At 70.0% G+C, this 115,343-nt stretch carries 108 protein-coding genes, 1 tRNA gene and 1 pseudogene (1 of these 110 running past the window's edge); 84 read left to right on the top strand and 26 right to left on the bottom strand.

The genetic code is table 11. The features are described from left to right. The 38 genes from aroB to BM287_RS08280 all read left to right on the top strand — a co-directional run. A protein-coding gene (gene aroB, locus BM287_RS08465) for a 3-dehydroquinate synthase (protein ID WP_090037946.1) crosses the window boundary here: on the top strand, positions 1-189 show its end. It extends 891 nt beyond the left edge of the window; only the last 189 of its 1,080 coding nucleotides appear in the window; the start codon falls outside the window, past its left edge; its stop codon occupies positions 187-189. After that, positions 189-578 (top strand): hypothetical protein, encoded by a 390-nt coding sequence (locus tag BM287_RS08460; RefSeq protein ID WP_244528064.1) that lies wholly within the window; start codon positions 189-191, stop codon positions 576-578. The genes aroB and BM287_RS08460 overlap by 1 nt, the downstream gene beginning before the upstream one ends. 5 nt (positions 579-583) lie before the next feature. Continuing rightward, positions 584-1,021, top strand: coding sequence for a type II 3-dehydroquinate dehydratase (locus tag BM287_RS08455; protein WP_090038334.1), 438 nt, complete (start codon positions 584-586; stop codon positions 1,019-1,021). A 117-nt stretch (positions 1,022-1,138) separates the two neighbouring features. Beyond that, the gene (gene efp, locus BM287_RS08450; protein ID WP_090037949.1) at positions 1,139-1,702 is read left to right on the top strand and encodes an elongation factor P; all 564 of its coding nucleotides are present in this window, start codon (positions 1,139-1,141) and stop codon (positions 1,700-1,702) included. Next, the gene (gene nusB / locus BM287_RS08445) at positions 1,703-2,119 is read left to right on the top strand and encodes a transcription antitermination factor NusB (RefSeq protein WP_090037952.1); all 417 of its coding nucleotides are present in this window, start codon (positions 1,703-1,705) and stop codon (positions 2,117-2,119) included. Then, positions 2,116-2,847, top strand: a complete 732-nt coding sequence (locus BM287_RS08440; protein WP_090037955.1) for a DsbA family protein — start codon at positions 2,116-2,118, stop codon at positions 2,845-2,847. Before nusB ends, BM287_RS08440 begins: the two co-directional genes overlap by 4 nt. Before the next feature lie 713 nt (positions 2,848-3,560). Further along, positions 3,561-4,145, top strand: a complete 585-nt coding sequence (gene pyrR / locus BM287_RS08435; protein WP_090037960.1) for a bifunctional pyr operon transcriptional regulator/uracil phosphoribosyltransferase PyrR — start codon at positions 3,561-3,563, stop codon at positions 4,143-4,145. Beyond that, on the top strand, positions 4,142-5,116 hold the full coding sequence (locus BM287_RS08430; protein ID WP_090037965.1) for an aspartate carbamoyltransferase catalytic subunit: 975 nt from the start codon (positions 4,142-4,144) through the stop codon (positions 5,114-5,116). The genes pyrR and BM287_RS08430 overlap by 4 nt, the downstream gene beginning before the upstream one ends. Positions 5,117-5,118: 2 nt before the next feature. Further along, on the top strand, positions 5,119-6,432 hold the full coding sequence (locus tag BM287_RS08425; RefSeq protein ID WP_090037971.1) for a dihydroorotase: 1,314 nt from the start codon (positions 5,119-5,121) through the stop codon (positions 6,430-6,432). Next, positions 6,425-6,997, top strand: a complete 573-nt coding sequence (locus tag BM287_RS08420; protein ID WP_244528062.1) for a PH-like domain-containing protein — start codon at positions 6,425-6,427, stop codon at positions 6,995-6,997. Before BM287_RS08425 ends, BM287_RS08420 begins: the two co-directional genes overlap by 8 nt. Before the next feature lies 1 nt (position 6,998). Then, positions 6,999-8,156 carry a glutamine-hydrolyzing carbamoyl-phosphate synthase small subunit gene (gene carA, locus BM287_RS08415; protein WP_170857478.1) on the top strand — a complete coding sequence of 386 codons (1,158 nt, stop codon included), beginning with the start codon at positions 6,999-7,001 and terminating at the stop codon, positions 8,154-8,156. Beyond that, on the top strand, positions 8,156-11,443 hold the full coding sequence (carB, locus tag BM287_RS08410) for a carbamoyl-phosphate synthase large subunit (protein ID WP_090037980.1): 3,288 nt from the start codon (positions 8,156-8,158) through the stop codon (positions 11,441-11,443). The genes carA and carB overlap by 1 nt, the downstream gene beginning before the upstream one ends. Then, positions 11,440-12,303 carry an orotidine-5'-phosphate decarboxylase gene (pyrF, locus tag BM287_RS08405; RefSeq protein ID WP_090037984.1) on the top strand — a complete coding sequence of 288 codons (864 nt, stop codon included), beginning with the start codon at positions 11,440-11,442 and terminating at the stop codon, positions 12,301-12,303. The genes carB and pyrF overlap by 4 nt, the downstream gene beginning before the upstream one ends. Next, the gene (gmk, locus tag BM287_RS08400; protein WP_090038341.1) at positions 12,296-13,258 is read left to right on the top strand and encodes a guanylate kinase; all 963 of its coding nucleotides are present in this window, start codon (positions 12,296-12,298) and stop codon (positions 13,256-13,258) included. The genes pyrF and gmk overlap by 8 nt, the downstream gene beginning before the upstream one ends. Positions 13,259-13,364: 106 nt before the next feature. After that, positions 13,365-13,625, top strand: a complete 261-nt coding sequence (gene rpoZ / locus BM287_RS08395) for a DNA-directed RNA polymerase subunit omega (protein ID WP_090037987.1) — start codon at positions 13,365-13,367, stop codon at positions 13,623-13,625. 88 nt (positions 13,626-13,713) lie between these two features. Further along, positions 13,714-15,054 (top strand): bifunctional phosphopantothenoylcysteine decarboxylase/phosphopantothenate synthase, encoded by a 1,341-nt coding sequence (locus tag BM287_RS08390; RefSeq protein WP_090037991.1) that lies wholly within the window; start codon positions 13,714-13,716, stop codon positions 15,052-15,054. 93 nt (positions 15,055-15,147) lie between these two features. After that, a complete protein-coding gene (gene metK / locus BM287_RS08385; RefSeq protein ID WP_090037995.1) occupies positions 15,148-16,341 on the top strand; it encodes a methionine adenosyltransferase in 1,194 nt (397 codons plus the stop codon). 2 nt (positions 16,342-16,343) lie between these two features. Continuing rightward, positions 16,344-18,389: a primosomal protein N' family DNA-binding protein gene (locus tag BM287_RS08380; protein ID WP_090037998.1), complete on the top strand. Its 2,046-nt coding sequence runs from the start codon at positions 16,344-16,346 to the stop codon at positions 18,387-18,389. Positions 18,390-18,452: 63 nt separating this feature from the next. Next, on the top strand, positions 18,453-19,376 hold the full coding sequence (fmt, locus tag BM287_RS08375) for a methionyl-tRNA formyltransferase (protein WP_090038003.1): 924 nt from the start codon (positions 18,453-18,455) through the stop codon (positions 19,374-19,376). Then, positions 19,373-20,758: an RsmB/NOP family class I SAM-dependent RNA methyltransferase gene (locus BM287_RS08370; RefSeq protein ID WP_090038007.1), complete on the top strand. Its 1,386-nt coding sequence runs from the start codon at positions 19,373-19,375 to the stop codon at positions 20,756-20,758. The genes fmt and BM287_RS08370 overlap by 4 nt, the downstream gene beginning before the upstream one ends. A gap of 9 nt (positions 20,759-20,767) precedes the next feature. Further along, the gene (rpe, locus tag BM287_RS08365) at positions 20,768-21,457 is read left to right on the top strand and encodes a ribulose-phosphate 3-epimerase (protein WP_090038011.1); all 690 of its coding nucleotides are present in this window, start codon (positions 20,768-20,770) and stop codon (positions 21,455-21,457) included. Between the two features lie 42 nt (positions 21,458-21,499). Then, positions 21,500-21,763 carry a phosphoribosyl-ATP diphosphatase gene (locus tag BM287_RS08360; RefSeq protein ID WP_090038016.1) on the top strand — a complete coding sequence of 88 codons (264 nt, stop codon included), beginning with the start codon at positions 21,500-21,502 and terminating at the stop codon, positions 21,761-21,763. A gap of 80 nt (positions 21,764-21,843) precedes the next feature. Then, the gene (hisG, locus tag BM287_RS08355; RefSeq protein ID WP_090038020.1) at positions 21,844-22,683 is read left to right on the top strand and encodes an ATP phosphoribosyltransferase; all 840 of its coding nucleotides are present in this window, start codon (positions 21,844-21,846) and stop codon (positions 22,681-22,683) included. Continuing rightward, positions 22,683-23,447, top strand: a complete 765-nt coding sequence (gene hisF / locus BM287_RS08350; RefSeq protein WP_090038024.1) for an imidazole glycerol phosphate synthase subunit HisF — start codon at positions 22,683-22,685, stop codon at positions 23,445-23,447. The genes hisG and hisF overlap by 1 nt, the downstream gene beginning before the upstream one ends. Further along, positions 23,444-23,821, top strand: coding sequence for a phosphoribosyl-AMP cyclohydrolase (gene hisI, locus BM287_RS08345; RefSeq protein ID WP_090038028.1), 378 nt, complete (start codon positions 23,444-23,446; stop codon positions 23,819-23,821). The genes hisF and hisI overlap by 4 nt, the downstream gene beginning before the upstream one ends. Next, positions 23,818-25,368 carry an anthranilate synthase component I gene (locus tag BM287_RS08340; RefSeq protein ID WP_090038032.1) on the top strand — a complete coding sequence of 517 codons (1,551 nt, stop codon included), beginning with the start codon at positions 23,818-23,820 and terminating at the stop codon, positions 25,366-25,368. Before hisI ends, BM287_RS08340 begins: the two co-directional genes overlap by 4 nt. 465 nt (positions 25,369-25,833) lie before the next feature. Continuing rightward, positions 25,834-26,610, top strand: coding sequence for a Trp biosynthesis-associated membrane protein (locus tag BM287_RS08335; protein WP_244528060.1), 777 nt, complete (start codon positions 25,834-25,836; stop codon positions 26,608-26,610). 86 nt (positions 26,611-26,696) lie between these two features. Beyond that, complete coding sequence (locus BM287_RS08330; RefSeq protein ID WP_090038037.1) at positions 26,697-26,927, top strand: DUF6704 family protein; 231 nt, start codon at positions 26,697-26,699, stop codon at positions 26,925-26,927. A gap of 3 nt (positions 26,928-26,930) precedes the next feature. After that, entirely contained in the window at positions 26,931-27,701 is a 771-nt protein-coding gene (trpC, locus tag BM287_RS08325; protein WP_090038040.1) for an indole-3-glycerol phosphate synthase TrpC, read from the top strand. Further along, positions 27,701-28,912 (top strand): tryptophan synthase subunit beta, encoded by a 1,212-nt coding sequence (gene trpB, locus BM287_RS08320; protein ID WP_090038044.1) that lies wholly within the window; start codon positions 27,701-27,703, stop codon positions 28,910-28,912. The genes trpC and trpB overlap by 1 nt, the downstream gene beginning before the upstream one ends. Beyond that, positions 28,909-29,709, top strand: a complete 801-nt coding sequence (trpA, locus tag BM287_RS08315; protein ID WP_090038048.1) for a tryptophan synthase subunit alpha — start codon at positions 28,909-28,911, stop codon at positions 29,707-29,709. The genes trpB and trpA overlap by 4 nt, the downstream gene beginning before the upstream one ends. A 94-nt stretch (positions 29,710-29,803) precedes the next feature. Beyond that, positions 29,804-30,811 (top strand): prolipoprotein diacylglyceryl transferase, encoded by a 1,008-nt coding sequence (gene lgt, locus BM287_RS08310; RefSeq protein ID WP_090038349.1) that lies wholly within the window; start codon positions 29,804-29,806, stop codon positions 30,809-30,811. A gap of 190 nt (positions 30,812-31,001) precedes the next feature. Further along, positions 31,002-35,609 carry a glutamate synthase large subunit gene (gltB, locus tag BM287_RS08305; protein ID WP_090038052.1) on the top strand — a complete coding sequence of 1,536 codons (4,608 nt, stop codon included), beginning with the start codon at positions 31,002-31,004 and terminating at the stop codon, positions 35,607-35,609. 42 nt (positions 35,610-35,651) lie between these two features. Beyond that, the gene (locus BM287_RS08300; protein ID WP_090038056.1) at positions 35,652-37,109 is read left to right on the top strand and encodes a glutamate synthase subunit beta; all 1,458 of its coding nucleotides are present in this window, start codon (positions 35,652-35,654) and stop codon (positions 37,107-37,109) included. Positions 37,110-37,188: 79 nt separating this feature from the next. Further along, positions 37,189-38,604, top strand: coding sequence for a pyruvate kinase (gene pyk, locus BM287_RS08295; protein WP_090038062.1), 1,416 nt, complete (start codon positions 37,189-37,191; stop codon positions 38,602-38,604). A gap of 145 nt (positions 38,605-38,749) precedes the next feature. Continuing rightward, a complete protein-coding gene (locus tag BM287_RS08290; protein WP_244528058.1) occupies positions 38,750-39,808 on the top strand; it encodes a LolA family protein in 1,059 nt (352 codons plus the stop codon). Beyond that, positions 39,805-40,740: an ABC transporter ATP-binding protein gene (locus tag BM287_RS08285; protein WP_090038073.1), complete on the top strand. Its 936-nt coding sequence runs from the start codon at positions 39,805-39,807 to the stop codon at positions 40,738-40,740. Before BM287_RS08290 ends, BM287_RS08285 begins: the two co-directional genes overlap by 4 nt. Continuing rightward, positions 40,727-41,626, top strand: a complete 900-nt coding sequence (locus BM287_RS08280) for an ABC transporter permease (protein ID WP_090038075.1) — start codon at positions 40,727-40,729, stop codon at positions 41,624-41,626. Before BM287_RS08285 ends, BM287_RS08280 begins: the two co-directional genes overlap by 14 nt. A gap of 30 nt (positions 41,627-41,656) precedes the next feature. On the opposite strand, the gene BM287_RS08275 is transcribed toward BM287_RS08280, so the two are convergent. From BM287_RS08275 to BM287_RS08265, 3 genes are read right to left on the bottom strand one after another with little or no spacing between them, the layout of a single operon-like run. Next, positions 41,657-42,544, bottom strand: a complete 888-nt coding sequence (locus tag BM287_RS08275) for an EamA family transporter (protein ID WP_090038078.1) — start codon at positions 42,542-42,544, stop codon at positions 41,657-41,659. 22 nt (positions 42,545-42,566) lie between these two features. Next, positions 42,567-43,136, bottom strand: coding sequence for a GNAT family N-acetyltransferase (locus BM287_RS08270; protein ID WP_090038080.1), 570 nt, complete (start codon positions 43,134-43,136; stop codon positions 42,567-42,569). A 56-nt stretch (positions 43,137-43,192) separates the two neighbouring features. Continuing rightward, complete coding sequence (locus tag BM287_RS08265) at positions 43,193-43,981, bottom strand: SGNH/GDSL hydrolase family protein (RefSeq protein ID WP_090038083.1); 789 nt, start codon at positions 43,979-43,981, stop codon at positions 43,193-43,195. Positions 43,982-44,058: 77 nt separating this feature from the next. On the opposite strand from BM287_RS08265, the gene BM287_RS08260 reads away from it, so the two are divergent. Beyond that, positions 44,059-44,526 (top strand): VOC family protein, encoded by a 468-nt coding sequence (locus BM287_RS08260; protein WP_090038086.1) that lies wholly within the window; start codon positions 44,059-44,061, stop codon positions 44,524-44,526. A 489-nt stretch (positions 44,527-45,015) separates the two neighbouring features. Here BM287_RS08260 and BM287_RS08255 read toward each other — a convergent pair whose 3' ends face one another. Together BM287_RS08255 and BM287_RS08250 are read right to left on the bottom strand one after the other, a co-directional pair. Further along, entirely contained in the window at positions 45,016-45,969 is a 954-nt protein-coding gene (locus tag BM287_RS08255; RefSeq protein WP_090038089.1) for a hypothetical protein, read from the bottom strand. 121 nt (positions 45,970-46,090) lie between these two features. Then, positions 46,091-47,122 carry an LLM class flavin-dependent oxidoreductase gene (locus BM287_RS08250; RefSeq protein ID WP_090038091.1) on the bottom strand — a complete coding sequence of 344 codons (1,032 nt, stop codon included), beginning with the start codon at positions 47,120-47,122 and terminating at the stop codon, positions 46,091-46,093. A 49-nt stretch (positions 47,123-47,171) separates the two neighbouring features. Between BM287_RS08250 and BM287_RS08245 the strand changes: the two genes are divergently transcribed. Continuing rightward, positions 47,172-47,996 carry an MBL fold metallo-hydrolase gene (locus tag BM287_RS08245; protein ID WP_244528056.1) on the top strand — a complete coding sequence of 275 codons (825 nt, stop codon included), beginning with the start codon at positions 47,172-47,174 and terminating at the stop codon, positions 47,994-47,996. A 37-nt stretch (positions 47,997-48,033) separates the two neighbouring features. Here the strand turns inward: BM287_RS08245 and BM287_RS08240 are convergent, their stop codons facing one another. Next, entirely contained in the window at positions 48,034-48,357 is a 324-nt protein-coding gene (locus tag BM287_RS08240) for a thioredoxin family protein (protein WP_090038097.1), read from the bottom strand. 84 nt (positions 48,358-48,441) lie between these two features. Here BM287_RS08240 and BM287_RS08235 point away from each other — a divergent pair, with 84 nt between their 5' ends. Continuing rightward, positions 48,442-48,942, top strand: a complete 501-nt coding sequence (locus tag BM287_RS08235; RefSeq protein ID WP_090038101.1) for an FBP domain-containing protein — start codon at positions 48,442-48,444, stop codon at positions 48,940-48,942. Positions 48,943-48,947: 5 nt separating this feature from the next. Here BM287_RS08235 and BM287_RS08230 read toward each other — a convergent pair. Next, positions 48,948-49,030: transfer RNA gene (locus BM287_RS08230), tRNA-Leu, on the bottom strand. A gap of 38 nt (positions 49,031-49,068) precedes the next feature. Here BM287_RS08230 and BM287_RS08225 point away from each other — a divergent pair. Further along, a complete protein-coding gene (locus BM287_RS08225; RefSeq protein WP_090038105.1) occupies positions 49,069-49,674 on the top strand; it encodes an ANTAR domain-containing response regulator in 606 nt (201 codons plus the stop codon). A gap of 121 nt (positions 49,675-49,795) precedes the next feature. Here BM287_RS08225 and BM287_RS08220 read toward each other — a convergent pair whose 3' ends face one another. Further along, entirely contained in the window at positions 49,796-50,200 is a 405-nt protein-coding gene (locus tag BM287_RS08220) for a hotdog fold thioesterase (RefSeq protein ID WP_090038108.1), read from the bottom strand. A gap of 56 nt (positions 50,201-50,256) precedes the next feature. On the opposite strand from BM287_RS08220, the gene polA reads away from it, so the two are divergent. From polA to BM287_RS08105, 23 genes are all read left to right on the top strand, one after another. Beyond that, positions 50,257-52,944 (top strand): DNA polymerase I, encoded by a 2,688-nt coding sequence (gene polA, locus BM287_RS08215; RefSeq protein WP_090038111.1) that lies wholly within the window; start codon positions 50,257-50,259, stop codon positions 52,942-52,944. 83 nt (positions 52,945-53,027) lie between these two features. Next, positions 53,028-54,701 (top strand): DUF885 domain-containing protein, encoded by a 1,674-nt coding sequence (locus BM287_RS08210; protein WP_090038115.1) that lies wholly within the window; start codon positions 53,028-53,030, stop codon positions 54,699-54,701. A gap of 17 nt (positions 54,702-54,718) precedes the next feature. Further along, entirely contained in the window at positions 54,719-55,378 is a 660-nt protein-coding gene (locus tag BM287_RS08205; protein WP_090038119.1) for a DUF4166 domain-containing protein, read from the top strand. Further along, on the top strand, positions 55,375-56,358 hold the full coding sequence (locus tag BM287_RS08200; protein ID WP_090038122.1) for an epimerase: 984 nt from the start codon (positions 55,375-55,377) through the stop codon (positions 56,356-56,358). Before BM287_RS08205 ends, BM287_RS08200 begins: the two co-directional genes overlap by 4 nt. A gap of 107 nt (positions 56,359-56,465) precedes the next feature. Continuing rightward, on the top strand, positions 56,466-57,908 hold the full coding sequence (gene rpsA / locus BM287_RS08195; RefSeq protein WP_090107286.1) for a 30S ribosomal protein S1: 1,443 nt from the start codon (positions 56,466-56,468) through the stop codon (positions 57,906-57,908). 199 nt (positions 57,909-58,107) lie between these two features. Beyond that, on the top strand, positions 58,108-58,713 hold the full coding sequence (gene coaE, locus BM287_RS08190) for a dephospho-CoA kinase (protein WP_090038127.1): 606 nt from the start codon (positions 58,108-58,110) through the stop codon (positions 58,711-58,713). Between the two features lie 62 nt (positions 58,714-58,775). Beyond that, a complete protein-coding gene (uvrB, locus tag BM287_RS08185) occupies positions 58,776-60,842 on the top strand; it encodes an excinuclease ABC subunit UvrB (protein WP_090038130.1) in 2,067 nt (688 codons plus the stop codon). A gap of 168 nt (positions 60,843-61,010) precedes the next feature. Then, positions 61,011-61,784 carry a DUF4129 domain-containing protein gene (locus BM287_RS08180; RefSeq protein ID WP_244528054.1) on the top strand — a complete coding sequence of 258 codons (774 nt, stop codon included), beginning with the start codon at positions 61,011-61,013 and terminating at the stop codon, positions 61,782-61,784. Further along, positions 61,781-62,386: a hypothetical protein gene (locus BM287_RS08175; protein ID WP_139230635.1), complete on the top strand. Its 606-nt coding sequence runs from the start codon at positions 61,781-61,783 to the stop codon at positions 62,384-62,386. The genes BM287_RS08180 and BM287_RS08175 overlap by 4 nt, the downstream gene beginning before the upstream one ends. Next, the gene (locus BM287_RS08170) at positions 62,376-63,401 is read left to right on the top strand and encodes an AAA family ATPase (RefSeq protein ID WP_090038139.1); all 1,026 of its coding nucleotides are present in this window, start codon (positions 62,376-62,378) and stop codon (positions 63,399-63,401) included. Before BM287_RS08175 ends, BM287_RS08170 begins: the two co-directional genes overlap by 11 nt. Positions 63,402-63,446: 45 nt before the next feature. Beyond that, positions 63,447-64,754 carry a DUF58 domain-containing protein gene (locus BM287_RS08165; RefSeq protein WP_090038142.1) on the top strand — a complete coding sequence of 436 codons (1,308 nt, stop codon included), beginning with the start codon at positions 63,447-63,449 and terminating at the stop codon, positions 64,752-64,754. Beyond that, positions 64,751-65,269, top strand: a complete 519-nt coding sequence (locus BM287_RS08160) for a hypothetical protein (RefSeq protein WP_244528052.1) — start codon at positions 64,751-64,753, stop codon at positions 65,267-65,269. Before BM287_RS08165 ends, BM287_RS08160 begins: the two co-directional genes overlap by 4 nt. 188 nt (positions 65,270-65,457) lie before the next feature. Then, positions 65,458-68,370 (top strand): excinuclease ABC subunit UvrA, encoded by a 2,913-nt coding sequence (gene uvrA / locus BM287_RS08155; RefSeq protein ID WP_090038145.1) that lies wholly within the window; start codon positions 65,458-65,460, stop codon positions 68,368-68,370. A gap of 8 nt (positions 68,371-68,378) precedes the next feature. Beyond that, a complete protein-coding gene (uvrC, locus tag BM287_RS08150) occupies positions 68,379-70,403 on the top strand; it encodes an excinuclease ABC subunit UvrC (RefSeq protein ID WP_090038149.1) in 2,025 nt (674 codons plus the stop codon). 36 nt (positions 70,404-70,439) lie between these two features. Then, positions 70,440-71,330, top strand: coding sequence for an RNase adapter RapZ (gene rapZ, locus BM287_RS08145; protein ID WP_090038151.1), 891 nt, complete (start codon positions 70,440-70,442; stop codon positions 71,328-71,330). Between the two features lie 55 nt (positions 71,331-71,385). After that, positions 71,386-72,366 (top strand): DNA-binding protein WhiA, encoded by a 981-nt coding sequence (whiA, locus tag BM287_RS08140; RefSeq protein WP_090038154.1) that lies wholly within the window; start codon positions 71,386-71,388, stop codon positions 72,364-72,366. Positions 72,367-72,505: 139 nt separating this feature from the next. After that, positions 72,506-73,132 (top strand): superoxide dismutase, encoded by a 627-nt coding sequence (locus BM287_RS08135; RefSeq protein ID WP_090038156.1) that lies wholly within the window; start codon positions 72,506-72,508, stop codon positions 73,130-73,132. 113 nt (positions 73,133-73,245) lie between these two features. Beyond that, positions 73,246-74,250 (top strand): type I glyceraldehyde-3-phosphate dehydrogenase, encoded by a 1,005-nt coding sequence (gene gap / locus BM287_RS08130; protein WP_090038160.1) that lies wholly within the window; start codon positions 73,246-73,248, stop codon positions 74,248-74,250. A gap of 15 nt (positions 74,251-74,265) precedes the next feature. Continuing rightward, entirely contained in the window at positions 74,266-75,483 is a 1,218-nt protein-coding gene (locus tag BM287_RS08125) for a phosphoglycerate kinase (RefSeq protein WP_090038163.1), read from the top strand. Next, positions 75,471-76,274 (top strand): triose-phosphate isomerase, encoded by an 804-nt coding sequence (gene tpiA / locus BM287_RS08120; protein WP_170857477.1) that lies wholly within the window; start codon positions 75,471-75,473, stop codon positions 76,272-76,274. Before BM287_RS08125 ends, tpiA begins: the two co-directional genes overlap by 13 nt. 70 nt (positions 76,275-76,344) lie before the next feature. Further along, entirely contained in the window at positions 76,345-76,590 is a 246-nt protein-coding gene (gene secG, locus BM287_RS08115) for a preprotein translocase subunit SecG (RefSeq protein ID WP_018191139.1), read from the top strand. 27 nt (positions 76,591-76,617) lie between these two features. Next, complete coding sequence (locus BM287_RS08110; protein ID WP_090038170.1) at positions 76,618-76,989, top strand: RNA polymerase-binding protein RbpA; 372 nt, start codon at positions 76,618-76,620, stop codon at positions 76,987-76,989. Positions 76,990-77,037: 48 nt separating this feature from the next. Further along, positions 77,038-77,472 (top strand): hypothetical protein, encoded by a 435-nt coding sequence (locus BM287_RS08105; RefSeq protein WP_090038173.1) that lies wholly within the window; start codon positions 77,038-77,040, stop codon positions 77,470-77,472. On the opposite strand, the gene pgl is transcribed toward BM287_RS08105, so the two are convergent. The 6 genes from pgl to tkt are packed head-to-tail and all read right to left on the bottom strand — an operon-like array spanning position 77,453 to position 85,635. Continuing rightward, positions 77,453-78,223: a 6-phosphogluconolactonase gene (pgl, locus tag BM287_RS08100; protein WP_090038178.1), complete on the bottom strand. Its 771-nt coding sequence runs from the start codon at positions 78,221-78,223 to the stop codon at positions 77,453-77,455. The two genes, BM287_RS08105 and pgl, sit on opposite strands and share 20 nt — an antisense overlap. After that, positions 78,220-79,179 (bottom strand): glucose-6-phosphate dehydrogenase assembly protein OpcA, encoded by a 960-nt coding sequence (locus BM287_RS08095; RefSeq protein ID WP_090038182.1) that lies wholly within the window; start codon positions 79,177-79,179, stop codon positions 78,220-78,222. Before BM287_RS08095 ends, pgl begins: the two co-directional genes overlap by 4 nt. Beyond that, positions 79,176-80,753, bottom strand: coding sequence for a glucose-6-phosphate dehydrogenase (gene zwf / locus BM287_RS08090; RefSeq protein WP_090038186.1), 1,578 nt, complete (start codon positions 80,751-80,753; stop codon positions 79,176-79,178). The genes BM287_RS08095 and zwf overlap by 4 nt, the downstream gene beginning before the upstream one ends. Before the next feature lie 11 nt (positions 80,754-80,764). Further along, positions 80,765-82,375, bottom strand: a complete 1,611-nt coding sequence (locus tag BM287_RS08085; protein ID WP_090038189.1) for a hypothetical protein — start codon at positions 82,373-82,375, stop codon at positions 80,765-80,767. Further along, positions 82,372-83,496 carry a transaldolase gene (gene tal, locus BM287_RS08080; protein ID WP_090038193.1) on the bottom strand — a complete coding sequence of 375 codons (1,125 nt, stop codon included), beginning with the start codon at positions 83,494-83,496 and terminating at the stop codon, positions 82,372-82,374. Before tal ends, BM287_RS08085 begins: the two co-directional genes overlap by 4 nt. Before the next feature lie 45 nt (positions 83,497-83,541). Beyond that, positions 83,542-85,635 carry a transketolase gene (gene tkt, locus BM287_RS08075; protein ID WP_090038199.1) on the bottom strand — a complete coding sequence of 698 codons (2,094 nt, stop codon included), beginning with the start codon at positions 85,633-85,635 and terminating at the stop codon, positions 83,542-83,544. Positions 85,636-85,980: 345 nt separating this feature from the next. On the opposite strand from tkt, the gene BM287_RS08070 reads away from it, so the two are divergent. Both BM287_RS08070 and BM287_RS08065 read left to right on the top strand, forming a co-directional pair. Next, on the top strand, positions 85,981-86,901 hold the full coding sequence (locus tag BM287_RS08070; RefSeq protein WP_090038207.1) for a heme o synthase: 921 nt from the start codon (positions 85,981-85,983) through the stop codon (positions 86,899-86,901). 62 nt (positions 86,902-86,963) lie between these two features. Then, positions 86,964-87,524 carry a GNAT family N-acetyltransferase gene (locus BM287_RS08065; protein WP_090038212.1) on the top strand — a complete coding sequence of 187 codons (561 nt, stop codon included), beginning with the start codon at positions 86,964-86,966 and terminating at the stop codon, positions 87,522-87,524. Here BM287_RS08065 and BM287_RS08060 read toward each other — a convergent pair. Then, entirely contained in the window at positions 87,498-88,439 is a 942-nt protein-coding gene (locus tag BM287_RS08060; protein ID WP_090038216.1) for a COX15/CtaA family protein, read from the bottom strand. The two genes, BM287_RS08065 and BM287_RS08060, sit on opposite strands and share 27 nt — an antisense overlap. 302 nt (positions 88,440-88,741) lie before the next feature. Here BM287_RS08060 and sufB point away from each other — a divergent pair, with 302 nt between their 5' ends. From sufB to BM287_RS08030, 6 genes are all read left to right on the top strand, one after another. After that, positions 88,742-90,160, top strand: coding sequence for a Fe-S cluster assembly protein SufB (gene sufB / locus BM287_RS08055; protein ID WP_090038220.1), 1,419 nt, complete (start codon positions 88,742-88,744; stop codon positions 90,158-90,160). Then, entirely contained in the window at positions 90,157-91,362 is a 1,206-nt protein-coding gene (gene sufD, locus BM287_RS08050) for a Fe-S cluster assembly protein SufD (RefSeq protein WP_090038223.1), read from the top strand. Before sufB ends, sufD begins: the two co-directional genes overlap by 4 nt. Continuing rightward, a complete protein-coding gene (locus tag BM287_RS08045; protein ID WP_090038226.1) occupies positions 91,362-91,709 on the top strand; it encodes a non-heme iron oxygenase ferredoxin subunit in 348 nt (115 codons plus the stop codon). Before sufD ends, BM287_RS08045 begins: the two co-directional genes overlap by 1 nt. Before the next feature lie 2 nt (positions 91,710-91,711). After that, entirely contained in the window at positions 91,712-92,506 is a 795-nt protein-coding gene (gene sufC / locus BM287_RS08040; RefSeq protein ID WP_090038229.1) for a Fe-S cluster assembly ATPase SufC, read from the top strand. Positions 92,507-92,566: 60 nt separating this feature from the next. Further along, positions 92,567-92,896 (top strand): metal-sulfur cluster assembly factor, encoded by a 330-nt coding sequence (locus BM287_RS08035; protein WP_090038233.1) that lies wholly within the window; start codon positions 92,567-92,569, stop codon positions 92,894-92,896. Between the two features lie 101 nt (positions 92,897-92,997). Beyond that, positions 92,998-94,596 (top strand): ABC-F family ATP-binding cassette domain-containing protein, encoded by a 1,599-nt coding sequence (locus tag BM287_RS08030; protein ID WP_090038237.1) that lies wholly within the window; start codon positions 92,998-93,000, stop codon positions 94,594-94,596. An 81-nt stretch (positions 94,597-94,677) separates the two neighbouring features. Here the strand turns inward: BM287_RS08030 and BM287_RS08025 are convergent, their stop codons facing one another. The 3 genes and pseudogenes from BM287_RS08025 to BM287_RS08015 all read right to left on the bottom strand — a co-directional run bounded on the left by BM287_RS08025 (position 94,678) and on the right by BM287_RS08015 (position 96,193). Then, a complete protein-coding gene (locus tag BM287_RS08025; RefSeq protein ID WP_090038242.1) occupies positions 94,678-95,553 on the bottom strand; it encodes an SURF1 family cytochrome oxidase biogenesis protein in 876 nt (291 codons plus the stop codon). A 137-nt stretch (positions 95,554-95,690) separates the two neighbouring features. Continuing rightward, positions 95,691-95,888 (bottom strand): annotated as a pseudogene (locus tag BM287_RS17945) (hypothetical protein); the annotation flags it as partial. Continuing rightward, entirely contained in the window at positions 95,885-96,193 is a 309-nt protein-coding gene (locus BM287_RS08015) for a DUF3099 domain-containing protein (RefSeq protein ID WP_090038246.1), read from the bottom strand. The gene BM287_RS08015 and the pseudogene BM287_RS17945, both read right to left, overlap by 4 nt. A gap of 75 nt (positions 96,194-96,268) precedes the next feature. On the opposite strand from BM287_RS08015, the gene fabG reads away from it, so the two are divergent. Beyond that, positions 96,269-96,979, top strand: coding sequence for a 3-oxoacyl-ACP reductase FabG (gene fabG, locus BM287_RS08010; protein WP_090038251.1), 711 nt, complete (start codon positions 96,269-96,271; stop codon positions 96,977-96,979). 285 nt (positions 96,980-97,264) lie between these two features. On the opposite strand, the gene serB is transcribed toward fabG, so the two are convergent. Together serB and BM287_RS08000 are read right to left on the bottom strand one after the other, a co-directional pair. Then, positions 97,265-97,942, bottom strand: coding sequence for a phosphoserine phosphatase SerB (gene serB / locus BM287_RS08005; RefSeq protein ID WP_090038254.1), 678 nt, complete (start codon positions 97,940-97,942; stop codon positions 97,265-97,267). Further along, the gene (locus BM287_RS08000) at positions 97,939-99,183 is read right to left on the bottom strand and encodes a glucose-1-phosphate adenylyltransferase (RefSeq protein ID WP_090038258.1); all 1,245 of its coding nucleotides are present in this window, start codon (positions 99,181-99,183) and stop codon (positions 97,939-97,941) included. The genes serB and BM287_RS08000 overlap by 4 nt, the downstream gene beginning before the upstream one ends. 47 nt (positions 99,184-99,230) lie before the next feature. On the opposite strand from BM287_RS08000, the gene glgA reads away from it, so the two are divergent. From glgA to BM287_RS07985, 3 genes are all read left to right on the top strand, one after another. Then, positions 99,231-100,418 (top strand): glycogen synthase, encoded by a 1,188-nt coding sequence (gene glgA / locus BM287_RS07995; RefSeq protein ID WP_090038262.1) that lies wholly within the window; start codon positions 99,231-99,233, stop codon positions 100,416-100,418. A gap of 48 nt (positions 100,419-100,466) precedes the next feature. Then, positions 100,467-101,279, top strand: a complete 813-nt coding sequence (locus BM287_RS07990; RefSeq protein ID WP_090038266.1) for an ABC transporter ATP-binding protein — start codon at positions 100,467-100,469, stop codon at positions 101,277-101,279. Between the two features lie 179 nt (positions 101,280-101,458). After that, a complete protein-coding gene (locus BM287_RS07985) occupies positions 101,459-101,710 on the top strand; it encodes a type B 50S ribosomal protein L31 (RefSeq protein WP_090038270.1) in 252 nt (83 codons plus the stop codon). Between the two features lie 89 nt (positions 101,711-101,799). On the opposite strand, the gene BM287_RS07980 is transcribed toward BM287_RS07985, so the two are convergent. From BM287_RS07980 to treS, 3 genes are all read right to left on the bottom strand, one after another. Continuing rightward, positions 101,800-102,108: a DUF4190 domain-containing protein gene (locus BM287_RS07980; RefSeq protein WP_090038354.1), complete on the bottom strand. Its 309-nt coding sequence runs from the start codon at positions 102,106-102,108 to the stop codon at positions 101,800-101,802. Positions 102,109-102,192: 84 nt separating this feature from the next. Then, positions 102,193-102,879 (bottom strand): 3'-5' exonuclease, encoded by a 687-nt coding sequence (locus BM287_RS07975; RefSeq protein ID WP_090038274.1) that lies wholly within the window; start codon positions 102,877-102,879, stop codon positions 102,193-102,195. Positions 102,880-103,023: 144 nt separating this feature from the next. Then, on the bottom strand, positions 103,024-104,733 hold the full coding sequence (treS, locus tag BM287_RS07970) for a maltose alpha-D-glucosyltransferase (protein ID WP_090038278.1): 1,710 nt from the start codon (positions 104,731-104,733) through the stop codon (positions 103,024-103,026). Positions 104,734-104,860: 127 nt separating this feature from the next. Here treS and BM287_RS07965 point away from each other — a divergent pair, with 127 nt between their 5' ends. Together BM287_RS07965 and BM287_RS07960 are read left to right on the top strand one after the other, a co-directional pair. Continuing rightward, positions 104,861-105,802: an alpha/beta fold hydrolase gene (locus BM287_RS07965; RefSeq protein ID WP_090038282.1), complete on the top strand. Its 942-nt coding sequence runs from the start codon at positions 104,861-104,863 to the stop codon at positions 105,800-105,802. After that, positions 105,799-106,878, top strand: coding sequence for a glycosyltransferase family 4 protein (locus tag BM287_RS07960; protein WP_090038285.1), 1,080 nt, complete (start codon positions 105,799-105,801; stop codon positions 106,876-106,878). The genes BM287_RS07965 and BM287_RS07960 overlap by 4 nt, the downstream gene beginning before the upstream one ends. A 60-nt stretch (positions 106,879-106,938) precedes the next feature. On the opposite strand, the gene BM287_RS07955 is transcribed toward BM287_RS07960, so the two are convergent. Together BM287_RS07955 and BM287_RS07950 are read right to left on the bottom strand one after the other, a co-directional pair. Further along, positions 106,939-107,538, bottom strand: a complete 600-nt coding sequence (locus tag BM287_RS07955; protein WP_090038289.1) for a histidine phosphatase family protein — start codon at positions 107,536-107,538, stop codon at positions 106,939-106,941. A gap of 40 nt (positions 107,539-107,578) precedes the next feature. Then, positions 107,579-108,424: a Sir2 family NAD-dependent protein deacetylase gene (locus tag BM287_RS07950; protein ID WP_090038292.1), complete on the bottom strand. Its 846-nt coding sequence runs from the start codon at positions 108,422-108,424 to the stop codon at positions 107,579-107,581. 366 nt (positions 108,425-108,790) lie between these two features. On the opposite strand from BM287_RS07950, the gene BM287_RS07945 reads away from it, so the two are divergent. Further along, a complete protein-coding gene (locus tag BM287_RS07945; RefSeq protein ID WP_090038296.1) occupies positions 108,791-109,615 on the top strand; it encodes a TrmH family RNA methyltransferase in 825 nt (274 codons plus the stop codon). A 19-nt stretch (positions 109,616-109,634) separates the two neighbouring features. Then, positions 109,635-110,891, top strand: coding sequence for a D-alanyl-D-alanine carboxypeptidase family protein (locus BM287_RS07940; RefSeq protein WP_244528050.1), 1,257 nt, complete (start codon positions 109,635-109,637; stop codon positions 110,889-110,891). A 14-nt stretch (positions 110,892-110,905) separates the two neighbouring features. On the opposite strand, the gene BM287_RS07935 is transcribed toward BM287_RS07940, so the two are convergent. Further along, the gene (locus BM287_RS07935) at positions 110,906-111,694 is read right to left on the bottom strand and encodes an SGNH/GDSL hydrolase family protein (RefSeq protein ID WP_090038300.1); all 789 of its coding nucleotides are present in this window, start codon (positions 111,692-111,694) and stop codon (positions 110,906-110,908) included. Between the two features lie 132 nt (positions 111,695-111,826). Between BM287_RS07935 and BM287_RS07930 the strand changes: the two genes are divergently transcribed. From BM287_RS07930 to BM287_RS07920, 3 genes are all read left to right on the top strand, one after another. Further along, entirely contained in the window at positions 111,827-113,602 is a 1,776-nt protein-coding gene (locus BM287_RS07930; protein WP_090038361.1) for a DEAD/DEAH box helicase, read from the top strand. A gap of 89 nt (positions 113,603-113,691) precedes the next feature. After that, a complete protein-coding gene (locus BM287_RS07925) occupies positions 113,692-114,417 on the top strand; it encodes a VIT1/CCC1 transporter family protein (RefSeq protein ID WP_090038365.1) in 726 nt (241 codons plus the stop codon). 36 nt (positions 114,418-114,453) lie between these two features. Then, entirely contained in the window at positions 114,454-115,299 is an 846-nt protein-coding gene (locus tag BM287_RS07920) for an AMP nucleosidase (RefSeq protein ID WP_090038304.1), read from the top strand. Positions 115,300-115,343 lie beyond the last annotated feature (44 nt).

Raw genomic sequence — 115,343 nt, 5'->3', positions numbered from 1 at the left:
TCGCTCACCCTGCCGGTGTCGTATCCGCTCGGCCGCTGGCAGACGCTGCTCGCGGCGATGCAGCGCGACAAGAAGGCGCGCGGCAGCCTGCTGCGCTTCATCGTGCTCGACGACGTCGCCCGTCCGACCATCCTGGCCGGCCCGGACCAGAGCCTGCTCTTCGCCGCCTACCAGGAGATCGGCTCCTGATGCCGAAGTCCGTCGCCGAGAAGCTGCTCGTCAAGCCGGGGGATGCGGTCAGCGTCGCCGGCGCGACCGTGGCGGAGCGTGCTCTCCTGGACCCTCTTCCCGAGGGGACGACGGAAGCCCCCGCCGCTGAGGCGGCCGTGGCCGTGTCCTTCGTGCGGACCACCGCCGAGCTGCTGGATCGCTTCGGTTCCGAGCTGCCGCTGCTCGCCGCCGCCCGAGCGGTGTGGTTCCTCTATCCGAAGGCCGGCCGGGCGGATGTCAACCGCGACGTCATCATCCGCGAGTCCGGCGCGTTCGGCTGGCGCCCGATCAGCAACGTGTCGGTGGACGATGTGTGGTCGGCCGTGCGCGTCCGTCCACTGGCCGAGGGCGAGGCCCCGGTAGGGTGAACCGCATGACCAGCGTCCTCGTGCTCAACGGACCCAACCTCGGCCGCCTCGGAACGCGCGAGCCCGACGTCTACGGCTCCGCGACTCTCGAGGACCTGCGCGCCGTGCTCCAGGAGGACGCAGCGGGCGACACCATCGACCTGCGCCAGACCGACGACGAGGGGCAGCTGCTGCGCTGGCTGCATGAGGCGGCGGACTCGGGGGATCCCGTCATCCTGAACGCGGGCGCCTGGACGCACTACTCCTACGCGCTGCGGGATGCGGTGTCCCTGGTGACGTCGTCGGGCGGCACGGTCATCGAGGTGCATCTGTCGAATCCGCACGCCCGGGAGGAGTTCCGGCACACGAGTGTGATCACGGCCGTCTCGACCGGTGTGATCGCCGGGTTCGGGTTCGAGTCGTACCGGCTGGCGCTGGCGTTCATTCGCCGAAACCGGCCCTGACGTCTAGAATCTTGTGGGGCCGCCGCGCGCGGCCCGCTGTGGGCCGCCCGGAGCGAGCGCGGCATCGCGAGCGCGGCATCCACCCGAATCTTTTCCACGAACGAACGGAACATCCTCTTGGCCTCAACCGCTGACATCAAGAACGGCGTCGTCCTCAGCATCGACGGGCAGCTCTGGAGCGTGATCGAGTTCCAGCATGTCAAGCCGGGCAAGGGCGGCGCGTTCGTCCGCACGAAGCTGAAGAACGTGACCACCGGCAAGACGGTGGACCGCACGTACAACGCCGGCGCCAAGATCGACATCACCAACGTCGACCGCCGCGAGTACCAGTACCTCTACCAGGACGGCGCCGACTTCGTCTTCATGGACACGTCCGACTACGACCAGCTCACCATTCCGGGCCCCGTCGTCGCCGATGCCGCCAACTTCATGCTCGAGAACCAGAACGTGACGGTCGCGCTGCACGAGGGCCTGCCGCTCTACGTGGAGCTCCCGGCGTCCGTCGTGCTCGAGATCACGTACACCGAGCCCGGCCTGCAGGGCGACCGCTCCACTGGCGGCACGAAGCCCGCGACCGTGGAGACCGGCTACCAGATCCAGGTCCCCCTGTTCCTGGAGACCGGCACGAAGGTCAAGGTCGACACCCGCACGGGCGACTACCTCGGCCGCGTCAACGACTAGATGAGCGCTCGGACCAAGGCGCGCAAGCGCGCGCTGGACGTGCTGTACAGCGCGGACCTGCGCCAGACACCCTTCCGTCAGGCTCTGGCGACGGAAGCCGAGCGCGCCGCGAACGAGCCCGCGCGTGAGGCCTCCTGGCTGTACGCCCGCGAGATCCTCGACGGCGTGATCGAGCACCAGGACGAGATCGACGAGCTGATCGAGACGTACGCCCAGGGGTGGACGCTCGCGCGCATGCCGGCTGTCGACCGCGCCATCCTGCGCATCGGCGTCTGGGAGGTGCTGTTCAACGACGAGATCCCCGAGGGCGTCGCCATCTCGGAGGCGGTCGAGGCCGCGACCGTGCTGTCGACGGACGACTCCGCCGGGTTCGTGAACGGGCTCCTGGCGAAGATCGCGCAGAGCAGGACGGTATGAGCCTGCGGGGCCGCATCGACGGGCGCATGCGCCGGACGGCGACGGCTCTGGTCCTCGCCCTCGGCGTCGTCTTCGCCGTCGCGGGATGCTCGCTGCTGGGTGGCGCATCCAACGTGCCGGTCGCGACGGACAAGCCGCCGACCGGCACCGATGGTGCCGTCGACTTCGACGGCGGATTCATCGCGGTCGGGAACGGCGCCAAGAAGGTCGACCTCTGGTTCGATGCGATGTGCCCGGTATGCGGGGCGTTCGAGAAGGCGAACGGGGCGACGCTGGCGAACGCCGTGGACGACGGCTCGATCACGCTGCGCCTGCACCCCTTGACCTTCCTGGACGCCGCATCGAACGGCACCGGGTACTCCACGCGGGCGGCCGCCGCGTTGACGTGCGTCGCGGTGAGCGACCGGAACAGCATCCTGCCGTTCTATCAGGCGCTCTTCGTCGACCAGCCCGAGGAGAACTCCACCGGGCTCACCGACAAGCAGCTCGTCGCTCGCGCCACCGAAGCGGGCGCGCCCGACATCGCGGGATGCCTCGGCAACAGCGGCCACTACCAGGCGTGGGCGCAGGGCAACACCGCGAATTCGCAGAAGGGCCCGATCGTGGTCGACGGCCGGAAGGCGCTCGACACGATCACCGGAACCCCGACCGTCCTCGTCGACGGCAAGCAGTATCCCGGAAGCGTGACCGACGCGAAGGCGTTCCGGTCGTTCCTCGCCGTCCACTGACCGCTCCCGCCCACAGCGACATTCGTGACGAATGTGCGCTTGGCGGCGTCGGGAGGTGACATTCGTGACGAATGTGGACTTGGCGGCGGTGGGAGGTGACATTCGTGACGAATGTGCACGTGGCGGCGGCGGGAGGCGACATTCGTGACGAATGTGCGCTTGGCGGCGTCGGGAGGCGACATTCGTGACGAATGTGCACGTGGCGGCGGTGGGAGGTGACATTCGTGACGAATGTGCGCGTGGCGGCGGTGGGAGGTGACATTCGTGACGAATGTGGACTTGGCGGCGGCGGGAGGTGACATTCGTGACGAATGTGCGCGTGGAGGCTGCTGGAGGTGACATTCGTGACGAATGTGCGCTTGGAGGCGTCGGGAGGTGACATTCGTCACGAATGTGCACTTGGAGGCTGCTGGAGGCGACATTCGTGACGAATGTGCGCTTGGCGGCGGTGGGAGGTGACATTCGTGACGAATGTGGACTTGGCGGCGGTGGGAGGTGACATTCGTGACGAATGTGGACTTGGCGGCGGCGGGAGGCGACATTCGTGACGAATGTGCACGCGGTGGCGGCGGCGGGAGGCGGCATTCGTGACGAATGTGCACGCGGCAGCCGCTGCGGGAGGCGACATTCGTGACGAATGTCGGCCGCCTGGTAGGGTGGGCGACGTAGACATCCTTTAAGAGCCGTCCTGTGAGGCGGGGAAGGAGGTCGGCATGACAGCACGCACCGTGCTGCAACAGGCTGACATCGCCCGGGCGCTGACTCGGATCTCCCACGAGATCCTGGAGTCCAACCGGGGAACGGATGGGCTGGTCATCCTCGGGATCCCGACCCGCGGCGTCGTGCTCGCGCGACGGATCGCCGAGAACATCCAGCGGATCGAGCCCGCGGCGATCGCCTCGCCGGCCGACATCGTCGGCGCGCTCGATGTGACCATGTACCGCGACGACCTCTCGCGGCATCCCACCCGCACACCGCAGCCGACTTCGGTTCCCGGTCCCATCGACGGGAAGACGGTGGTGCTGGTGGATGACGTGCTCTTCTCGGGACGCACCATCCGCGCCGCTCTGGATGCGGTCGGCGACCTCGGGCGGCCCCGGGCGGTGCGCCTCGCGGTACTGGTCGACCGGGGCCACCGCGAGTTGCCGATCCGGGCGGACTTCGTCGGCAAGAACCTGCCGTCGGCGGCTTCGGAGCGCATCTTCGTCCGGCTGAGCGAGGTGGACGGCGAGGAGTCGGTCACCATCGAGGAGTCGCCCGAGGAGTCGCGCGCCGAGAGCCAGGGGACTGACGCATGAGGCACCTGCTGTCGACGCGCGATCTGGCGCGCGAGGACGCGATCCAGTTGCTCGATGTGGCCGAGGACATGGCGGACGTCCAGGAGCGCGAGGTCAAGAAGCTCCCCACCCTGCGCGGCAAGACGGTCGTGAACCTGTTCTTCGAGGATTCGACCCGCACCCGCATCTCGTTCGAGGCGGCGGCGAAGCGGCTGTCCGCGGATGTCATCAACTTCTCCGCGAAGGGCTCCAGCGTGTCCAAGGGCGAGAGCCTGAAGGATACGGCACAGACGCTGCAGGCGATGGGCGCGGACGCGGTGGTGATCCGGCACGGGTCCTCCGGCGCGCCCCAGACGCTGGCCGCGAGCGGCTGGATCGAGGCGGGCATCCTGAACGCCGGGGACGGCACCCACGAGCACCCGACGCAGGCGCTGCTCGACGCGTTCACGATGCGCCGGAGGCTGCACGGAACGGCATCGCGCGGGCGGGATCTCGACGGGGTGAGCGTCGCGATCGTCGGCGACATCCTCCATTCGCGGGTCGCCCGCTCCAACGTGTGGCTGCTGCGCACCCTCGGGGCTCACGTGACGCTCGTCGCGCCTCCGACGCTGCTGCCGGTGGACCTGTCCGGCTGGCCGGCCGGGGTCGGCTACGACCTCGACGCCGCGATCGCCGGCGGGCCGGACGTCGTGATGATGCTGCGCATCCAGGCCGAGCGGATGAACGCGGCGTTCTTCCCGAACACCCGCGAATACACGCGGCGCTGGGGGCTGGACGAGGAACGGCTCGGCCGGTTGAAGGCCGATAGCATTGTGATGCACCCGGGACCGATGAACCGCGGGCTGGAGATCTCGGCCGCGGCCGCGGATTCCCCGCGCTCGACGGTCCGGGAGCAGGTCGCGAACGGTGTCTCCGTCCGGATGGCAGCGCTGTACCTGCTGCTGTCGGGTGGCGGTCCGCAGCAGGTGGTTCAGTCAGCAGGTGTGAGGTGAGCATGGGACAGAGATTCCTGATCGGCGGCGCGACCCTGGCCGACGGCACGCGAGCCGATCTGCTGATCGACGGCGGCCGCATCGTCGAGACCGGGTCCGGTCTGAGCGCGGACGGCGCGACGAGGATCGACGCGGACGGGCTGCTCGCCCTTCCCGGTCTGGTCGACCTCCATACGCATCTGCGCGAGCCCGGCTACGAGCAGAGCGAGACGGTCCTGACCGGAACGCGCGCCGCGGCGGCCGGAGGCTTCACCGCCGTCTTCGCGATGGCGAACACGTCGCCGGTGGCCGACACGGCCGGTGTCGTCGAGCAGGTGCTGAGCCTGGGGGAGGCCGCCGGGTACGCGACCGTCCGCCCGATCGGCGCGGTCACCGTGGGGCTGGAGGGCGAGCGGCTCGCCGAGCTCGGCGCGATGGCCGAGTCGCGTGCGCGCGTCCGGGTCTTCTCGGATGACGGCAAGTGCGTCTCGGATCCGCTGCTGATGCGGCGGGCGCTGGAGTACGTCAAGGCGTTCGACGGCGTGATCGCCCAGCACGCGCAGGAGCCGCGGCTGACGCAGGGCGCGCAGATGAACGAGGGCGCGCTCTCCGGCGAACTGGGACTGGCCGGCTGGCCCGCCGTCGCCGAGGAGTCGATCATCGCCCGGGACGTCCTCCTGGCCGAGCACGTCGGCTCCCGCCTGCACGTGTGCCACGTCTCGACGGCGGGAAGCGTGGATGTGATCCGCTGGGCGAAGGCGCGCGGCATCGACGTGACCGCCGAGGTGACGCCGCATCACCTGGCGCTCACGGAGGAGCTGGCCTCGGGCTACGACGCCCGCTACAAGGTCAACCCGCCGCTGCGGCGCCGGGAGGATGTGGATGCGCTCCGTGCGGGACTCGCGGACGGCACCATCGACATCGTCGCGACGGACCACGCACCGCATCCGGTCGAGTCGAAGGACTGCGAGTGGGATGCCGCCGCGTTCGGCATGGTCGGGCTGGAGACCGCGCTCTCCGTCGTGCAGGCGTCGGTGGTCGACAACGGGATGCTGGACTGGTCGGGCATCGCCCGCGTCCTCTCCGCGACGCCCGCCCGGATCGGGCGGCTGGAGGGCCACGGCGGTCCGCTGACGGCCGGCGCTCCCGCCAACCTCTTCCTCTACGACCCGACGGCCTCCCGCACGTTCGCGGCGTCCGAACTCGCCGGCAAGGGCGTCAACTCGCCCTACCTCGGGCTGACGCTGCCCGGACGCGTGACCGCCACCTTCCACCAGGGACGGCCCACGGTTCTCGACGGCGCCGTGGTCGACGCCGAGGCGGTGGCGCGTGGATAGGGTGCTCCCGACTCTGGCCATCGTCGCGGTGGTCGTCATCGTCATCGCCCTCGCGGTCGTCGGCTGGCGCCGGCGGGTCCGGCGCGACAGCGCCTCCGGCGGCGGATACTCGACACCCGGGACGCTGAGCGCACCGACGGCGGAGGCCGACGTCCTGTACGTGGCGACGACGAGGGCGGGCCAGCACCTGGAGCGCCTCGCGCTGCCCGGGCTCGCCTTCCGCGGCGCCGCGACCGTCACCGTGCGGCCCGAGGGCCTCGCGATCGCGGTCACCGGCGAGAGCCCGGTCTTCGTGCCCGCCGCGGTCATCTCGGGTACCGGCGCCGCGAGCGTCGCCATCGACCGTGCCGTGGAGCGCGACGGACTGCTCCGCGTCGGCTGGACCACCACCGGCGGCACCGCCGCCGACAGCTACTTCCGGGTCGTCGACCCGGCCGGCCGCGCGCAGCTCGCCGCGGCCATCCAGAACATCGTCCCCGGCGCGGATGCCGCTGATCCAGCGGAGCCCGAGCGCACGACGGACGCTGACACGAACGGGCATCGCCCGAACGACAAGGAGGTGTGACGTGCTCGCTGCAGAACCTGCGGTGCTCGTCCTCGAAGACGGAAAACGGTACGTCGGCCGGGCCTACGGCGCCCGCGGGCGCACGCTCGGCGAGGCGGTGTTCGCGACGGGGATGACCGGATACCAGGAGACCCTCACCGACCCGTCCTACGCCGGTCAGATCGTCCTCATGACCGCGCCGCACATCGGCAACACGGGCACGAACGACGAGGACATGGAGTCCCGGCGGATCTGGGTCGCCGGCTACGTCGTCCGTGAGCCCAGCCGGGTCGTGTCCAATTTCCGCGCCCAGCGGAGCCTCGACGACGACCTCGTCGGGCAGGGCGTCGTCGGGATCAGCGGCATCGACACGCGCGCCGTGACCCGTCACATCCGCTCGGCAGGCGCCATGCGCTCCGGGATCTTCTCGGGCGCCGACTTCGACCTCAGCGACAGCGAGCAGCTGGACCTGGTGCTCGCCGGCGCGCCCATGAAGGGACGCAACCTGTCGGCCGAGGTCTCGACCGTCGAGCCGTACACGGTCCCGGCCGTCGGCGAGAAGGTCGGCTCCGTCGCCGTTCTCGACCTCGGCGTGAAGAAGTCGACGCTGGACAACCTGGCGTCGCGCGGCCTCGACGTGCACGTGCTGCCGCAGCAGGTCACCGCTCAGGATGTGCTCGACCTGGGCGTCTCGGCGCTGTTCTTCTCGAACGGCCCCGGTGACCCGGAGGCCTCCGACAAGCATGTCGCGCTGCTCCAGGAGACGCTGCGCGCCGGACTCCCGTACTTCGGCATCTGCTTCGGCAACCAGCTGCTCGGTCGCGCGCTGGGCCTCGACACCTACAAGCTGCCGTTCGGCCACCGCGGGATCAATCAGCCCGTGCTCGACAAGCGCACCGGCAAGGTCGAGATCACCGCGCAGAACCACGGCTTCGCCGTCCGCGCGCCGATCGACGCGACGTTCGACTCGCCCGCCGGCTTCGGCCGCGTCGAGGTGAGCCACTTCTCCCTCAACGACGATGTCGTGGAGGGGCTGAACTGCCTCGACCTCAACGCGTTCAGCGTCCAGTACCACCCGGAGGCGGCCGCCGGGCCGCACGACGCCAACTACCTCTTCGACCGGTTCCTGGACATGATCCACGCTGTTTCGACCACCCAGAACGACCAGGAGAACGACTGATGCCCAAACGCGACGACATCAACTCCGTCCTCGTCATCGGCTCCGGGCCCATCGTCATCGGCCAGGCGGTCGAGTTCGACTACTCGGGCACCCAGGCGTGCCGGGTGCTGAAGGCGGAGGGCGTCCGCGTCATCCTCGTCAACTCCAACCCGGCGACGATCATGACCGACCCGGACTTCGCCGACGCCACCTACGTCGAGCCGATCACCTGGCAGGTCATCGAGACGATCATCGCCAAGGAGCGGCCGGACGCCATCCTGCCGACCCTCGGCGGCCAGACCGCGCTCAACGCGGCCATGCAGCTGCACGAGCACGGCATCCTCGAGAAGTACGGCGTGGAGCTGATCGGCGCGAAGTTCGAGGCGATCCAGAAGGGCGAGGACCGCCAGATCTTCAAGGAGCTCGTCGTCGAGGCGGGCGCCGAGGTGGCGCGCTCCCACATCGCGCACACCGTGGAGGAGGCGCTCGAGTTCGCCGAAGACCTCGGCTACCCGCTCGTCGTGCGCCCGTCGTTCACCATGGGCGGCCTCGGTTCCGGTTTCGCGTACACGCCGGAGCAGCTGCGGCGGATCGCCGGGGACGGCATCCACCAGAGCCCGACCAGCGAGGTGCTCCTGGAGGAGTCGATCCTCGGCTGGAAGGAGTACGAGCTCGAGCTCATGCGCGACACCGCTGACAACACGGTCGTCGTCTGCTCGATCGAGAACGTCGACCCGGTCGGTGTGCACACCGGCGACTCGATCACGGTCGCGCCGGCACTGACCCTGACCGACCGCGAGTACCAGAAGCTGCGCGACATCGGCATCGACATCATCCGCGCCGTCGGCGTCGACACCGGAGGCTGCAACATCCAGTTCGCCGTGAACCCGGAGAACGGCCGGATCATCGTCATCGAGATGAACCCGCGCGTCTCCCGCTCGTCGGCGCTCGCGTCGAAGGCGACGGGCTTCCCGATCGCCAAGATCGCCGCGAAGCTGGCCATCGGCTACCGGCTGGACGAGATCCCGAACGACATCACCAAGGTGACGCCGGCGAGCTTCGAGCCCACGCTCGACTACGTCGTCGTGAAGGTGCCGCGGTTCGCGTTCGAGAAGTTCCCGGCCGCCGACCCCACGCTGACGACCACCATGAAGTCGGTGGGCGAGGCGATGGCGATCGGCCGCTCGTTCGCCAGCGCGCTCCAGAAGGCCCTGCGCTCGCTCGAGAAGCGCGGCTCCTCGTTCCACTGGGGGCCGCAGTCGCGGACCGTGGAGGAGTTGCTCGCGTCGATCGCCACGCCGACCGATGGCCGCATCGTGGATGTGCAGCAGGCGCTCCGCCTCGGCGCGACGGCCGAGCAGGTGTTCGAGGCGACCAAGATCGACCCCTGGTTCATCGACCAGATCGTTCTGATCAACGAGGTCGCCGAGCAGATCCGCACTGCTCCGACGCTCGACACCGACACGGTCCGGTTCGCCAAGGACAACGGCTTCTCCGACGCCCAGATCGGCGAGCTGCGCGGCTTCGGCGAGGCCGACGTTCGCGAGGTGCGTCACATCCTCGGTGTCCGGCCGGTGTTCAAGACCGTGGACACGTGCGCGGGGGAGTTCCCGGCGCTCACGCCCTACCACTACTCCAGCTACGACCTGGAGACCGAGGTGGAGCCGAGCGACAAGCGCAAGGTCGTTATCCTGGGCTCCGGCCCGAACCGCATCGGGCAGGGCGTCGAGTTCGACTACTCGTGCGTGCACGCGTCCTTCGCGCTGCACGACGCCGGCTACGAGACCATCATGATCAACTGCAACCCGGAGACGGTGTCGACCGACTACGACACCAGCGACCGGCTGTACTTCGAGCCGCTGACGCTGGAGGACGTGCTGGAGGTCATCCACGCGGAGTCGCAGTCCGGCGAGCTCGTCGGCGTGGTCGTGCAGCTCGGCGGGCAGACCGCCCTCGGGCTCGCGAAGGGCCTCGAAGCGGCGGGGGTGCCGATCCTCGGCACCACGCCCGACGCGATCGACCTGGCGGAGGAGCGCGGGCTGTTCTCGGGCATCCTCGACGCCGCCGGGCTCGTGGCGCCGCGCAACGGCATGGCCGTCGACTACCCGTCCGCCGCCCACGTCGCCGAGCAGATCGGCTACCCGGTGCTGGTGCGCCCGAGCTTCGTGCTCGGCGGCCGCGGGATGGAGATCGTCTACGACAACGCCTCGCTCGCGGACTACTTCGAGCGGGTCGCCGGCCAGGGCATCGTGGGGCCGTCGCATCCCCTCCTTGTGGATCGCTTCCTGGATGACGCGATCGAGATCGACGTCGACGCGCTGTTCGACGGCGAGCGGCTCTACATCGGCGGCGTGATGGAGCACATCGAGGAGGCCGGCGTCCACTCCGGCGACTCGTCGTGCACCCTCCCGCCGATCACCCTGGGCCGCCGCGAGATCGACCGGGTGCGCGACGCGACCCGGAAGATCGCCGAGGGGATCGGCGTGCGCGGTCTGCTGAACGTGCAGTTCGCGATCGGCGCCGGTGTGCTCTATGTCCTGGAGGCGAACCCGCGTGCGTCGCGGACGGTTCCGTTCGTGTCGAAGGCGCTGGGCATCCCGCTGGCGAAGGCGGCCTCGCGGATCATGGTCGGCGAGACGATCGCGGACCTGGTCGCCGAGGGCCTGCTTCCCGAGGACGACGGCTCGCTGATCCCGATGGACTCCCCGGTCGCCGTGAAGGAGGCCGTGCTGCCGTTCAAGCGGTTCCGCACCGCCGAGGGCACCGTGGTGGATTCGGTCCTCGGTCCCGAGATGCGCTCCACCGGCGAGGTGATGGGCATCGACAAGGACTTCCCGACCGCGTTCGCGAAGAGCCAGTCGGCCGCCTACGGCGGGATGCCGCTGACCGGAACGGTCTTCGTCTCCGTGTCGGACCGCGACAAGCGCGCCATGGTGCTGCCGGTGCTGCGCCTGCACCAGCTGGGCTTCGAGATCGTGGCGACGGAGGGCACCGCCGAGGTGCTCAACCGCAACGGCATCGGAGCACGGGTGGTGCGCAAGCACAGCGAGGCGCAGGAGACCGGCGGCGACTCGATCGTCGATATCATCAACCGGTCCGAGGTGGATGTGGTGATCAACACTCCGAGCGGGCGCTCGGCGCGTGCCGACGGCTACGAGATCCGCGCGGCGGCCGTGGCGGCGGACAAGCCGCTGTTCACGACCATCGCCGAGCTGAGCGCCGCCGTCGCGTCGCTGGACGCCATCCGCGAAGGCTTCGATGTGAAGTCGCTGCAGGAGTACGCGCTGGACCGGGCCGCCCGCGCATGACGGCGTTCGGCGAGCGGCTCGCCCGGGTGTTCGACGAGCAGGGCCGGCTGTGCGTGGGCATCGACCCGCACGCCCACCTGCTCGAGGCCTGGGGTCTGCCCATGACCGCCGACGGCGTCCGTTCGTTCGGCCTGACCGTGGTGGATGCCGTGGCCGGCCGGGCCGGGATCGTCAAGCCGCAGGTGGCCTTCTTCGAGCGCTTCGGCGCGGCCGGCTATGCGGCTCTGGAGGAGGTCCTGTCCGCCGCGCGCGCCGCGGGCCTGCTGGTGATCGCGGACGCGAAGCGCGGCGACATCGGCACGAGCGTGACCGCGTACGCCGAGGCGTGGCTGTCGCCGGGGTCGCCGCTGGAGGCCGACGCGATGACCGTCTCGCCGTTCCTGGGCGTCGGATCGCTGGCGGACACGATCACGCTGGCACAGAGCGCCGGCAAGGGCCTGTTCGTGCTGGCCGCCACCTCCAACCCGGAGGCCGCGGACGTGCAGCAGGCGGTCGTGAAGTCGGGTCCGCGGGCCGGACGGTCCGTGGCTCGTGCGATCATCGAAGACGTGGATGCGATCAATCAGCAGGAGGCAGGCGCGCCCTACGGTTCGGTCGGGCTGGTGCTCGGAGCGACGGTCCGGCTCGCCGACTACGGGATCGACGTCGCGACGGCGGGGGAGCGGACCCCGGCCCTTCCGGTGCTCGCGCCCGGTTTCGGCCACCAGGGCGCCCGCGTCGAGGACACGGGCCGCTTGTTCGGCTCGCTCGCGACCGGAGTGATCGTCAGCGAGTCGCGCGGGCTGCTCGGCGCAGGCCCGAAGGCGCTCGCGGGAGCCGTGGAACGGCGCACCGAGGAGGTGCGTGCGGCGCATGGCTGAAGCTGTCGCGCATCCCGAAGGACCGGGCTCGCAGACCCCGCGCGCCGAACGCCCGGCGCCGCCCGAGGTCGATCGCCGGGCCGCGTCCGAGGCTGCTGTTGCGGCCCGGCGCGCGCGTGCAGCGGTGAAGGCGTCCATCGCCTCCCGGGAGGTGTCGCCCCTCACGGTGCTCGATCACGCGACGGCCGACGCGGACGGGGTCGAGGGCCGCCTGCGCGTGACCGAGTTCCTGCTCAGCGTCCCGGCCATCGGGCAGACCAAGATGCAGGAAGCGCTGGACCGTCTGGGCATCTCGCCGGCGAAACGCCTGGGCGGGCTCGGCCGGCACCAGCGGCTCCGCCTCCGGCAGTTCCTGATCGAGCGCGAGAACCGCACCGAGCGGGCCCGCAACCGCCTGATCGTGCTGGCCGGGCCCACCGCCGTCGGCAAGGGCACCGTGTCCTCGTACATCCGCAAGAACTACCCCGACGTACTGCTCTCGGTGTCCGCGACCACGCGCGCGCCGCGGCCGGGCGAGGTCGACGGGGTCAACTACTACTTCGTCGACGACGCCGAGTTCGACCGGATGGTCGCGGCCGGAGAGCTGCTGGAGCACGCGACCGTCCACAATGCGTACCGCTACGGCACTCCGCGTGCGCCGATCGAGAGGGCGCTGGCCGCCGGCCGCAGCGTCCTGCTGGAGATCGACCTGCAGGGGGCGCGCCAGGTACGGGAGTCGATGCCGGAGGCGCGGCTGATCTTCCTCCTGCCGCCCACGTGGGAGGAACTGGTCCGCCGCCTGATCGGGCGGGGCACCGAGGAAGCGCCCGAGCAGCAGCGCCGCCTCGAGACGGCGAAGGTCGAACTGGCCGCCCAGCACGAGTTCGACTACCGGGTCGTGAATCACGACGTCGCCGAGGCGGCTCGCGAGGTCGTAGACTTGATGAAGGTCCGCCCGGCGCCAGAGCGTCGGTGACGGCCGTCTCCGCGCCGTCGTCGGCGCGCCCACCGTCCCCGGTCGCCTGACGCGGCCGCGCGATCGGCCTCCAGGTCCGAATCGCCCAGAGCAAGGAGCACCCCGCATGGCCACCAGCAACAACGGCATCATCGACCCGCCCATCGACGAGCTGCTGTCCCGCGTCGAGTCCAAGTACGCGCTCGTGATCTTCGCCTCCAAGCGGGCGCGTCAGATCAACGACTACTACGCCGACCTGCACGAGGGCAGCCTGTTCGACAACGTCGGACCGCTCGTCGACTCGTCCGTCGACGACAAGCCGCTCTCGGTGGCGCTGCACGAGATCAACGAGGACAAGCTCGTCGTGAAGCCGATCGCGGCCGAGTAGGACCGCGAAGACCCAGCAGCTACCGCCGCAGGACGACCGCAGCCGGGAGGCCCCCGGCCGAGGAGAGGTGCCGCCGTTGAGCCCACGATTGACCATCGTCGTCGGAGTGACCGGCGGCATCGCGGCGTATAAGGCGGTCGGTGTCGTCCGGGCGCTGGTCCTCGAAGGGCACTCGGTGCACGTCGTGGCGACGGAGGCCGCCCTCCGCTTCGTCGGCCGGCCGACGCTCGAGGCGATCAGCCGCAATCCCGTCGCGACCGACCTGTACGAGGGCGTCGCCGAGGTGCGGCACGTGGCGATCGGGCAGTCCGCCGACCTGATCGTGATCGCGCCGGCGACGGCGAACACCATCGCGAAGCTGGCCGCGGGCCTGGCCGACGACCTCCTCGGCAACACCGTGCTCGCATCCACTGCTCCGCTGGTCATCGCGCCGGCGATGCACACCGAGATGTGGCGGAATCCCGCGACCGTCGCCAACATCGCGACGCTGCGCAGCCGCGGCGTGACCATCGTCGGACCGGCCAGCGGACAGCTGACGGGCGCCGATTCGGGGCCGGGGCGGATGGAGGAGCCGGCCGTCATCGTGCGCGCTGCACTGCGTGCTGCAGGCGCGACGCCGCGCGCGGTCGAGCTGCCGGCCGCTTCACCGGAAGACCTCGCCGCCCAAGGTGCCGGCTCTGCGGATGCCGCCGTGCCGGCGTCCGGGGTCAACGACGTGGTCGTCCTCTCCGAGCGCCGCCGCGCCAACGAGGCGGCACGGCGGCCGCGCGGGGGCGTCGACCTCGCGGGCAAGCGCGTCGTCGTGACCGCGGGAGGGACGCGCGAGCCGCTCGATCCGGTCCGGTTCCTCGGCAACCGCTCCAGCGGCCGGCAGGGCGTCGCCATCGCGAGTGCCGCACAGGCCCGCGGCGCCGACGTCGTCCTCATCGCCGCGCACCTCGAGGTCGAGCCTCCCGAGGGAGTCGAGCTGATCGAGGTCCAGACGGCGCTCGAACTGCAGGAAGCGGTCGAGGAGGCCGCCCGCGCGGCCGACATCGTCGTCATGACGGCGGCCGTGGCCGACTACCGTCCCGTCGAGACACGGGACGCCAAGATCAAGAAGGCCGACCACGGCGACACGTTGACCCTCGAGCTGATCGCGAACCCGGACATCCTCGCTGGCCTCACGTCGCACAAGCGCGAGGGGCAGGTCGTCGTGGGCTTCGCGGCGGAGACCGAACCCGACCCGCAGGCCCTCATCGACCTGGGCCGGACCAAGCTCGCCGCCAAGGGGAGCGACTTCCTCGTGCTCAACCAGGTGGGATGGTCGCAGGGCTTCGCAACGGAGAGCAACGAGGTCGTGGTCCTGCGCAAGGGCGGCGATATAGTGATGGAGGCCTCGGGCAGCAAGCTGTCGGTGGCCGACCGTATCCTCGACGTCATCGCTTAGCGCGGTGGAGTCCGGGGAAGCGCGAAGCGGTTCTGCGACCCCAGCGCCGAGGGAGCGTGCGACCGAGGTCACATTCACCACACAGGGAGAACCATGGCAGATCTGCGTCTCTTCACGTCCGAGTCCGTCACCGAGGGGCACCCGGACAAGATCTGCGACCAGATCTCCGACAGCATCCTGGATGCGCTGCTCGCGGTCGACCCGCACAGCCGCGCCGCGGTGGAGACGCTCGTCACCACCGGTCTCGTCCACGTCGCCGGCGAGGTGACCTCCAGCGGCTACGTGGAGATCCCCGCGCTCGTCCGCGACAAGATCGTCGAGATCGGCTACGACTCGTCGGACGTCAGCTTCGACGGCACCCAGTGCGGCGTCTCCGTCTCGATCGGCGCGCAGTCGCCCGACATCGCGCAGGGCGTCGACAACGCGCTCGAGACGCGGGCCGAGCAGAGCCACGACGACCTGGACCGCCAGGGAGCCGGCGACCAGGGCATCATGTTCGGCTACGCGACCACCGAGACGCCCCAGTACATGCCGCTGCCGATCTGGCTCGCGCACCGCCTCGCCGAGCGCCTCGCCGGCGTCCGCAAGGACGGCACGCTCGACTACCTGCGGCCCGACGGCAAGACGCAGGTCACCATCGGCTACGAGGGCGCGGTCCCGAAGTCGGTGCAGACGGTCGTGCTCTCGACGCAGCACGCTCCGCACGTCTCCAACGAGCGGCTGCAGGCCGAGATCATCGAGGAGGTCATCAATCCCGTGCTGCACGATGCCGGCCTCGAGACCTCGCACATCCGCACGCTCATCAACCCGACCGGACGTTTCGAGATCGGCGGTCCGAAGGGCGACGCGGGCCTGACCGGCCGCAAGATCATCGTCGACACGTACGGCGGCGCCTCCCGGCACGGCGGCGGTGCGTTCTCGGGCAAGGACCCGTCCAAGGTCGACCGCTCGGCCGCGTACGCGATGCGCTGGGTCGCGAAGAACGCCGTCGCGGCCGGCCTCGCCGATCGGCTCGAAGTCCAGATCGCCTACGCGATCGGCAAGGCGGCGCCGGTCGGCCTGTACGTCGAGACGTTCGGAACCGCGCACGTCCCGGAGGAGCGCATCATCCACGCCATCCGCGAGGTCTTCGACCTGCGGCCGGCCGCGATCATCCGCGATCTCGACCTGCTGCGCCCGATCTACGCCAAGACCGCGACCTACGGCCACTTCGGCCGCGAGCTCCCCGAGTTCACCTGGGAGCAGCTCGACCGCGTCGACGACCTCCGCTCGGCCTCAGGGATCTGACGGTGGCGGCGACCGGACGGGTCGCCCGGGTGGTCCTCGACTCGCCGCTCCCGCAGCTCGACCATCTCTTCGACTACAGCATCCCGGAGCAGCTCGCGGCCGAGGCGCTGCCCGGCGTGCGCGTGCGCGTCCCGCTCCGGTCGGCCGGTCGCGTGGCCGACGGCTACCTCGTCGAGCTCGGCGATCCGGATGCGGGATACGACGGTTCGCTGAGCCCGCTGGAGGCGGTCGTCTCGCCCGCCCCGGTGCTCACTCCGGGCGTGTGGCGGATGGCGCGGCGTCTGGCGGACCGCAGTGCCGGCACTGCGAGCGACATCCTGCGCCTCGCCGTCCCCGGCCGCATGGTCCGCGTGGAGAAAGCCTGGCTGGCCTCCCGGGCAGAGCCTCCTTCCGCCGCAGTCCCCGCTACGGGTGCGCGGGGGCCGGTGCCGGTGCCCGTGCGGGGGTACGGGGAGCGCGTGCTCGAGGATGCGGTGGCGCGCAACGAGCGGATCGCGCTGCGCGCCATCCCGCAGCTGGTCCCGCTGCCGGACGGCACCTGGGTCGGGGAATGGGCGGTCACCCTCGCGACGCTGGCCGCCGACTGCCGGCGAGGAGGCCGCACGGCCATCGTCGCGGTACCGGACCACCGCGACCTGGAGCAACTGGCCGCCGCTCTGGCGGCCGTGGCACCGGCGGAGGCCGTGGTCCGCGCGGATGCGGGCCAGACGAATCCCGACCGCTACCGCGGGTTCCTGGAGGCGCTGTCCGGCCCCCGGATCGTGATCGGCAACCGCTCGGTCGTCTACGCTCCCGCCGAACGTCTCGGCCTTCTGGCCGTCTGGGAGGACAGCGACCCGCTGCATGCCGAGCCGCTCAGCCCCTACGTGCACACCCGGGATGCGGCGCTCGTCCGGCAGGAGCTGGAGGGCTGCGCGCTCGTCCTCAGCGGCAACATCCGGAGCGTGGAGGCGCAGCGCCTGGTGGAGCTGGGCTGGCTGCGCGACCTCGGGCCGGAGCGCGCCGTCACCTCGAAGGTCGTGCTCACCGCGAACCTGCAGGCGCCCGAGCCGATGGCCCGCGCGGCGCGCATCCCCTCGACCGCCTGGCGGATCGCACGGGAGGCGCTCCACGGCGAGAGCGGGCGGGCACGCGGCCCCGTGCTCGTGCAGGTCGGCCGCCCCGGCTATGCGCCCGTCATCGCGTGCGCGAACTGCGGGCAGGCGGCGCGCTGCACCAACTGCAAGGGACCGCTGCACCAGGCGCGCGCCGGGGCTCCGCCGTCGTGCCGGGTGTGCGGCCGGATCGCCACCGAGTGGCAGTGCGACCACTGCGAGCACCGGGCGTTCCGTCTCGTCACCGTCGGGTCGGGTCGGACGGCGGAGGAGCTGGGACGGGCGTTCCCCGGCATCCGGGTCATCCTCGCCGACGGCGACCACCCGGTGCAGCGCGTCGGGGCGGCGCCGGCGCTCGTCGTTGCGACCCGTGGCGCGGAGCCCATCGCGGAGGGCGGCTACCAGGCCGTGCTGCTGCTCGACGGCGAACGGATGCTGGCGCGCGAGAGCCTGCACGTCGCCGAGGACTGCCTGCGCTGGTGGCAGAGCGCGGCCGGGCTTGCCGCGCCCGGTGCGCCGACCGTGCTCGTCGGGGTGGGCGGACCGCTCGCTCGCGACTTCGCGACGGGACGCCTCGTGGAGTTCGCCCAGGGCGAGCTCGCCGACCGTCGCGAGCTGCGCTTTCCGCCGGCCGTGCGCCTTGCGTCCGTGACCGGCACCGAGGCGACCGTGACCGAAGTGCTGGATGCGGTGGACCGGTCCCTCCTCATCGACGTTCTGGGGCCTGCGCCCGTGGATGCGGACGCGGGGCCGGGCCGCGCCTCCCGAGCCGGGGCCGACCTCGTACGTGCGGTGCTGCGCTTCGAATACGCGCACGGCGCCGACGTCGCCGCTGCCGTCCGCGCCGCGGTGGTCAAGAACGCCACCCGGCGCCGACGCGCCCCGGCGGGCAAGACGGGCTACCGCCCGGCGCCGACGCTGCGCGTCCGCTTCGACGACCCCGAGATCCTCTGACCCCGAGGCCGCGCCGTCCACGGGTAGGCTGGGTGGCCGTCCCCACCGAAAGAACCTCTCCCCATGCGCATCGTCTTCGCCGGCACTCCCGCGGTGTCCGTCCCATCGCTCGAGGCCGTCGCCGCCCGGCACCAGGTGGTGGCCGTCGTCACCCGTGAGGATGCGCCGCTCGGCCGCAAACGCATCCTCACCCCGTCGCCGGTCGCCGAAGCCGCTCGACGGCTCGGGCTGCCCCTCCTGACGGCGAATCGGCTCGGAGAGGACGTCACCGCGCGGATCGCCGCGCTGCAGCCGGACCTCGGAGTGGTGGTCGCCTACGGAGGTCTGGTGCGCGAGCCGCTGCTGTCCCTTCCGCGGCTCGGCTGGGTGAACCTCCACTTCTCGCTCCTGCCGCGCTGGCGCGGTGCAGCACCGGTGCAGCACGCCCTCATCGCGGGGGATGCGGAGACCGGGGCCGCCGTCTTCCGGCTCGTGCCGGAGCTCGACGCCGGTGACGTGTATGCCGAGCTGCGGCATCCCATCGAGCCAGACGACACCGCGGGGGAGTTGCTCGCCGCCCTTTCGCTCGAGGGAGCAGAGTTGCTCGCGGACACCGTGGATGCGCTGGCCGACGGGAGCGCGGTCGCGCAGGCGCAGGAGGGGGAGGTCACGCTCGCGGCGAAGCTCTCGATCGAGGACGCCCGCCTGGACTTCGCGGAGCCGGCCGATCGTGTGTACGCGCGCCTGCGCGGCGTGACGCCGGAGCCGGGCGCGTTCGCGCTCCTCGGCGGGGAACGGTTCAAGGTCCACACGGCACGCCGCGCGCCGGGCGAGGCTCCGCTTCGGCCCGGGACGGTGGAGGCGCGCGATGGACGCGTCCTCGTCGGAACCGGGACGGAGCCCCTGGAGCTGCTGACCGTCCAGCCGGCCGGCAAGCGGGCGATGCCCGCGGCGGACTGGCTCCGCGGGACGGCGTCGCGCGCCGGTGACGGGCTGGTGCTCGCGTGAACGGCCGTCCCTCGCAGATCCGCGTCCAGCCGGCGCGCCAGGTCGCGCTCGACGTCCTCCAGGCGGTGCGCGAGTCCGACGCCTACGCCAACCTGCTGCTCCCGACCCGGATCGCCCGCGCGGACCTGTCGCCCGCGGATGCGGGCCTCGCGACCGAGCTCACGTACGGCACCCTCCGCATGCAGGGCTTCTACGACCGGGTGATCGAGATCGCCGCCGGCCGCGGTGTCGACCGGATCGACCCTCCGCTGCTCGACGTGCTCCGCCTCGGCGCCCACCAGCTGCTCTCCATGCGTGTGGCCGCTCATGCGGCCGTGAATGAGTCCGTCGCCCTCGCGCGCACGGTGGGCAGCCGGTCGGGCACCGGCTTCGTGAACGGCGTGCTGCGCGAGATCGGCCGGCACACGACCGACGAGTGGCGGGAGGAGGTGGCCGGGCGCGCCGGGAACGACGACGACCGTCTCTCCGCGCTGTCCTCGCATCCCGTCTGGGTGCTGCGCGCCTTCCGGCGGGCGCTGGAGGCGGAGGGTCGCCGGGACGAGCTCCCCGACCTGTTGCAGGCCGACAACGCCGCACCCCGCGTCAATCTGATCGCGCTGCCCGGGCTGGCCGACCTGCCGCCGGACGCCCGCGCCGACCGCTACTCGCCTCCCGGCTTCACGGTCGGCCGCGGCGACCCGCTGGGCATGATGGACGAGTCCGGAGGGCGGATCCGCGTTCAGGATGAGGGCTCGCAGCTGGCCGCACTGACGCTGAGCCGCGCACAGCCCATCCAGCCGGGGGAGCGCTGGCTCGACCTCTGCGCCGGCCCCGGAGGCAAGGCGGCCCTGCTCGCCGCCGAGGCGCTCGCCGGCGGTGCGTCGCTCGTCGCGAACGAGCTGATCCCGGTCCGCGCCGACCTGGTCCGCCGGGCCCTCGCAGCTGTGCCGCTCGAGGTGCCAGTCTGGGAACTGGACGGCACGACCATCGGCGAGGCGCATCCCGAGGCCTTCGACCGCATCCTGCTCGACGCTCCGTGCACCGGATTGGGCGCGCTGCGCCGCCGGCCGGAGGCCCGCTGGCGCAAGACGCCGCGGGACGTCGCCGACCTGACCGGGCTGCAGAGCGCGCTGCTCGACTCCGCCATCGCGGCCCTGAAGCCGGGCGGACTGCTGGCCTATGTGACGTGCTCGCCGCACCTGGCGGAGACACGCGGCATCGTCGCCGACGCGCTGGAACGCCACGCGTACCTCCTCGAGCCGGAGCAGACCGCGACGGTCGTGCAGGGCCTGGCGTCCGAGCGGCTCGACCTCGCCGGCGATCCGGAGACCGTGCAGCTGTGGCCGCACCGGCACCTCACCGACGCCATGTTCATCGCGCTGCTGCGCAAGCGCTCCGCTTAGGCTGGGAGCATGGCGAGAATCCCCGACGACCGGATCGACCCGCGCATCCGGATCAATCCGAGCATCCTGGCAGCCGACTTCGTCAACCTGCAGAGCGAACTGGAGCGCATCGTGACGGCCGACCTCGTCCACGTGGATGTGATGGACAACCACTTCGTGCCCAACCTGACCTTCGGGCCGCAGATGGTGGGCCGCATCCAGGACGTCAGCCCGGTGCCGCTGGATGTGCACCTCATGATCGACGATCCCGACCGCTGGGCGCTCGGGTACGCCGAGCTGGGCGCGTACTCGGTCACCTTCCACGCCGAGGCCGCCCACGACCCGGTGTCGCTCGCGCGTCGGCTGCGGGCGATCGGCTCCCGGGCGGGGATCGCCGTGAAGCCCGGTACCGGCGTCGAACCGTATCTCGACTTCCTGGAGGAGTTCGACCAGGTGCTGGTGATGACGGTGGAGCCGGGATTCGGCGGCCAGTCCTTCATGCCGGAGACCATGCCCAAGCTGCGCGCGCTGCGCCAGGCGGTCGAGGCGCGGGGGCTCGACGTCTGGCTGCAGGTGGACGGGGGCGTCACCGAGGAGACCATCGTCACCGCGGCCACCGCCGGCGCCGACACCTTCGTCGCCGGCTCCAGCGTCTTCCGGGGTGAGCCCGCCGAGCGCATCGCCTCCCTGCGCGAGGCCGCTGCGGCGCACGTGCACTGACCCCGTCGGCCGGGGGCGGAGCGGACCGCTACGCTAGAACGCGTGAAAACCTTCGACGACCTCTTCGCCGAGCTGGAGCAGAAGGCCGCGGCCCGACCGGAGGGTTCCGGCACGGTGCGCGAGCTCGACGCCGGCGTGCACGCGATCGGCAAGAAGATCGTGGAGGAGGCCGCCGAAGTCTGGATGGCCGCGGAGTACGAGTCCGACGAGGCCCTGGCCGAGGAGGCCTCCCAGCTCCTCTACCACCTCCAGGTGCTGCTGCTCGCGAAGGGCCTGACCCCGGCCGACGTGTACCGACATCTGTGATGGCCCAGCCCTGTCACCATGGCTAGCTCCATCCACTCGTCCGCTCACGCCGGGCCAGCGCCCGCCACGAAAGGCACACCATGCTGAAGATCGCCGTCCCCAATAAGGGCTCCCTCTCCGAGACCGCGGCGCAGATGCTCCACGAGGCCGGCTACGTCGGCCGTCGCGACCCCAAGGAGCTCATCGTCACCGACCCGCGCAACGGCGTGGAGTTCTTCTACCTGCGTCCGCGCGACATCGCCACGTATGTCGGGTCCGGAGCGCTCGACGTGGGCATCACCGGACGCGACCTGCTCCTCGACTCCGCCTCACCGGCCGCCGAGATCTCCGCGCTCGACTTCGCCGCCTCCACGTTCCGCTTCGCAGGGCCCGCCGGGGTGTTCACCGAGCTCGCCGACCTGGAGGGCAAGCGCGTCGCCACAAGCTACCCGGGGCTCGTCGGCGCGTTCCTCGGCGAGAACGGCGTCACCACCTCCCTCATCAAGCTCGACGGAGCGGTGGAGTCGGCCGTGCGGCTGGGCGTCGCCGACGCGGTCGCCGACGTGGTCGAGACCGGCTCGACGCTGCGCAAGCAGGGCCTCGAGATCTTCGGCCCGGTCATCCTCGAGTCGGAGGCCGTGCTGATCGCGTCGCCGTCGCCGGCCGCCGGAGTGGACACGCTGGTGCGCCGCCTGCAGGGCGTCATGGTCGCGCGGCAGTACGTGCTGATCGACTACAACCTCCCGGTCGCCCTGCTCGAGAAGGCCGTCGCGCTGACCCCGGGCGTCGAGTCGCCCACCGTGTCGCCGCTGGGCGAGCCCGACTGGGTCGCGGTGCGGGTCATGATCAAGCGCGAGCAGACCAACCACATCATGGACGACCTCTACGAGCTGGGCGCCCGTGCCATCCTGGTCACCTCCATCCACGCTGCGCGGATCTGATGAGCGTCGCCATCCGTGTGATCCCCTGCCTCGACGTGGCCGCGGGCCGCGTAGTGAAGGGCGTCAACTTCCAGAACCTGCGCGATCAGGGCGACCCGGTGGAGCTGGCGCGCCAGTACTTCGAGCAGGGCGCCGACGAGCTGACCTTCCTGGATGTGACCGCCACGGTCGATGACCGGGCGACCACCTACGATGTGGTCCGGGCAACGGCGGAGCAGGTGTTCATCCCGCTCACGGTCGGCGGCGGCGTCCGCAGCCCGGAGGATGTGGCCAAGCTGCTCGGTCACGGCGCCGACAAGGTCGGCGTCAATTCGGCCGCCATCGCCCGCCCCGAGCTCCTCGCCGAGATCGCCGAGCGCTTCGGCGCACAGGTCCTCGTGCTGTCGCTGGACGTGAAGCGCTCGGCGGCGACTCCGTCCGGTTTCGTCGTGACCACGCACGGCGGCCGGACCGAGACCGACCTGGACGCTCTGGAGTGGGCGGCGCGCGCGATCGAGCTGGGCGCCGGCGAGCTGCTGGTCAACTCCATCGACGCCGACGGCACGAAGGAGGGCTTCGACCTGGAGCTCATCCGCGCGATGCGCGCCCTCAGCACGGTCCCCGTCATCGCCTCCGGCGGCGCCGGACGGCTCGAGCACTTCGTGCCAGCAGTCGAGGCGGGGGCGGACGCCGTCCTCGCCGCGAGCGTCTTCCACCAGGGCGAGCTCACGATCGAGCAGGTCAAGGACGAACTGGCCGCGGCCGGGAGGGAGGTCCGCAGATGAGCGAGACGACCGAGGCGGTGCTCGAGCGCATCCGCTTCACCGACAGCGGCCTGGTCCCGGCGATCATCCAGCAGTGGGACAGCCGCGAGGTGCTGATGATGGGGTGGATGGACGCCGAGGCGTTCCGCCGCACCATGAGCGAGGGCCGCGTCACGTTCTGGTCGCGCTCCCGCCAGGAGTACTGGCGCAAGGGCGACACCTCCGGTCACGTCCAGTACGTGAAGGGGGCGGCGCTCGACTGCGACGGCGACACCCTGCTCATCACGGTGGAACAGATCGGTGCCGCCTGCCACACCGGCACCCGCACCTGCTTCGACGGGGATGTGCTGGAGCCGGCCGTGGGATTCAGCTCGATCGAGACGGAGGACCGGTGATCGGAACTGCCGCAGCCACCACGACCCGGGCCGAGTTCGACGCCCTGGCCGCCGACCATCGCGTGGTCCCGGTGATCCGGGAGCTCTTCGCCGACGGCGAGACGCCGGTCGGCATCTACCGCAAGCTCGCGGCCGGACGACCGGGAACGTTCCTGCTGGAGTCCGCCGAGCAGGGCGGCATCTGGTCGCGCTTCTCGTTCGTCGGCGCGTCCTCGTTCGGCGTCCTCACCCAGCAGGGCGACGACGTGGTGTGGCTCGACTACGGCCTCGGAGCCGAGCGCGCGCTCGGCACGGGAGGCCCGCTGAAGCCGCTGGAGGCCCTCGCGGCCCTGCATGCGCGGTGGCAGACCGCGCGCATCCCGGGACTCCCGCCGTTGACCGGCGGACTCGTCGGCTTCATCGGGTGGGAGGCGATCCGCCAGATCGAGCGCCTGCCGGACGCGCCGCCTGCGGATGTGGAGGTGCCCGGCCAGGCGCTCGCGTTCGTCGCCGACCTCGTCGTGGTCGACCATCGCTCGAGCACGGTGAAGCTCGTCGCGAACGCGCTGGCCGACGGCACGGACGATGTGGACACGCTCTGGGCCGACGCGCAGCAGCGCCTCGACCGCCTGCAGCGCGAACTGGCCCGGCCGTCGGAGGCCTGGCTCGCCGAGATCGACCTCGGCACGCCTGCCGAGCCTGTGTCGCGGACCGCGCGGGAGGACTTCCTCGCGTCGGTCGTGACCGCCAAGGAGCGGATCGTCGCCGGCGACATCTTCCAGGTCGTCATCTCGCAGCGCTTCGAGCTGGAGTGCACGGCGCCGGCCCTCGACGTCTACCGCGTGCTCCGCGCGCTGAACCCCAGCCCGTACATGTACCTGCTGTCGCTGGAGCGGCCGGACGGCGAGCCCTACCAGATCGTCGGCTCCTCGCCGGAGGCGCTGGTGAAGGTGCAGGAGCGTCGTGCGTTCACGCATCCCATCGCCGGATCGCGGCCCCGCGGCGCGACGCCGGAGCAGGACCTCGACCTCGAGACGTCGCTGCTGGCCGACGACAAGGAGCGTGCAGAGCACCTCATGCTCGTCGACCTCGCCCGCAACGACCTGCTCAAGGTCTGCGAGGCCGGAACGGTCGAGGTGACCGAGTTCATGCGTGTAGAGCGGTTCAGCCACATCATGCACATCGTGTCGTCGGTGGAGGGCGACCTGCGGCCGGACGCGACCGCGATCGACGTGTTCCGGGCCACCTTCCCCGCGGGGACCCTGTCGGGCGCCCCGAAGCCGATGGCGCTGCGGATCATCGACGAGCTGGAGCCCGCCCAGCGCGGCGTCTACGGCGGCGTGATCGGGTATTTCGACTTCGCCGGGGATGCGGACATCGCCATCGCGATCCGCACCGCCACGATCATGGGCGGCATCGCCCGCGTGCAGGCCGGCGGGGGACTGGTGGCCGACTCGGTGCCCGAGAGCGAGTTCCAGGAGTCGCAGAACAAGGCCGCCGCGCCCCTCCGGGCGGTGGCCATCGCCAACGCCCTGCGACCCGTGCCCTCCGCCCGCACCCCGACGTAGCCCCACCCCCGCACGCCCCACCGCCCCACCGCCCCACCGTCGAGTCCGCAGAGATTGCACGCGGCAACCGCTTTCCCCGTGCAATCTCTGCGGACTCGATGGTGCCGACGCGCTGACCCTATAGCCCCGCCCGGCCCGCCTGCGCCAATCCAACCCGCACGCCCCGCCGTCGAGTCCGCACAGATTGCACGCGGCAACCGCTTTCCCCGTGCAATCTCTGCGGACTCGACGGTGCCGACGCGCTGACCCTGTAGCCCCGCCCGGCCCGCCTGCGCCAATCCAACCCGCACGCCCCACCGTCGAGTCCGCGGAGATTGCACGCGGCGCGCGGTTTCCGCGTGCAATCTGTGCGGACTCGACGGTGGGGCGGAGGGGTCGGTGGGGGCGGGGGGGGGGGGGAGGGGGCGAATAGGATGGAGGGATGGAGGAACAGACGGGGCGCCCCATCGCGGGGGAGCGGACTCTGTGAACGGACGGCGCGTCAAGTACTCCACCATGCTGCTCCTGCTCGTGGGGAGCGGTCTCGCGCTCCTCGCCGCCACGCAGCCGTGGTTCACGGTCCGGCTGACGGACACGGCGAACCACACGACGACCATCGGCGTCGCCGGCTCGGTCGCGGCGCCGGCGCTCACGGCGCTCGCCCTGGCCGGTGTGGCGCTGACGGCCGCGCTCGCGATCGCGGGTCCGGTGTTCCGGATCATGCTCGCACTGCTCGGTGTTCTGCTCGGCGTCTCGGTGCTGATCTCGGCCATCACCGCGCTCTCGGATGCGGTGCGTGCTTCGTCCTCGGCGATCACGACGGCCACCGGAGTGGCCGGCGACGCCTCCATCCGCCGGCTCGTGCATGCGGTGGAGGTGCAGTTCTGGCCCTGGCCGGCGGTGGTGGCCGGTGTGCTGGTCATCCTCGCGAGCGCGGCCGTCGTCGTGTTCTCACGGGTGTGGCCGGGCCCCTCGCGGAAGTACCAGACGCGGTTCGCGGGGGAGGACGGCCGCCCGGCCGAGGACGTCTTCGCCGACGCGGCGGCACCCGGCGCCGCCCACGAGCCGTACGACCACGATGCGCCCGCTGACGCTGACGCTGACGCTGACGCCGCGGCCGACGGCGCCGCCGCTGACACCGACGGCGCCGACGCCGACGCGGGCCGCACTCCGCCGGACGAGCCGCGGCCGGCCACCCTCGACCGCGACGCAGCGATCGACAGCTGGGACGAACTGACCCGCGGCGACGACCCCACGCGCTGAGGCATCCCGGGAACCGAACCACTAGACTGGTCGCGTTCCGTTTCCCGTGCGCGTCGACAGCCGCGCACCCGACGTGCAGGAGTTTCATGAGCACCGATTCAGTCGAGCCAGGCCACGGTCACTCGCCGGCGGCATGGACGGCCGTGATCATCATGCTGATCGCGTTCACGATCGGCGCCGTGGCGTTCTACTTCTCCGCCGCGGTCATCGTGTGGGCGTCCGCAGGCCTCGCCGTGATCGGGCTCATCGTCGGCTGGATCATGAAGCGCGCCGGCTACGGCGTGGGCGGCGACAAGTACACCCCGAAGGGTCACTGATCCGTGCTCGCCGACCTCGTCGCCGGCGCGCTCGAGGACGCTGAGCGGCGACGCTCGGAGCGTCCGCTCGCCCAGGTGGAGGCCGAGGCGCTGGCCCGTCCGGCCGCCCTCGATGCCCTCGCCGCCCTCGCGCCGGCCGAACACGTCAAGATCATCGCCGAGGTGAAGCGTGCGAGCCCGTCCCGCGGGTCGCTCGCCGCCATCCCGGACCCCGCAGCACTCGCGGTCTCGTACGAGACCGGCGGCGCCAGCGCGATCAGCGTTCTGACCGAGGAGCGCAAGTTCCGCGGTTCGCTCGCCGACCTGGAGGATGTCCGCGCAGCCGTGTCGATCCCGGTGCTGCGCAAGGAGTTCATCGCCGAGCCGTACCAGGTCTTCGAGGCGCGGGCCGCCGGCGCTGACCTCGTGCTCCTGATCGTCGCGGCGCTCGACCAGCAGCGGCTGGTGGAGTTGCACGAGCTCATCACGCAGCTCGGCATGACGGCCCTCGTCGAGGCCCACTCGGCCGACGAGCTGAGCCGCGCGCTCGACACGGGCGCCGGTCTCGTGGGTGTGAACGCCCGCGACCTCACCACGTTCGAGCTGGACCGGGACCTGTTCGGCCGCCTGGCCGACCGCATCCCGTCCGGCGTCATCCGCGTCGCGGAGTCCGCCGTGAAGTCGGCCGACGATGTGGCGCATTACCGGGCGGCGGGCGCCGATGCGGTGCTCGTCGGCGAGGCGCTCGTCACGAGCGACCCCGTCGCCACGCTCGAGAAGTTCCTGGGAGTCTGATGTCCCTCCGCACTGAGCAGGGCCCGTATTTCGGCGACTTCGGCGGGCGCTTCGTCCCCGAGTCGCTGGTCGCAGCGCTCGACGAGCTGACCGCCGCCTGGGAGGAGGCGAAGGCCGATCCGGCGTTCCACGCCGAGCTGGACGAGCTGCACCGCAGCTACACCGGCCGGCCGTCGATCATCACCGAGGTGCCGCGCTTCGCCGAGCATGCGGGAGGCGCGCGCATCATCCTGAAGCGCGAGGACCTCAACCACACCGGCTCGCACAAGATCAACAACGTGCTCGGCCAGGCCATCCTCACCAAGCGCATCGGCAAGACCCGGGTCATCGCCGAGACGGGCGCCGGGCAGCACGGCGTCGCGACGGCGACGGCCGCCGCCCTCTTCGGCCTCGAGTGCACCATCTACATGGGCGAGGTCGACACCGAGCGCCAGGCGCTGAACGTGGCCCGGATGCGCCTGCTCGGGGCCGAGGTCGTCGCCGTCAAGACGGGCTCCCGCACCCTGAAGGACGCCATCAACGACGCCATGCGCGACTGGGTCACCAACGTCGAGCACACGAACTACATCTTCGGCACGGTCGCCGGCCCGCATCCCTTCCCGGCGATGGTCCGCGACCTGCAGAAGATCATCGGCGAGGAGGCGCGCGAACAGGTGCTCGCGCTGACCGGCCGCCTGCCCGACGCGGTCGTCGCCTGCGTCGGCGGCGGCTCGAACGCGATGGGCATCTTCCACGCCTTCCTCGACGACGAAGACGTCCGCCTGATCGGCTTCGAGGCCGGCGGCGAGGGCGCCGACACCCCGCGTCACGCTGCGACGATCACGAAGGGCCGCCCCGGCGTGCTCCACGGCGCCCGCTCCCTGCTGCTGCAGGACGAGGACGGCCAGACGATCGAATCGCACTCCATCTCGGCAGGCCTCGACTACCCGGGCGTGGGGCCGGAGCATGCGTGGCTCGCGAAGATCGGCCGCGCCCAGTACCTCCCGATCTCCGACGCCGAGGCGATGGAGGCGCTGCGCCTCCTCAGCCGCACCGAGGGCATCATCCCCGCCATCGAGTCGTCCCATGCGCTCGCGGGCGCGCTGGCTCTCGGGCGGGAGCTCGGGCCTGAGGCCATCATCCTGGTGAACCTCAGCGGCCGCGGCGACAAGGACATGGAGACCGCAGGCCGCTACTTCGGCCTCATCGACCAGAGCGCGGTGCAATCATGAGCCAGGCCGTCGTCAGCCGGGTCGCGGACACCATCGCCCGGCGCAACCAGGAAGCTGCGGGCGCGCTCGTCGGCTACCTGCCCGCAGGCTTCCCCGATCTGCGCACCAGCGTGGATGCGGCGGTCGCCCTCGCCCGGAACGGCGTGGACGTCCTCGAGCTCGGCCTGCCGTACTCCGATCCCGTGATGGACGGCACCGTCATCCAGGCGGCGACGCAGCAGGCGCTGAGCGCCGGGTTCCGCCTGCGCGACGGCTTCACGGCCGTCCGTGAGATCACCGCGCAGGTCGACATCCCGGTCCTCGTGATGACGTACTGGAACCCGGTGCTGCAGTACGGCGTCGACCGCTTCGCGGACGACTTGGCCGAGGCCGGGGGAGTGGGGCTCATCACGCCCGACCTCATCCCGGACGAGGGAGCCGACTGGCTGGCAGCATCCGACCGGGTCGGCCTCGACCGCGTCTTCCTGGCCGCGCCGAGCTCGTCCGACGCACGCCTCCGGCAGGCCGTCGATGCGAGCCGCGGTTTCGTCTACGCGGTGTCGACCATGGGCATCACCGGCGCACGCACCGATGTGGATGCGGCAGCGCGCACGCTCGTCGGCCGCCTCCGCGAGGCGGGCGCCACGAGCACGTGCGTCGGCCTCGGCATCTCCTCGGCCGCCCAGGTGGCGGAGGTTCTGGAGTACGCGGACGGCGCGATCGTCGGTTCGGCGCTCGTCAAGGCGCTGGGCGACGGCGGTGTCGCGGAGGCCGGCCGGGTGGCCGCCGAGCTCGCGGCCGGCACGAAGCGCTCCTGACCGCGCCCTAAACTAGTCAGACAGTGATGTGGCGCCACCGCATGTGCGCGTCCTCTCAACGTGATCGAAAGGTAGTCGACGGGTGGCCCTCACCATGAGCAGCTGGTTCGCCAGCATCCCCAGCCCCGGGCCGGAGTGGCAGCAGATCCCGATCGACCTCTTCGGGCTGCACTGGCGCATCCAGACCTACGCCATCATGATCCTGATCGGCATCGTCGTCGCCGCCATGTGGACCTCGCGCCGCCTGACGAAGCGCGGCGCCGAGCCGGGCGTCCTGCTCGACATCCTCATCCCGGTCGTCGTCCTCGGCATCATCGGAGCCCGCGCGTACCACGTGGTCACCCACCCGGGCGACTACTTCGCTGCCGGCCACAACACCTGGAACCCGTTCCAGCCGGGGAGCGTGTGGGCCATCTGGGAGGGCGGGAACGCCATCTTCGGCTCGCTGCTCGGCGGCGCCGTCGGCGCCTGGCTCGGCTGCCGCTGGACGGGCATCCGGTTCTGGACCTTCGCCGACGCGCTCGCGCCCGCTCTGCTGATGGCCCAGGCGGTCGGCCGTCTCGGCAACTGGTTCAACCAGGAGCTCTTCGGGCTGCCCACGAACCTCCCGTGGGGCCTGCAGATCGACTCCGGCAACAAGGCGATCCCGGTCGGTCTGCCCGACGGCACGCTGTTCCAGCCGCTGTTCCTCTACGAGATCATCTGGAACGTCATCGGCGTGGTCCTGCTGGTCTGGATCGGGCGCCGCTTCCACCTCCAGTGGGGCAGGCTGTTCGCGCTGTACCTCGTCTGGTACGGCCTCGGCCGCTCCTACCTGGAGTCCATCCGGATCGACCCGAGCGAGCTCTCGTTCCTCGGCATCCCGAGCAACGTGTGGGCCGCGTTCGCCGCCGTCGCTCTCGGTGTGATGATCTTCATCGTGCAGTCCCGCCGGCATCCCGGAATGGAGCCGAGTCCCTACCAGCCGGGTCGTGAATGGGTTCGCCCGGATGCTGAGGTAGACTCGGACGACACGGACCTGGAGGACGAGGACACCACCGATGACGACGGTGTGCCTGCCGGGTCCGCTTCGGCCAAGGCCACAAGCCCCACGAACGGATGACAACCGACGGCCCGAAGCCGGCAAGCGACGGTCACCCCACCGTCGAGGCGATCCCACGAACCTGACCGCACACGACACCTGACCGCACCCGGTCGGGTGGATGCGGCGGAACCCCTCCCTAGCATCGGGCCGAAGGCGTCCCCGCACCCCAACATCCCCACATCCACGACACTGTGAGGACGGTCGACAGATGGCGCTCACGCCTCCCCATTCCCGCTTCGGGACCGTGCCTGGCCCGCAGGGCCTGTACGACCCTGCCCACGAGAAGGATGCCTGTGGCCTCGCCATGGTCGCCACGCTCCGCGGCACGGCCGGGCACGACATCATCGACGCCGCCCTCGAGGCGCTGCGTCACCTGGAGCACCGCGGCGCGATCGGCTCGGACGCCGGCACCGGCGACGGCGCCGGCATCATCACGCAGATCCCGGACGCCTTCCTCCGTGCCGTCGCCGGCTTCGACCTGCCCGCTGCCGGCCGCTACGCGGTCGGGAACGCCTTCCTGCCGACCTCCGACGCCGAGCGCGCCGAGGTCAAGGCAGCGGTCGAGTCCATCGCGACCGAGCTCGGCCTGACGATCCTGGGGTGGCGTTCCGTCCCCGTGCGCCCCGACGAACTGGGAACCCTGGCGCGTCAGGCGATGCCGGTCATCGAGCAGCTGTACGTCGCCGCCGGGCGTTCCGGCGCATCGGACGCGGACGCAGTCGGCGAGCCGCTCTCCGGCATCGCGCTCGACCGCCGGACCTTCTTCCTGCGCAAGCGGGCCGAGCGCGAGCTCGACCTCTACTTCTCGTCGCTCTCCAGCCGCACCCTGGTCTACAAGGGCATGGTGACGACGCTCCAGCTGGAGCCGTTCTATCCGGACCTCTCGGACGAGCGGTTCGCCTCCAAGCTGGCGCTGGTCCACTCGCGCTACTCCACGAACACCTTCCCGTCCTGGCCTCTCGCCCAGCCGTTCCGCATGATCGCGCACAACGGCGAGATCAACACGGTCCAGGGCAACCGCAACTGGATGCGCGCCCGCCAGTCGCAGCTCGAGAACGAGCTGCTGGGCGACCTGAAGCCCGTGCTGCCCATCGTCACGCCCGGCGCCTCCGACTCCGCCTCGTTCGACGAGGTCGTGGAGCTGCTCTCGCTGAGCGGGCGCTCGCTCCCGCACGCCGTCATGATGATGGTCCCGGAGGCGTGGGAGAACCAGACCGAGATCGACCCGGTCCGCCGCGCGTTCTACGAGTACCACTCGATGCTCATGGAGCCGTGGGACGGCCCCGCCGCGATCGTCTTCACCGACGGCTCCCTCGTCGGCGCGACGCTCGACCGGAACGGGCTGCGTCCGGGCCGCTACGTCGTCACGAACGACGGGCTCGTGGTGCTCGCCTCCGAGATCGGCGTGCTCGACATCGACCCGAGCCGCGTGGTCCGCAAGGGCCGCCTGCGGCCCGGACGGATGTTCCTCGTGGACACCGTCGCCGGCCGCCTCATCGAGGACGAGGAGATCAAGTCCGAGCTCGCCGCCGGCGCCCCCTACGGGGAGTGGCTGGACGAGGGCAGGATCAACCTCAAGGACCTCCCGGAGCGCGAGCACATCGTCCACACCCCGGCGTCGATCGTGCGTCGCCAGCGGACGTTCGGCTACACCGAGGAGGAGGTCCGCATCCTCCTGAAGCCGATGGCGACCACCGGCGCGGAGCCGCTCGGCGCCATGGGATCGGACACGCCGGTCGCGGTGCTCTCGGAGCGTCCGCGCCTGCTCTTCGACTACTTCACGCAGCAGTTCGCGCAGGTGACCAACCCGCCGCTGGACTCCATCCGCGAGGAGGTCGTCACCTCCCTGAAGCTGGGCCTCGGGCCGGAGCGCAACCTCCTCGACGCCGGCCCGGAGCACGCCAAGCAGGTCGTGCTCGACTTCCCGGTGATCGACAACGACGAGCTGGCGAAGATCCAGCACATCGACCCGCGGCCGGGCAGCACGCTGACCACGACCGTCCGCGGCCTCTACCGCTCCGACGCCGGCCCCGACGCGCTCGAGCGCCGGCTGGCCGAGATGTGCGACGAGGTGGATGAGGCGATCACCGCGGGCGCGCAGTTCATCGTGCTGAGCGACCGCGACTCCACGAAGGACCTCGCGCCGATCCCGTCGCTCCTCATGCTGGCCGCGGTGCACCACCACCTCATCCGCTCCGAGACCCGCATGAAGGTCGGTCTCATCGTGGAGGCGGGCGATGTCCGCGAGGTGCACCACGTGGCCCTGCTCATCGGGTACGGCGCGTCCGCGATCAACCCGTACCTGGCGATGGAGACCTGCGAGGAGCTCGTCCGCAGCGGGATGATCACCGGCGTGAGCCCCGAGAAGGCCGTCAAGAACGTCATCAAGGCGCTCGGCAAGGGTGTGCTGAAGATCATGTCCAAGATGGGCATCTCGACGGTGTCGTCCTACGCCGGCGCGCAGGCGTTCGAAGCGGTGGGACTCGCCCAGGAGCTCGTCGACCAGTACTTCACCGGCACGACGAGCAAGCTCGGGGGCGTGGGCATCGAGGTCATCGCGGCCGAGAACCTGGCGCGCCACGAGAGCGCCTACCCGGCGGAGGGTGCTGCACTCGCGCACGAGCGCCTGGCCACCGGCGGCGAGTACCAGTGGCGTCGCGACGGCTCGCCGCACCTCTTCAACCCGGAGACGGTGTTCCGCCTCCAGCACTCCACGCGCACACGCCGCTTCGACGTCTTCCGCGAGTACACGCGGCTGGTCGACGACCAGGCCGAGTCGCTGATGACCCTGCGCGGCATGTTCTCCCTCAAGACAGGGGAGCGGCCGCCGGTGCCGCTGGACGAGGTCGAGTCGGTCTCGTCCATCGTCAAGCGGTTCTCCACGGGTGCGATGAGCTACGGCTCCATCTCGCGCGAGGCCCACGAGACGCTCGCGATCGCCATGAACCGGCTCGGCGCCAAGTCGAACACCGGCGAGGGCGGCGAGGACCTGGACCGCCTGCTCGACCCCGAGCGCCGCAGCGCGATCAAGCAGGTCGCGTCCGGCCGCTTCGGCGTGACGTCGATGTACCTGACGCACGCCGACGACATCCAGATCAAGCTCGCCCAGGGTGCGAAGCCCGGCGAGGGCGGCCAGCTGCCGCCGACGAAGGTGTACCCGTGGGTCGCGCGCACCCGCCACGCGACCGCAGGAGTCGGGCTCATCTCGCCGCCTCCGCACCACGACATCTACTCGATCGAAGACCTCAAGCAGCTGATCTTCGACCTGAAGCGCGCGAACCCGGGCGCCCGCATCCACGTGAAGCTGGTCTCGGAGTCGGGGATCGGCGCGGTCGCGGCGGGCACCGCCAAGGCGCTGGCCGATGTCATCCTGGTGTCCGGCCACGACGGCGGCACAGGCGCATCGCCGGTCAACTCGCTCAAGCACGCGGGGACGCCGTGGGAGCTGGGCCTGGCCGAGACGCAGCAGACCCTGATGCTGAACGGGATGCGCGAGCGCGTCGTCGTCCAGGTCGACGGGCAGCTGAAGACCGGTCGCGACGTCATCGTCGGCGCGCTGCTCGGAGCCGAGGAGTTCGGCTTCGCCACGGCGCCGCTGGTGGTCTCGGGCTGCGTCATGATGCGCGTCTGCCACCTCGACACGTGCCCTGTCGGCGTCGCGACGCAGAACCCGGAGCTCCGCGCACGGTTCTCGGGCAAGCCGGAGTTCGTGGTCAACTTCTTCGAGTTCATCGCGGAGGAGGTGCGCGAGTACCTCGCAGCGCTGGGCTTCCGGAGCATCGAAGAGGCGATCGGCCACACCGAGCTGCTGGATGTGGACCGCGCCGTCGACCACTGGAAGGCATCGGGCCTCGACCTGTCGCCCATCCTGCACGGTCCGGCGTTCGGCCCGGAGGCGCCGCGGCGCAACGGCCGTGCGCAGGACCACGAGCTCGAGAAGCACTTCGACGTGCAGCTGATCGACGCCGCACGGGCCGTCCTGGATCAGGACGGTCCCGAGCGCGGAGGCCGTATCGAGCTGAGCCTGCCGATCCGCAACACCGAACGGGCCGTCGGCACCATGCTCGGCCACGAGGTGACCGTCCGGCACGGCGAGAACGGCCTTCCGGCCGGATCCATCGACATCACCCTGACCGGCTCGGCCGGCCAGTCCCTCGGTGCGTTCCTCCCGGCCGGCATCACGCTGCGGCTGGAGGGCGACTCCAACGACTACGTCGGCAAGGGACTCTCCGGAGGCCAGATCGTCGTCCGCCCGCCGCGCGGGAGCGTCTTCCCGGCCGAGCGCAACGTGATCGCGGGCAACGTGATCGGCTACGGCGCCACGCAGGGCAGCATGTTCATCCGCGGCATCGTGGGCGAGCGGTTCCTGGTCCGCAACTCGGGCGCGACCGCCGTCGTCGAAGGCGTCGGCGACCACGCCCTGGAGTACATGACGGGCGGGCTCGCCGTGATCCTCGGCGGCACCGGCCGCAACCTCGGCGCCGGCATGTCGGGCGGCACGGCCTACGTCTACGGACTGAAGCCCGAGCGGGTCAACCGGGATGCGCTGGCCAGCGGCGAGCTGGAGCTGCTCCCGCTCGGCAGCGCCGACGTCGAGATCGTGCGCGACCTGCTCGAGCAGCACGTCGCCGAGACGGATTCGGCCCTGGCGACGCGCATGCTGGAGGACTTCGAGGCGACCGTCGCGAACTTCGTGAAGGTGCTGCCCCGCGACTACGCGGCTGTGCTGCAGATGCGCCAGGAGGCCGTCGATGAGGGTCTCGACCCCGACGGCGACATCGTGTGGAACCGGATTCTGGAGGTGACCGGCGGATGACGCTGTCAGATCCCCGGGGATTCGAAGATGTGGAGGTGAACAGTGGCTGATCCCAAAGGCTTTCTGAAGGTGACCGAGCGGGAGCTGCCCAAGCGCCGCCCCGTCTCGGTCCGGTTGATGGACTGGAAAGAGGTCTACGAAGGCCAGGACCCGGCGCAGCTGCGCCGGCAGGCCGGCCGCTGCATGGACTGCGGCGTCCCGTTCTGCCACTCCGGCTGCCCGCTCGGCAACCTGATCCCGGAGTGGAACGACCTGATGTGGCGCGGGGAGGGCCGTCAGGCCATCGACCGCCTGCACGCGACGAACAACTTCCCGGAGTTCACCGGCCGGCTGTGCCCGGCGCCGTGCGAGTCGTCGTGCGTGCTCGGCATCAACCAGCCCGCCGTCACCATCAAGCAGGTCGAGGTCTCGATCATCGACCAGGCCTGGCAGAACGGCTGGGTGCAGCCGCATCCGCCGGAGCGCCTCACCGGCAAGACCGTGGCCGTCGTCGGCTCGGGCCCGGCGGGTCTCGCCGCCGCGCAGCAGCTGACCCGCGCCGGCCACACCGTCGCCGTGTACGAGCGGGACGACCGGATCGGCGGCCTGCTGCGCTACGGCATCCCGGACTTCAAGATGGAGAAGAAGCACCTCGAGGCGCGTCTCAACCAGATGATGGCCGAGGGCACCCGCTTCCGCGCGGGCGTCGACATCGGCGTGGACATCACGTGGGACGACCTGCGCGCCCGGTACGACGCGGTCGTCGTCGCGACCGGTGCGATGGTGCCGCGCGACCTGCCCATCCCGGGCCGGGAGCTCTCCGGCGTGCACTTCGCGATGGAGTACCTCGTCCAGCAGAACAAGGCAGGCGCGGGCGACCAGGTCGCCGACCAGATCACGGCGGACGGCAAGCACGTCATCGTGCTCGGCGGCGGCGATACCGGCGCCGACTGCATCGGGACGGCGCACCGCCAGGGCGCCGCGAGCGTCACGAACCTCGCCATCGGCACGCAGCCGCCGACCGAGCGCCCCGAGCACCAGCCGTGGCCGACGACCCCGACGCTGTTCGAGGTCCAGTCGGCGCACGAGGAGGGCGGCAAGCGGGAGTACCTCGCCTCCACCGTCGAGTTCCTCGCCAACGAGTTCGGCGAGGTCCGCGCCCTGCGCGTGGCCGAGACCGAGTACCTGGATGGACGCCGTGTGCCCAAGGCCGGGACCGAGCGCGAGATCCCCGCGGATCTGGTGCTCCTGGCCCTCGGATTCACCGGCCCCGAGCAGCAGGACCTGTCCGCGCAGCTCGGGCTCCCGTTCGACCAGCGCGGCAATGTCGCGCGGGACGGCGAGTACCAGACTTCGCAGGAGGGCGTCTTCGTCGCCGGCGACGCGGGCCGCGGCCAGTCCCTCATCGTGTGGGCCATCGCAGAGGGCCGGGCAGCGGCTGCCGCCGTCGACCGGTATCTTGAGGGGGAGACGCAGTTGCCGTCTCCGATCCGTCCCACCGATCGCGGCATCCTTGTCTGAACTCATGGCTCCCGCACGACCGGGCGCCACTATCGAACCACGCGCCATCGGCGCAGAAACAACGGAGCGAACAAGAAGCATGAGAAGGGCCAAAATCGTCGCGACCCTCGGGCCGGCGACCTCCAGCTATGAGAACATCCGCGCGATCATCGACGCGGGTGTGGACGTGGCGCGCATGAACCTGAGCCACGGCAGCTACGAGGTGCACGAGGGGGTCTACGCGAACATCCGCAAGGCCGCCGACGACGCCGGCAAGCCGGTCGCCATCCTCGTCGACCTGCAGGGTCCGAAGATCCGTCTCGGCAAGTTCGAGGCCGGCCCCTACGAGCTCGCCGAGGGCGACGTCTTCAAGATCACCACCGAGGACATCATCGGCACCAGGGAGATCTCCTCCACGACGTTCAAGGGCCTCCCGAACGACGTCCACGTCGGCGACTTCCTCCTGATCGACGACGGCAAGGTCCGGGTCCGCGTGACCGGCGTGGAAGGCCCGGTCGTCACGACCGAGGTCATCGTCGCGGGTCCCGTCTCCAACAACAAGGGCATCAACCTTCCCGGCGTCGCCGTGAACGTCCCCGCCCTGTCGGACAAGGACGAGGCCGACCTCCGCTGGGGCCTCAGGCTCGGCGCCGACATCATCGCTCTGTCGTTCGTGCGCAACGCCAAGGACATCGAGCGCGTGCACGAGATCATGGCCGAGGAGGGTCGCAAGATCCCGGTCGTCGCCAAGATCGAGAAGCCGCAGGCCGTGGATGCCCTCGAGGAGATCATCGAGGCGTTCGACGCCATCATGGTCGCCCGTGGCGACCTCGGTGTGGAGCTGCCGCTGGAGGCGGTCCCGATCGTGCAGAAGCGCGCCGTCGAGCTCGCCCGCCGCGCCGCGAAGCCCGTCATCGTGGCGACGCAGATGCTCGAGTCGATGATCTCCAGCCCCGTCCCGACGCGTGCGGAGACCTCCGACGTCGCCAACGCCGTCCTCGACGGAGCAGACGCGGTCATGCTCTCGGGCGAGACCAGCGTCGGCGAGTACCCGACGGTCACCGTCCAGACCATGGCACGGATCGTCACCTCGACCGAGGAGCACGGCCTGGAGCGCATCCTTCCGCTCGGCACGCGGCCGCGCACCCAGTCGGGGGCGATCACGCTGGCCGCCGCCGAGGTCGCCGAGTTCGTCGAGGCGAAGTTCCTCTGCGTCTTCACCGAGTCGGGCGAGTCGGCCCGCCGCGTCGCACGCCTGCGCAACAAGATCCCGATCCTGGCCTTCACGCCGGAGGAGTCGGTCCGTCGCCGGATGGCCCTGTTCTGGGGCGTCGAGTCCTTCCTCGTCGGTCGCGTCACCCACACCGACCAGATGGTCGCGCAGGTGGACGATGCCCTCAAGACGACGGGCCGCGCGGTGGACGGGGACAAGGTCATCATCATCTCCGGGTCCCCTCCCGGAATCCCCGGAACCACCAACGACATCCGCGTGCACCGGGTCGGCGACGTCCTCTAGCACCGGTCACGAAGGGCCCCGCGTCGTGCGGGGCCCTTCGTGCGTCCCCCTCCGGTATGACGCCGTGTCAGACCGGGGGATGAACTCGGGTTTTCCCATGCAATCCGGAGGGTCGGCCGGGGTTCGGCGCGCGTATCCTCGGGCTATGGAACACCGTTGGATGCGCTGGGCGCCCGCTGTCGTCGTCCCCCTCGTGATCGCCGCGGGCGCGGTCATCGCACCGCTCGCGGCGGGCGCGGCCGACCTGCCTGTGAAGTCCCCGGCGGACGTACTGCGGCTGGTCGCATCGAGCCACACCCGTTCGTTCTCCGGCACCGTCGAGCAGACCTCCGATCTGGGACTGCCGAGCCTGCCGTCCGTCTCGCCGAGGTCCCAGGACTCGAGCGCGGTCGACGCCCTCGAGCTGGCGCTGGCCGACCACACCGCGAAGGTGTGGGTGGACGGTCCGACGCGTGTCCGCGTCCAGGTGCTCGACCAGCTGGCCGAGCGGGACGCGATCCGCAACGGCTCCGATCTGTGGTTGTACCAGTCGACGGGCGAGAAGGTGACGCACGCGACACTTCCCGCGCACGCGCAGAAGACGGCGGCGCCCGACGAGACGTCCCTCACGCCGTCGCAGCTGGCGCAGCGCTTCCTGGATGCGGTGGACCCGTCGACGACGGTCTCCCTGGGCGCGGACACCACCGTCGCAGGGCGTGACGCGTACGACCTGATCCTCACCCCGAAGGCCGACGGCACGCTGGTCGGCTCGGTCTCCATCGCGGTCGACGGCACGACGGGCATCCCGTTGCAGGTCGCCGTCACGGCACGCGGAGCGAGCTCGCCGTCGTTCCAGGCGGGGTTCACCGCCTTCAGCGATCAGAAGCCGGACGCCTCCCGCTTCGCGTTCACGCCGCCGAAGGGCGCCACGGTGACGGAGCAGAAGCTCCCCACAGGCGGGCACTCCGGAAAGGCATCGGGCCCGCACGTGAAGCCGACCGTCACCGGCACGGGATGGGCGACCATCGTCTCCCTGCCGGCCGGCTCCGCTCCGGTGGCCCTCACCGGCGACCCGCTCTTCCAGCAGCTGACGCAGCCGGTCGACGGCGGTCGCGCCCTGAGCTCCTCGCTCGTGTCGGTGCTGATCACGTCGGATGGCCGCGTCCTCGCCGGCGCCGTCCCGGTCTCGGCCTTGCAGGCGGCGTCGCAGGCGACCGGCCGGTGAGCGACGCGGCGATCGCGACCAGCGGCCTCACGAAGCGCTTCCGGTCGCGGGCGGTGGTCGACGCCCTCGACCTGCACGTGCCGCGCGGGTCCGTGTTCGGCTTCCTCGGTCCCAACGGCTCGGGCAAGACGACCACGATCCGGATGCTGCTGGGCCTGATCTCCCCGTCTGCCGGGTCCATCCAGGTGCTGGGCGAGGCGATGCCCGACCGCGGCGCGCGCGTCCTTCCGCGGGTCGGCGCGCTCGTCGAGGGCCCGGCCTTCGCCCCGTACCTGTCCGGGACCGCCAACCTCGTCCGGCGGGACACCGCCGACCGCTACGCGCCCCGAGCGACCCGGCGGGCCCGGGTCGAGGCGGCACTGGAACGCGTCGGCCTGTCGCACGCCGCCGGCAAGCACGTGCGCGCCTACTCGCTCGGGATGAAGCAGCGGCTCGGCATCGCCGGCGCGCTCCTCACGGACCGCGACCTGCTCGTGCTGGACGAGCCGACCAACGGCCTCGACCCTCAGGGGACGCGCGAGGTGCGGAGCCTCGTCCGCTCCCTGGCGGACGAGGGCCGGACCGTGTTCGTGTCGAGCCACCTGCTGGCCGAGATCGAACAGGTCTGCACGCACGCCGCGATCATGCGGACGGGACGTCTCGTCGCGCAAGGATCGCTGGACGAGCTGCGACGCGGCTCCGGTCCCCGGGTCGCCGTCGAGACGCCGGATGCGCACCTCGCCCTGGCGGTCCTCGGCCGGTTCGGCCTCGACGCGGTCCCGACCGGGCCCGGGGTGGAGGCGGCTCTCGGCGAAGCCGCGCCGCCCGCGGAGGAGCTGTCCGCCGCCCTCGTTCGCGAGGGGGTGCGCCTGCGCGGTTTCGCCGTGCGCGCCTCCAGCCTCGAAGAGCGTTTCGTGGAACTCACCGGGGAGGGATTCGATGTCGAGCAGTGAGCTCACCGTCGCCTCCGAGACCGCAGCGCCCGGCGCCGAGGCGTCGCCGTCTCCCCGCGCCCGGCGCGAACGGCCCTCGGCCGGCTGGGCGCTCCTCGGGTCGGAGATCTCGGTCATGTTCCGTCGCTGGCGCACCTGGGCTATGCTCGCCGCCTTGGCCGCCGTCCCCATCCTGATCGCCGTCGCCGTGCGGATCACCGGCGGGAGCTCGCGCGGCCCCGCCTTCTTGAGCGACATCACCTCCAACGGCCTGTTCGTGGCGTTCACCGCGCTCGTGGTGTGCGTTCCGCTGTTCCTGCCCTTGACCATCGGGGTGGTGGCGGGGGACACGATCGCGGGCGAGGCGAGCCACGGCACCCTGCGGTACCTCGTGATCGCTCCGGCCGGCCGGCTGCGGCTGCTCGCGGTGAAGTACGCGGGGTGCGCGGTGTTCTGCGTGGCGGCGGCGCTGGTCGTCGCCGTCGCGGGCGCTCTGATCGGGATGCTGCTCTTCCCGATCGGACCGGTGACCCTGCTCTCCGGCGTCCAAGTCGGGCTGGGGGAGGCGTACCTGCGCTTCGCGCTCATCGCGCTCTACATCGTCGTGTCGCTGCTCGGGCTCTGCGCGATCGGGATGTTCCTCTCGACCCTCACCGACGTGCCGGTCGGCGCCATGGCCGCGACCGCCGTGCTCGCCGTGTTCGCGCAGGTCCTCGACCAGCTTCCGCAGCTGAAGGCGCTGCATCCCTGGCTGTTCAGCCACTACTGGCTCGGATTCGGCGACTTCCTGCGCGACCCGATCTCGTGGGACTCGTTCGGCCAGAACGCCCTGCTGCAGCTCGGCTACGTGGCGGTCTTCGGCGCTCTGGCGATCGGACGGTTCACGACGAAGGACATCCTGTCCTGACGCGCCGGACCGGGCCTCCTGGGCCGGGGTTCACGCAACGCCTTCGGCGGTCTGCTCCAGGTCGGAGCGCGGACGGTCGCGCTGGGTCGCGATGGTGATCCCGGCGGCCAGGCACACCACGACGATGCCGGCGAGCTGCAGCAGCGAGAACCGCTCGCCGAGCACGAGCACGCCGAACACGGTGGCGACGACTGGTCCGAAACTCGTGATGACGGCGTACAGCCGCGGGGTGATGCGGCGCAGGATGAATGTGTCCAGGCTGTAAGGCACCGCCGAGGAGAGCACGCCGAGAGCCAGGAGCAGGAGCAGCACCCGCGCATCCACTCGGCTGTAGTCGACCACCACCAGAGCGAGGGGAACAGTCAGCACCGTGGACACGATGCTCGCGACGCTGAGGCCCTCGAGCCCGGGCAGCCGGGTCGCGACCTGACGCGTGAGCAGGATGTACGCCGCCCAGGCCGCCGCCGCGGTCAGGGCGAGCACCACGCCGACCGGATCGATCGACCCCTCGGTCGCGGTGAGGAGCAGCACGCCGGCGGCCGCGGCCACCGCGCAGCCCGCATCCACGAGGCGCCGGGAGCCGGCGAGGGCCAGCGCGAACGGCCCGAGGAACTCGATCGTGGCGGCGATGCCCAGGCCGAGGAGGCCGACCGCTTCGTAGAAGCTGAGGTTCATCACCGTGAGGACCACGCCGAGCGCCAGCGCCGGCCAGAGCCGCCGCCACGTCAGCTCGGAGCGGCGCGGCCGGTAGAACGGCAGCACGGCGACGGCGGTCACGAGCTGCCGCGCCGCGACGACGACGAGGGATCCGACGACCGGGATGAGCAGGCCGGCGAGCGACGAGCCGTAGTTGATGCTGATCTCCGTCGCCACCTGGGTGCCGGCGCCGACGAGGCGGTCGCGACGGGTGGAGCTCATCCATCGAGCCTACTGGGCGGGCTCACACCGTCCGGCGCATGATGGCCCGGGTCTCGCTGGGCCTGCGGACCACGTCGAAGCCGCCCTCCAGGAACAGGGAGACCGTGCCGTGATAGCGGGCAGCGGTCGACAGCGACGGCCGCACCTGCGTGTCCACGGGATACCCTTCGAGCACCTGCGCGCCCTGTGCCCGCGCATGCTCCACCGCTCCCGCCAAGAGCGCACGGGCGAGGCCCTGCCGGCGGAACTCCACCCGCACGACGAAGCAGGTCACGGCCCACGGGTCCTCCGGATCGCCGGGGAGCCGCTTGGTGATGGGGGAGCGGGCGAGGTTCGCGTAGGCCGAGTACGGCTCGACCGCCGCCCATCCGGCCGGCTCGCCGTCGACCCAGGCGAGGACGCCCGGCGTCCCCGAGCGCACCTGCTCGTGGAGGGCGTCGTGCGTTCCCTGGCGACCCAGCCGGTCGAACTGCGACCGCGGCGCCTTGAACCACTGGCACCAGCATCCCGCAGGGTCGCCCGGGGTGCTGAACACCGCCTCCATGTCGCTCCACACCGCGTCGTCGACGGGGCGGACCACTGTTTCGCTCATGCCTCGACGGTAGCTGCGACGCGATCCCGGGCCAAGAGGTGAGTGCCGGCCGGGCCTCAGAGCGGGTGCGCCGTCTCCGGGTCGACCACGGTGAGTTCGGCGATCTTGGCGGCGCGGCCGTCGCCGGACGAGCGGCCCGTGAGCCGACGGCCGATCCACGGCAGCACGTAGCGGCGGTAGTACTCCGCGGTCCGCCGGGTCTTCTCGCCGGGCGGCGCCGCGGCGACCTCCTCCACGCCCCACTCGGCCGGTACCGGGATGCCGAAGGCGTTCAGCACGTTGCTCGCGACCCGCGCGTGCCCGAGCGGACCGAGGTGGAGGCGGTCCTCCGACCAGTAGCGGATGTCCTGCAGGCCCTCGTCTGCCCAGTTGTCGACGAACGTGATCCCCTCCCGCGGCAGCATCGCCCGCACGGCGACCGCGAGCTCCTCGCCGCGGCGGCGGACCAGCCCGCCGAGCGGGAGGTGCGCGCTGGGGTTCGCGCCGCTGAGGAGGAGCATGTGGCTGCCGGACGCGACGACGCGATCAGCCGCATCCATCAGGGTCCTCGCCACGCTCTCGATGGAGACGCGGGGCCGCATGATGTCGTTGCCGCCGCCGTTCAGGCTGACCAGGTCGGGACGCTGCGCGATCGCGGGCTCCAGCTGCTCCGCGACGATCGGACCGAGCTTGCGCCCCCGCACGGCCAGATTCGCGTAGCGGAACGGCGCGCCGGAGGCCGACGCCATCCCCAGGGCGACGAAGTCGGCCCAGCCGCGCACGCGACCGTCCGGGAGGTCGTCGCCGACGCCCTCGGTGAAGCTGTCCCCGATGGCGATGTAGCTCGTGAATGCGGTACCCGGCACGGGTGCAACGCTACCGCGCGCGGCTACCATGGGCGGCATCGACCGCGCCCGACGGCGGGTGCGGGGAGAGGGATCCCATGCAGAAGGTCAGCACGTTCCTGTGGTTCGACGACGGAGCGGAGGATGCGGCCACGCTGTACACGTCGCTCATCCCGGATTCGCGGATCCTCGACGTGAAGCGGTTCGGGGATGCGATGCCGGGCGGGCTCGTCGTCGTCACGTTCACCCTCGGCGGGGTCGAGTACCAGGCGATGAACGGCGGTCCGGGCTTCCCCTTCACGGAGGCGATCTCGCTCTCGGTGATCTGCGACGACCAAGCGGAGGTGGACCGGCTCTGGGAGGCTCTCACGGCCGACGGCGGGGAAGAGAGCATGTGCGGCTGGCTGAAGGACCGCTGGGGCGTCAGCTGGCAGATCGTGCCGCGCAGGATGCTCGAGCTGCAGTCGGACCCCGACCCGGAGCGGGCGAGCCGTGCCAACCAGGCGATGCTCACGATGCGCAAGCTCGACGTCGCCGCGCTGGAGGCTGCCGCCGACGGCCGCTGACCCGCCGGACTGCGTCCGTCCGCTCTCGCCGAGCCCGCTCTCGCCGAGCCCGCTCTCGCCGGCCCGCTCTCGCCGAGCCCGCTCTCGCCGAGCCCGCTCTCGCCGAGCCCGCTCTCGCCGAGCCCGCTTTCGCCGAGCCCGCTTTCGCCGAGCCCGCTTTCGCCGAGCCCGCTCTCGCCGAGCCCGCTCTCGCCGAAGTGCTCGTTGTTGCACCCGCTCACGGCGTGTCGCCTGCAACAACGAGCACTTCGCGGGATGCGTCAGCGCGCGAGGAGGTCCTGCGCCTGCAACAACGAGCACCTCGGCAAGCCTGCTCTTGCCGAGCTGCTTTCGCCGAGGTGCTCGTTGTTGCACCGGCGCTCGGCGTGTCGCCTGCAACAACGAGCACCTCGGCAAGCCTGCTCTTGCCGAGCTGCTTTCGCCGAGGTGCTCGTTGTTGCACCCGCTCTCGGCGTGTCGCGTGCAACGACGAGCACCTCGCGGGATGCGTCAGCGCGCGAGGAGGTTCTGCCAGGCGAGCAGGTGCTCGACGGTGACGCCGCCGTAGCCGTGCAGGCCTGAAAGCTCCGTGCGGACCTTCGCCGTCTCCGACTCGAGCAGCGCTGCGCTGTCGTCGCCGAACGTCGCGGCCGCGCCGCCCGCGACCTCCGGCGTGTCCGTCTCCACCCCAATCGTGAACGGGATGCGCTTCGCAGCGGCCGCCGCAGCGGCGGGCTGCGCGAGAGCCGCGATGCCGTCCGTTCCGTCCGCGTGGTCGCTGAAGGCGACGATGGCGACCGACTTCAGGTGGGGGAGCAGCGCGTCGAACGCCGTGCCGCCGTCCGGCTGCGGCTTCGCCGCGAGCCACCACGGCAGGTCGGCGCCCACCGGAGTGGAGCCGGCGGCGACGCGCGCCTGGTCGTAGAGGTTCTGGAGCTTGGCGACGACGGCGGGCAGCTCCGAGTCCGAGGACACGACCCACGGCTCCACATCGAACTGGATGGCGTCGAAGGGCGCCGCGCGCAGGGCCGCCGCGGTCCAGTCCGCCGCGAGCGACGGGTCGTCGGCCCAGGACGGATCGCCGCCCAGTGCGGCGACCTTGGTCACTCCCACGGCGTGCAGCGCATGGATCGCCTCCGTCAGCCAGGCGCCGAACGGACCCTCGTCGGCCGCCCAGGGCACCGAGAGGAAGACGGTCCGCAGGTGGTGCGCCGCGGCGAAGTCCGCCAGCGCCTGCGGCTCGAACTGCGCGAGTCCCTCGCCCCGCGCATCCACGGCCGGATCGATCGGGTTGCCCCACGCCCACATGCCGGTGATAGCAGACGGGGAGGAGCCGCCGTCGATCCGCTCGGTCACGGCTGCCGCCGGTGCAGCCGTGAGCGCTGGAGCAGCGAGAGCGGAGCCGCCGATCGCGACGGCGACGGCCGTGGCGGTGATGACGACCCGGAGACGCGGAGCTCGCATGGCACACCCTTAGAAAGCGGAACGGAACGGGTTACCGCCATTTCGGGTGTGCGGTCACTCCATCATGTCAGCATCCCTGTTTCCGTCTATGCCGCATTCGGGGTACACGCCGGCCCAGGATTCAGCCCCGCCATCCCAGCGCCGGCGCGATCTGGGTGACGATCGTCTCCAGGAGGTGCGCGTTGTAGTCGACGCCCAGCTGGTTGGGGACGGTCACCAGCACGGTGTCGGCGTCGGCGACGGCCGCATCCTCCCGCAGTTCCTCCACGATCCGCTCCGGATCGCCGACGTAGCTCTTCCCGAAACGTGCGAGGCCGCCGTCCAGGTGCCCCACCTGATCGTGCCGGTCGGCGAGCGCCGACGCGCCGAAGTAGCGGCGGTCGAGGTCCGTCGTGATGGGCAGGATGCTGCGGCTGACCGATACGCGCGGCTCGCGCTCCCAGCCGGCTGCGGCCCACGCCTCGCGGTACTGCTGCAGCTGCTCGGCCTGCAGGTCGGAGAACGGGACGCCGGTGTCCTCGGTCAGGAGCGTCGAGCTCATCAGGTTCATGCCCTGCTCCGCGGCCCAGACCGCTGTCGCGCGAGAGCCGGCGCCCCACCAGATGCGGTCGGCCAGACCGGGCGACTGCGGCTCGATCGCCAGGGCGCCGCGCTGGCCTCCAGTCATGGCCGGATCGGCTTGCGCCACTCCCGCGCCGGCGATCGCGGCGCGGAACAGTTCGATGTGGCGGCGCGCCATGTCGGCGTCCGATTCGCCCTCGGCGGGGACATACCCGAACGACTCGGAGCCGCGCAGTGCCGTCTCGGGTGACCCGCGGCTCACGCCGAGCTGCAGCCTCCCTCCGCTGATCAGGTCGGCGGCGGCCGCATCCTCGGCCATGTAGAGGGGATTCTCGTACCGGGCGTCGATGACCGCTGTGCCGATCTCGATGCGGGAGGTGCGCGCGCCGATGGCGGCCAGCAGCGGGAACGGCGACGCCAGCTGCGGCGCGAAGTGGTGGACGCGGACGAACGCGCCGTCCGCCCCCAGCTCCTCCGCCGCGACGGCGAGCTCGATGGTCTGCCGGAGCGCGTCCCCTGCGGTGCGCGAGACGGAGCCGGGGATGGGCTGGTAGTGCCCGAAGCTGAGGAACCCGATGCGTTTCACATCCACTCCAATCGGTCCTCGTCGCAGACTATTCCGTCGCGATAGAGTCCGGAGGGTGGCGGAGTGGCTGTGTGCGGCATGCGCGGTGGAGACTGTTCCGGTCGTCGACGGCTCGGGGGAGCATCCCCCGGCGTCGTGCCCGATCTGCGAGGACGAGCGGCAGTACGTCCCGCCGGGCGGTCAGGAGTGGACGACGCTGCAGCGCCTGCAGCGCGAGGGCGAGCACGTCGTGGTGACCGAGCTGGAGCCCGACCTGTTCGGGCTGCGCAGCGAGCCGCGGGTCGGCATCGGCCAGCAGAGCCTGCTGCTGCGCACTCCCGAGGGCAATCTGCTGTGGGATCCCACGGGATACGTGGACGAGGCGGCCGCGGCCGCCGTCCAGGACCTCGGTGGCGTCGCCGTGATCGCGACGAGCCACCCGCACATGTTCGGCGCGCAGGTGAGCTGGTCGCGGATGCTGGGCGACCCTCCGGTGCTCGTCAACGCCGCCGACCGCCACTGGGTGCAGCGCGAGGACCCGGCGATCCAGTCGTGGACGGGCGAGGTCGAGATCCTGCCGGGTGTGACGCTGCGGACGATCGGCGGCCACTTCCCGGGCAGCGCGGTCGTCCACTGGGATCGCGGGGTCGTGCTGAGCGGCGACACCGTGTTCCCCGGTCCGTCGCAGCGCTGGGTGACGTTCCAGCGGAGCTTCCCGAACGACATCCCCCTGTCGGCCGCCGTGGTGCGCCGCATCGCCGATCTGCTCTGCGACCGGCCGTTCGACCGGCTCTACGGAAACCTCGCCAACGTCATCCCGGGGGATGCGCGGGATGCGGTGCTCCGCTCGGCCGACCGGTACATCGGCTGGGTGAGCGGCGCGTTCGATCACCTCACCTGAGGCGGCGACCGGTTTCACCGCGCCGAAGGTGGTGGGCTCAGAGGAACGGCGCGAGCTCCAGCTCCAGCACGGGCTTGGGCTTGGCGCCGATGATCGTCTTCACGACCTCGCCGTCGCGGAACACCTTCATCACCGGCAGCGCGAGCGCCTTGTAGGCGATCGTGCTCTGCATGTTCTCGTCAGCGTTGATCTTGACGATCCGGATGCTGTCGGCGTGCTCCTCCTGCAGCCTCTGGAGGATGGGGGAGAGCGCCCGGCAGGGACCGCACCACTCCGCCCAGAACTCGACGACGGTGGTGCCCGGGGCGGCGAGCACATCCTCCTGGAAGCTGGCGTCCGTGACGCTCTCGATCGTGGTCATGCGTGAACGCTAATCCCTGACCCGTGGGGCAGGGTCAAGCGGTGACAGGCCGATCCTGTGCGAGCATGGGAGCAGGAGGTGCGCATGGAGGTCCTGAGCCCGCAGCAGATCCGCGAGTCGTTCGTCAACTGCTCCCGCAGCGAAGCGGAAGAGCTCCCCCTGCCGCCGGGTCTCCATGAGGTGGACTGGGCGCGCCGCGAATTCCTCGGCTGGCGCGACCCGCGGCTGCCGCAGCGCGGCTACGTCGTCATCCCGACGGGGGAGGGCCCGGTCGGCATCGCGCTGCGCGCCTCGGAGGCCTCAATGCGATCGCACGCCCCCACGATCTGCGGATGGTGCCAGGATGTGCACCTCACCAACGACGTCTGGTTCTGGTCGGCGCGGCGTGCCGGGCAGGCCGGCCGCAACGGCGACACCGTCGGCACCCTGGTCTGCGGCGCGTTCGAGTGCAGCGCCAACGTGCGGAGGACCCCTCCGCCGTCGTACGTCGGCTTCGACGCCGACCTGGTGGTCGAGGAGCGCATCGCAGGCCTCGCCGAGCGGGCCAGGCGCTTCGCCGCGACCGTCGTCGGCGCCAGGATCTGAAGTCGTGCCGCTGGTGGGATTCGAACCCACACGCCCTTCCGGACAAAGCATTTTGAGTGCTCCGCGTCTGCCATTCCGCCACAGCGGCGCACAACAACACCTGAAGAATACCGTAGGCTTTCACGCGTGACTGACCAGGAGACCACCCCCACCGCACCCCGCCGCGTCGTCGTGGCGGAGGACGAATCGCTCATCCGCCTCGACATCGTCGAGATCCTGCGCGACAACGGTTTCGAGGTCGTCGGCGAGGCCGGAGACGGCGAGACGGCGGTCGCGCTCGCGACCGAGCTGCGCCCGGACCTGGTCATCATGGATGTGAAGATGCCGCAGCTCGACGGCATCTCGGCGGCGGAGCGCCTCTCGAAGGATCACATCGCGCCGGTCGTGCTGCTGACCGCCTTCAGCCAGAAGGAGCTCGTCGAGCGCGCGACCGAGGCGGGCGCCCTCGCCTACGTGGTCAAGCCGTTCACGCCCAACGACCTCCTCCCGGCGATCGAGATCGCCCTCGCCCGCTACCAGCAGATCATCGCCCTCGAGGCCGAGGTCGGCGACATGGTCCAGCGCTTCGAGACCCGCAAGCTGGTCGACCGCGCCAAGGGCCTCCTCAACGAGAAGATGGGCCTGTCGGAGCCGGAGGCGTTCCGCTGGATCCAGAAGGCCTCCATGGACCGCCGTCTCACGATGCACGACGTCGCCCAGGCGATCATCGACCAGCTCGCGCCCAAGAAGTAGCGCGGCCGCCAGCGGCACATTCGTGACGAATGTCGCGCAATCGCGTCGCCAGCGGCACATTCGTGACGAATGTCGCGAAATCGCGCCGCCAGCGGCACATTCGTGACGAATGTGCGGCGGGCTACAGCTCCTTGATGAGGTTCGTGATGCGGATCGTGGAGCAGCGGCGCCCCTGGTCGTCGGTCACCGCGATCTCATGCGTGGTCAGCGTACGGCCGAGATGGATGGGCGTGCACACGCCCGTGACGTAGCCGCTCGTCGCCGAGCGGGTGTGCGAGGCGTTGATCTCGATGCCGACCGCGAGCCGTCCGTCGCCCGCATAGAGGTTGGCGGACATGGAGCCGAGCGACTCCCCGAGGACCACGTAGGCGCCTCCGTGCAGGAGGTCGGCGGGCTGGGTGTTCCCCTCGACGGGCATGCGTGCCACAGCCCGCTCCACGCTGAACTCGAGGATCTCGATGCCCATCTTCTCGGCGAGCCTGCCGAGCCCTCTCTGCTGCACGTACGAGAGCGCATCCTCGGTCATCTTCGACCTTTCCACGGGTCGTCTGGACTGTCACCGGCCGCTTGTAGGCTGTCCTGGTGTCAGACTCCGAAAAGCCTACCCTTCTCGTCATCGACGGCCATTCGCTCGCTTTCCGGGCCTTCTACGCCCTCCCGGTCGACAGTTTCGTGAACCGCGAGGGTCAGCACACGAACGCGATCCACGGCTTCATCGCGATGTTCATCAACCTGCTCCAGCAGCAGAAGCCGACGCACCTGGCCGTGGCCTTCGACATCTCGCGTTACTCCTTCCGCACGCGCGAGTATCCCGAGTACAAGGGCACGCGCAACGAGACCCCGTCGGAGTTCGCCGGACAGGTCCCGCTGCTCGAAGAGGCGCTCCATGCGATGAACGTGACGACGATCGCCAAGGAGGACTACGAGGCCGACGACATCCTCGCGACCCTCGCCCGGCGCGGCGTCGAAGAGGGGTACCGGGTCCTGCTCGTCTCGGGCGACCGCGACACCATCCAGCTCGTGAACGAGGATGTCACGCTGCTCTACCCGAACGTCCGGGGCGTCTCCGAGCTCAAGGTCTACGACCGGGCGGCGGTGATCGAGCGCTACGGCATCGAGCCGCACCAGTATCCCGAGATCGCGGCCCTCGTCGGCGAGACGAGCGACAACCTGATCGGGATCGACAAGGTCGGCGAGAAGACGGCCGTGAAATGGGTGCAGCAGTACGGAACGGTCGACAACATCGTCGCGCACGCCGACGAGATCACGGGCGTGGTGGGTCAGAAGCTGCGCGAGCAGAAGGAGAACGCCCTCCGCAATCGCCGGCTCAACAAGCTCCTCGACGACGTGGAGCTGCCGATCAGCCTCGCCGAGCTCGAACGCAAGCCGCTCAACGAGAACGCGTTGCGCGACATCTTCGCGCGGCTGCAGTTCAAGACCCTGCTCGAGCGTCTCATGAAGACGGCAGCCGAGGAGGGGATGCTCGACGGCGCCCTGTCCGTCGCCGAAGTGGGCGATGCGGGAGCGGTCAGCGCTCCGGCCGTCCGGTCGCTGACGGAGGAAGAGCTCGCGAGCTGGCTGTCCACAGCTTCGGCCGAGGGTACGGCCGTCGCGGTCCAGCTCGAACTCGGGCCCGCGGGGATCAGCGGTTTCGGCCTCGCCACTGCGGATGAGACGGTGTACGTGCCGTGGACGCCCCCGCGCACGGGTGCTGCATCCTCGGCGCAGGGGGCCCTGGAGCGTTGGCTCGCGAGCAGCGCACCGAAGTACTTCTTCCACGCGAAGCCGCAGTTCAAAGCCCTGAGCCGCGCCGGTTTCATCGTGGACGGACTGGCGTTCGACACCCGGATCGCATCCTGGCTCGTTAAGCCGGGAGCCGCTCCGCAGTCGCTCGCGGAGCAGGTCTACGAGGTGCTCGGCGAGACCCTTCCGGTCTCCGATCCCAACCAGCTCGTGCCGATCAACGACGCCGTCAGCCCGGCGACCGAGGCCTGGTACATCCGTCGCGTCGCCGAGGGCCAGATGATCGCGCTCGACGAGGGCACGCGCGCCGTGCTCGACGACATCGAGCTGCCGCTCGTCGCGGTGCTGGCCGAGATGGAGCTGAACGGCGTCACGCTCGACACCGAGGTTCTCGCGCGGCTGCGTGGCGAGCTCACGGACAAGGCCAACGACTTCGCGGCCCAGGCGTACGCGCAGATCGGCCACGAGATCAACCTCGGGTCGCCGAAGCAGCTCCAGCAGGTGCTCTTCGAGGAGCTCGGGATGCCGAAGACCCGCGCGACGAAGACCGGCTACTCGACCGACGCCGGCTCGCTCGCCGACCTGCAGGAGAAGAACCCGCATCCGTTCCTCGGACTGCTGCTCCAGCACCGCGACGCGACGAAGCTGAAGCAGATCGTCGAGACGCTGGAGCGGTCCGTGGAGTCCGACGGGCGCATCCACACCACGTACGACCAGACCGGCACGAGCACCGGCCGCATCTCGTCCAACGACCCGAACCTCCAGAACATCCCGATCCGCACCGAGGAGGGGCGCGAGATCCGTTCCGCGTTCCGCCACGGAGAGGGCTTCGAGACGCTGCTCACGGCCGACTACTCGCAGATCGAGATGCGGATCATGGCCCACCTCTCCGGGGACCCCGGGCTGATCGAGGCGTTCAACCTGGGCGAAGACCTGCACCGTTTCGTCGGCTCTCGCGTCTTCGGTGTGGATCCTGCGCAGGTGACCCCGGCCATGCGTACGAAGGTGAAGGCGATGTCCTACGGACTGGCCTACGGCCTCAGCGCGTTCGGCCTGTCCAAGCAGCTGCGCATCGAGACCTCCGAGGCGCGGCAGCTCATGTCCGACTACTTCGAGCGCTTCGGCGCGGTTCGCGACTACCTGCGCAATGTCGTCGAGCAGGCGCGGGTCGACGGCTTCACCGAGACGATCTTCGGTCGCCGCCGTCCATTCGCCGACCTGACATCGACCAACCGGGTCCTCCGGGAGAACGCCGAGCGCCAGGCGCTCAACGCGCCGATCCAGGGTTCGGCGGCCGACATCATGAAGGTCGCCATGCTGGGGATCGCGGGCGACATGATCGATCAGAAGCTCGACTCCCGGATGCTGCTGCAGGTTCACGACGAGCTCATCTTCGAGGTCGCCTCTGGCGAGTGGGACGCGCTGGAGGCGATCGTCCGCGCGCGCATGGCCGGCGCGGTCGATCTCCGGGTCCCCCTGGACGTTCAGGTCGGTCGAGGCTCCGACTGGGACGCCGCCGCACACTGAGACGAACTGTGCAACAGGTGGAGGTTGTCCACAGATCGCCATTCCTCGTGTTCCCGCTGGGCCGTGCTCGATAGGGTCGGATCATGACCAACGATCAGAAGCGCGAACCCACCCCGGTCGACACGATCGCCGAGGAGTGGGTGGACACCCAACTCGAGCTCTACCCCGAATTCCATGTGTGGCTGGGGCGACCGGGCCGCGAAGGCGAGTACGCCGACTACTCGCCGGCCGGGGCCGAGCACGCCATCGCGAAGGTGAAGGAGGCGCTCGCGCGCATCCGCGCGGCCGAACCGGTCGACGAGATCGACCGCATCACCCGAATGGACCTGTCCCGCGAGCTGCAGCTCACCATCGAGAAGCACGAAGCCGGGTTCGCCCAGCGCGACCTCAACGTGATCGCCTCTCCGGCGCAGGAGCTGCGCGACATCTTCGACATCGTGCCGACGGACACCGAAGACGACTGGGCCAACGTCGCGAAGCGGCTCCACAACCTCCCGGCCGCGATGGACGGGTACATCGAGACCTTGCGCAGCGGCATCGCAACCGGGAACACCCCGGCGATCCGCCAGGTTCGTGAGGTGCTCACGCAGGCCCGCAAGCAGGTAGCGGGCACCGGATTCTTCTTCGAATTCACCGGTGACGCCAAGCCGCTCGAGGGCGAGCTGCCCGACGCGCTGAACCGTGACCTCGCCGCCGGCGCGCAGGAGTCGGCAGAGGCGTACGCCCGCCTCGCCGAGTTCCTGGAGAACGAGCTCGCACCCCACGCGCCCGAGAAGGATGCCGTCGGCCGCGAGCTGTACGCGCTCGCGTCGCGCGGGTTCCTCGGTGCGACGGTCGACCTCGACGAGACCTACGAGTGGGGGATCGAGGAGCTCGCCCGGATGCGGGCCGAGCAGGAGTCGATCGCGCGGGAGATCAAGCCGGGCGCTACGGTGCTCGAGGCCATCGAGTTCCTCGACGGCGATGCCTCCCGCAAGCTGCACGGCACCGACGCCCTCCAGCGCTGGATGCAGGAGACCAGCGACCGGGCGATCGAGGAGCTCGGCAAGTCGCACTTCGACATCCCGGCCGAGATCCGCCGCCTCGAGTGCATGATCGCGCCGACTCAGGAGGGCGGCATCTACTACACCGGTCCCAGCGACGACTTCGCACGCGCCGGACGGATGTGGTGGAGCGTCCCGGAAGGAGTCACCGAGTTCGACACCTGGCGCGAGCTGACGACCGTCTATCACGAGGGCGTTCCCGGTCACCACCTGCAGATCGCGCAGGCGACCTACAACAAGGCGCAGCTCAACTCCTGGCGCCGGATCGCGGGCACCTCTGGCCACGCCGAGGGATGGGCCTTGTACGCCGAGCGCCTCATGGAGCAGCTCGGCTACCTGGACGACCCGGCCGACCGGCTGGGGATGCTCGACGGCCAGCGGATGCGCGCCGCGCGCGTGGTGCTCGACATCGGCGTGCACCTCGAGAAGCCGCTGCCCGACGGCTCACGGCCGTGGACCGGCGAGGACGCCTACCCCTTCCTCCGCGAGAACGTCAACATGAACGACAGCTTCGTGCGCTTCGAGGTGAACCGTTACCTCGGGTGGCCGGGCCAGGCTCCGTCGTACAAGATCGGTCAGCGCATCTGGGAGCAGCTGCGGGACGAGTACGCGCGACGTGCAGGTGCGTCCTTCGACATCAAGGCCTTCCACAAGAAGGCCCTCGACATCGGCGGCGTCGGCCTCGACACGCTGAAGGCTGCGTTGCTCGACTGAGCCCCCGCATCCTCTCCGTGACGACCTCCCCGTACCGCGCCGCCCTGGGTACGGCGTTCGACGACCTGCATCCGCGGCTGCAGGCGTACTTCGACGACATCCCGGCCGGCGCGGTCGGGCGGGGGAGCGGCGCGTTCGACCGTGTCGGGACGCCGCGGCGCTGGCTGTGGCCGGTGCTTGCGGTCCTCGCCCAGGCCCACGTGATGTTCCCGGTGTGGGAGCGCTCGGTGCCGTTCACGGTGGAGAACCGGCCGGTCGTGGTGGATGGCGCACCGGCCGTCGCGGCGATCCGCACGTTCCACCTTCGCGGTCGCCCGGCCGCGATGATCGACGAGATCCGGGTGGAGGACGACGCGCTCGTCGACAGGCTCGGGGTCCCGGCGCGCGTGGAGGCGCGGTTCTCTGCGAGGGTGCGGGACGGCGGGCTGCGGTTACGGTCGAACGCGGTGTGGCTGCTCGTCGGCCGCGCGCGGGTGCGCATCCCGCGGGTCATCGCGCCGGTGGTGGTCCTGACCGAGCGATGGGACGAGCAGACCGAACGGCAACTGGTGTCGATCGCGGTCGCCGCGCCCGGGATCGGCCGGATCTATCAGTACAGCGGCCGGTTCCGTTACGAGATCACGGAACAGCACGACGCAGGACAGCACGACGCAGAGCAGGGGGAGCGGTCGAAGTGAGCGAGCGCATCGTCATCACCGGGGCATCCGGTTTCGTCGGGAGATATCTGGAGCAGCACTATCGCGCTGCGGGCGCCGAGGTGCTGCTGGTGGGCAGAAGCGGCCCACACGTGCGCTGGGGCGATGCGGCCGCGCTGCGAGAGGCCGTCACCGGGGCGGCGGCGGTGATCAATCTCGCCGGGAAGAGCGTCAACTGCCGCTACGGCGATGCGAACCGCGCCGAGATCTTCCGCTCCCGCCGGGAGACCACCCGGGCGATCCGGGAGGCGATCGCCGGCAGTGATGCCCCACCTCCCGTCTGGTTCAACGCCTCCACTGCGACGATCTACCGCCACGCCGAGGACCGGCCGATGACGGAGTCGACGGGGGAGCTCGGCACGGGCTTCTCGGTGGAGGTCGCGAAGGCCTGGGAGCACGAGCTGTTCGACGGCGACCTCCCGGGCACCCGCCGGGTGGCCCTCCGCATGGCCATCGTCCTGGGCGACGGGAGCGCGCTGACGCCGTTGGTGAACCTCGTGCGGTTCGGCCTCGGCGGTCCGCAGGTCGACGGCCCGTGGTTCGCGACGAGCGCCCGCCGCAACTCCGGCACCTTCCACGAGTACCGGGCGCACGGCGGCCGGCAGCGCTTCAGCTGGGTGCACATCGCCGACGTCCTCGGCGCGATCGAGTTCCTGCGCGGCCGGCCCGATCTCGACGGAGCCGTGAACGTCGCAGCGCCGCATCCCACCGACAATCGCACGCTGATGGCGACACTGCGACGGCTGCTGGGCCGCCGCGTCGCGCTCCCGGCCCACCGGTGGATGCTCGAACTCGGCTCCGCGGCTATCCGCACCGAGACGGAGCTCGTGCTGAAGAGCCGCTGGGTCGTTCCCGAGCGGCTGGTCGACGCCGGCTACGAGTTCGCCTACCCCGAGCTCGAACCCGCGCTGCGGGACATCCTCACCGCGCGCGGGTTGCTGCACGCATCCGCCGCCGGGTAGACTAGAACGTCACTTGTCTGACATCCCTATCCGCCTGCCGTTCGCGGAACAACCTGAACACTCGTCGCGACCGGCCTGATTCCTGTCCATTACGGAGCACCCACTACATGACAACCGCAACGACCGACAAGGCACCCAAGCAGGTCGCCGTCAACGACATCGGATCTGCTGAGGACTTTCTTGCCGCGGTCGAAAAGACGCTGAAGTTCTTCAACGACGGAGACCTCATCGAAGGCACCGTCGTCAAGATCGACCGCGACGAGGTCCTCCTCGACGTCGGTTACAAGACGGAGGGCGTCATCCCCTCCCGTGAGCTTTCCATCAAGCACGACGTCGACCCCAGCGAGGTCGTCGAGGTCGGCGACACCGTCGAGGCCCTCGTTCTCCAGAAGGAGGACAAAGAGGGTCGTCTCATCCTGTCCAAGAAGCGTGCGCAGTACGAGCGCGCGTGGGGCGACGTCGAGAAGATCAAGGAAGCGGACGGCGTCGTCACCGGTACGGTGATCGAGGTCGTCAAGGGCGGCCTGATCGTCGACATCGGCCTCCGCGGCTTCCTGCCTGCGTCGCTGATCGAGCTGCGCCGCGTCCGCGACCTCACCCCGTACCTGGGTCAGGAGATCGAGGCCAAGATCCTCGAGCTCGACAAGAACCGCAACAACGTGGTGCTGTCGCGCCGCGCGCTGCTGGAGCAGACCCAGTCGGAGTCCCGCACCACGTTCCTCAACAACCTGCACAAGGGCCAGGTCCGCAAGGGCGTCGTCTCGTCGATCGTCAACTTCGGTGCGTTCGTCGACCTCGGCGGCGTCGACGGTCTCGTCCACGTGTCGGAGCTCTCCTGGAAGCACATCGAGCACGCCTCCGAGGTCGTCGAGGTGGGCCAGGAGGTCACCGTCGAGATCCTCGAGGTCGACCTCGACCGTGAGCGCGTCTCCCTGTCGCTGAAGGCGACGCAGGAGGACCCGTGGCAGGTCTTCGCCCGCACCCACGCGATCGGTCAGGTCGCACCGGGCAAGGTCACCAAGCTCGTTCCGTTCGGTGCGTTCGTCCGCGTCGCGGACGGCATCGAGGGCCTCGTGCACATCTCGGAGCTGTCCGGCAAGCACGTCGAGCTGGCCGAGCAGGTCGTCTCGGTGGGCGACGTGGTGTTCGTCAAGGTCATCGACATCGACCTGGAGCGCCGCCGCATCTCGCTCTCGCTGAAGCAGGCGAACGACGGCGTCGACCCGGAGGGCACCGAGTTCGACCCGGCGCTCTACGGCATGGTCACCGAGTACGACGACCAGGGCAACTACAAGTACCCGGAGGGCTTCGACCCGGAGACCAACGAGTGGAAGGAAGGCTTCGAGTCGCAGCGCGACGAGTGGGAGCAGCAGTACGCTGCCGCCCAGGCTCGCTGGGAGGCGCACAAGCGCCAGGTTGCGAAGGGTATCGAGGAGGCCTCCACCGACAGTGGTACGTCCTCGTACACCTCCGAGCCCGGCTCGGGCGGAACGCTCGCCGACGACGAGTCGCTCGCGGCTCTGCGTGAGAAGCTCAGCTCCAACTCCTGAGCATCCTCTTCAGAAACGGCCGGTCCCTCGGGACCGGCCGTTTCGTCGTTCCCGGGGCCGCCGGAGCGGGCACGACGGCGACTGCGGCGGTTTGTAACGACTGCGGCGCGTCGCGCAGGCGCAGACGTGACGCGGCACCGCAGTCGCTCTCGCGGGTGACGGCCGACCGGCGACGGCGGGGTGCGGATAGGCTGGGCGCGTGCAGCTGATCGGACTCACCGGGGGGATCGCCTCCGGCAAATCGACCATCGCCTCCCGTCTCGCCTCGCACGGCGCCGTCGTCGTCGACGCCGACCGCATCGCGCGCGAAGTAGTCGAGCCCGGCACGCCGGCGCTGGCGGAGATCGCCCGCCGCTTCGGCGACTCCGTGATCGCCGCGGACGGCAGCCTCGACCGCCCGGCGCTCGGCGCGATCGTGTTCGGTGACCCCGCCGCACTGCAAGACCTCAATGCGATCACCCACCCCGCCGTGCTGAAGGCCTCGACCGCACGCTTCCGTGCCGCCGCCGACGCCGACCCGGACGCGATCGTCGTGTACGACGTCCCCCTGCTGGTCGAATCGGCGAACGAGTACCCCTTCGACCGCATCGTCGTGGCGCACGCCGACGCAGCGTCTCGCGTCCGCCGGCTCGTCGCCCTGCGCGGGATGGACGAGGCGGAGGCGGAGCGCCGCATCCGTTCGCAGGCGTCGGACGACGAGCGTCTCGCGGTCGCCGACGTCGTGATCGACACCGGCGGCACGCTGGAGCACACGCTGGAGCAGGTGGATGCGCTCTGGAAGGAGCTGCACGGCGCCGCACGGTGACGCCCGTTCCGCTGTGAGCGAGAGCCGGCAGCAGTGTCGGTGGTCCTTCCTACACTGGAGGCATGCTCACCACGCGCGCCGTCCGACCATTCGAGGTCGTCAGCCAGTACAGCCCGAGCGGCGATCAGCCGCAGGCGATCGCCGAGCTGACCGCGCGCATCAACGCGGGCGAGACCGATGTCGTGCTGCTGGGCGCGACCGGTACGGGCAAGTCGGCGACCACCGCGTGGCTCATCGAGCAGGTGCAGCGGCCCACGCTCGTGCTCGCGCACAACAAGACGCTGGCGGCGCAGCTGGCGAACGAGTTCCGCGAGTTGCTGCCGAACAACGCCGTCGAGTACTTCGTGTCGTACTACGACTACTACCAGCCCGAGGCGTACGTCCCTCAGACCGACACCTTCATCGAGAAGGACTCCTCGGTCAACGCCGAGGTGGAGCGGCTGCGGCACTCGACCACGAACTCCCTGCTGAGCCGGCGGGATGTGGTGGTCGTCTCCACGGTGTCCTGCATCTACGGCCTCGGTGCGGCCGAAGAGTATCTGGAGGCGATGGTCGCCCTGCAGGTCGGCCAGAACGTGGGGCGGGACGCTCTGATCCGCCGCTTCGTCGGCATGCAGTACGAACGGAACGATGTCGACTTCTCGCGGGGCAAGTTCCGGGTGCGCGGCGACACGATCGAGATCATCCCGATGTACGAGGAGCACGCCATCCGGATCGAGCTCTTCGGTGACGAGATCGAGGCGCTGTACTCGCTGCACCCCCTCACCGGCAACGTGATCCAGAAGATGGATGCGGTGTCCGTGTTCCCGGCGACGCACTACGCGGCCAGTCCGGCCACCATGCAGCGGGCCATCGGCACCATTCAGGAGGAGCTGCGCGAGCGACTGCAAGAACTGGAGCGCGAGGGCAAGCTGCTCGAGGCGCAGCGGCTCCGCATGCGCACCCAGTTCGACCTGGAGATGATGGAGCAGATCGGCTTCTGCTCCGGCATCGAGAACTACTCTCGGCACATCGACGGGCGTCAGCCCGGCGAAGCGCCGAACTGCCTGCTCGACTACTTCCCCGACGACTTCCTCGTCGTCATCGACGAGTCGCACGTGACCGTCCCGCAGATCGGCGCGATGTACGAGGGTGATGCCTCCCGCAAGCGCACGCTGGTGGAGCACGGATTCCGGCTGCCGAGCGCACTCGACAACCGGCCGCTGAAGTGGAACGAGTTCAAGGATCGCGTCGGTCAGACCGTGTACCTCTCCGCGACCCCGGGCAAGTACGAGCTGGGGATCGCCGATGGCGTGGTGGAACAGATCATCCGTCCGACGGGCCTGATCGATCCGGAGATCGTGGTCAAGCCGACGAAGGGTCAGATCGACGACCTGCTCGAGGAGATCCGGGTGCGGTCGGAGCGTGACGAGCGTGTCCTGGTCACCACGCTGACCAAGAAGATGGCCGAGGAGCTGACCGACTTCCTCGCGGAGGCCGGGGTCAAAGTGCGCTACCTGCACTCCGACGTCGACACCCTCCGGCGGGTGGAACTGCTCACCGAACTCCGTGCGGGCGTCTACGACGTGCTGGTCGGCATCAACCTGCTGCGTGAGGGACTCGATCTCCCGGAGGTGTCGCTGGTCGCCATCCTCGACGCGGACAAGGAAGGGTTCCTCCGTTCGTCGACCTCCCTGATCCAGACGATCGGTCGAGCGGCGCGGAACGTCTCCGGCGCCGTGCACATGTACGCCGACGTGCTCACCGACTCCATGAAGAATGCGATCGAGGAGACGGACCGCCGGCGCGAGAAGCAGGTCGAGTACAACCGTGTCAACGGGATCGACCCGCAACCGCTGCGCAAGCGGATCGCCGACATTACGGACATTCTGGCCCGAGAAGAGGCGGACACGGCACGGATGCTCGCCGGCCGCGAGCAGCGGCGGAAGAGTCCGACCCCCAACCTGCGGAGCGGCGGCATCGCAGCGGAGGGTGCCGCAGAGCTGGAGGGACTGATCGCCGACCTCAACCAGCAGATGCTGGCAGCGGCGGGCGAGCTGAAGTTCGAACTGGCGGCGCGACTGCGCGACGAACTGTCCGATCTGAAGCGGGATCTCCGCCAGATGGAGAAGGCCGGCCACCTCGGCTGAGCCCGCCGCTGTTGCAGGCGCCCGGAACAGGAACAGGAGCAGGAACAGGAGCAGGAGCAGGAGCAAGAGCAGGCGCCCGGAGCAGGAACAGAAGCCGGGGATACAGGAGCACACTCCCGAGCCCGACAGGTTCCCCCGGTTTCCCGGCCTGCGGGCTACGGTTGCAGGGTGGCAGCACAGGTGACAGGACGGCGGTGGACGCTCGCCGCGTGCGTCGTCCTGGTCGCAGCAGCCCTGCTCGCGCTGGCCTTCCAGGGGAGCCCGCAGTTCAGCGGGCCCCGGATCTTCCTCCCCGCGGCGCCGACACGGACGAGCGGCAGTGTCGACCGGCTCCCCACCTCCTCGCCGCAGCCCCAGCAGAACTCTCAGGTGATGCAACTGGACCTGTCGTGGCTTCTGGTCGCGTTGATCGTGCTCGCTGCCGTGGTCGCGGTGGCACTGCTCTGGCGTTGGCTCCGCCGACGGGCGAATCCGCCCGAACCGGCCGCCCTGGGGCTGCTCAGCTCCGCCGACGCGTCGAGTGCGCCGGCGCCGGTGCCTGAACCGGAGCCCGAACCGGAGCACGTACGACGAGGACTCGACCGGGCAGCCGAGGTGCTCGCCGAACAGCGGGAACCCCGGGATGCGATCGAACGCGCCTGGGTGGGCCTGGAGGAGGGCGCCGCCGACTGGGGCGTCCGACGTCTCCCGGCCGAGACGCCGGCCGAGTTCGCCTCCCGCGTGGTCGCCCGGGTCGCCGCCGACCGGGACGCCGCCGCGCGCCTGCTCGCCCTCTACGTCCGTGCCCGTTTCAGCACGGCGGCCGTCACCCGCGGGGATGTCGCGGAGGCCCGCCGGGCCGTCGACGCGCTCCGCGCCTCGTGGAGCGCCGCCCCGCCCGGCGTGGACCGTCGGGCGCCGGGCGGCTCCGCCCGTGGCCGAGGAACGGCCGGACCACGATGACCGCGACTCGCCGACTCCCGTCCGGGATGCCCCGGAGGCTCATCCTGAGCGCCCTGCTGGGCGTCGCGATGGGTGTCGCCGCCTGGCTTCTCGGCATGGATGCGGCGCACACCGTCGGCCTGGGCGCGGCAGCTTTCGGCCTCTCGTCCTGCCTTTCGGCGCTCGGCGAGGTCGCAGAGGTGACCTGGGCGACCCCGCCTGCGCCGTCGCGGACCGGCTCGCGCCGGGACGTCGCCCAGCTCGGCTGGTCGCTCGGCGCCCGTGGCGGCCGGGTCTCGTCGGAGGGCGTCAGGGCGCTGCGTTCCGTCGCGGAGCGCGCAGTGGCCCTGCGCGGCCTCGACCTGGAGGACCGTTCCGCCGACGAGCAGCTGGAGGAGCTCCTCGGCCGCCAGACGCTGGCGCTGCTGCGACGGGGATCCGGTTTCGAGATGCGCACCTCCGCCCTGGCCGCGGTGCTGGATCGTCTCGAGGCGCTGATCGCCGAAACGGCGTCCTCCGCTCCGGCGTCGCCGACAGGACGCGCTTCCCCCGCTCCGCCCCCGAACCCGACCATCGCCTCCACCCCGATCCCGACCCCTGAGGAGCCGCCCCGTGTCCGCTGAACCCCCGTTCGACCCCGCGACGCCGCTTCCGGTCTCCGAGGTGGCGCGCTTGGGAGCCGACGTGCTCGAGCGGGTCGGAAGCGTCGTCGTGGGGATGCGCGAACCACTGCGGATCGCGTTCGCGACCATCCTCGCGGGCGGCCACGTGCTGTTCGAGGATGTCCCCGGTCTCGGCAAGACGCTGGCCGCGCGCAGCATCGCCGCCGCGGTCGGGCTGGACTTCCGGCGACTGCAGTGCACGCCCGACCTGCTGCCGTCCGACATCACGGGCTCCTTCGTGTACGTGCCGGGCATCGCAGACTTCGAGTTCCGGCCGGGTCCCGTCTTCACCGGGCTCTTCCTCGCCGACGAGATCAACCGGACGTCGCCCAAGACGCAGTCGGCGCTGCTGGAGGCGATGGCGGAGGGGCAGGTCTCCGTCGAAGGGAAGAGCTTCCCGCTCCCGTCGCCGTTCCATGTGGTGGCGACGGCGAACCCCATCGAATCGGAGGGCACCTATGCGCTTCCGGAAGCGCAGCTCGACCGGTTCATGGTCCGGTTGAGGGTGGGGTACCCGGACGAGGACGGCGAAGCACGCGTCCTGCTCTCGCGGGTCGCCCGGCGTCACGAGGTCGCCACGGTCGAGCCGGTCATCGACGCAGCGACCCTGCGGTCGATGCAGGCGGGCGTGGAGGCGGTGGATGTGGATCCGGACATCGCCGCGTACTGCGTCCGGCTGGCCGCCGCCACCCGACGGCACCGCTCCGTCGAGGTGGGTGCGTCCCCGCGCGGATCGCAGGGCCTCCTCCTCGTCGCGCGGGCGCTGGCCGTGCTGGACGGGCGCGACTTCGTCATCCCGGACGACGTGAAGGCCGTCGCGCTTCCCGTCCTGGCGCACCGTCTCACGCTGACGGTACAGGCGTGGACCGGCGGGGTGGTGGCCGAGCAGGTCGTCACCGAGGTAGTCAACACGGTGCCCGGCCCGCCCGCGGTCGGGGTCGCACAGCGGACGGGCGAGGAGGCGGCGAGCCGATGATCGGCGGGCAGCCGGACGGGATCGCCCGGTGGAGGCGGTGAGGGGATGACGGATCGCGCGAGCACCTCGAGCCGCATCGCCTGGATGCCGAGTCCGGCGCTGGCCGCTGCGGTGGTCATCGGAGTGGTCGGCCTGGTCGCCGCCTTCGTGATGTCCCGGGCGGAGCCTGCGTTCGTCGGCGCTCCGCTGCTGGTGGCCGCGGCGCTCGGCTGGGAGCGCCGGCCATCCGGCGACTCCGTCGCCCTGGACACGTCAGCCGACTCCGAGGGCGCCGTCCACACCTCCCTTGGCCTGCCGCTGCTCTCGGTGCGGGTGCACGCCGCCGCCGCACAGCATCCCGAGGCCCTGCAGCTGCGGTTGTCGCTCGGAGGAGCCGCGCCCGTGGATGCGGTGGTCACCCCACGTGCCGCGGCCGGCCTGACCGCCGAGGTGCCGCTGGTGCACTCCGGCCGCCAGCGCGTCGTAGCGGTCGAGGCGCGTGCCGTCGGCGCCGACGCGGCGTGGGTCAGCATGCCGGGGGAGGAGGCGGCGATCGAGCGCGTCGTGCGTCCGCGCCAGGCGCCGGTCCGGAGCCTGCCGCTCCCGGCGCGCCTCCTCGGCCTGACCGGGCAGCACGTGTCGACCCGGCCGGGTGAGGGCGGAGAGTTCCGCGACATCGACCTCTTCCATCCCGGTGACCGCCTCCGGCGGATCGACTGGCGGGCGACCGCCCGGGCGGGCCGCGCGGGGGAGCTGTACGTCCGGCGCACGACCGCCACCTCGGACGCCGCGATCCACCTGGTCATCGACGCCAGGGACGACCTGACCGGCGTCGTCGCGGACTGGTCGGAGCGGTACCCGCGCCCCGCGGTGTCGTCACTGGATCTCGCCCGCGAGGCGGCCGCATCGCTGACCGCCGCGTATGCCGCGGCGGGGGACCGGGTGGGGTTCGACGACCTGAGCGAGTACGGGCGCGTGCTGCCGCCGCGGGCGGGCGCTCGGCACCGGGAACGCGTGCTCCGCGCGATCGAGCTGACCTCGGCGACCGGGACGACGTTCCAGCGGGTCCGCGCGCCGCGGCTGTCGCCCGGGGCACTCGTCTTCGTGCTCTCGACGTTCCTCGACGATCAGCCGGTGACCCTCGCGCACACCTGGCGCGCCGCGGGTCACCGTGTGATCGCCGTCGACGTCCTGCCGGCCCGGGATGTGCGGGAGCTGACCTCACGCGACCGTCTCGCCCTGCGGACGGTCGAGCTCGCACGCCGTATCCGGCTGGAGCAGCTGCAGGCCGGGGGAGCGGAGTTCGTCCGGTGGGAGGATGCCCCGGGCCGCGAGGCGTCCCTCCGCGCGATCGCGGCGGGACGGCGACGATGAACCGCGTCCCGGTCCTCGGCGTCTTGACGATCCCCGGCTGGTCCGTGCGTGCTCTGTTCGCCGCGATCGCGCTCCCGTTCGTGCTGGTCGGCATCCCGGTGGGCACGTGGACGGGCATCGCGGCCGTGCTCATCGGGGTCGCGGTGTGGCGTCCGCGCTGGTTCACCGCCTGGGTGCTGATCGGGATCCTCCTGCTCTCGTCCCTCGTCGAGCCGGGAACGGTGACTCCGCGACTCCTCGGTCTCGTCGCGGGAGTGCACGCGCTGCACCTCGTCGCCGGCTGGATGCTCGTCGTGCCGAGCGCAGCGCGAGTGCAGCCCGCCGTGCTGCTGCCGTCGCTGCGTCGCTTCGTGCTGATCCAGGTTCCCGCGCAGGCGGCCGCCGTCGTGCTTCTGCTCTCCGCCCGGGGAGCCTCCAGCCCGCTGCTGGCCCTCCTGTCCGGACTCGCGCTCGTCGCACTGGTCGGTCTCCTGCTGCCGGCTCTGCTGCGCCGGCCTCCTCGCGCGCCACGCTGACCGTGGCCTGGAGGCCGTCCTCCTGCACCCGCCGGGGACGAATGTCGGTGGTCGCGCCTAGACTCGCGCTTGCGCGGTTTGGTGCGTTCGGGAGGATAGAATCGAACACACGTTCGATCCGGCGAACGGGATGCGCGGTGGGCGAACAGCCGGCGAGAAGACAGCACGGATGGCGGAGAATAGAGCGAGTGAGCAGCGGGCGAGTGAACATCGAGTCGGGGAACATCAGCAGAGTGACCGGGTCGCACCTCAGCGTGCGTGGAGCGCGCGTGCACAACCTCCACAATGTCGATCTGGAGATCCCGCGCGACTCGATGGTCGTCTTCACCGGCCTCTCGGGGTCGGGCAAGTCCTCGCTCGCCTTCGACACGATCTTCGCGGAAGGCCAGCGCCGGTACGTCGAGTCGCTGTCGGCGTACGCCCGCCAGTTCCTGGGTCAGGTGGACCGACCGGACGTCGACTTCATCGAAGGCCTGAGCCCGGCCGTCTCGATCGACCAGAAGTCCACCAACCGCAACCCGCGCTCGACCGTCGGCACGATCACCGAGATCTACGACTACATGCGTCTGCTGTGGGCGCGCATCGGCGTGCCGCACTGTCCCGTCTGCGGTGAGCGCATCCAGCGCCAGACCGTCCAGCAGATCGCCGACCAGCTGATGGAGCTGGAGCCCGGCACGCGGTACATGGTCGTCAGCCCGGTCGTCTCGCAGAAGAAGGGCGAGTTCGTCGACCTCTTCAAAGAGCTGGCCGCGAGCGGCTACTCGCGTGCCCTGGTCGACGGCGAGCAGATCCAGCTCTCCGACCCGCCGGCGCTGAAGAAGCAGTACAAGCACGACATCTCCGTCGTCGTCGACCGTCTGGTCGCCGGCCCGGACATCCTCGGCCGTCTCACCGACTCGCTGGAGACGGCGCTCCGGCTGACGGACGGCCTGGTCCAGGTCAACTTCGTCGACCGCGAGGGGTCCGCCGCGTGGCAGAACTTCAGTGAGAAGCTCTCCTGCCCGAACGGCCATCCCATCCAGCTGACCGAGATCGAGCCGCGGACCTTCTCGTTCAACGCTCCCTTCGGCGCCTGCCCGGAGTGCTCGGGCCTCGGCACGCGCATGTCGGTGGATGAGCAGCTGCTGCTCGGCGACGACGAGCAGAGCATCTCCGAGGGCGTCATCATCCCGTGGACGACCCAGGGCAAGGGACTCTTCAACTACTACGAGAAGCTGCTCGACGGCCTCGCTCGCGATCTGAAGTTCTCTCTGAAGACACCGTGGAAGAAGCTGACCACCGAGGTGAAGGACGCCGTGCTCCACGGCGACAACTTCGAGGTCAAGGTGCGGTGGAAGAACCGCTACGGGCGCGAGATGTCGTACACCTCCGGCTTCGAGGGCGTGGTGCCCTATATCGAGCGGCAGTACCTGCAGGCCGAGACGGACACGCAGCGCGCCCGCTGGGCCGAGTACCTGCGCGAGGTGCCGTGTCCGGTGTGCGACGGCAAGCGGCTCAAGCCCGAGGTGCTCGCGGTGCTCGTGCACGGCAGGAGCATCGCGGACGCGTCGCAGCTGAGCCTCAGCGACGCCCGCGCGTTCATGGAGAAGCTGCACCTCACCGAGCGCGAGCAGAAGATCGGCGCACAGGTGCTGCGCGAGATCAAGATCCGGCTCGACTTCCTCATCCAGGTGGGCCTCAGCTATCTCGACCTGGCGCGCGCGGCCGGGACGCTCTCCGGCGGCGAGGCGCAGCGCATCCGCCTGGCGACCCAGATCGGCTCGGGCCTGACCGGCGTGCTCTACGTGCTCGACGAGCCGAGTATCGGCCTGCACCAGCGGGACAACCGCCGCCTCATCGACACGCTCGTCGCGCTGCGCGACCTCGGCAACACGCTGATCGTGGTCGAGCACGACGAGGACACCATCCGCACCGCCGACTGGATCGTCGACATCGGCCCGGGCGCCGGCGTCAACGGCGGGCACGTCGTGCACTCCGGTTCCTACGAGGAGCTCCTGGCGAACACCGACTCGCTGACCGGCGACTACCTCGCCGGCCGCCGCGAGATCCCGGTGCCTCCGAAGCGTCGCAAGGTCGACAAGAAGCGCATGATCCGGGTCGTGGAGGCGGAGGCCAACAACCTGAAGAAGGTGACCGTCGACTTCCCGCTCGGCACCTTCGTCGCGGTGACCGGCGTCTCGGGTTCCGGGAAGTCGTCGCTGGTCAACGACATCCTGTACCGGGTCCTCGCCAACAAGCTCAACGGCGCCCGCAAGGTGCCGGGCAAGCACCGCACGGTCACCGGTCTCGAGAACCTCGACAAGGTCGTTCACGTCGACCAGGCGCCGATCGGCCGCACTCCGCGGTCGAACCCCGCGACCTACACCGGCGTCTTCGACCGCATCCGGACGCTGTTCGCCGAGACTCCGGAGGCGAAGGCCCGCGGCTACCTCCCCGGCCGGTTCAGCTTCAACGTCAAGGGCGGACGCTGCGAGGCGTGCTCGGGCGACGGGACGATCAAGATCGAGATGAATTTCCTGCCGGATGTCTACGTCGCGTGCGAGGTGTGCGGGGGAGCGCGGTATAACCGCGACACGCTCTCGGTGCACTACAAGGGCAAGAACATCGCCGAGGTGCTCGACATGCCGATCAGCGAGGCGGCCGAGTTCTTCCGGCCGATCTCGGCGATCCACCGCTTCCTGCAGACGCTGGTGGATGTGGGACTCGGCTACGTCCGGCTCGGCCAGAGCGCGACCACGCTCTCCGGCGGCGAGGCCCAGCGCGTCAAGCTGGCCACCGAGCTGCAGCGCCGGTCCAACGGCCGCAGCGTGTACGTGCTCGACGAGCCGACGACCGGGCTGCACTTCGAGGATGTCCGCAAGCTCCTGCTGGTGCTCAACGGGCTGCTCGAGAAGGGCAACACGGTCATCGTGATCGAGCACAATCTCGATGTCATCAAGTCGGCCGACTGGATCATCGACATGGGACCGGAGGGCGGCGCCGGCGGCGGCGAGGTCATCGCGACCGGCACGCCGGAGCAGGTGGCCGAGGCCCCGGGCAGCCACACGGGCTTCTTCCTCAAGGAGATGCTGCAGGGCGAGTCCGCCCGGGGTGCCGCCTGAGGCGCGCCGTGGCCGACACCGTCAGCTACCGGCCGAAGGCCGGCGAGATCCCCACCCAGCCGGGTGTGTACCGGTTCCGCGACAAGAACCGCCGCGTGCTCTACGTGGGCAAGGCGAAGAATCTCCGCGCGCGCCTGAGCAACTACTTCCAGCCGCTGCGCAGCCTCCACGAGCGCACCCGCCGGATGGTCACCACTGCGGCGAGCGTCGAGTGGACGGTCGTGGGCACCGAGTACGAGGCCCTCCAGCTCGAGTACACCTGGATCAAGGAGTTCAACCCGCCCTTCAACGTCAAGTTCCGCGACGACAAGACCTACCCGTACCTGGCCGTGACGCTCGGGGACCGCGTCCCGCGCGTGATGATCACGCGCAACCGCAACATCCCGGACGCGCGCTACTTCGGCCCGTACACGAAGGTGTGGGCGATCCGCGAGACAGTCGACCTCATGCTCAAGGCGTTCCCGATGCGGAGCTGTTCCGACGGCGTCTACCGCCGTGCCGAGCTGACCGGCCGCCCGTGCCTCCTCGGCGACATCGGGAAGTGCGCGGCGCCCTGCGTCGGCCGCATCACGCCGGAGGACCACAAGTCCCTCGCGATCGACTTCGCCTCGTTCATGGCCGGAAACGACAGCGGCTATCTCCGCGACCTGACCGAGAAGATGAGGCAGGCGGCGAGCACCCTCGACTACGAGGCGGCCGCCCGCCACCGGGATGCGATCCAGGCGCTCGAGGGCGTGCTCGGCAAGAGCGCGGTCGTCCTGACCGACAGTGTGGATGCCGACGTCTTCGGCATCGCGCACGACGAGCTCGCGGCCGCGGTGACGCAGTTCATCGTCCGTGGCGGGCGGGTGCGCGGCGTCCGGAGCTGGGTGGTCGACAAGGAGCTCGACGTCAGCCTCGGCGAACTCGTCGAGACGGTCGTGCAGAACGCGTACGACGGACCGGACGCCCCGCCGCGCGAGATCCTCGTCCCCGAATTGCCGGAGGACACCGCAGAGCTCGAGCTCTGGCTCACCCAGCGCCGCCGGGAGACGCCCGACCCCTCCGCGCCCCGGGGCCGGCACACCGGCCGGGTCGAGCTGAAGACGGCGCAGCGCGGCGAGAAGGCGGCCCTCGCGCAGACGGTCGAGATGAACGCCAAGAACGCGCTCATCCTCTACAAGACCCGGCGCAGCTCCGACTTCGTCGCCCGGTCGAAGGCGCTGAACGACATCCAGGATGCTCTGGGGATGGACGACGCACCCCTGCGGATGGAGTGCTACGACGTCTCGCACCTCAGCGGCACGAACATCGTCGCCTCGATGGTGGTGTTCGAGGACGGCCTGCCCCGCAAGGACCAGTACCGGCGCTTCAGCATCCCCGAGTCCACGGACGACACGGAGTCGATCCATCAGGTGATCTCCCGTCGGCTGGCGTACCTGAAGGGCGACACGGCGGAGGCGTCGGCGCCCCGGACGGCGGCTGAGGCGGCCGAGGACCAGCTGGCCGAGGACACGGCGCTCGACGCGGAGGGCGCAGCCGGTGCGGACGAGGTCGTGGACGGCTCCGAACGCCGTCGGCGCAAGTTCTCGTACCCGCCGAACCTCCTCATCGTCGACGGCGGCCAGCCGCAGGTCGCCGCCGCCAAGCGGGCCCTCGACGAGTCCGGCGTGACCGGGATCCAGCTCGCCGGCATCGCCAAGCGGCTCGAGGAGATCTGGCTGCCCGACTCCGACTTCCCGGTCATCCTGCCGCGGAACAGCGACGCGCTGTTCCTCATCCAGCGGCTCCGCGACGAGGCGCACCGCTTCGCGATCACCTACCAGCGGGCCCGCCGGAAGCGCGACATCGGGAGCGTCCTCGCCGAGATCCCGGGCCTCGGCCCCGCTCGCGTGAAGGAGCTGCTGAAGCACTTCGGCTCGGTGGCGCAGCTGCGCAAAGCCACGCCGGCGCAGATCGCCGAGGTCCGCGGAGTCGGCCCGACGCTCGCCGCGGCGATCTTCGAGAGGCTCGCGAACAGCGAGGGGAGCCTGCCCGCGGCATCCAGTCGCTAGGCTGGTGTCACCCCACGGAGCGGAGGAGACCGGTCTATGGCCACCGACGAGACTGTCGTGAGCGCCGAGCAGCAGGAGGTGCTCATCGTCACCGGGATGTCGGGCGCCGGCCGCTCGACGGTCGCGAACGCGCTGGAGGACCTCGACTGGTACGTCGTCGACAACCTCCCGCCCCAGATGCTCCGCCCGCTGATCGAACTCGCCAACCGCGCCGAGTCCGGGCTCCCGCGCATCGCCGCGGTGGTGGATGTGCGCGGCCGCAACTTCTTCGTGGACCTCCGCGACATGATCCAGAGCCTGCGCGAGGGCACCCAGGTGCGCGTCCTGTTCCTGGAGGCGTCCGATGCGGTGCTGGTCCGGCGCTTCGAGCAGGTGCGGCGTCCGCATCCGCTCCAGGGCAACGGCACCATCCTCGACGGCATCTCGGCGGAGCGCACCCGGCTGCGCGAGATCCGGGAGGCGAGCGACATCATCGTCGACACCTCCGATCTCAACATCCACCAGCTGGCCACCAACATCACCGACACCTTCGCCGTGGAGAACGCAGCGGATGTGCAGGTGACCGTCATGAGCTTCGGCTTCAAGTACGGACTCCCGGCGGACGCCGACATGGTGGCCGACGCGCGCTTCCTTCCCAACCCGTTCTGGAATCCCGAGCTCCGCCCGCATACCGGGCTGGACGAGGTCGTGCGCGACTACGTCCTGACCCAGGACGGCGCGGACGAGTTCATCCAGGCCTACGTCTCGGCCCTGCGGCCGATCATGAGCGGCTATCACCGCGAGAACAAACGGCACGCTCTGATCGCGATAGGCTGCACTGGCGGAAAACACCGGTCCGTCGCGATTGCGGAAGAGCTCGCGGCACGGTTGCGCAGTTTCCCCGGTCTGGCGGTGAACACCAAGCACCGCGACCTCGGCCGCGAATGATCACGGCTCATCCCTCCACGGCGCCACCCCCGCCTTGAGACAGTAAGGAATCCGATTGGCTCTCACCGCCGACGTCAAGGAAGAGCTCACCAAGATCGAGGTCGGCAAGACCACGGTCCGGGCAGCAGAGCTGGCGACCATCCTCCGGTTCTCCGGCGGTCTGCACCTGATCGGCGGCCGGATCGCGGTGGAGAGCGAGCTGGACACTCCCGAACTCGCCCGCCGCGTGCGGAAAGACCTCGCCGAGCTGTACGGCGTCCGCAGCGACGTCTCCGTCACCTCGGCCTCGGGCCTGCGGCGGACCAGCCAGTACCTCGTGCGGGTCCTCGAGGGCGGTGAGACCCTGGCGCGCCAGACCGGCCTCCTGGATGCCCGCCGCCGGCCGATCCGCGGCCTCCCGAACCGCCTCACCACCGGAACCCGCGAGGAGCTGGCCGCCGTCTGGCGCGGTGCCTTCCTCGCGCACGGCTCGCTCACCGACCCGGGTCGCTCCGCCGCCCTGGAGGTCACCTGCCCCGGCAACGAGGCCGCGATGGCCCTGGTCGGAGCCGCGGGCCGGATCGGGATCTCCGCGAAGGCCCGCGAGGTGCGCGGCGTCCACCGGGTGGTCATCCGCGACGGCGAGGCCATCAGCGCCATGCTCGTGGCGATGGGCGCGTCGGAGACGGTGTCCAACTGGGAGGAGCTGCGCCAGCGGCGCGAGGTCCGCGCGAACGCGAACCGCCTCGTCAACTTCGACGACGCCAACCTGCGCCGCTCCGCCCAGGCCGCCGTCGCGGCCTGCGCCCGTGTGGAGCGCGCCCTCGAGATCCTCGGCCCGGAGGTTCCCCAGCACCTGAGCTACGCGGGCGAGCTGCGCCTGGCGCACCGCGAGGCCAGCCTCGACGAGCTCGGCCACTACGCCGACCCGCCGATGACGAAGGATGCCGTGGCCGGCCGCATCCGCCGCCTCCTCGCGATGGCCGACAAGCGCGCCGCCGACCTCGGCATCCCGGGCACGGAGGCGAGCCTCCCCGCCGATTTGGACGAGGTGTAGGTTTCGATGGGGCAGCGCCCGATCGGGCAGCGTCCGACAGGAACGCTTTCCGGCCGCCTGGAAGCTTCCGGCGGCCGCCCGGGTTGCTCCCAGTAGACTCGATGAGTCGCTCGAATCACAACAACAGTGGAGATGAGTAATGGCTGACTACACCCTGCCGGACCTTCCGTACGACTACTCGGCGCTCGAGCCGAGCATCAGCGGCCGGATCATGGAACTGCACCACGACAAGCACCACAAGACGTATGTGGACGGCGCCAACACCGCCATCGCGAAGCTCGCGGAGGCCCGCGACGCCGACGACCTCGCGAACGTCAACAAGCTGCAGAAGGACCTCGCGTTCAACCTCGCCGGCCACGTGAACCACACCGTGTTCTGGAACAACCTGTCCCCGGACGGCGGCGACCGTCCGGCCGGCGAGCTGGCCGCGGCCATCGACGAGTTCTTCGGCTCGTTCGACAAGTTCCGCGCGCACTTCACGGCGTCGGCCCTCGGCATCCAGGGCTCGGGCTGGTCCATCCTCGCCTGGGACTCCCTGGGCCAGAAGCTGATCATCGAGCAGCTGTACGACCACCAGGGCAACCTCGCCGCCGCGACCGTCCCACTGCTCATGCTCGACATGTGGGAGCACGCCTTCTACCTCGATTACGTCAACGTGAAGGCCGACTACGTCAAGGCGTTCTGGAACATCACCAACTGGGCCGATGTGAACGACCGCTTCCTCCGGGCGCGCGAGAAGACCGCGGGTCTCCTGCTACTGTCGTAACCAGGATGGCGTCCCGGGAGGGATCCTCCCGGGACGTCGAGTCCGCCACACATACCCACACCCACCTAACCAAAGTGCGCCCTGCGGCGCCCATCGAGTAACTGGAGTCATCTGTGTCCGTAAAGATCGGAATCAACGGGTTCGGTCGCATTGGTCGTAACTACCTGCGCGCGGCCCTGGCGAAGGGCAGCGACCTCGACGTCGTCGCGGTGAACGACCTCACCGACAACAAGACGCTCGCGCACCTGCTCAAGTACGACTCCATCACGGGCCGCCTGGATGCCACCGTGGAGCTCGACGGCGACAACATCGTCGTCAACGGCAAGCCGATCAAGGTCCTCGCCGAGCGCGACCCCGCCAACCTGGGCTGGGGCGACCTGGGCGTCGACATCGTCATCGAGTCGACCGGCCGCTTCACCAAGGCCGAGGATGCGCGCAAGCACATCGAGGCCGGCGCGAAGAAGGTCATCATCTCGGCTCCGGCGAACGGCGAGGACGCCACGTTCGTCATGGGCGTCAACGAGCACCTGTACGACCCGGCCGCGCACAACATCATCTCCAACGCCTCCTGCACCACCAACTGCCTCGCGCCGCTGGCCAAGGTGTTCAACGACGAGTTCGGCATCGAGCGCGGTCTGATGACCACGGTCCACGCCTACACCGCCGACCAGAACCTCCAGGACGGACCGCACTCCGATCTGCGCCGTGCCCGCGCCGCCGCGATCAACATCGTGCCGACCTCCACGGGTGCCGCCAAGGCCATCGGCCTGGTGCTCCCGGAGCTGAAGGGCAAGCTCGACGGCTTCGCGCTGCGCGTCCCGGTGCCCACCGGCTCGATCACCGACCTCACCGTCACGGCATCGCGCCCGGTCACGGTCGAGGAGGTCAAGGCCGCGTATAAGAAGGCCGCCGAGGGTCCGCTCAAGGGCATCCTGAAGTACACCGAGGATGAGATCGTCTCCAGCGACATCGTCTCCGACCCGCACTCGTCGATCTTCGACGCGGGCCTGCTGCGCGTCCTCGGCGACCAGGTGAAGCTCTCGAGCTGGTACGACAACGAGTGGGGCTACTCCAACCGTCTCGTCGACCTGACCGAGTACGTCGCCGAGCGTCTCTGAGCCGCGGCAGCCGACGTGACGCTCCGTACCCTCGACTCACTCGGTTCGCTCGCCGGAAAGCGCGTCGTCGTCCGCTGTGATCTCAACGTGCCCCTCGAGGGCGCGACGATCACGGACGACGGCCGCGTGCGAGCGTCGATCCCCACCCTCAACGCCCTGATCAACCAGGGTGCGAAGGTGGTCGTCATCTCCCACCTCGGCCGTCCGGAGGGCGCGACCGACGCCCGGTACAGCCTGGCGCCGGTCGCCCAGCGGCTCTCCGAGCTGCTCGGCTCGCCCGTGACGTTCGCGTCCGACACGGTGGGCGGTGCCGCTCAGGATGCCGTCGCCGGCCTGGCGGACGGCGACGTCGCCCTGCTGGAGAACCTCCGGTTCAACCCGGGGGAGACCGCGAAGGACGAGGCGGAGCGGAAGGCGTTCGCCGAGAAGCTGGCCGCCTTCGGCGACGCCTTCGTCTCGGACGGCTTCGGTGTCGTCCACCGCAAGCAGGCGAGCGTCTACGAGCTCGCGCAGCTGCTTCCGAGCGCTGCCGGCACGCTCATCCAGGCCGAGCTCGAGGTGCTCGACCGGCTGACCGAGAACCCGGAGCGCCCCTACGCGGTGGTGCTCGGCGGTTCGAAGGTCTCCGACAAGCTCGGGGTCATCGGGCATCTGCTTCCGAAGGTCGACTCGCTGCTGATCGGCGGCGGGATGCTGTTCACCTTCCTCGCGGCACAGGGCCTGAAGGTCGGCTCGAGCCTGCTCGAGGCCGATCAGATCGACACGGTGAAGGGCTACCTGGCCAAGGCCGAGGAGCTCGGCGTCGAGATTGTGCTGCCGCGTGACGTCGTGGTCGCCTCGAAGTTCGGTGCGGATGCGGAGCACGTCGTGCGTCCGGTCGACGCGATCGAGGACACCGACTGGGCCGAGAAGGGCCTCGGGCTCGACATTGGCCCGGAGACGGCGGAGCTGTTCTCCGAGTACGTCCGGCGCTCGAAGACGGTGTTCTGGAACGGCCCGATGGGCGTGTTCGAGCTTAGCTCCTTCGCGGCGGGCACCAAGGCGGTCGCGCAGGCTCTCACCGAGGTCGACGGCCTCAGCGTGGTCGGCGGAGGCGACTCGGCTGCGGCCGTGCGTGCGCTCGGCTTCAGCGACGACCAGTTCGGTCACATCTCGACGGGCGGAGGCGCCAGCCTCGAGTTCCTCGAAGGCAAACGTCTCCCCGGTCTGGAGGTCCTCGGATGGCAGCAGTGAGCCCCTCGGTGCGGCGGGTCCCGCTCATCGCCGGCAACTGGAAGATGAACCTGGATCACCTGCAGGCGATCGCGTTCGTGCAGAAGCTGGCGTGGACGCTGAAGGATGCGCACCACGACTTCTCGAGCGTCGAGGTGGCGGTGTTCCCGCCGTTCACGGATCTTCGCAGCGTGCAGACGCTCGTGGCGGCCGACAAGCTGCCGCTCGCCTTCGGCGGGCAGGATGTCTCCGAGCACGAGTCCGGTGCCTACACCGGCGAGATCTCGGCCGCGTTCCTCGAGGCGCTCGAATCGCGCTACGTCATCATCGGGCACTCCGAGCGGCGGACGCTGCACGCCGAGACCGACGAGCAGGTGGCGGCCAAGGTCGCTGCGGCCCTGTCGCACAACATCGCCCCGATCATCTGCGTCGGTGAGACGGCGGAAGACCTGGAGACGCACGGCGCCAGCGCCGTGCCCGTCGCTCAGCTCCGCGCCGCGCTCTCGAAGGTCGACTCTGCCGCCGACTTCGTGGTGGCGTACGAGCCGGTCTGGGCGATCGGCTCCGGCCAGGCCGCCACGCCCGAGCAGGCCGAGCAGGTCGCGGCGGCGCTTCGCGGCGTCATCGTGGAGCTGCTGGGCGACGATGTCGCAGCCACGACGCGCATCCTCTACGGCGGATCGGTGAAGTCGGGCAACATCGCGGCCTTCATGCGCGAGCCCAACGTGGACGGCGCGCTGGTCGGCGGTGCGAGCCTCGACGTGAACGAGTTCGCGGCCATCGTCCGGTATCAGAAGCACGTCGGGCTCTGACGAGCACCGCACGTTATACTGGTCGTTGGTTTCCCCGGGCGTCGCCCGGTCGCTTTCCGAAAGGTTCCCCGTGCTGATTCTCCAGGTCGTCCTGCAGGTGCTGCTGGGCATCACCAGCCTCCTGCTGACGCTTCTCATCCTTCTGCACAAGGGCCGCGGCGGCGGACTGTCCGACATGTTCGGCGGCGGCGTCACCTCCAACCTCGGCGCCTCCGGTGTGGCCGAGCGCAACCTCAACCGGATCACCGTGATCCTGGGCCTGATCTGGATCACGTGCATCGTCGTGCTCGGTCTGATCACCAAATTCAGCGCGTAAGCGCACCACGGTAGAAGGAGACACAGCATGGCTTCCGGAGGCAGTGCAATCCGCGGCTCGCGCGTCGGCGCCGGCCCCATGGGCGAGCAGGACCGCGGCTTCCACGCCGATCGGATCGCCATCTCGTACTGGGACGCGCTCGGCAATGAGACCGTCCGCTACTTCGCGGCGAACCTCCCCGAGGAGGAGATCCCCGACATCATCGACTCTCCGTCATCCGGCCTCCCGGCCGGCCGCGACAAGGAGAACCCGCCGTCGGTGGCGAAGGCGGAGCCGTACAAGACGCACCTCGCCTACGTGAAGGAGCGTCGCAGCGAAGAAGAGGCGGAGCAGCTGCTCGAAGACGCCCTCAACCAGCTGCGCGCCCGTCGCGGCCGTCCCACGAGCACCGAGGCGTAGAAGACCCAGCGTGCGGCTACACTTCCTACCACGGGTAGGAGGTCGTGGATGCGTGGCTCACGGGACGATCGCAGCGATCTCCCGCGCGAACTGGGGGAGGCCGTCGGCACGCTGAGCCTGCTGGCCCTCCTGGACGAGGGCGTTCGCGCTGCGGTCGACGCCGAACGGCTCTTGACGCGCTGTCAGGACGACACGGTACCCAGTGCTGCGGACGCGCGGAACGCCCTCCACCTGCGCATCACCTTCGCGGGGCTGCAGCGCTGGGTCGAGGATCTCGAGCTCACGGGCCCGGAGCAAGAGGTGCGGGACGAGACGGCGCGCCTGCTCGCCTTCTACCTGCACCTGCTGACGCACGCGTTCGAGCGGGATATCTCCGGGGCAGGGCGCGACCGCCTGGCGATCCGCAGTCGTGGACCGTTGACGGGCGCGCCCTGCGCGCGGCTGATGACTCTGCGGGAGCGGGTCAGTAGCTGGGCGCGATGAGGTTCTCGGGCACGTCCACCGCGGCTTCCTTGTCCACGAAGAACACGGTCCGCTTCCGTCCCTTGGCACCGGCGACCGGCACCTCGGTGTAGCTCGCGCCGGCGAGGGCGAGCCCGAGCGCGCTCGCCTTGTCGCTGCCGGCGAGGACCAGCCAGATCCGATCGGACGAGTTGATCACCGGCCGGGTGAGGCTCAGGCGCTCCGGCGGAGGCTTCGGCGACTCGCGCTCGGCGATCACCGTCGCCTCCGTCTCGCGGATGCCGGGCCGGTCCGGGAAGAGCGAGGCGATGTGCCCATCGGGACCGACGCCGAGGAACGTGATGTCGAACTTCGGGCAGGGCCAGTCGTTCGACCCGAACGCCTGCAGCTCGGCCGCGTAGACACGCGCCGCCTCGTCGATGTCCGGGATCTCGTCCGACGACGGGAACGGGTGCACGTTCTCGGGCGGGAGTGCGATGTGGTCGAGGAGCGCCTCGCGCGCCTGACGCTCATTGCGGTCAGGGCTGTCCCGCGGAACGAACCGCTCGTCGCCCCACCAGACGTGCACCCTCGACCAGTCGATGGTGTCGCGGGCGGGGGAGGAGTTGACGGCCTCCAGCACCGCGATCCCCATCGTCCCACCGGTCAGCGCGATGTTGGCGCGGCCCAGGTCGTCGAGGATGTCGATGGTCTTGGTGAGGAAACGCGCCGCCACGGATGCCGCCAGGGCCTCCTTGTCCGGGTGGACGAGCACCCGTCGTTCGTTCGTCATGCCCTGACGCCTGCTCCTTCGTCGGAGGTCTCCAGCAGTGCGAGACCCTTGGTGATCACCTCGCCATAGAGGTCGTCCGGGTCCAGCCTACGCAGTTCTTCGGCGAGGCAGTCCCGGAGGTTCCGGCGCGGCAGGGACAGGTCGTGCGTCGGCTGTCCCGGCTGAGACAGGCGGGCGACGTTCGGGATCTCGCGGGCGAGCTCGATCACACCGGATTCGCGTTCCATCTTCACGCCGTGGATGCCGCCGGAGCCGATCGCGCGCGAGGCGAGGTCGTACTGCACCGGCACCTGCAGCTGCAGGCGCAGCCAGGCGGCGAGGAGGAGGGTGGAGGGGGAGTCGGCCGCGCCCGCCACATCCACGGCCGTGATGGGCTCGTAGGGCGGCTGGTCGAGGACCGCGGCGAGCTGGGCCCGCCACAGCGTCAGACGCGTCCAGGCGAAGTCCGTGTCGCCCGGGGCGTAGGTCTCCCCGAGGTGGACCAGGAACTCCTGCGGATTCGGCTGCGTGGAGGCGTCGGTGATCCGGCGGGTCGCGATGCGCCCCAGCGGAGAGGACGCGGCCCTCGCGGGTGCGAGACCCGGCCACCAGACGACCACGGGAGCGTCGGGCAGGAGCAGGCCGGTGACCAGCCCCTCCTCGTCGCTCGCGGTCTCGCCGTACGCGCGGAGCACGATGACCTCGCTGGCGCCGGCGTCGCCGCCGACCCGGATCTGCGCGTCGAGACGCGGATCCCCATCGTGGCGGTCCTCCTCGGTGGACACCACGATGACGCGCATCGGGTGCTCGCGGGAGGCGTCGTTGGCGGCCTCGATGGCCTCCTCCTCCTGCCCGAGGTGGGTGGCGATGATGAGCGTCAGCACGCGGCCGAGGGCGACGGCGCCGCCCTCCTCGCGGATCTTGACGAGCGCCTTCGAGATGTTGCTGACGGTCGTCGCCGGAAGATCGACGATCATGGACGCCTCCAAACGCGGCCGTCACGGGCGAGGAGCTCGTCGGCCGACTTCGGGCCCCAGGTTCCGGGGCGGTACTGCTCGGGCTGGCCCTGCGTGGCCCAGAAGTGCTCGATCGGGTCGAGGATCTTCCACGAGAGCTCGACCTCCTCGTGGCGGGGGAAGAGCGGCGGGTCGCCGAGCAGCACATCCAGGATGAGCCGCTCGTAGGCCTCGGGGCTGGCCTCCGTGAAGGCGTGGCCGTAGCCGAAGTCCATGCTGACGTCGCGCACCTGCATGCCGGCGCCGGGGACCTTCGAGCCGAAGCGGATGGTCACACCCTCGTCGGGCTGGACGCGGATGACGAGCGCGTTCTGGCCGAGCGCGCTGGTCTGCGACTCCGCGAAGAGCTGCTGCGGGGCGCGCTTGAAGACGACCGCGATCTCGGTGACCCGGCGGCCCAGGCGCTTGCCCGCGCGCAGGTAGAACGGCACGCCCGCCCAGCGGCGGGTCCCGATCTCCAGCTTGATGGCCGCGAAGGTCTCCGTGGTGGACTCGGGGTTCATCCCGTCCTCCTCCAGGAACCCGGGGACCTTCTCGCCGCCCTGCCATCCGTTGCCGTACTGGCCGCGCGCCGTTGCCGTCGCGAGGTCTTTCGGAAGCCGGACGGCCGCGAGGATCTTCTCCTTCTCGGCGCGCAGGTCTGCGGCGTTGAACGAGATCGGCTCCTCCATGGCGGTGAGCGCGAGCAGCTGCAGCAGGTGGTTCTGGATGACGTCCCGCGCAGCGCCGATGCCGTCGTAGTAGCCGGCACGGCCGCCGACGCCGATGTCCTCGGCCATCGTGATCTGCACGTGGTCGACGTAGTTGGCGTTCCAGATCGGCTCGTACAGCTCGTTCGCGAAGCGCAGCGCCAGGATGTTCTGGACCGTCTCCTTGCCGAGGTAGTGGTCGATGCGGAACACCGAGTCCGGCGGGAAGACCGTTTCGACGACGGCGTTCAGCTCACGAGCCGACTGCAGGTCGTGACCGAACGGCTTCTCGATGACGACGCGCCGCCAGCCCTTGCCGTCCTGGTCGGCGAGACCGGATCGCTTGAGCTGCTCGGTGACGATCGGGAACGCCTTCGGCGGGATGGACAGGTAGAACGCGTGGTTGCCCATGGTGCCGCGCTCGGCGTCCAGCTGCTCGACGGTCGCCTTCAGACGCCGGAAGGCATCGTCGTCGTCGAACTCGCCCGGCACGAAGCGGATGCCCTGTGCGAGCTGCTGCCACACATCGTCGTCGAACGGCGTGCGGGCGTACTGCTTGACCGCCTCGTACACGACCTTCTCGAAGTCCTGGTCCTCCCAGTCGCGCCGGGCGAACCCGACGAGGGAGAATCCGGGCGGCAACAGGCCGCGGTTCGCGAGGTCGTAGACCGCCGGCATCAGCTTCTTGCGTGACAGGTCGCCTGTCACTCCGAAGATGATGAGGCTGCTCGGCCCCGCGATGCGGTTGAGGCGGCGGTCGGAGGGCAACCGCAACGGGTTGAACTCCGGGGTGATCTCCACCGGTGACAAGGGGGTCGTCTCCTTGATCAGCTGCTCGGTCGACATGCTCGACGCGCTCAGTTGACGGCCTCGAACAGCGAGACGACGTCCGCCTCGGGGTTCGTGAGGGTCAGGGTCAGCACCGGGCGGCCGTGCTCGCCGAGCACGCTGGCATCGCCGGCGGCCTGGGCCTGGATGAGCTGCCCGAACGTGAAGGGTCGCCCGGGGATCTCGAGGTCCTCGGACGGGGTGGCCGTGATCTGCAGGAACACGCCGACCGCGGGACCGCCCTTGTGGAACTGACCCGTGGAGTGGAGGAAGCGGGGTCCCCAGCCGAAGGTGACGGGACGGTTCGCCTTGGCCGCCAGCAGGTCGCGGATGCCCGCAAGCTGGGGGAGCGCATTGCGGTTCACGTACGCCTGGACTGCGACGTAGCCGTCGGGTCCGAGCTGCGCGAGCAGCGCATCCACTGCGGCGTCCAGCGTGTTCGCCTCGCCGAGGAACGCGCCCGTGGTGCGCACCTCGATGCCGCCGGCGGTGAAGGCCGGCGTGACCGGCTCCGGCCGGTTGTCGAGCAGCGAGCGCGCGGCGACCTTCGCCGCCTCGACGTCCGGCTGGTCGAACGGGTTGATCCCGAGCAGACGACCAGCGACGGCGACGGCGTACTCCCAGACCAGGAGCTGTGCGCCCAGGCTGCCGGAGACGAGGATCTCGCCCTCGTGCCGGTCGGCCGGGAACAGGTGGTGCGCCTCGGCGTTCGCCACCAGGCGGACGACCTGCAGGTCGGCGGGCTTGGACTCCAGTTCGGGAGCGAGCGGGTCGAGCACCACGGGAAGCAGCCCGGTGCCCTCCTTGCCGGTGGACTCGGCGATCAGCTGCTCGGCCCAGTCGGCGAAGCCGACGATGTGGGTCCCGTCGGCGACGATGCCCAGCTTGTCCTTCAGCGGGCTGGTGCCGGCGATCGCAGCGCCCAGCACGAGGCCGGGGTTCTGCTCGTTGTCGACGGCGAGCTCGATCTGGGTCGCATCCGCCTCGTCCAGCAGCTGGGCGATGTCGACGCCGGCAAGGCCCGACGGAACGAGTCCGAACGCGGTGAGAGCCGAGTAGCGGCCGCCGACGTTCGGGTCCGCGTTGAAGACGCGGTAACCGGCCTCGCGTGCGGACTGGTCGAGCGGCGATCCGGGGTCGGTGACGACGACGATCCGCTCGCGCGGGTCGATGCCGGCATCCTGGAACCACTTCTCGTACACGCGGCGCTGGCTGTCCGTCTCGAGCGTCGAGCCGGACTTGGAGGAGATGACCACAGCGGTCGCCTCCAGCCGGTCGCGCAGCGCGGCGAGCACCTGGCCGGGGTCCGTGGAGTCGAGCACGGTCAGCTCGGCCTCGGCGGTCAGGGTGATGACCTCCGGTGCCAGCGAGGACCCGCCCATGCCGCCCAGGACGATGTGGTTGACGCCCTTGGCGTGCAGCTCCTCGCGCAGGGCGACGATCTCGGGCACGAGCGGCCGCGAGATGGAGACGGCCTCGGTCCAGCCGAGACGCTTGCTCGCCTCGGCCTCGGCCGCCGGCCCCCAGAGGGCCGGCTCGAGCGCCGTGATGCCGGACGCGACGCGGTCGGCGACCAGCTGCGGGACGACGGTGCGGACGGCCTCGGCCGCCGCACCGGTCACGTGGATGCGGAAGGTCACTTGGCTGCTCCCTCGAGAGCGTTCTTCACGGTCTCGACGAGCTCGCCCCAGGAGACGTTGAACTTCTCGACGCCCTCGCGCTCGAGCGTCTCGGTGACGTCGTCGTACCCGATTCCGAGCGCAGCGAGCTTGTTGAGCACGTCGTTCGACTCGGCGTAGGTGCCGGTGACGCTGTCGCCGGAGATCTTCCCGTGGTCGAAGGTCGCATCCAGCGTCTTCTCGGGCATCGTGTTGACGGTGTTCGGGGCGACGAGCTGCTCGACGTACAGCGTGTCGGGCAGGTTCGGGTCCTTGACGCCGGTGGACGCCCACAGCGGACGCTGCTCGTTGGCGCCCGCCTGCGTGAGGAGCTTGGCCCGCTCGGTGGCGAAGGCCTGCTCGTACACCTCGTAGGCGAGGCGGGCGTTGGCGATGCCGGCCTTGCTCTTCAGCGCGGTGGCCTCGTCGGTTCCGATCGCCGTGAGGCGCTTGTCCACCTCGGTGTCGACGCGCGACACGAAGAAGGACGCGACCGAGTGGATGGCGGAGAGGTCGATGCCGGCCTCCTGGGCCTTCTCCAGACCCGTGAGGTACGCGTCGATGACCTGGCGGTAGCGCTCCAGGCTGAAGATCAGGGTCACGTTGACGCTGATGCCCGCCGCGATCGTCTCGGTGATGGCCTCGAGACCGGCCACCGTCGCGGGGATCTTGATCATGACGTTCGGCTTCTGGATCTTCGCCGAGAGCGTCCGCGCGGCGGCGATGGTCGCCTGCGTGTCGTGGGCGAGCCCGGGCTCCACCTCGATGGAGACGCGGCCGTCGACGCCGTTCGAGCGCTCGAACACCTCGTGGAAGATGTCGCTCGCCTGCGAGACATCGGCCGTGGTGATCTCGAAGATCGCCTCGTCGACGCTCGCGCCGGCGGCGGCGAGCTCGCGGACCTGCTCGTCGTACGCCGCGCCCTTGGAGAGGGCGGAGGCGAAGATCGTCGGGTTGGTGGTCACGCCGACGACGTTCTTCTCGGCGATGAGCTTCTGGAGGCTCCCGGTGTTGATGCGCTCACGCGAGAGGTCGTCCAGCCAGATGCTGACGCCGGCGGCGGACAGGTCGGCCGTCGGGGTCTGGGTGGTGGTGTCAGTCATTTCTGTTTTCTCCACAGTTCTGTCTTGTAGTCGTGGTGCCCGGAGTCAGAGAGACGCGAGCGATTCCTTCGCGGCGGACACGGCGTGCTCGGTGGTCATGCCGAACTCGCGGAACAGCGTCTTGTAGTCGGCCGAAGCGCCGAAGTGCTCGATGGACACGCTGCGACCGTGGTCGCCGACGATCTTGTCCCAGGCGAGCGACGAGCCTGCCTCGATCGAGACGCGGGCCTTCACCCCGGCGGGGAGCACCTGCTCGCGGTACTCGGCGGGCTGCTCGGCGAACCACTCCAGGCTCGGAGCGGACACGACGCGGGCGTTGACGCCCTCGCCGCGCAGCACCTCGCGGGCCTCCAGTCCGATCTGCACCTCGGAGCCGGTCGCGATGAAGATCACGTCCGGGGTCCCGCCCGGCGCCTCGGCCAGGATGTAGGCGCCCTTGGAGACGTTCTTCGCGGAGGCGAGGGTGTCGCCCTCGGCGTCGCCGTCGCCGCGCTCGAACACCGGGATGTTCTGGCGGGTGAGCGCGATGCCGGCCGGACCGTTGCGGCGCTCGAGGATGGTCTTCCACGCCCAGGCGACCTCGTTCGCGTCGCCCGGGCGGACGACGGTGAAGTTCGGGATGGCGCGGAGCGTCGAGAGCTGCTCGATCGGCTGGTGCGTCGGCCCGTCCTCGCCGAGGGCGACGGAGTCGTGCGTCCAGACGAAGATCGACGGGATGTCCATGAGCGCCGACAGGCGGAGCGACGGACGCTGGTAGTCGCTGAAGATCAGGAACGTCCCGCCGAACGGACGCGTCGGTCCGTGCAGCACGATGCCGTTGATGATCGCGGCCATGGCGTGCTCGCGGATGCCGAAGTGCAGCACGCGGCCGTACTTGTTGCCCGTCCACTCGTGCGTGGAGCGCTCCGACGGCACGAACGACGCGGCGCTCTCGATGGTGGTGTTGTTCGACTCGGCGAGGTCGGCGGAGCCGCCCCACAGCTCGGGCATCACCGGAGCGATCGCGTTGAGCACCTTACCGCTGGCGGCACGAGTGGAGACATCCGTGCCCGGCTCGAAGACCGGCAGCGCGCTCTCGAGCTCCTCCGGGGCGGCGCCGCTGAGCAGGCGGTCGAGCAGCTGCTTGCGCTCGGGGTTCGCCTCCGCCCAGGCGTCGAAGCCCTTCTGCCACTCGGCGCGCTCCCCGGCGCCGCGCTCGATCGCCTTGCGGGTGTGCTCGATGACCTCGTCCGCGACCTCGAAGGTCTGCTCGGGGTCGAAGCCGAGCACCTCCTTGACGGCGCGCAGCTCGTCGGCGCCGAGCGCCGAGCCGTGGATCTTGCCGGTGTTCTGCTTCTTCGGCGACGGCCATCCGATGATCGTCTTCAGGATGATGAGCGACGGCTTGTCGGTGACGGTCTTCGCGTCCTCGATCGCCGCGAAGAGCTCCTCGACGTCTTCCTTGTAGACGCCGGTCTTCTTCCAGTCGACGACCCGGACATCCCAGTGGTACGCCTCGTAGCGCGCCTGGACGTCCTCGGTGAACGCGATGTCGGTGTCGTCCTCGATCGAGATCTGGTTGCTGTCGTAGATCGCGATGAGGTTGCCGAGCTCCTGGTGGCCGGCGAGCGACGAGGCCTCGGAGCTGACGCCCTCCTCCAGGTCGCCGTCGGAGGCGATCACGAAGACGTGGTGGTCGAACGGGCTGGTGCCGGGAGCGGCGTCCGGGTCGAACAGGCCGCGCTCGAAGCGCTGCGCATATGCAAAACCGACGGCGGAGGAGATGCCCTGACCGAGAGGTCCGGTGGTGATCTCCACGCCGTCGGTGTGTCCGTACTCGGGGTGGCCGGGAGTGAGGGAGCCCCAGGTGCGGAGCTTCTTCAGGTCGTCGAGCTCGAGTCCGTAGCCGCCCAGGTAGAGCTGGATGTACTGCGTGAGCGACGAGTGTCCGGCCGAGAGGATGAAGCGGTCACGTCCCAGCCAGTGCTGATCGCGCGGGTCGCGGCGCATCACCTTCTGGAAGAGCAGGTAGGCCGCGGGAGCGAGGCTCATGGCCGTGCCGGGATGCCCGTTGCCCACCTTCTCCACCGCATCGGCCGCGAGAACGCGAGCCGTGTCTACCGCCTTGTTGTCAATGGGATCCCACTGCAGTGCTGCCACGTGAAAACTGACCCTTCGTAGATTGGCTACATAAGTGCCGGCAAAGGTCGTCTGGGTACCCGCACCGGTTCTGGTAGTGCGCGCCGTGGACGTCATCGGCGCCGGGCCTGCCTCCGTCGCCGTCCTGCGAATCGGACGGGTGGAGTGGGGGCCTCGGCTGGCGAGCATCTCCAAGTATAGGTAACGCGCACGAAACGTGGGGTGTTCCCCCAGCCCACTTGTGTCATACGCGGACACGGAGTACCGCCGGCTGTACTCCGTCCCTTCTCCCGGGGCGCACCTCTACGTGTCGTAGACTTGAGCGGGGTCGCCGAGCCCCCAGCCACCGACACAACACGAGGAGCAATGGACGTCGCCGTAGAGAGCCGTGTCGCACCGGACCGCATCGGCCTCGTCCGCAAGGCGAAGGCGTACATCGCCCTCACCAAGCCGCGTGTCGTCGAGCTGCTGCTGGTCACGACGGTCCCCACGATGATCCTCGCGGCGAACGGCATCCCGAACCTGTGGCTGGTGCTCGCCACGGTCGTCGGCGGCTACATGAGCGCGGGGTCCGCCGGTGCGTTCAACTGCTACATCGACCGCGACATCGATCGCGTGATGCGCCGGACCCGGAACCGTCCGCTCGTCACCGGCGAGCTCTCGGACCGCGAGGCGCTCGTCTTCTCCTGGGCCCTCGGCATCGCCTCCGTGCTGGTCCTCGGATTCTTCACGAACTGGCTGGCGGCGGCCCTCTCGGTCGCGGCCATCCTGCTCTACGTCGTCTTCTACACGCTCATCCTCAAGCGCCGCACCCCGCAGAACATCGTCTGGGGCGGCATCGCCGGCTGCATGCCCGTGCTGATCGGCTGGGCGGCGGTCACCGGATCGCTGGACTGGCCGCCGTTCATCCTGTTCGGGATCATCTTCCTCTGGACGCCTCCGCACTACTGGCCGCTCTCGATGAAGTACCGCTCCGACTACCAGGAGGCGGGCGTCCCGATGCTCGCGGTCGTGCGCGGCCGCTCGGCGGTCGGCCTGCAGGTCGTCCTGTACGCCTGGGCGATGGTCGCCTGCTCCCTGCTGCTGATCCCGGTGGGGCACATGGGCCTGGTCTATTCGGCGGTCTCGCTGGTCGCGGGCGGCTGGTTCCTCTACGAGTCGCACCGCCTCTACAACCTGGCGATCCGGCACGCGAGCGTGTCGCCGATGCGCGTCTTCCACGGGTCGATCGCCTACCTGACGCTGATCTTCCTCGCGGTCGCCATCGACCCGCTGCTGCCCTTCTGACCGCCGCGTAACGATCCCGCCGCATCCGGCATCCGCCCCTGCCGGCGGAGTTACCATCAGGCATGACGGATCGGCTGCCGACGGCGCGCCTCGAGACCGAGCGCCTGATCCTCGACGTCCCGACGGAGGACGACATCCCGGACGTCCTGGAGGCGTGCCTCGACGCCGCCACGCAGCTCTGGGTGCCGCTCCCGTCGCCGTACACCCGCGAGAGCGCCGAGTTCTTCGTCCGCAGCTACTGCCCGCACGGCGTCGCGAGCGGAGACTTCCACGTGTGGGCGCTCCGGCCGCGAACCGGCGGGCGCATGCTCGGGGTGGTCGAGGTGCGACGCGACGAGCGGCCCGGCTCGGGAACCGTCGGCTGCTGGTCCGGCCCGTGGGGGCGGGGGCGCGGCTACATGCGGGAGGGTCTGGTGGCGGTCGCGCGGCACGCGCTCGACCCGGCCGGTCTCGGGTTCGACCGCCTGCGCTGGGTGTACGTGCCCGGAAACGACCCGAGCAGGCGGCTCGCCGAAGCGGTGGGGTTCGGCTTCGGGGAGAGCACGGACCGTGCGGTCACCCTGCACGGCGAGACCCTCGCAGCGCGGGTGGGGACGCTACACCGAGACGACGTCGGCGGCTGAGTCCGCCTCGACCTCCGCAGCGGGCGCCGGTGCCGTGAGCGCCATGATCACGGCGGTCATGACCGCGGCGAGGGTCGCGGCGAGCGTCATGTGGATGCCGACGAGGATCTCGGGAAGGCCCGTGTCCGCCTGGATGAGCCCCACCGCGATCTGCACCAGTTCGATCGCGAGCATCAACCGGGTGAAGCGACGCAGCGGCGCCCCGCCGAACCGGAACGACCCGGCGACGAGGAGGATGGTCAGGCCGAACGTGACATAGGCAGGGATCGCATGGACGTGCTCCAGGATCTCCGGATTCAGCCCGCTGCGCGGGGTGTTCTGATCCCCGGCGTGCGGGCCCGCGCCCGTCGTGACGATGCCCATGGCGATGGTGAGCACGACCACGACGCTCGTGACATAGGCGAGCGCTGCGTACCATCCGGGGACGGCGGCGACGCGCCGGCCGGTCACCGCGTGGACGCGCACCACGAACACCGTTGTCAGGGCGACCAGCACGATCGAGATGACGAAGTGGATGCCGACGACCCACCAGGTGAGGCCGGTGAGCACGGTGACCCCGCCGATGACCGCCTGGAGCGGCACGCCGAGGCCGGCGACGAGCGAGATCCAGAACAGGTCGCCGCGCGAGCGGAAGAGCTTCACGACGGCCAGGAACGCGGCGATCGCGAGGACCGCGAGCACTCCTCCCAGCATCCGGTTGCCGAACTCGATGACGCCGTGGATGCCCATCGCCGGCGTGTTGACGAACGAGTCGGCCGTGCACCTCGGCCAGGTCGGGCAGCCCAGGCCGCTGCCGGTCAGGCGGACAGCGCCTCCTGTGGTGACCAGAAGAATCTGCGCCGCGAGGTACACCCACGCGATCACCCGGGTCCGCCCGTCCACTCGGTCCGGCAGCCAGGCGGTGATGCGCTTCATGATTTCGGGGCTTCCTCGGGGTCTGGATGCGGATACTCGGGCAACGCGCAGGCGTGGCTCTACTAATACCGCGCCGCACCTGTAGAATTGGTGGGTTCGAGGAACGCGCCATCGTGCGCGTGCCACCGGGCGGATTCCCCCGCTCGTGGCCGGGGCATCGCGGCCCGTGTCCACGGACATTTTAGGTCCGCACACCAGCCACCCGCACAATCTGGACGCTCGAGCGACCGGCATCAGCCGTGCGCACGAGGGGAATGAGCCGGACTGATATCCGGTTACGAGTGGTAGGAAACGAGGTAGAAATGTCAGACATCCTGATCGACCGGCCTGAGCTCGCCTCCCTGGGGCAGTACGAGTTCGGCTGGGCGGACTCCGACGCTGCGGGTGCCTCCGCGCGCCGCGGGCTCTCGCCCCAGGTGGTGAAAGACATCTCAGGGTTGAAGAACGAGCCCGACTGGATGCTGCAGCGCCGCCTCAAGGCGCTCCAGCTCTTCGAGCGCAAGCCCATGCCGACGTGGGGCGCCGATCTGTCGGAGATCGACTTCGACAACATCAAGTACTTCGTCCGCTCCACCGAGAAGCAGGCGCAGAGCTGGGAAGACCTTCCCGAGGACATCCGCAACACGTACGAGAAGCTGGGCATCCCGGAGGCGGAGCGCCAGCGCCTCGTCGCCGGCGTCGCTGCGCAGTACGAGTCCGAGGTCGTGTACCACCAGATCCGCGAGGACCTCGAGCAGCAGGGCGTCATCTTCCTCGACACCGACACGGCGCTGCGCGAGCACCCGGAGATCTTCCAGGAGTACTTCGGCACCGTGATCCCGGCCGGCGACAACAAGTTCGCGGCGCTCAACACGGCGGTCTGGTCCGGCGGCTCGTTCGTCTACGTCCCGAAGGGCGTCCACGTCGAGATCCCGCTGCAGGCCTACTTCCGGATCAACACCGAAAACATGGGCCAGTTCGAGCGGACGCTGATCATCGCCGACGAGGGCAGCTACGTCCACTACATCGAGGGCTGCACGGCGCCGATCTACAAGTCCGACTCGCTGCACTCCGCCGTCGTCGAGATCATCGTGAAGAAGAACGCCCGTGTTCGCTACACGACCATCCAGAACTGGTCCAACAACGTCTACAACCTGGTCACCAAGCGTGCCACGGCGGGCGAGGGCGCGACCATGGAGTGGATCGACGGGAACATCGGTTCCAAGGTGACGATGAAGTACCCCTCGATCTACCTGATGGGCGAGCACGCCAAGGGCGAGACCCTCTCGGTCGCGTTCGCCGGCCCGGGCCAGCACCAGGACGCGGGCGCCAAGATGATCCACATGGCGCCGTACACCCAGTCGTCGATCGTGTCCAAGTCGATCGCGCGCGGGGGCGGCCGGGCCGGCTACCGGGGCGAGGTGCGGGTGGATGCGGCAGCGCACCACTCCGCGAACACCGTCCGCTGCGATGCCCTCCTCGTCGACACGATCTCGCGGTCGGACACCTACCCGGCCATCGACATCCGGGTGGACGATGTGCAGCTCGGCCACGAGGCGACGGTGTCGCGCGTGAGCGAGGAGCAGCTGTTCTACCTGATGTCCCGCGGGCTCCCGGAGGACGAGGCCATGGCGATGATCGTCCGCGGCTTCATCGAGCCGATCGCCCGCGAGCTCCCCATGGAATACGCACTCGAACTCAACAAGCTCATCGAGATGGGCATGGAAGGCTCTGTCGGATGACGCAGATCGAGACGACGACGACCGCCCCGGCCGCCCCCGCCCCGAAGCACCTGCGTGCGCCGGTCCCCGTCCAGAGCCGCGCCGAGCGGTTCACGTCGACCGAGGTGGCGGACTTCCCCGCGGTGACCGGCCGGGAGCCGATGTGGAAGTACACGCCGGTGGCGCGCCTCCAGGAGCTGATCGCCGGTGAGCTCGACGGCTCGCCGTACGTGTACGACGCGACGGCCGCTCCCGGAGTGACCACATCCTGGATCGGCCGGGACGACGCCCGCATCGGCACGGCCGGAAAGCCGGAGGACCGTGCGTCCGCCAACGCGTGGACGGCTTTCCAGCAGGCGCTGCTCGTCCACATCGGAACGACGATGACCGGAGACCACCGCGAGGTGACGCTCACCCGCTCCTCCCTCGGCGGCAGCCCGCGTGCCGCTCACACCGTGGTCGAGGTGGCTCCGGGAGCGACGGCGACGCTCATCCTGCAGAACACGGGTTCGGCCCACCTGGCCGAGAACGTCGAGTTCCTGCTGGGCGCCGATTCGGATCTCACCGTCGTCTCGCTCCAGGAGTGGGACGACGAAGCGCTGCACGTCGCGGCCCATTTCGCCGAGGTCGGCGAGGGCGCGCGCCTCAAGCACGTCGCGGTGACCCTCGGCGGCGGTGTGGTGCGACTCAACCCGTCCACGCACCTGGTCGGGGCGCGTGCGGACGCCGAGCTCCTCGGCGCGTACTTCGCCGACGCCTCCCAGCACCTCGAGCAGCAGGTGTACGTCCACCACGACGGCCCGGAGACCCGCAGCCGCGTGACGTACAAGGGCGCGCTGCAGGGCCAGGGGGCACGCACGGTGTGGATCGGCGACGTGCTGATCGGACCGAAGGCCGTCGGCACCGACACGTACGAGCAGAACCGCAACCTCGTGCTCACGGACGGCGCCCGCGCCGACTCCGTGCCGAACCTCGAGATCGAGACCGGCGACATCGTCGGCGCCGGCCACGCCAGCGCGACCGGCCGTTTCGACGACGAGCAGCTGTTCTACCTGCAGTCGCGCGGAATCCCCGAAGAGGAGGCGCGGCGCCTCGTGGTGCGCGGGTTCCTCTCCGAGATCGTGCAGCAGATCGGGTCGCCCGCGCTCCAGGAGCGGCTGCAGGCCAAGATCGAGGACGAGCTCCAGACGACGTCGGTCACCGCCTCCGGGGCCGAGCACTGATGGCGGGGCAGCGGATCGGCGCGGCCGCGGAGCTGGTGGAGAACCAGGCGACGCGGGTCGTGCTCGACGGCATCCCCATCGCGGTCGTCAAGGACTCGGGCGGCGAGATCCACGCCATCGGCGACACCTGCACGCACGGCGAGATCTCGCTGTCCGAGGGCTTCGTCGAAGACCAGACGCTGGAATGCTGGGCGCACGGCTCGCAGTTCTCCCTCGTCACCGGCCAGCCCCTCAACCTCCCGGCCTACGAGCCGGTCCCCGTCTTCTCCGTCGAGATCATCGACGGGGACGTCTACATCGACCCCGCTGTCATCATCAGCGCGAACGGCACGAAAGAGATCCAGTAACCATGTCAGTCCTCGAGATCCGCGACCTCCACGTCACCGTCGAGACGGACCAGGGCACCAAGCCCATCCTGAACGGCGTCGACCTCACCATCAACGAGGGTGAGATCCACGCGATCATGGGCCCGAACGGCTCCGGCAAGTCGACCCTTGCCTACACGATCGCCGGGCACCCCAAGTACACCGTCACCAGGGGGACCATCACGCTCGACGGCGAAGACGTCCTCGCGATGACCGTCGACCAGCGGGCGCGCGCCGGGCTCTTCCTGGCGATGCAGTACCCGGTCGAGATCCCCGGCGTCACCAACACGAACTTCCTGCGCACCGCCAAGACGGCGATCGACGGCGAGGCGCCGTCCATCCGCACCTGGGTGAAGGATGTGCGCGAGTCGATGAACGCTCTTCGGATGGACTCCTCGTTCGCCGAGCGCAACGTCAACGAAGGCTTCTCGGGCGGCGAGAAGAAGCGCAACGAGATCCTCCAGCTGGAGCTGCTCAAGCCGAAGTTCGCGGTGCTCGACGAGACCGACTCCGGTCTCGACGTCGATGCCCTCAAGGTCGTGTCGGAGGGCGTCAACCGGGCCGAAGCGAACACCGGTCTCGGCATCCTGCTGATCACGCACTACACGCGGATCCTGCGCTACATCAAGCCGGACTTCGTGCACGTCTTCGTCGCCGGCCGGGTGGCGGAGCAGGGCGGCCCGGAGCTTGCCGACCGCCTGGAGGAGGAGGGCTACGACCGCTACGTCGACGCCCCCGAGCCCGCGTCCGCCTCGGCTGCCGAGCTGGCCGAAGCCTGAGCCGAGCCCGGCCGTCACACACTCCGAGAGGTAGTCTGTGCTGAAAGAAGGAATCCGATCATGCCCGCCACGCTGAGTCCCGCGCTCTTCGACCAGGTCGAAGAGGCGCTGAAGAACGTCATGGATCCCGAACTCGGGATCAACGTCGTCGACCTCGGGCTGATCTACGACCTGGCCTGGGACGACGAGAACAACGCCCTCATCATCTCGATGACGCTCACGAGCGCCGGCTGCCCGCTGACGGACGTGCTCGAGGAGCAGACCGCCGAGGCGCTCGACGGCATCGTCGAGGCGTTCCGCATCAACTGGGTGTGGATGCCGCCGTGGGGCCCCGACCGGATCACCGACGACGGCCGCGACATGATGCGCGCGCTCGGCTTCGCCATCTGACTGACTCTCCCAGCCATCCGTTCCTCCCCTGATCGGGCGCACGCCCGCGTGCCGCCTGATCGGACGAGGAGCGGATGGCTGCTGAACGAAATGGAACAACTGTGCTTGCCGTGCAGGGTCTTGAACTGCGCGTAGGCGCACGCCTCCTGATGGAGGACGTCACCTTCCGCGTCGCCGACGGCGACAAGATCGGGCTCGTCGGGCGCAACGGCGCCGGGAAGACGACCCTGACCAAGGTGCTCGCGGGCGATCTTCTCCCGAGCGCCGGGAAGGTCGACCGCTCCGGCGAGCTCGGCTACCTGCCGCAGGACCCGCGCTCCGGCAACCTCGACGACCTGGCGCGCACGCGCATCCTGGACGCCCGCGGGCTCGGCTCCGTGGTCCTGGAGATGCAGCAGGCGACGCACGACATGGCCAGCCCGGAAGCGGCCGTGTCCGAGGCCGCCATGAAGAAGTACGGCCGGCTGGAAGAGCGCTTCCACCTGCTCGGCGGGTACGCTGCCGAGGCCGAAGCGGCCTCCATCGCATCCAACCTGAATCTGCCGGACCGCATCCTCGACCAGCCGCTGAAGACCCTGTCGGGAGGCCAGCGCCGGCGCATCGAGCTGGCGCGCATCCTGTTCTCGGATGCCCGCACGATGATCCTCGACGAACCGACGAACCACCTCGACGCCGATTCCGTCGTGTGGCTGCGCGAGTTCCTCAAGAACTACAGCGGCGGCTTCATCGTCATCTCGCACGACGTGGAGTTGGTGGGCGAGACGGTCAACCGCGTCTTCTATCTGGATGCGAACCGTCAGGTCATCGACATCTACAACATGGGCTGGAAGCACTACCAGCGCCAGCGCGCCGCCGACGAGGAGCGCCGGAAGAAGGAACGGGCGAACGCCGAGAAGAAGGCGGGAGCCCTGCAGCTGCAGGCCGCCAGGTTCGGCGCCAAAGCGACCAAGGCGGCGGCGGCGCACCAGATGGTGGCGCGCGCCGAGAAGCTGCTGGCCGGCCTCGAGGATGTGCGCCAGGTGGACCGCGTCGCCAAGCTGCGCTTCCCGACGCCGGCGCCGTGCGGCCGCACTCCGCTGCAGGCGAGCGACCTCTCCAAGAGCTACGGGTCGCTCGAGATCTTCACGGCGGTGGATCTGGCGATCGACCGCGGCTCGAAGGTCGTCGTCCTCGGCCTCAACGGTGCGGGGAAGACGACCCTGCTCCGGATGCTCGCGGGCGTGGACACTCCGGACACGGGTCAGGTTGAGCCCGGCCACGGCCTCCGCATCGGCTACTACGCGCAGGAGCACGAGACCATCGACGTCGAGCGCAGCGTGCTCCAGAACATGGTGTCGGCTTCGCCGAATCTGACCGAGACCGAGGCGCGCAAGGTGCTGGGCTCGTTCCTGTTCACCGGGGACGACGCGCACAAGCCGGCCGGCGTGCTGTCGGGCGGCGAGAAGACGCGTCTGGCGCTGGCGATGATCGTCGTGTCGGGCGCGAATGTGCTGCTGCTCGACGAGCCGACGAACAACCTCGACCCGGCGAGCCGGGAGGAGATCCTGGATGCGCTGGCGCACTACGAGGGCGCCGTGGTCCTGGTCAGCCACGACGAGGGCGCGGTGGAGGCGCTGAACCCGGAGCGCGTCCTCATCCTCCCCGACGGCGTCGAGGACCACTGGAACCGCGACTACCTCGACCTCATCTCCCTCGCCTGACCCCCCACCGTCGAGTCCGCACTGATTGCACGCTCGCGGGGGTCTGAGCGTGCAGTCTTTGTGTACTCGACGGTGGGGCTGTCAGTGGGTGGCGTCGAGGAGCTCGTCCTCGATGTCGGCGTCCGTGCGCTTGGCGCGGCGGCGGCGTTCGCGCTCGGCGGCGCGCGCCCGCTCGGCGGGATCGTCCGAGTTGAGCTTGCGGTACTCGGTCACGAGCGCGTAGCCGAGGCCGAAGAATCCGATCAGCGCGAAGATGATCCACTGGATCATGTACGACCAGTGCAGTCCCTCATCCTGCGTCGGGGGAGTGGTGACCGTCGGCGTCGGTGCCGTGGCCGGCGCCGGGTCCTCGCTGTCGAGCAGCCCGTAGGCGCCCGTATACACATCGCCGCCGAGCTTCTGCTTCACGACCGAGAGCTGGATGGTGCCCACCTGATCCCCGACGGCGGTGCGCCCCGAGATGGCCGGTTCGCTGGCCTTCAGTCGGGCGACGACGGTCACCGTGCCCGACGGCGCGGCTGGGATGTGGTCGGGCCGGTCGTTCGTGCTGCCCGTGGGGACCCATCCCCGGTCCACGATGAACAGCGAGCCGTCGGCGGTGCGCAGGGGGGTCAGCACCTCGAAGCCGGGACTCCCGTTGAAGGGCCGGTTGCGGACCAGGAGCTGGTGGTCGCGTTCGTACGTGCCCGTCACGGTCACGCGCCGCCACTCCTGCTTCGGCGAGAAGGCGCCGAGGTTCGGGAGCTCATCGGTCAACGGAACGGGACGGGAGTCGAAGTTCGCGGTGACCAGCGCGTTCGCGGCCGCCGCCTCCTTGCTGCGCGCCAGCTGCCAGTTCGAGAGGAACCCGCATGCGATGGCGAACACGATCGCGAACGCCAGATAGCCGAGCCAGCGCCGCGAGAACGCGAACCGCCAGCCGTCGCTCTTCCTGCGGCTCGCCTTCGCGCCGCTCACGCGTGCGCCCTCTCCGGGCCGTCGGCCTCCCCGTCCGCCGCGGGCGCGGCCTCCCCGTCCGCCGCGGGCACGCCGTCCGCAGCGGACTCCCCGTCCGCCGCGGGCTCCCCGTCCGCAGCGGACTCCCCGTCCGCCGCGGGCACGACCCGAACCGGGAAGTCACGCGCCTCCAGGAACTCCCGCAGGTACTCCACGTGCTCCCCGCAGGCGAGCCACACCTTCACCCGGTCGGCCGAGTGGATGCGGGGGTTGCGCCATTCGATCCGCCACGACGCGGTGTCACCGCATCCGGCACGAGAGCACGTCAACGGCGCAGGCTCGCCGAACCCGATCACTGGTCCTCCTGCTGGTCGTCGCGCGGTCCCGGGACCGGGGGCGCCACTGGAAGGATATTGCCTGGACGCTGGACTTCGCCTCGACGCGGGTCGCTCGAGACGTTCGCGATCACGACGGCGAAGTAGGGCAGGAAGATCGCGCCGATCAGCGGGACCGTCGCCCACCATCCCGGAACGATGACCGCGACGATCAGACAGACCACGCGTACCCCCATGGCGACCGAATACTTGATCATCCGGCGCCGTCGTTCCTCGTCGGGGGAGAGGGGCAGGCTCGTGATCGACGGAGCTGTGGGCTTCTTCATGTGCGTTGACTCCAGAGTACGTCCATAAACTGAGGTGTCCGTCCGATCACGGACATTTCGGCAGAAGGGAACCGCATGACCACGCCACGCACTGTCCTCGTCACCGGGGGGAACCGAGGGATCGGCTACGCGATCGCTGAGGAGTTCGTCGCCCAGGGGCACCGCGTCGCGGTCACAGCCCGGTCGGGAGAAGGCCCGGAGGGCGCGTTGACGGTGCGGGCGGATGTGACGGACGCGGCCTCCGTGGATGCGGCGTTCACCGAGGTGGAGCAGAAGCTCGGCCCCGTGGAGGTCGTGGTCGCGAATGCGGGCATCACCAAGGACACGCTGCTGATGCGCATGACCGACGAGGAGTTCGATTCGGTCGTCGAGACGAACCTGGGAGGCGCGTTCCGGGTCGTGAAGCGTGCGAACAAGGGGATGCTGAAGGCGCGCTTCGGCCGGATCGTGCTGATCTCGAGCGTCGTCGGTCTGTTCGGCGGCGCCGGTCAGGTCAATTACGCGTCCTCGAAAGCCGGCCTCGTCGGGATGGCCCGCTCGATCACACGCGAACTGGGTGCACGCGGCATCACCGCGAATGTGGTCGCGCCCGGCTTCATCGAGACGGATATGACGGCGGCACTGCCCGAGGCGCAGCAGGCCGAGTACAAGAAGAGCATCCCCGCCGGGCGGTTCGCCTCGGCGGCGGAGGTCGCCAAGGTCGTCACCTGGATCGCCGGGGACGACGCCGGCTACATCTCCGGCGCGGTCATCCCCGTCGACGGCGGTCTCGGTATGGGCCACTAGCCCGCCCTGCCTGACTCGCGCCGCCCGTCCCTCCCGCCGTCCCTCCCGTCCCTCCCATCCATCCCGCCGCGCCGCCCGTCCATCCCGCCGAAGTGCTCGTAGTTGCACGTGGATGCGGCGTGTCGGCTGCAACAACGAGCACCTCGGCTGATCGGCGGGAGGCGCGGGAGGCGCGGGGAGGCGCGGGACGGCGCGGGAGGCGCGGGGAGGCACGGGACGGGGAGAGAGCGAGCGCGAAGCGCAGGCCGGCAGATCGGCGGTAGGCCGGCAGAGACGCGGGGCGGGTCAGCCGCGGAGGCCGAGGAGGGGGAGGACCTGCGAGAGGTCCGGGTGGTCGATCACCAGGTCCGCCTGGGCGCGGACGGCCGGCTTGGCGTTGAAGGCGACGGAGAGCCCCGCCTCCTCCATCATCCGCAGGTCGTTGGCTCCGTCGCCGATCGCGACGGTCTGACGCGGGTGGACGCCCTCGGCGGCCGCCCAGAACAGGAGCGCCTGGGCCTTCGCGGCCGCATCCACCACCGGTCCGTCGACCTCTCCGGTGAGCACGCCGTCCTCGACCACGAGGCGGTTGGCGCGCCAGTGGTCGAGCCCGAGGCGTTCGCCGATCGGGTCGAGAAGCTCGTGGAATCCGCCGGAGACCACGCCGACCACTCCACCCGCCGCGTGCACCCCGGCGACGAGCTCCGGCACGCCCTCGGTGACCCGGATGCGTTCGCCGACATGCTGGAAGACCGAGGCAGGCAGTCCTTCGAGGGTCCGCACGCGCTCCCGCAGGCTCTCCTCGAAGTCGAGCTCGCCGCGCATCGCGCGCTCGGTGATCTCGGCGACCTCGGTGCGTGCTCCCGCCTCTTCGGCGAGCAGCTCGATCACTTCGTCCTGCAGCAGGGTGGAGTCGGCGTCGAGAACGACCAGGACGGATGCCGTGCGGTGCCCTGATGTTCGTTCGTGTTCTGCAGGGGTCATGGAACGACGTGCACGCCCTTGCCGACGACGGTGATGCCGGACTCGGTGACCGTGAAGCCGCGGGCGCGGTCGCGATCGGGGTCGACGCCGATCTGCGCGCCCTCGGCGACGATCACGTCCTTGTCGAGGATGGCGCGGCCGACGAACGCGTTCGGCTCGATGACCGCACGCTCGAAGACGACGGAGTCGACCACCTTCGCGCCCGAGTCGACCTTGGCCCACGGGCCGAGGACGCTGCGCTCCAGGTGCGCGCCCGAGATCACGGAGCCCAGGGAGACGATGGAGTCGATGGTCGTTCCCAGCGCACCGCGTCCGTCCCGCACGATCTTGGCCGGCGGGGAGTTGAGCTGCTGGCTGAAGATCGGCCACTGGTTGTTGTAGAGGTTGAAGATCGGCAGCGCCGAGATCAGGTCCTGGTGGGCCTCGAAGAACGAGTCGATCGTCCCCACATCCCGCCAGTAGTAGCGGTCGCGGTCCGTCGATCCCGGGACGTCGTTGTTGTTGAAGTCGTAGACCGCCGCCTCGCCGCGCGACACGAAGTCGGGGATGATGTCGCCGCCCATGTCGTGGTTGGAGTCCGGACGGTCGCCGTCGCGCACCACCGCGTCGATCAGGGCGTCGGCGTCGAAGACGTAGTTGCCCATCGACGCGAGGACCTCGTCGGGCGAGTCGGGCAGGCCGATCGGGTCGCGCGGCTTCTCGCGGAAGGCACCGATGCGGGTGGGCCGCTCCCGCTCCACCTCGATCACGCCGAACTGGTCGGCGAGCGCGATCGGCTGCCGGATCGCGGCGACCGTCGCCGGCGCGCCGGAGGCGATGTGGGCCTCGATCATCTGGCCGAAGTCCATCCGGTACACGTGGTCGGCGCCGACGACCACCACGATGTCCGGCTTCTCGTCGCGGAGCAGGTTGAGGCTCTGCAGGATGGCGTCCGCCGACCCGCTGAACCACCGCTTCCCGAGCCGCTGCTGGGCCGGGACCGACGCGATGTAGGAGTTGGTGATCCCGTCCAGGCGCCAGGTCTGCGAGACATGCCGGTCGAGGCTGTGCGACTTGTACTGGGTCAGCACGACGAGTTGGCGCAGCTGCGAGTTGATGAGATTCGAGAGAGCGAAATCGATGAGCCGGTACTGTCCGCCGAACGGGACCGCGGGCTTCGCCCGGTCCGCCGTCAGCGGCATCAACCGCTTGCCCTCTCCGCCCGCGAGGACGATGCCGAAGATCTTCTTGCCTGCTGCCATGCCCCTAACAGTAGAGGCCATTCGTTTGCTGTACTAGCGTTTTGGTCATGCGCGTCAACCTTCTGACCCGGGAGTACCCGCCGGACATCTACGGCGGAGCCGGAGTCCACGTCACCGAGCTCGTGCGAGCCCTCCGCAGTGATACGGAGGTCGTGGTGCGTGCCTTCGGGGAGCACCGGGACGAGCCGGACACGGCCTCCTACCGAGTTCCGGCGGAGCTCGCGGACGCGAACGGCGCGATCGCGACGCTCGGCGTCGACCTGCAGATGGCGCAGGACTGCGGGGAGGCGGACATCGTCCATTCGCACACCTGGTACGCGAACGGCGCCGGTCACGTGGCGAAGCTGCTGCACGGCATCCCGCACGTGGTCACTGCGCACAGCCTGGAGCCGCTGCGGCCGTGGAAGGCCGAGCAGCTGGGCGGCGGGTATCGCGTGTCCAGCTGGATCGAGAAGACGGCGTTCGAGGCCGCCGACACCGTCATCGCGGTCAGCGACGGGATGCGGCGCGACATCCTCGCCGCGTACCCGTCGCTCGACCCGGCGAAGGTCGTGACGATCTACAACGGAATCGATCTGGAGCGCTGGCAGCCTCTCCGGGACGACGAGCGCGCGCGGGCGCTGGGCATCGACCCGGACCGTCCGGCCGTCGTCTTCGTCGGCCGCATCACGCGCCAGAAGGGCCTGCCGTATCTGCTGCGCGCGGCACGGATGCTGCCGCCGGAGGTTCAGGTGATCCTCTGCGCCGGCGCGCCCGACACGCCCGAGATCCTCGCCGAGGTGACCGGTCTGGTGGAGCAACTCCAGCGGGAGCGCGACGGCGTCGTGTGGATCGACCGCCTGCTCCCGAACGACGAGCTGCGGATCGCGCTCACGGCATCCACCGTCTTTGTCTGCCCGTCGATCTACGAGCCGCTCGGAATCGTGAACCTGGAGGCGATGGCGTGCGGTCTGCCCGTCGTCGGGACTGCGACCGGCGGCATCCCCGAGGTGATCGTGGATGGTGTGACCGGCCGGCTCGTGCCCATCCAGCAGGTGCAGGACGGCACGGGGACGCCGACCGATCCCGAGGCGTTCGTCGCCGACCTCGCCGCCGCGCTCACGGAGGTCGTCGGCGATCCGGCGCATGCCGCCGCGATGGGCCAGGCGGGGCGCGAGCGCGCGGAGACCTCGTTCGGCTGGCCGGCGATCGCCGAGCAGACGCGCGACGTCTACCGGTCGCTGCTCGCGCGCTGACGGCCCGCCCGTCACGGATGCGCGTCGTGCGACGGTAGGCTGGAACGCATGGCCGACAGCGTTCTCCGACTTACCGACGTGTCCGTTGTGCGGGACGGCAACCCCGTCCTGAAGGGTATCGACTGGACGGTCGAGCCGGACGAGCGCTGGGTCATCCTGGGCCGGAACGGGGCGGGCAAGACCACCCTGCTGCAGATCGCCGCGGCGGCGCTGCACCCCACCTCCGGCGAGGCCGTGGTGCTGGGCGAATCGGTCGGCCACACGGACCTGTCCGAGCTGCGGCCGCTGCTCGGGTTCGCCTCGAGCGCGCTCGCCCGCCGCATCCCCCGGAACGAGCGAGTGCTGGATGTGGTCATGACGGCCGCGTACGCGGTCACCGGCCGATGGAACGAGCTCTACGAGGAGATCGACGAGCGTCGTGCGCACCGGGTGCTCGCGGAATGGCACCTGGACCACCTGGCCGACCGCACCTTCGGCAGCCTCTCGGACGGCGAGCAGAAGCGCGTGCAGATCGCCCGTTCGGTGATGACCGACCCTGAGATTCTGCTGCTCGACGAGCCCGCCGCCAGCCTCGACCTGGGCGGCCGCGAAGAGCTGCTGCAGCTGCTCGGCGGCTACGCCAGCGACCCGAAGTCCCCGGCGATCGTGATGGTCACCCACCACGTGGAGGAGATCCCGCAGGCGTTCAACCGCGCTCTCCTGCTCAAGGACGGCGAGATCACCGCGCAGGGCCCCCTCGGCGAGGTCATCACGAGCGAGAACCTGAGCGCGACCTTCGACGTGGACGTCGAGATCGCCGAGTCGGATGGGCGGTTCACCGCCCGGGCGCGCCAGGGGATCGTGACCGAGTCCACGGATTGAGGCCGGCGACGGCCTCAATCGGCCGAGTCGGGCGGGCCGATCTGCTAGACTCGATAGCTGGCCCCCGAACCGATCCTGCCGTCCCGGTAACGATCGTCCGGTGGGCGAAGAAGCTTCCCGTCCACGCGGTCTGCGCGGACATGACCGAACCGACTACTAGCTGCAACAAGGAAGTCCTGATGAAGACTGGCATCCACCCCGACTACGCCCCGGTGGTTTTCCGCGACCTGGCCTCGGGTGCGACGTTCCTCACCCGCTCCACCGTCTCGAGCGACAAGACCATCGAGTGGGAGGACGGCAACACCTACCCGGTGATCGACGTCGAGATCTCTTCCGAGTCGCACCCGTTCTACACGGGCAAGCAGCGCATCCTCGACTCGGCCGGCCGTGTCGAGAAGTTCAACACCCGCTACAAGAACTTCGGCAAGTAAGCGCTCTTCGCGCTTCACGCTCGCACGAAGGCCCCCGTCCAGTGGACGGGGGCCTTCGTCGTAGGCGAGCGAGGATCAGCTGGGGGAGCTCACGACGTCGTGTGCACCATGCTGCCGGCCGCCGAGAAGACCACGATGGTGATGATGATGCCGAGCACGATCGACGCGAAGCCGATGATGACCGCCGCGAGGGCGAGACCGTGGCCCTTCTCGCCGGTGCGCTTGATCTGGTTGAGCGCGATGAAGCCGAGGATGATGCCGACGATGTTGATGAAGAACGTCACGATGAACGCGACGATCGCCAGAGTGTTCCAGCGCGCGGCAGCGGGTGCGCCTGGTTGGCCGTACTGAGGCTGCTGCGGGGGAAGCGGCTGCGGGTTCAGATTGGAGTCCGTCATGGGCGACACCGTAGCGGCCCGGCGGCCCGTGCAATAGTCCTCCGCTCGTGGGGGAAGCGGGATCGACGCTGTCCGGCGCCGGGCTCAGCGCAGCGGCCAGGCTCCGGAGGTGGTGAACTCGGGGTCGCGTTCCCGTCGCATGTAGTCCTGGAAGTCGGCGGCCTGTTCGCGGCACCAGTCCACTTGGCGGCGGTGCAGTTCCGCGGCTTCGAAGGCCAGCGCCTCCGCATGGATGCGCGCCAGCGCCTGTGCGACGCGCCCTGCCGCGATCGCGTCGGCGCCCGCGTCGTGCGCCCCGAGAAGGTCGACGCCGTAATGCATGGCCGTGACGGTGAGGGTGCGCTTTCCGCGCCGGAACTTGTCCACCGCCCGGTCGATGACCAGTGGATCGATGATCGGACCGGGGGAGACGAGGGGCTCGAGGCCATGTCGTCGCGCCTCCCGGTCGAGCAGCGTGAAGTCGTAGGGCGCGTTGTAGGCGACCACCGGGATGCCGCGCTCGAACAGGCTGCGAAGCTGCGCGACGATCGCCGCGATGCCGCGGGCCGCATCCATCCCGTCCTGGCGTGCACGCTCGGTCGTGATGCCGTGGACGGCCGTGGCCTCGGCCGGGATCTCGACGACGGGGTCGAGGATCCAGTCCCGGCGGTGCAGCACCTGACCGGTCTCGTCGAGCAGGCCGACGTGGGCGGTGACGATCCTGGCCGATTCGACGTCGATGCCCGTGGTCTCAAGATCGAAGACGCCGAGACGCTGATGCCAGGAGCTCATGCCCCAACGCTATGCACCCGGGCTTTCCCCGCGCGGGAGGCACGCCGAAGTGCTCGTCGTTGCAGGCGACACGCCGTCGGGATGCGCAACAACGAGCACCTCGGCGAAAAGGGACGGGGCGAAAAGGGACGGGGCCAAACGGGGTCAGTCGCGGCGGGGTTCCAGGTGCAGCCAGTAGAAGTTCTGGGTGCCGAGGGTCAGGGTGAAGCGGCCGTCGTCGGCGACGGTCGGGAACTCCGCCCCGCCGAACAGGTCGTAGAGCGCACGGCCGGCGAACTCGGGCGCCTCCAGGGTGACCGAGACGGGGTTGTGCGCGAACGAGAACACGCACAGCACGTCCTCCGGCTGGTCGCCGAAGTGCGTCCCGCTGCCCGCATAGGAGCGCACGAACGCGAGGACCGACTCGTGGTCGGTCGGCAGCACCCGGATGTCGCCCAGGCCGAACACAGGATGCGCCTTCCGAACGTGGATGACGTTGCGGATCCAGTGCAGGAGCGACCGGGACTGGGCGAGCTGCGCCTCCACGTTGACCTGGTTGTAGTGGAACACCAGCGACTGGACGATCGGCAGGAACAGCTTGCCGGGGTCGGCGCTGGAGAAGCCGGCGTTGCGGTCCGGCGTCCACTGCATCGGCGTGCGTGAGCTGTCGCGGTCGGGCAGCCAGATGTTGTCGCCCATAGCGATCTCGTCGCCGTAGTAGAGGAACGGACTGCCGGGAAGCGAGAACAGGAGGGCGTGCGCCAGCTCCAGCTCGGCCCGCGAGTTGTCGAGCAGCGGGGCGAGGCGCCGGCGGATGCCGATGTTGGCGCGCATCCGCGGGTCGTAGGCGTACCAGCCGTACATCGCCTGGCGGTACTCCTCGCTCACCATCTCGAGCGTCAGCTCGTCGTGGTTGCGCAGGAAGACGCCCCACGCGGCGCCTTCGGGGACGTCGGTCGTCTCCGACAGCACCCGGACGAGCTCCCCGGCCTGCTGCGAACGCAGCGCGTAGAAGATGCGCGGCATGACGGGGAAGTCGAACGCCATGTGGCACTCCGGCTCCTCCTCGCTGCCGAAGAACGCGGCGACCTCGCGCGGCCACTGGTTCGCCTCGGCGATCATGATGCGGCCGGGATACTCCCGGTCCACCCATTCGCGCAGCCTGATGATGAACTCGTGGGTCTTCGGCTCGCCCTCGCCGTTCCCCTCGTCGGACTCGTAGAGGTACGGGATGGCATCCAGGCGGAAGCCGTCGACGCCGAGGTCCAGCCAGAACTTCACGATGGCGTACATCGCCTCGTGGACGGCGGGGTTCTCGAAGTTGAGGTCGGGCTGGTGCGAGAAGAACCGGTGGAAGTAGAACTGCCGGCGGGCCTCGTCGAAGGCCCAGTTGGAGTCCTCGGTGTCGACGAAGATGATGCGGATGTCCGGCCACTTGTCGTCCGTGTCGTTCCAGACGTAGAAGTCGCCGTAGGGACCGTCGGGGTCGGACCGCGACTGCTGGAACCACTCGTGCTGGTCCGAGGTGTGGTTGATCGGCAGATCGATGATGATGCGCATGTTGCGCTCGTGCGCCTTGGTGACGAGCTCGCGGAACTCCTCGATGGTGCCGAACTCCGGCAGGATCGAGGTGAAGTCCGAGACGTCGTACCCGCCGTCGCGCAGCGGCGACTGGAAGAACGGCGGGAGCCAGAGCGCATCGATGCCGAGCCACTGCAGGTAGTCGAGCTTCGAGGTGAGCCCGCTGATGTCGCCGGACCCGTCGCCGTTGCTGTCGACGAACGAGCGCACCATGACCTCGTAGAACACCGAACGGCGGTACCACTGGGGGTCGAGGGCGAGCCCGGGCAGCGTGATGGGCGCGGTGAAACTCACGGTTCTCCTTCTGGCGGGGGTCCGGGGGAGGTTCGCAAGCCGCCGCACTGCGGTGCAAGCGATTGCAACCAGAGAAGTCTAGGACGTGCGGACGGTCGCCTGTCCAGTCCTGCCTAGACTGGAGGCGATGACTGTCACCTCACCCTACGCCGACGCCCTGGAGCGCGTGCCTGTGCGCGAGGAGGAGGTCGGCATCCTCGGCTCGACCACCCGGTACTGGGACTACGGCGAACCGGATGCGGCGACGACGCTGGTGCTCGTCCACGGCTTCCGCGGCGACCACCACGGCCTGGAGCCGGTCGTCGCCCAGCTCGACGGGGTGCGGATGGTGTCGCCGGACCTTCCGGGGTTCGGCGCCTCGACGCCGATGACGGAGGCGGCCCACGACATCCAGGGGTACGGGAGGTGGCTGCAGGAGTTCGTGGCGGCGCTCGACCTCGGCGGGCGCGTCGTACTGCTGGGGCACTCGTTCGGGTCGATCGTCGTGGCGGGTTCGCTCGCTGAGCACGCGGGCGAAGGCGCGGTGGCGGGCGACGACGGCGGTGTGGGCGCTGGCGCCCGGCCGGACGCCGTCGTCCTCGTGAACCCCATCGGGCAGCCCGCGCTCGAGGGGCCGCGCGGCGTGTTCACGCGCCTCGCGATCTTCTACTACTGGCTCGCGGCGGTCCTCCCCGAACGGCTCGGCTTCGCGCTGCTGCGGAACCGGCTCATCGTCCGGGTGATGAGCATCACCATGGCGAAGACGAAGGATGCTGCCCTGCGCCGCTGGATCCACGACCAGCACGACCGGTACTTCTCGGCGTTCAGCGACCGGCAGGTCGTCCTGGAGGCGTTCCGCGCCTCGGTGTCGCACGATGTGAGCGAGTACGCGGCGCGCATCCCGGAGCCGACCCTGCTCCTGGCGGCCGAGAAGGACGACATCACGCCGGTCGCTGCGGAGTACCGGCTGCAGACGCTGTTCCCGCAGGCGGAGCTCGTCGTCATCCCGAAGGTCGGGCACCTCATCCACTACGAGACGCCGGTGGATGCGGCCCGCGCGATCGAGCGCTTCCTGCGGGGGCGCTCGTGAGGATCGTCTTCGACTGCCGTTACACGCGGATCGGCCGGCACGACGGCATCAGCCGTTACACGGCCGGCCTCGTCGGCGCCCTGGGGAGGCTCCATCCCGTCACGATGCTCATCAACGACCATCGGCAGCTCGACCTGCTGCCCGACCTGCCGTGGGAGATCATCCCGTCCCCGACCTCCGCCGGAGAGCCGTGGGTCGCGCGCGTCGTCAACCGGCTGCAGCCGGACGTGGTGTTCACCCCCATGCAGACGATGGGCGGTTTCGGGCGGAAGTACCGCCTGGTGCTGACCGTGCACGACCTCATCTACTACCGCCACCCGACCCCGCCGCGCGACCTGCCCGCGTTCGTCCGCGGGCTGTGGCGGCTGTACCACCTGGCGTGGTGGCCGCAGCGGATGCTGCTGAACCGCTCCGACGCGGTCGTCACCGTCTCGGAGACGACGAAGGCGCTGATCGCCGAGCACCACCTGACGAAACGGCCGGTGCACGTCGTCCCGAATGCGGCGGACATGCCGGCGCTCGCTCCCGGGCGTGCGGAGCGGACGGCGCCGGAGACGAAGAGCCTCGTCTACATGGGCTCGTTCATGCCGTACAAGAACGTCGACACCCTGGTGCGTGCGGTCGCGCTGCTGCCGGACTACACCCTCCACCTGATGAGCCGCGTGCCGGACGCCGAACAGCGACGGCTGTCGGAGCTCGCGCCTGCCGCGCGGCTCGTGTTCCACGGCGGCGCCAGCGATCCGGACTACGCGGAGACCCTCGCCGCCGCGACCGCACTGGTGTCCGCTTCGCACGACGAAGGGTTCGGCATCCCTCTCGTGGAGGCGATGACGCTCGGTACGCCGGTCGTCGTCAGCGACATCCCGATCTTCCGGGAGATCGGCGGGGATGCGGCACTGTTCTTCGAGGCGGATGCACCCGAGCAGGCGGCCGCGCGGGTGCGGCAGCTGGAGCAGGACGGCGCCTGGGCGGCGCACTCGGCCGCCTCGCGCGCGCAGGCCCAGCGGTACACCTGGGAGGGCTCCGCGGAGCGGTTGCTCGCGGTCCTCACCGAGGTCGCATCCCGTCGGCGCTGACGCCTCTCCCCGGCAGGCGGGCGTCACATGACGGACGGGCGTCACATGACGGACGCGGTGTCACATGACGGACGCGGTGAAGAGGTCGCGATCCTCCGGGCCGAGGTTGAAACGGTCGAGCGTCAGCTCGCCGTCGTCGTACACGAAGCGGTGGACGGAGCCGTTGGGGATCAGCTCGCCCGGCGCCGGCAGCGCGTGATCGGTCACGTGACGCACGAGTGACGAGATCACGCCGCCGTGGCTCACCACGATGACGTTCTCTCCGGGATGCTGCTCGCCCAGCTCGCGCAAGGCGGGCAGCGCCCGCGCGACCACCTCATCCCTCGACTCGCGTCCCGGCACGACGGTGCCCTCGGGCCAGCGGGCGAGGATCTGCTCGCCGGTCAATCCCTCCGCGTCGCCGTAGTTGCGCTCGGCGACCGCCGGCAGCGTGGCCGGCTCGTCGAGGCCGACGTGCGCCGCGATGATCTGCGCGGTCTCCAGTGCACGCGAGAGCGGGCTGGCATAGATCGCGTCGAACCGGCCGCCGGCGAGCGCGCGTCCTGTCGTCTCCGCCTGGGCCCGTCCGGTGCCGTTCAGCGGGATGTCGCTGGAGCCTTGGATGCGCTTGGCGCGGTTCCAGTCGGTCTCACCATGCCGAACGAGAGAGATGAAGGTCACGCGCGTCCTTTCGCTGTGGGACGCGGATCCCTCGTACCGGTCAGGCCAGCCGTTCGGCGAGCTCGACCAGCGTCTCCGTCGTCCCGCCGTCCAGTTTAAGGGTTGCGCGACCGTCGCCCTTCGTCTGACCGCGGTTGACGATGACGATCGGCAGCCGGCGGCGACGCGCCTCCTCCAGGAGCCGGATGCCGGAGTTGACGACCAGTGACGACCCGGCGATGACCAGCGCTTCGGCCGAGCGGACCAGCGCGCTGGCCTCGCGGTACTTCTCGGCGGGGACGAACTCGCCGAAGAACACGACATCCGGCTTCAGGTGGCCGCCGCAGACGGTGCAGTCGGGGACGATGAACGCGTCGATGTCGCTCACGATCGCGTCGCCGTCGGGCGCGATCTCGACCGCGCCCTCGGTCTCGAGCCACGGATTGGCGGCGTCGATGCGAGCCGTGATCGCCTCGCGGGCGAAGATCTGGCCGCAGACCAGGCAGAGGACCCGGTCCATCGCCCCGTGCAGGTCGACGACCCGGCGCGATCCTGCCTGCTTGTGCAGTCCATCCACGTTCTGGGTGATGACCCCGTTCGCACCGCCGGTCGCCTCGAGGCGGGCGAGCGCGCGGTGGCCGTCGTTGGGCCGCGCGGCCGCGAAGCGCCGGTAGCCCAGGTGACTGCCGGCCCAGTAGCGCTTGCGGAAGCGGTCGTCGGAGAGGAACTGCTGGAACGTCATCGGTGTGCGCTGCGGGGCGCCCTCACCGCGGTAGTCCGGGATTCCGGAGTCCGTGGAGACGCCGGCTCCGGTCAGCACGGCGAAGCTGCGGCCCCTGAGGAGCTCGACGGCCTGGTCGATGCCGCGCGCCAATTCCGGCGGCAGCGCGGTCGTCAGCGTGGTCACAGGCACCTCCAGATCCTCTCGCAGTCTAAACACCCCAGTTTTCCGATTTGTTTCGGGCGGCTGGATGCGGTGGCCTGCTGCGCGCAACGACACGCACATTCGTCACGAATGTGCACTTAGACGGCGCGGGAGTGCACATTCGTGACGAATCGTCGCTTCGACGGCGTGGGAGTGCACATTCGTGACGAATCGTCGCTTCGGCGGCGTGGGAGTGCACATTCGTGACGAATCGTCGCTTCGGCGGCGTGGGAGTGCACATTCGTGACGAATGCGGGGCGTCCAGAAGCGCGACGGGATACGAAGGCGCTCGACTCTCGGAGACCGGCCTTTTTTGGGGAGGTGCCCGGTGCTGGCAGGCTGGTGCACATGCTCGTGCACCGCATCCAGGATCTCGACGCCGACGGCCTCGCCGACTACTCCCGTCTGACCGACGTCGCGCTGCGGCGCGTGACGGAGCCGGCGGGCGGGCTGTACATCGCCGAGTCGACGAAAGTGATCACGCGGGCGCTGGCGGCGGGCCACCGGCCCCGGTCCGTGCTGGTGCAGGAGCAGTGGCTCGCCGACGTCGAGCCGCTGCTGGCCGGATTCCCCGACGTTCCCGTGTTCGTCGGCGATGCGGCGGTGCTGGAGCGGCTCACCGGCTACCACCTGCATCGCGGCGCACTGGCCGCGATGCACCGGCCGGTGCTGCCCGCCCCGGCGGACCTGCTCCGGGATGCGCGGCGGGTGGTGATCCTGGAGGACATCGTCGACCACACGAACGTCGGCGCGATCTTCCGTTCGGTCGCCGGCCTCGGAGCGGACGCGGTCCTGGTCACGCCGCGCTGCGCGGATCCGCTCTACCGGCGGAGCGTCCGGGTGAGCATGGGCACGGTGCTGCAGGTGCCGTGGACCCGTCTGCCGGAGTGGGATGCGGCCGAGCCGCTGCTGCACGAGGCCGGGTTCTCGATCGCGGCCCTCGCCCTCGCGGACGACGCGGTCACGCTCGACGAGTACGCCGCCGACCCGCCCGACCGTGTGGCCATGGTCTTCGGCGCGGAGGGCGACGGGCTCACCCGGCGTGCGCTCCACGCCGCGGACACCGTGCTGACCATCCCGATGCTGCACGGCGTCGACTCGCTCAACGTCGCCTCGGCGTCGGCTGTGGCGTTGTGGGCGCTCCGCGCGCGTTCTCAGCCGGCGCATCGCTAGTCCCGGCTACTATCCGAGGGTGTCCCAGCAAGTCCTCGCCGATCCGCCGCGCCGTGTCTCGCGGAAGGTGTACCGCCGGCGGCGGTTCGTCGTCTTCGGCATCGTGATCGCCCTGCTGATGGCGTTCGGGTACGTCGTCACCTCACTGGTGGCCCCGGTTCCCGCGACCGCGGCGGTGGTCGCCCACGAGAAGACGCTGGTGCAGCCCGCGGCTCAGCTCGCCTGGCCCGGATACGGCTCTGCCGCGATCGTGGCGCCCGACTATCCGGACGCGTCCGCCTCGCACGGCAGCGCGGCGAGCGTGCCGATCGCGAGCATCACCAAGACGATCACCGCGCTGGTCGTGCTCGAGAAGAAGCCGCTGAACGGCGGCGACCAGGGTCCGGACATCGCCTTCACCCAGCGGGATGTGGACATCTGGAACGGTGTCATCGCAGCCGGCGGGTCGTGGGCGCCGGTGGTCGCGGGGACCTCGCTCACCGAGAAGCAGGCGCTCGAGGCGATGCTGCTGCCCTCGGCCAACAACTACGCCATCTCGCTCGCCAACTGGGCGTTCGGGTCCACCGACGCGTACCTGAAGGCGGCGAACGGCTGGCTCGCACAGGAAGGCTTCACGGGAACCAAGGTCGTCACCCCGGACGGGCTCGACCCGGGCAATGTCAGCACGACGAAGGACCTGATCGGGATCGGGAAGCTCGTGCTCGCGTCACCGGCGCTGTCGTCGATCGTCGCGATGAAGAACGCGACCCTGCCCGGGGCCGGCGCGCAGGACAACACCAACGCCCTCCTCGGCTTCGACGGGATGGATGGGATCAAGACCGGGAACACCGACCAGGCCGGCTACTGCCTGCTCTTCTCGGCCCAGGTGCCGGTCGGGACCTCGAAGGTCCGGGTGCTCGGTGTGGTGCTCGGCGCCTCCAGCCACGACGAGCTGTGGGCCGGGGTGCAGGCGTTGCTCACCAGCATGAAGAACGGCTTCCACCCGGTGACGCCGGTCCAGAAGGGCCAGGCGTTCGGGACCTACACGACCGCCTGGGGCGTCTCGTCGAAGCTCATCGCCACCGAGACGAAGACGTTCCTCGTGTGGTCGGACACGCCCATCCAGGTCGATCTGCAGACGCGGCCGCTGTCCTCGGGCTTCAAGGGGGACGTCCTCGGGGAGGGCACCTTCACCCTCAACGGGAAGACGGAGACCGTGCCGCTCGCTCTCGCCCGGGATGTGCCGGACCCGGGATTCGGGTGGCGGCTCGCGCATCCCGGTGGCCTGGGCACGTAGCCGGGCCGGCGGCGTCACTCCCGGTCGAGCAGGAACGGGCCGGGGTCCGGGCGCTTCGGCGTGACGTGGTCGCCCGACGATTGATGCCGGATGCGGCGTATCACCCAGGGGACCAGGAACTCGCGAGCCCACGAGAGGTCCTCGGAGCGGGCCTGGCGCCAGGTCCGCGGTGGGAGCGGCTCCGGCTCGAGCGGCTGCAGGTCGTTCTCCACATTCAGCGCGGCGAGAACCATGCGCGCGACGGTGTGGTGTCCGAGCGGCGCCAGGTGCAGGCGGTCGGGAGCCCACATCCGCTGATCCTGGATCTCGGTCAGCGCCCACTGATCCGCCACGATGCAGTCGTAGCGCGCGGCGACAGCGCGGACGTTCTCGTTGTAGATCGCCACCTTGCCGCGGATGCCGCGGAACACGGGCGAGAAGCCCACATCCACACCGGTGAAGACGACGATGGTCGCCCCGTCCACGCTGAGTCGCGAGACGGCCTCGTCGAAGAGCAGCGCGATCTGGTCGGGGTCGGTGCCCGGGCGGATGACGTCGTTTCCTCCCGCTGAGATGGTGATCAGGTCCGGGCGGAGGGCGACCGCCGCATCCACCTGCTCGTCGAGGATCTGCTTGATGAGCTTGCCGCGGACGGCCAGGTTCGCATAGGCGAAGTCGTCGGTCTGCCGGCTGAGCACCTCGGCGACACGATCCGCCCAGCCGCGGTGCCCGCCCGGGCTGCCGGGCTCCGGGTCGCCGATCCCCTCGGTGAACGAGTCCCCGAGGGCGACGTAACGGGACCAGGGATGCTGTGCAGCGGCCATGCCCCCATTCTGCATCGAACGACATTCCGCATCGAACGACTCTGTCGGCGGTCTCGGGTAGATTCGATTCAAGTGGAGACGTCAGCAGCACTCATTCCGGATGAGCCCTTCGAGGAGTCCGAGCGACCCGGTGTGCACGCCGGAAGCTTCGCTGCCGAGCACCTGTCGCCATCGTTCCCGGAGCGCGCGGCCTGGGGGACCGCGGGCAAGCTGCGCGCCTGGCAGGCGGAAGCCCTCGACGCGTACTTCGTTCACGAACCGCGCGACTTCCTCGCGGCGGCGACCCCCGGCGCCGGCAAGACGACCTTCGCGCTCCGGCTGGCGACCGAGCTCCTCTCGCGACGTGTCGTCGAGCGTGTGACCGTGGTCGCCCCGACCGAGCACCTCAAGCGCCAGTGGGCGGAGGCGGCGGCGAGGGTCGGGCTGCACCTCGATCCCGACTTCAAGAACTCCGAGGGACGGTACGCCCGGCACTACCGGGGGGTCGCCGTCACCTACGCCCAGGTGGCGATGCGCCCGAGCCTGCACAAGGACATCACGGAGGCGCACAAGACCCTCGTGATCCTCGACGAGGTGCATCACGGCGGCGACGCGCTCAGCTGGGGCGATGGGATCCGCGACGCGTTCGAGCGTGCAACGCGTCGGCTCTCGCTCACCGGGACGCCGTTCCGCTCGGACACGGCGCCCATCCCGTTCGTGACCTATCTGCCCGACCGCCAGGGCATCCGCACCTCGGTCACCGACTACAACTACGGCTACGGACGCGCGCTCGAGGACGGCGTCGTCCGTCCCGTGATCTTCATGGTCTACGCCGGACACATGCGCTGGCGGACCAAGACCGGCGACGAGATGGAGGCGCGGCTCGGCGAGGGCAACACGAAAGACATCACCGCCCAGGCGTGGCGCACCGCGCTCGATCCGCGCGGCGAGTGGATCCCGGCCGTGCTGTCCGCGGCCGACCGCCGCCTGACAGAGGTGCGCAACTCCATCCCGGACGCGGGTGGCCTGGTGATCGCGACCGACCACTACACGGCACGCGCGTACGCGGACCTGCTGCAGCAGCTCAGCGGCGAGCCGGTGACCGTGGTGCTCTCCGACGAGAAGGAGGCGAGCGACCGGATCGAGGAGTTCGCGAAGAGCGAGTCCCGCTGGATGGTCGCGGTGCGGATGGTGTCGGAGGGGGTCGACGTGCCCCGGCTGGCCGTCGGGGTGTACGCGACCAGCGCATCCACCCCGCTGTACTTCGCGCAGGCGATCGGCCGGTTCGTGCGGGCCCGGCGGCGCGGCGAGACGGCGTCGGTGTTCCTGCCGAACGTTCCCAACCTGATGGCGCTCGCCAACGCGATGGAGCTCGAGCGCGACCACGCGCTCGACCGCGTCGCCGACGAGAACGCCGAGGGTGACCTGTGGAACCCCGAGGACGCGATGGTCGCCGAGGCGAACCGGGACGAGCGGGCGTCGGAGGCGTTGACCGAGCAGTTCGCGTTCGAGGCCCTCGCATCCGAGGCGAACTTCGACCGGGTCGTCTACGACGGCAAGGAGTTCGGCAGTTTCGCCGTGCCGGGGACCGACGAGGAGCTGGACTTCATCGGCCTCCCGGGCATCCTGGAACCCGAGCAGGTGCACGAGCTGCTTCTGCAGCGGCAGCAGCGGCAGGCCCGCCGTCACTCGTCGCGGCCCGCCACGGCGAACGGACACCCGCCTGCGCCACTGCACCGCACGCTGAAGGAGCAACGGCAGCTGTTGAACAGCCTGGTCGGGCTGTACTCCAAGAATTCCGGGGAGCCCCACGGCCTCATCCATGCCGAACTGCGGCGGGTGTGCGGAGGGCCCGCGGTCGCGCAGGCGAGCGTGACGCAGTTGCAGTCCCGGATCGACTTCCTCCGGAAACGGCTGGGCGCTCATTAGGGTCGCCGAACCTTCGTGGCGGCGGGGAGCCGACTTTCCTAGGCTGGGGCCACGAAGCTGAAGATGGGGTCGGGCACATGAGCGAAGCGATGGCAGACGGAGCGGCACCGGAGCAGCATCCGGATGAGCCGCACCGTTCGGGACTGGCGCAGCGACTGAACTGGTTGCGTGCGGGCGTTCTCGGTGCGAACGACGGCATCGTCTCGGTCGCGGCAGTCGTGGTCGGCGTCGCGGGAGCCACCGCGTCCGTCGCCGCGATCGTGACTGCGGGGCTCGCCGCCCTCGTGGGCGGCGCGATCTCGATGGCGCTCGGCGAGTACGTGTCCGTCAGCAGCCAGCGGGACAGCGAGCGGTCGCTGATCGCGAAGGAGCGCCGCGAGCTGGCCGAGATGCCGGAGGAGGAGCTCGACGAGCTGACCGGCCTGTACGAGCAACGCGGACTCTCGCCGGCGACGGCTCGCCAGGTGGCCGTCGAGCTCACCGAGCACGACGCTCTGGCCGCACATCTCTCCGCCGAGCTCGGCATCGACCAGGACGATGTGGTCAGCCCCTGGCACGCCGCGCTCGCCTCGGCCGTGGCGTTCACGTGCGGCGCCGTGCTGCCGATGCTCACCATTCTGCTGCCGGCCGACGTGCGGATCCCGGTCACCTTCGTGGCCGTGCTGATCGCGCTTGCGGTCACGGGATACACCGCGGCGTGGATCGGCGGCAGCTCTCGAGTTCGTGCCATGGTACGAGTGGTGGTGGGCGGCGCCCTTGCGCTGGCCGCGACGTTCCTGGTGGGCAGCCTGCTCGGCACGCGCATCGGGGGCTAGGGCCGCAAGGCCGGCGGAGGCGAGAGGACACGAAGAGTGGTCGATGCAGAGAACACGGTGGACACGGCGGTGACGCCGGTGATGGTGCCTCCGCACGCCTCGCTGCGTAACAAGGCCGAGATCGTCCGGGAGTGGCTGCCCCGCTACACCGGAACGCCGCTCGAGGAGTTCGGCGACCACATCCTGCTGACGAACTTCGGGGACTACGTCCAGCGGTTCGCCGAGTGGTACGGGGCAGAGGTGCGCGGGCTCGACCGGTCGATGCCGAACGCGACGGCCGACGGCATCACGATGGTGGATTTCGGTATGGGCAGCCCGAATGCCGCGACGGTGATGGATCTGCTGTCGGCGGTCGCGCCGAAGGCGGCGCTGTTCCTCGGCAAGTGCGGCGGGGTGAAGCGGAAGAGCCAGCTCGGCGACCTCGTGCTCCCCATCGCGGCGATCCGGGGCGAGGGCACGTCGAACGACTACCTGCCGCCCGAGGTGCCCGCTCTGCCGGCCTTCCAGTTGCAGCGTGCTGTGTCCTCCACCATCCGTGACTTTCAACAGGACTACTGGACGGGGACGGTCTACACGACCAACCGCCGGGTCTGGGAGCACGACGACACCTTCAAGGAGTACTTGAAGCGGACGCGGTGCATGGCGGTGGACATGGAGACGGCGACGGTGTTCGCGGCCGGCTTCGCCAACCGCATCCCGAGCGGGGCGCTTCTGCTGGTCTCCGATCAGCCGATGACGCCGGAGGGTGTGAAGACGACGGAGAGCGATCGGGGAGTGACGCGCGACTTCGTCGAAGTCCACATCCGCATCGGGGTCGAGGCGTTGCGCCTGGTGCGTCGCAACGGCCGCAGCGTGCGGCACCTTCGGTTCGAGGACGACTGACCGCCCGCGAGATTCGTGACGAATGTTGCGTTGGGCTCGGGGAA

Source organism: Leifsonia sp. CL147 (assembly GCF_900114565.1).
Classification (GTDB): Bacteria; Actinomycetota; Actinomycetes; order Actinomycetales; family Microbacteriaceae; genus Leifsonia.
The sequence above is the reverse complement of the archived record's forward strand: the minus strand, read 5'-3'. Positions and strand labels throughout refer to the sequence as shown.

Excerpts from the sequence above, each read along its gene's own strand:
- rpsA (WP_090107286.1), top strand. The coding sequence starts at position 56,466 with ATGACAACCGCAACGACCGACAAGGCACCCAAGCAGGTCGCCGTCAAC.
- BM287_RS08440 (WP_090037955.1), top strand. The coding sequence starts at position 2,116 with ATGAGCCTGCGGGGCCGCATCGACGGGCGCATGCGCCGGACGGCGACG.
- hisI (WP_090038028.1), top strand. The coding sequence starts at position 23,444 with ATGAGCGAGACGACCGAGGCGGTGCTCGAGCGCATCCGCTTCACCGAC.
- pyrR (WP_090037960.1), top strand. The coding sequence starts at position 3,561 with ATGACAGCACGCACCGTGCTGCAACAGGCTGACATCGCCCGGGCGCTG.
- hisG (WP_090038020.1), top strand. The coding sequence starts at position 21,844 with ATGCTGAAGATCGCCGTCCCCAATAAGGGCTCCCTCTCCGAGACCGCG.
- tal (WP_090038193.1), bottom strand. The coding sequence starts at position 83,496 with ATGACTGACACCACCACCCAGACCCCGACGGCCGACCTGTCCGCCGCC.
- BM287_RS08000 (WP_090038258.1), bottom strand. The coding sequence starts at position 99,183 with ATGGCAGCAGGCAAGAAGATCTTCGGCATCGTCCTCGCGGGCGGAGAG.
- BM287_RS08165 (WP_090038142.1), top strand. The coding sequence starts at position 63,447 with ATGACGGATCGCGCGAGCACCTCGAGCCGCATCGCCTGGATGCCGAGT.
- BM287_RS08460 (WP_244528064.1), top strand. The coding sequence starts at position 189 with ATGCCGAAGTCCGTCGCCGAGAAGCTGCTCGTCAAGCCGGGGGATGCG.
- metK (WP_090037995.1), top strand. The coding sequence starts at position 15,148 with ATGGCAGATCTGCGTCTCTTCACGTCCGAGTCCGTCACCGAGGGGCAC.
- BM287_RS07985 (WP_090038270.1), top strand. The coding sequence starts at position 101,459 with ATGAAGACTGGCATCCACCCCGACTACGCCCCGGTGGTTTTCCGCGAC.
- gltB (WP_090038052.1), top strand. The coding sequence starts at position 31,002 with ATGGCGCTCACGCCTCCCCATTCCCGCTTCGGGACCGTGCCTGGCCCG.
- BM287_RS08095 (WP_090038182.1), bottom strand. The coding sequence starts at position 79,179 with ATGATCGTCGATCTTCCGGCGACGACCGTCAGCAACATCTCGAAGGCG.
- BM287_RS07965 (WP_090038282.1), top strand. The coding sequence starts at position 104,861 with ATGACTGTCACCTCACCCTACGCCGACGCCCTGGAGCGCGTGCCTGTG.
- uvrB (WP_090038130.1), top strand. The coding sequence starts at position 58,776 with ATGCTCACCACGCGCGCCGTCCGACCATTCGAGGTCGTCAGCCAGTAC.
- zwf (WP_090038186.1), bottom strand. The coding sequence starts at position 80,753 with ATGTCGACCGAGCAGCTGATCAAGGAGACGACCCCCTTGTCACCGGTG.
- serB (WP_090038254.1), bottom strand. The coding sequence starts at position 97,942 with ATGACCCCTGCAGAACACGAACGAACATCAGGGCACCGCACGGCATCC.
- sufC (WP_090038229.1), top strand. The coding sequence starts at position 91,712 with ATGTCAGTCCTCGAGATCCGCGACCTCCACGTCACCGTCGAGACGGAC.
- BM287_RS07925 (WP_090038365.1), top strand. The coding sequence starts at position 113,692 with ATGGCAGACGGAGCGGCACCGGAGCAGCATCCGGATGAGCCGCACCGT.
- BM287_RS08455 (WP_090038334.1), top strand. The coding sequence starts at position 584 with ATGACCAGCGTCCTCGTGCTCAACGGACCCAACCTCGGCCGCCTCGGA.
- BM287_RS08135 (WP_090038156.1), top strand. The coding sequence starts at position 72,506 with ATGGCTGACTACACCCTGCCGGACCTTCCGTACGACTACTCGGCGCTC.
- carB (WP_090037980.1), top strand. The coding sequence starts at position 8,156 with ATGCCCAAACGCGACGACATCAACTCCGTCCTCGTCATCGGCTCCGGG.
- BM287_RS08220 (WP_090038108.1), bottom strand. The coding sequence starts at position 50,200 with ATGACCGAGGATGCGCTCTCGTACGTGCAGCAGAGAGGGCTCGGCAGG.
- BM287_RS07975 (WP_090038274.1), bottom strand. The coding sequence starts at position 102,879 with ATGAGCTCCTGGCATCAGCGTCTCGGCGTCTTCGATCTTGAGACCACG.
- rpoZ (WP_090037987.1), top strand. The coding sequence starts at position 13,365 with ATGGCCACCAGCAACAACGGCATCATCGACCCGCCCATCGACGAGCTG.
- BM287_RS08240 (WP_090038097.1), bottom strand. The coding sequence starts at position 48,357 with ATGACCACGATCGAGAGCGTCACGGACGCCAGCTTCCAGGAGGATGTG.
- BM287_RS08035 (WP_090038233.1), top strand. The coding sequence starts at position 92,567 with ATGCCCGCCACGCTGAGTCCCGCGCTCTTCGACCAGGTCGAAGAGGCG.
- BM287_RS08015 (WP_090038246.1), bottom strand. The coding sequence starts at position 96,193 with ATGAAGAAGCCCACAGCTCCGTCGATCACGAGCCTGCCCCTCTCCCCC.
- BM287_RS08060 (WP_090038216.1), bottom strand. The coding sequence starts at position 88,439 with ATGAAGCGCATCACCGCCTGGCTGCCGGACCGAGTGGACGGGCGGACC.
- trpB (WP_090038044.1), top strand. The coding sequence starts at position 27,701 with ATGTCCCTCCGCACTGAGCAGGGCCCGTATTTCGGCGACTTCGGCGGG.
- BM287_RS08255 (WP_090038089.1), bottom strand. The coding sequence starts at position 45,969 with ATGCGAGCTCCGCGTCTCCGGGTCGTCATCACCGCCACGGCCGTCGCC.
- hisF (WP_090038024.1), top strand. The coding sequence starts at position 22,683 with ATGAGCGTCGCCATCCGTGTGATCCCCTGCCTCGACGTGGCCGCGGGC.
- BM287_RS07990 (WP_090038266.1), top strand. The coding sequence starts at position 100,467 with ATGGCCGACAGCGTTCTCCGACTTACCGACGTGTCCGTTGTGCGGGAC.
- BM287_RS08425 (WP_090037971.1), top strand. The coding sequence starts at position 5,119 with ATGGGACAGAGATTCCTGATCGGCGGCGCGACCCTGGCCGACGGCACG.
- pyrF (WP_090037984.1), top strand. The coding sequence starts at position 11,440 with ATGACGGCGTTCGGCGAGCGGCTCGCCCGGGTGTTCGACGAGCAGGGC.
- sufB (WP_090038220.1), top strand. The coding sequence starts at position 88,742 with ATGTCAGACATCCTGATCGACCGGCCTGAGCTCGCCTCCCTGGGGCAG.
- tpiA (WP_170857477.1), top strand. The coding sequence starts at position 75,471 with ATGGCAGCAGTGAGCCCCTCGGTGCGGCGGGTCCCGCTCATCGCCGGC.
- BM287_RS08105 (WP_090038173.1), top strand. The coding sequence starts at position 77,038 with ATGCGTGGCTCACGGGACGATCGCAGCGATCTCCCGCGCGAACTGGGG.
- BM287_RS08430 (WP_090037965.1), top strand. The coding sequence starts at position 4,142 with ATGAGGCACCTGCTGTCGACGCGCGATCTGGCGCGCGAGGACGCGATC.
- BM287_RS08045 (WP_090038226.1), top strand. The coding sequence starts at position 91,362 with ATGGCGGGGCAGCGGATCGGCGCGGCCGCGGAGCTGGTGGAGAACCAG.
- BM287_RS07935 (WP_090038300.1), bottom strand. The coding sequence starts at position 111,694 with ATGGCCGCTGCACAGCATCCCTGGTCCCGTTACGTCGCCCTCGGGGAC.
- BM287_RS08290 (WP_244528058.1), top strand. The coding sequence starts at position 38,750 with ATGGAACACCGTTGGATGCGCTGGGCGCCCGCTGTCGTCGTCCCCCTC.
- BM287_RS08275 (WP_090038078.1), bottom strand. The coding sequence starts at position 42,544 with ATGAGCTCCACCCGTCGCGACCGCCTCGTCGGCGCCGGCACCCAGGTG.
- BM287_RS08235 (WP_090038101.1), top strand. The coding sequence starts at position 48,442 with ATGGAGGTCCTGAGCCCGCAGCAGATCCGCGAGTCGTTCGTCAACTGC.
- fmt (WP_090038003.1), top strand. The coding sequence starts at position 18,453 with ATGCGCATCGTCTTCGCCGGCACTCCCGCGGTGTCCGTCCCATCGCTC.
- trpA (WP_090038048.1), top strand. The coding sequence starts at position 28,909 with ATGAGCCAGGCCGTCGTCAGCCGGGTCGCGGACACCATCGCCCGGCGC.
- BM287_RS08260 (WP_090038086.1), top strand. The coding sequence starts at position 44,059 with ATGCAGAAGGTCAGCACGTTCCTGTGGTTCGACGACGGAGCGGAGGAT.
- lgt (WP_090038349.1), top strand. The coding sequence starts at position 29,804 with ATGAGCAGCTGGTTCGCCAGCATCCCCAGCCCCGGGCCGGAGTGGCAG.
- BM287_RS08070 (WP_090038207.1), top strand. The coding sequence starts at position 85,981 with ATGGACGTCGCCGTAGAGAGCCGTGTCGCACCGGACCGCATCGGCCTC.
- gmk (WP_090038341.1), top strand. The coding sequence starts at position 12,296 with ATGGCTGAAGCTGTCGCGCATCCCGAAGGACCGGGCTCGCAGACCCCG.
- BM287_RS07980 (WP_090038354.1), bottom strand. The coding sequence starts at position 102,108 with ATGACGGACTCCAATCTGAACCCGCAGCCGCTTCCCCCGCAGCAGCCT.
- nusB (WP_090037952.1), top strand. The coding sequence starts at position 1,703 with ATGAGCGCTCGGACCAAGGCGCGCAAGCGCGCGCTGGACGTGCTGTAC.
- pyk (WP_090038062.1), top strand. The coding sequence starts at position 37,189 with ATGAGAAGGGCCAAAATCGTCGCGACCCTCGGGCCGGCGACCTCCAGC.
- sufD (WP_090038223.1), top strand. The coding sequence starts at position 90,157 with ATGACGCAGATCGAGACGACGACGACCGCCCCGGCCGCCCCCGCCCCG.
- BM287_RS08270 (WP_090038080.1), bottom strand. The coding sequence starts at position 43,136 with ATGAGCGAAACAGTGGTCCGCCCCGTCGACGACGCGGTGTGGAGCGAC.
- BM287_RS08160 (WP_244528052.1), top strand. The coding sequence starts at position 64,751 with ATGAACCGCGTCCCGGTCCTCGGCGTCTTGACGATCCCCGGCTGGTCC.
- rapZ (WP_090038151.1), top strand. The coding sequence starts at position 70,440 with ATGGCCACCGACGAGACTGTCGTGAGCGCCGAGCAGCAGGAGGTGCTC.
- BM287_RS08210 (WP_090038115.1), top strand. The coding sequence starts at position 53,028 with ATGACCAACGATCAGAAGCGCGAACCCACCCCGGTCGACACGATCGCC.
- glgA (WP_090038262.1), top strand. The coding sequence starts at position 99,231 with ATGCGCGTCAACCTTCTGACCCGGGAGTACCCGCCGGACATCTACGGC.
- rpe (WP_090038011.1), top strand. The coding sequence starts at position 20,768 with ATGGCGAGAATCCCCGACGACCGGATCGACCCGCGCATCCGGATCAAT.
- fabG (WP_090038251.1), top strand. The coding sequence starts at position 96,269 with ATGACCACGCCACGCACTGTCCTCGTCACCGGGGGGAACCGAGGGATC.
- BM287_RS08330 (WP_090038037.1), top strand. The coding sequence starts at position 26,697 with ATGAGCACCGATTCAGTCGAGCCAGGCCACGGTCACTCGCCGGCGGCA.
- BM287_RS08280 (WP_090038075.1), top strand. The coding sequence starts at position 40,727 with ATGTCGAGCAGTGAGCTCACCGTCGCCTCCGAGACCGCAGCGCCCGGC.
- BM287_RS08175 (WP_139230635.1), top strand. The coding sequence starts at position 61,781 with ATGACCGCGACTCGCCGACTCCCGTCCGGGATGCCCCGGAGGCTCATC.
- BM287_RS08065 (WP_090038212.1), top strand. The coding sequence starts at position 86,964 with ATGACGGATCGGCTGCCGACGGCGCGCCTCGAGACCGAGCGCCTGATC.
- BM287_RS07945 (WP_090038296.1), top strand. The coding sequence starts at position 108,791 with ATGCTCGTGCACCGCATCCAGGATCTCGACGCCGACGGCCTCGCCGAC.
- pgl (WP_090038178.1), bottom strand. The coding sequence starts at position 78,223 with ATGACGAACGAACGACGGGTGCTCGTCCACCCGGACAAGGAGGCCCTG.
- BM287_RS08110 (WP_090038170.1), top strand. The coding sequence starts at position 76,618 with ATGGCTTCCGGAGGCAGTGCAATCCGCGGCTCGCGCGTCGGCGCCGGC.